This is a genomic window from Acinetobacter sp. NIPH 298 (assembly GCF_000369505.1).
In the GTDB taxonomy this organism is placed as follows: domain Bacteria; phylum Pseudomonadota; class Gammaproteobacteria; order Pseudomonadales; family Moraxellaceae; genus Acinetobacter.
The window spans coordinates 865072-980414 of record NZ_KB850055.1 but is presented as its reverse complement, the minus strand read 5'-3'; the positions used below and the strand labels follow the sequence as shown (position 1 = coordinate 980414).

The following is a 115343-nucleotide window of genomic DNA, read 5'->3' as shown; positions in this document are numbered from 1 at the left end:
TTATTCAACATTAATATTTTTGAATTATGAAACCATTTCTCACTCGAGTTGAACTTCTCAATACCATTCCAGATGACTTTCCGTTTTTACATCTTTATCCAATAGAATTTAAGAAAAATATCACGGTCATCACGGGTGAAAATGGAAGTGGAAAATCAACGATTTTGGAGGCGTTAGCGCTAAAATTTGGTTGTGCAGCAGAAGGTGGAAGTATCAATTTTAATTATAAAACTGAAGATACACATTTTGATTATAGCCCCCATCTGCGTATCCATAAATCTGCACGCAGGATCAAAGATATCTTTTTCTATCGATCGGAAACGTACTATAACTTTCTCACGGAAATGCGCCAGCTCGATGCAGCAGCCAGTTTTAGCCCACCTATACGAAATGCTTATGGTGGTAAAGATTTACACATGATGTCCCATGGTGAAGCAATGAAAGCGCTGATTGATCATCGTTTTCGAGCAGAGGGTTTATATATTTTAGATGAACCCGAAGCCGCCCTTTCGATTAGTAATCAAATCAATTTTATTGAAAAAGTGATCCAACTGAGTCAAGCAGGTGCGCAATTTATCATTGCAACACATTCACCAATCATCATGCTAATGCCAAATATTCAACTGTTACAACTTACTGAGAATAGCTTTAGAGAGGTCAATTTCAGTGATACGCATATTGCTTATATGTATAAAGAAATTCTGAACTCAAACGGCGAGTTTATTAAGCAGATCATTGATATTGATTGATTTTATATTTAAAAAACATTCGTTCTTCAAGGCTTGTTGCTGCTACAAGTGGAAGCGATCATCGCTGTTGCATAATGAAGCCTAGAATCTTCAAAACTAAGCTGTTGCCTTGAAATAATGTTCTCTTGGCATATCAATGACTTCAACGCAAAGCTGAATTGGAGATCCAATCTCAGCTTTCATATAGGTTTTTTGTTCAAGAATCGCCAACAGCGAATCACCTAAAGTTTTCTTCTGTTGTTCAGTTCGACCACTTAGCAAATAGAGTTTCAAATGGATATAAGCTTCTTGAGTTTCACCCAAACCAATCAAGAAAACCTCATCTTTGAAAATTCGAGACTTGATATCATTTGCACTAAATAATGCTGTCTCTGACAAAGCTGTATTGACTTGTTTAAGTAATTTTTGCTGATCTAAACTTGTTAAATTTGCTGAATAATTTGCAATGATATGTGGCATTCTTCGATCCTACTCTACAAACAACAACGCCAAACGTACTTGATCATACGCCATTCTAGGACTCGTTGCTTCCACGATTGGGCGTAGTTTGATAGAACCATCATCGGTAAAATGCTCTGGATTCTTTCTTTTATGCAAACGTTTATAAATCTTACGCACTTCTTCAATCACTTCTTCCCCTGGGCTCGCCACAGAAATATCTAAGCTCTGCTCTTTATGTAATCGCGCCAAATGATTGATAATCGTGGCAGGTGTTAAACCACGTTCATGTGCAATATCTTCAATCTCATAGCCTTCTTCAAATAAAGCACGTGTTTCATCTAAAGTGGCTGCGGCATAACTCTGTTTACTGCCTTTTGAAAGTTTCTTTTCATTGCGATTGATTTCGGTCGCGTTTAATGTACCGCCGCAATGCCGAATAAATGCATTGTGCTGAGTGGTCAGATCCTCATTTGCAAAGTTTGTTTCTGCTTCATCAGACAATTCCTGAAAACGGCGGTCTGCTTTGATTGCCAAGCTATCTAGTGCTAAAGCCTGCTCATTAAAACCCAGTAACCGAAGACCCGTGAGCGATTTTAATCGTGATAATGCAACATAGCCCTGACCTTTTTCAAAGGTATTGGTGAGGTTAATTTCTGCCGCTTCTAGGGTCATCCCCTGACTTTTATGAATGGTAATCGCCCAAGCTAAACGCAAAGGGATTTGCTGAAAACTGGCAATGGCTTTACCCGCCTCATTTTCAATCGACCAAGTTTCAGGTTCAACCAACAAAGTCGTGCCATCGGTGAGTTTAACTTTAGGCAACAAGCCTTGTTTATCGTCATCTTCAAAACCAATCACCTCACCTAAACTGCCATTGATATATCCCATATCAAAGTTGTTTTTTACAAACATGACTTTGGCGTGTTTTTTCAAGGTTAGTTCTTCAGGTGCACGTACAGAAGATTTTAAGGTTTCAATCAGTTTTTCATTACCATCGATAACTGCATTGAATTGGTGACTTTCGTTCTCGATACCATTTAAATGTTGATAGTTGATATTATCAACATCCATATTGTGCGTATATAAACGGGTGAAAGTGTCGCCAATATTCTGCTGGCGTGATTGTTGTAAAGCCGTAATATGATCTGGCTGAATATTTTGTGCGCGAATGGCATTCAAAATCTGATTCAGAATTTCATCGTCCTGACGATGTTGTTCGGTTAAATAGCATACTCGAAACTTTGCCTCTACCCACGCATCCGACATAAAGCAAAATTTATCTCGATTTGCTTCACCATTACGTCCGACTGGAGGCAACTGAAAGAAGTCACCCGCTACAATCACTTGTATGCCGCCAAAGGCTTCATCACTTTCTTTAAAGTATTTTAGAACTTGATTGACTAAATTAAGTTGCTTGGCGTGCAACATTGAAATTTCATCAATAATCAGCACTTGGGCATTTTCTAAATGTTCTTTTAGATATTTTCGTTCTTTCATTCGTTTGAGGTCATCATCACTCAAACGATCTTTAATACCAATCCCAGCCCAAGTATGAATGGTCATACCGTTCATATGTGTTGCAGCAATACCCGTTGAAGCAGTGATTGCAACAGGGACTTTACGTGCTTTCAAATAATGAATGTATTGATTCAATGTATAGGTTTTACCTGCACCCGCCGAACCAGTTAAAAATACATTTTCACCTGCTTTTAAAAGTTTCAGTGCAGTCTCTTGTTTCATAATTACCTACCTTCTCGCAGCACATAGCTTAACGAGTTTCAATAAAAAGTGAAACGGCGAAGCCAAATTTTATAGAAAACATCACTCAAACCGTACGGATAAATCAGGAATATTCTTTGGTAGGTCTTTGGTAGGTAGCAAAAATTTGATGCAATCACAATACTGGGTTCATGGTGCAACGCACCATCTATAACAAACAATGGACTTATGGAAGAAGGATTCACTCCATGGCTTTTAAAAATATTGCAGATCAAACAAACGGTTTTTATATTCCTTGCGTATCACTCTTTGGACCAGGTTGCGCCAAAGAAATTGGAAGCAAAGCACGAGATTTAGATGCCAAGAAAGCGTTAATTGTAACCGATGAAGGTTTATTCAAATTTGGTGTCGCAGATACTATTGCACAGTATCTCACCGAGGCTGGTATAGAAAGCCACATTTTTGCTGGCGCAGAACCGAACCCAACGGACATCAATGTTCATAATGGCGTAGCAGCGTATATAAATAATCAATGTGATTTCATTGTGTCATTGGGTGGTGGTTCATCGCATGACTGTGCAAAAGGGGTTGGTTTGGTCACCGCAGGTGGCGGACATATCCGCGACTACGAAGGTATCGACAAAAGCAAAGTACCGATGACCCCTTTAATTGCAATCAATACAACTGCTGGAACAGCATCAGAAATGACTCGGTTCTGCATCATCACCAACACAGACACCCACGTGAAGATGGCGATTGTCGACTGGCGTTGTACACCGCTGATTGCTATTGATGACCCTAAACTTATGGTGGCAAAACCTGCGGGTTTAACGGCAGCAACGGGAATGGATGCTTTGACCCATGCAATTGAAGCCTATGTGTCTACAGCAGCCAATCCGATTACAGATGCCTGCGCAGAGAAAGCCATCAGTATGATTAGCCAATGGCTACAACCTGCCGTTGCAAACGGCGAAAATATTGAAGCGCGTGATGCGATGAGCTATGCCCAATATCTTGCAGGTATGGCATTTAACAACGCATCTTTAGGCTATGTTCACGCTATGGCACACCAGTTAGGTGGTTTCTACAACTTACCGCATGGCGTATGTAATGCGATTTTATTACCCCATGTAAGCCAGTTTAATCTGATTGCCTGCCAAGATCGTTATGCCAAGATTGCAGAATTAATGGGTGTTAATATTCAAGGTTTAACCGTTTCTGAAGCAGCATACGCCGCAATTGATGCCATTCAGGAGCTTTCAAGTTCTATTGGTATTCCCTCTGGTTTAACTGAACTTGGCGTTAAACCTGAAGATCTACCGATCATGGCTGAAAATGCGCAAAAAGATGCCTGCATGTTAACGAATCCGCGTAAAGCGACCCATGCTCAAGTCGTGGAGATTTTCAAAGCTGCCCTATAACCAAAACATACTCAAACCATAAAACCACTTTATCGTAAGTCAAACCTCTCCGACCATTGACTTACTTTTTGGGGAATGTACTTCCTAGCATTCCCCACTTTTTTTATCACCCATTAGCCACAACAAAACAAAATCGATTGACAATTCGCCAAATTCATTAAAGGATACTCAGCATGTCTTAATACAAAGTCTCAATAAAAATGAATACAACCCAGCTTTCTTCAAACCTTTACACTCCTGATCTTTTAGGAGATGACTATGAACAACAAGTTCTGAATTATCCTGATGATTATGAAGGTCAAGTTGTTGCAACTCTGATCCGTAAAAAATCAAAACAACCGACCACTAAAGCAGTGCTCTACATTCACGGATTCTTAGATTATTTCTTTCAGACGGAAATGGCGGCACAGTTTAATGCACAGGGTTATGACTTTTATGCATTAGATCTAAGAAAATACGGGCGTTCTAAATTAGCGCATCAAATTTTTTATAATGTATTAGATCTGCATGAATATGATGCTGAGATTCACCAAGCCTTAGATATTATTTCCCAAGAAAAACATGACAAAGTTTTACTCGCTGGACATTCAACAGGTGGCTTAACCGCGACACTTTATGCTGCACACCACCCGAACCATCCTTTGATTAAAGGTCTATGGGCAAATAGTCCTTTTTATGATTTTAATTTAAGTCTGGTAGAAAGAAAATTTGGTATCCCGATGCTCAGTCGTATCGGAAAAAAACTACCCAAAGTAAAATTTCCAAGCCAACTCAATCGTTGGTATACCACGAGTTTGCATAAAGATCTCAAAGGTGAATGGGATTTCAATTTAGACTGGAAACCGACCACTGCACCAACAGTTCAGCTCAGTTTTGTACATGCAATTCATACGGCACAAAAAGAGATTCATCGTGGCGTAAAACTGAATATTCCAGCATTAATCATGCATTCGCATCAAACCAAGAACCCGAAAAAATGGGGGGTAGATGCAACTCAAAGTGATGTCATTTTAGATGTTAAACACATTAAAAAATATGCGAAGAAAATGAAAGGAGATATTTCTATTGTCTCAATTCACAATGGATTACATGATTTAGTCCTTTCCGCTCTACCCGTGCGTAAACAAGTTTATCAAGAACTCTTTCAATGGCTAGAGCAGAAAATCAACTAACTTCTTTTTAGTTGTTCATCATATTTAGCAAGTAATTGGTGCGCTGGATGTTCAATTGGTAATAACTCCATTAAACGTTCTACCGCATCAATTGCTTCTGGGAAATGCGCCAAATGTTTAAGCAACAGATCTGTTTCTTGCGTCTTAAAAATCGCATCACTCAACCGAGATTCGAGACAATCTCGCCAAGCAGATAAAAATGGACTTTCTGTTTTCGCTAGAAACACCCCACTATACAATTGTAACGCTGAACTGAGATATCCAGCATCCAAGGCTTGCTCGACATGTAAAAAATCAGCTTCAATATGAACCAGTAAGCGGTATGGACGTGAACCTAGTAAACCGCCTAAAACATCTCTTAATTGCGACATTTCAGCTTTCAACGTTCCCATACTCACTTTACGTTCGCCGTACAGCGCCTGATATAAATGTTCAAGCGTCAATCCATGAGGACATAGGGCCAAAATCGCCAAGATTTCAATTTGGCGAGGCGTTAACAACAGGCTTTTACCATTAAATTTGACTTGGGGTGTTGCAAACGCACGGATATATAAATGCTGGCGTTGTTGCTCAAGTAAAGCGGACTGGATAATGGATGCACAGCGTTCAGCCGCTAAAATCCCAAAAGTATTATGATTCTTCCATGTGGTAGATAAATCAACCACACCTAGTGTTTGTTTTGAATATGGGTCAATAATGGGTGCGGCATAACATACCCAATCATGCACCGATTCCATATAGTGCTCGTTAGAAAAAACACAGCTTGATTGCTGTGTTTTGAGTGACAGTGCCAAAGCATTGGTACCAACTAATTCTTCACGCCATTGTCCACCCTTCACAAAATGAACCTGTTCAGCGGCACTTTGCATTTGAACGCTTGGCGCAGTCCAAATAATGGTACTGCCAATATCTCCCACTGCAATGACCATAGAAGATTGTTCTGCAATATGACGCAAATCATCAGCACAACGTTGTAATGCTAAGTCTAAAGTATTCTGTGAAGTAGATTTTTTTTCGAGTAATGGTGCTGCCATACGTTCTTTAGGAATATCAGCCGATATAGAACGTTCCCATGAACTGGCTATACTTTGACCGAGTTTGGCGGCGTTTTGAGGAGAGAGACTATTTTGCGCGCGCAGTTGATCAGTCAATGCCCTTTGCTGCACTAAATCCTTTTTTGTGAACATTTGTAAGTTCCTTATATATCCACATTGGTATTCCAACCTTTCTCCAACCTTCTTATTTATATACTAAATACACAGAGTACGAAAGTACCTACTGACAGGGTTCTTGTTAGTCTTTAGTCCTAAAATGCAAAGGAATACATATATGCGTTATATCGATCCGAACCAATCTGGTTCAAAAATTCAATTCAAATCTCAATATGAAAATTTTATTGGTGGTCAATGGGTTGCACCTGTAAAAGGTCAATATTTTGACAATATTTCTCCTGTTAATGGTCAAGCTTTTACCCGCATTCCTCGCTCATCGGCAGAGGATATAGAATTGGCCTTAGATGCAGCTCATAAAGCCAAAATCGAATGGAACAAATCATCTCCAACCACACGCTCTAACCTACTTCTTAAAATAGCAGATCGTTTAGAAGCTCACTTAGAAATGCTTGCTGTTGCAGAAACTTGGGACAATGGCAAACCTGTTCGCGAAACCCTTGCTGCCGACATTCCATTAGCCATAGATCATTTCCGCTATTTCGCTGGCTGTATTCGTGCTCAAGAAGGCGGCATTTCGGAAATCGATGAAGATACCATTGCTTATCATTTCCATGAACCACTCGGTGTTGTTGGACAGATTATTCCTTGGAATTTTCCAATCTTAATGGCAGCTTGGAAACTTGCGCCTGCTTTAGCTGCGGGTAACTGTGTGGTGCTCAAGCCCGCTGAACAAACCCCAGTGGGTATTTTATTGGTGGCTGAGCTTATTCAAGACATTTTACCTGCAGGTGTGCTCAATATCGTCAATGGTTATGGTGCTGAAGTAGGTCGTCCACTGGCAACCAGTCCTCGTATCGCCAAAATCGCCTTTACTGGGTCGACCCAAGTCGGTCAGTTGGTGATGCAATATGCAACTGAAAATATCATCCCAGTAACTTTAGAGCTTGGAGGTAAATCACCTAACCTATTCTTTGAAGACGTAATGGATAAAGATGATGACTTTTTAGAGAAAACGCTTGAAGGTTTTGCTATGTTTGCCTTAAACCAAGGTGAAGTCTGTACATGTCCATCTCGTGCACTGGTACAAGAAAGTATCGCAGATCAGTTCCTCGAAAAAGCTATTGAGCGAGTCAAACGTATTAAAACAGGCCATCCGCTTGATACTGAAACCATGATTGGCGCTCAAGCCTCACAGGAACAGCAAGAAAAAATTCTTCGCTGTATCGATACTGGGCGACAAGAAGGTGCCGAGATTTTAGTGGGTGGCGGTGATCGGAAAGAAGTGGGCAACGGTTTTTATATTGAACCGACCATATTTAAAGGTCATAACAGCATGCAGATTTTTCAAGAAGAAATTTTTGGCCCTGTTCTCTCCGTTACCACCTTTAAAGATTTCGATGATGCAATCAAAATTGCGAATGACACCATGTATGGTTTAGGTGCTGGTGTATGGTCGCGCTCCGCACACACCTCTTATCGTGCTGGACGTGCAATAGAGTCAGGCCGTGTTTGGACCAATTGTTATCATATTTATCCTGCACATGCCGCTTTCGGTGGATATAAAAAGTCAGGTATAGGCCGAGAAAATCATCGCATGATGCTAGATCATTATCAACAAACCAAAAATCTATTGGTGAGTTATTCAACTAAGCCAATGGGCTTCTTCTAATCTGTTGCACTAAAATGGAACATATCAAATTAGGATAATGATCCATTCTGATTTCTCTTAGACAAAAAGTAAGCAGTGTAACCTGCTTGCTTTTCCATTTTTATGGCTATTTCATTTTTAAACCTGTAACACCTGAGTATTTTTACCATTTGGAATAAAAATAAAGCAGAAAATTAAAACCAAACACATTTCGGCATTGCTTTTGCATTGATTCATTCAAACCAACTCATTGGAGTTTTGCATGAGCCAATCAGAATCTACCGCTATAACAACCCCATCATCAGAGGTCGCATCCACCGAATATTTTGCCCAAAGGCAGCTTAAACAAGGTTCTGTTGGCTGGTTACTTTTGATCGGACTGGGTGTTGCGTATGTAATCTCAGGAGACTTCGCTGGCTGGAATTATGGAATTGCCCAAGGTGGATGGGGCGGTATGTTTGTCGCTACGATATTGGTCGCGATCATGTACCTCTGCTTATGTCTGTCTATGTCAGAAATGGCGACCATGCTTCCTACGGCAGGAGGAGGATATAGTTTTGCGCGTGTCGCTTTTGGCCCTCTAGGTGGTTATTTAACGGGCACGGCGATTTTAATCGAATACGCAATCGCACCAGCAGCCATTGCTGTTTTTATTGGTAGTTATTGTGAATCCTTATTTGGCATGAATGGATGGCAAGTTTATCTCGCCTGTTATTTGCTTTTTATGGCGATTCATTTAAAAGGTGCAGGTGAAGCACTCAAACTCATGTTTGCGATTACCCTAATTGCTGTCATGGCGCTATTGGTTTTTATCATTGCGATGCTGCCCCATTTTCAATTGCAAAATTTATTTGATATCGCAGCAGGTACTCAAACAGGTGCAAGCTTATTTCTTCCACAAGGTTATATGGGGATTTGGGCTGCCGTGCCTTTTGCGATTTGGTTTTTTCTCGCTGTTGAAGGTGTGCCACTTGCAGCAGAGGAAGCTAAAAATCCTGCAAAGTCACTACCTCGTGGCTTGATTGGATCAATGTTGATTTTGACTTGTTTTGCCTTACTGGTACTTTTTCTAAGTGCAGGTGCAGTGGGTGCAAGCACCATGCAAAATGCGGCTGCACCATTAGTAGAAGGTTTAGCAATTATCTATGGGCAAAACAGCTGGGTTACCAGTTTTGTCAATTTCGTCGGCTTAGCAGGTTTGATTGCCAGCTTCTTTTCAATTATCTATGCCTATTCGCGTCAAATGTTCGCGCTGTCTCGTGCAGGCTATTTACCAAGGGTCTTATCACTCACCAATAAGAATAAAGCCCCCTATCTGGCAATCATTGTACCGGGCATTATCGGTTTTCTACTCTCACTTAGCAAAGAGGGTGACATGCTGATTCTGATTGCTGTGTTTGGTGCAACCATTTCGTATGTATTGATGATGGCAGCACATATCAAATTACGTTTAAGCAAAGCAAATTTGCATCGCCCGTATAAAACCCCCGGTGGTATTCTGACTTCGAGTATTGCATTGATTTTTGCATTGCTTGCAGTACTGGCAGGCTTTTTAGTCAATCCTAAAGTTTGGTTAATCGCGGCGGCTATTTATGCCCTATTTATTGCATATTTTATGCTATATAGCCGACATCACTTGGTCTCAGGAACACCTGAAGAAGAGTTTGCCAAGGTAAAAACCTCTCAACAAGAATTACAATGATTGAGGAAATCTGATGCGTTATAAAAATATCATCGCCAATCAACAATACGTTTTTGCTGATCTCAAAAGTGTCATGGCCAAAGCAACACCGTTGAGATCAGGAGATGAGCTTGCAGGCGTGGCTGCTCACGATGCCACTGAACGTGTGGCTGCTCAAATGACTTTGGCTGATATTCCCCTCAAGAACTTTTTAAATGAAGTCTTGATCGACTATGACCTCGATGAAATCACCCGACTGATCATTGATGAACATGATAAAAATGCCTTTGCGCCTATTGCTCATTTTACCGTAGGTGATTTGCGCAACTGGTTATTAAGTGAAGATGCCAACACGGAAAAACTACGTTTTGTCGCCAAAGGTTTAACCCCAGAAATGGTTGCCGCGGTGAGTAAAATTATGCGGAATCAAGATCTGATTTTAGTCGCGAGCAAATGTGAGGTGGTGACTCAGTTTCGCAATACCATTGGTTTGAAAGGACATCTCTCAACTCGTCTACAACCCAATCATCCAACAGATGATATTTTAGGAATATCTGCCAGTATTTTAGATGGACTGATGTATGCAAATGGCGATGCCGTAATTGGGATTAACCCTGCAACCGACAATTTGCACAATTTGGCTGAGCTGTTAAAGCTACTTGATCATGTCATTCAAGAATATCAAATTCCGACTCAGTCTTGCGTGCTTACGCATATCAGCTCTGCCATCCAACTCGCGGAACGGAATATTCCGATTGATCTCATGTTTCAGTCGATTGCTGGAACACAAGCGGCAAATACAGGATTTGGTATTTCTTTGGCACTTTTACAAGAAGGTTATGAAGCCACACTCGCTTTAAAGCGAGGCACAGTAGGCCAAAATGTCATGTATTTTGAAACAGGACAAGGCAGCGCTTTATCCAGTAATGCTCATCATGGTGTTGACCAGCAAACACTTGAAACACGAGCTTATGCCGTTGCACGAAAATTTAACCCTTTACTGGTCAATACCGTGGTTGGTTTTATTGGACCTGAATATTTATACGATGGAAAACAAATCATTCGGGCAGGTTTAGAAGACCATTTTTGTGGCAAGTTGCTTGGCTTACCGATGGGATGCGATATTTGTTATACCAATCATGCTGATGCCGATCAAAATGATATGGATAATTTACTCACCCTATTTGGAACAGCCGGTATCAATTTTATTATGGGGATTCCGGGATCAGATGACATCATGTTGAATTATCAAACCACTTCTTTTCATGATGCTCTGTATTTAAGGCAACTGTTGGGTTTGAAACCTGCACCTGAGTTTTCTATCTGGCTAGAACAACAAGGCATTTTACGGCAACAACAGCATCACATTCAGTGGGCAGAACATATGCCTGAACAATTTGCCAAACTACTCATGCACTAGGAGCTTTGGATGAAACTGAACAAAGATCAAACTTTTCCAGCTCAACCCCATCTTGATATATGGCAAAAGCTCAAGCAATTTACTGATGCGAGAATCGCACTTGGGCGAACAGGTTGTAGCGTTCCAACCAAAGCACTGCTTGAATTTCAACTCTCTCACGCACAAGCCAAAGATGCTGTTTATCAATCACTCAATATTGATCACATTTCGAGTCAATTAAAACAGCTTGGTTTTGAAACCACACAAATTGAAAGCTGTGCCAACAACAAAGAAATATTCCTTAAACGACCTGACTTAGGTCGTCAACTCAGTGAAACGTCTCGTCAAAAATTAAAAAACATTCAACTCAACTCAAGCTTTGATGTTTGTATCGTCATTGGTGATGGTTTGTCTGCACGTGCGATTGAAGAAAATGCCATTCCTTTTGTTCATCAATTACACACCTATATGAAACAAGCGAATTGGACACTTGCCCCCATTTCAATTGCAACAGGCAGTCGTGTTGCGCTAGGCGATGAAGTAGCACAAATTTTTAACGCATCGATGCTTATTATGCTGATTGGCGAGCGCCCTGGCCTAAGCTCCCCCGACAGCATGGGCATTTATTACACTTGGCAAGCCCATGTCGGCAGCATCGATTCGGAACGCAATTGTATTTCTAATGTGCGTACAGCAGGCTTAAGTATTGAGATCGCTGCACAACGCTTGTTCGCGCTAATGAAAATGTCAAAGCAGATACAACGCTCTGGTGTTACGTTAAAAGATGAACATCAAATTCCAGTTGTAGAACAGCATCAAAAAAAGCAACTCTTTTTCCGTGACTCAAGCAATGATTAGCGCAGCATCGATATTCAAAAATGCGATAGATACTTTATTTCTCACACACTTTTCTTTGAGTATAGAATGTTTATACTTGCATTGATGTTAATCATGACTAGATAAAACTCGATGATAAATACTGAATCCTTACCTAAAACTATTTATGCCATCCAACATCTTGCCTTTGAAGATTTAGGCTCTTTGGAAGATACCTTTTACCAACTTGGTTTCCGAGTTCGCTATTTTGAGGCGGGTGTAGATGATCTTAGCCCCGCACTAAATTATGAAGGACTCACTATCGTTTTAGGTGGTCCTATTGGTGTGTACGAAACCGAAGATTATCCATTTCTAGTCGATGAAATTGCAGGACTTAAACAACGTTTGGCTGCAAATAAACCCACGATTGGTATTTGCCTTGGTGCTCAGTTGATTGCTCATGCACTAGGTGCCAAAGTTTATGCAGGGCATCAAAAAGAAATTGGTTGGGGTCTACTCGAAATAAAAGCTGCTGAGCCTAATATTTTATTGCCGTTGAAAGACACTCACGTCCTACATTGGCATGGTGATACTTTTGATTTGCCTGAGAACGCCATCTTACTCGCAAGTTCTGCAATTTATCCGAATCAGGCTTTTTCGATTGGGAATAATATCTTAGCCTTACAATTTCACTTAGAAATTGCAGAGCAGAGTTTTGAAAAATGGCTCATTGGTCATACCTGTGAAATACGTCACGCTGGCCTCTCCATTCCTCAACTCCGTCAAGATAACTTATGCTATGCAGCACAATCAGAACAACAAGCTCATAAAATTATGCAAAATTTCATAGAGAATATTCGTCTTTAAAGATGAAATGTGGTCAAAAAATCACAGGTCTAAGTCATGTAGGCTTAACCTGTGAAAGATCAAACGATTAAGTGAATAAGCAAAATTAGATCCTTTAAGTAAAACCCGAAAAACAGTACATCTACAATGTAAACCGTACAAAACATAAACATTAAACTCATCAACAATCTACAAGATAATTTGAAAAAAGTCTCAAATAAACAATAGAATATAAATAATATATATTTTTACATTTTGTTTTTTTGAAGGTGGGTGCCGTTATGCTAAAGTTTATAAAGAGTTTTCATACGATTAATACTTATTTAATTTCAGCTACGATATTACTCATTTTTATTGCTGTCTACTTCTATATCAACCCATGAAAAAGTGCATAAAAGATTCGTAAAAAAGCCCAATCGTTTAATTGGGCTTTTTTATTGCTATGGTGTTTCGTCCTAAAAGTAGTCATATATTTCAGGACGAAACAAACGCTCAAAACTAACCTAGTAGCCCTTCATCACGCATCGCAATTTGAACTGACTGGCGTTCGGCAACTTTATTACGTAAAGCGATAATGTTGATATAAGGACTTAAGTCATGTTCGATATGATTCGACCAGTTGGTCAGCACAAACAAATATGCATCTGCTGGGCCAAAATTATCATCCACTAAATAGTCGTATTCAGAATGAGCTAAATAGTGATCGATAAATTTAAGTAAACGATTCACTTCAGCATAAGCTTTGGTCTTTTCATCTTCCGTTAATTTACCACCGAAAAATACAGCATAAGCATCATGCAGTTCAGAGTTTAAATAGCCTAACCATTCAAGGACTTTGGCACGTCCCATACCCGACGGCGGAATTAAATCTTGTTTAGGGTCATACTGAGCCAAGAAAGGTAGAATCGCAACATTCTCGGTCAAGATTAAACCTGGATTAATTTCTAAGGCTGGGACATAGCCTTTTGGATTGATCTCGTAATAATCTGCACCTTTCTCAGTCTTATGAGTTTTTAAATCAACGCGTTCTAAATCAAAATCTACATTAATTTCATTTAAAATAATATGTGCTGCCAATGAGCAAGCACCAGGTGAATAATACAACTTCATATTTGATCCTTGTTATCTAACTCTTCTGTTCTAAAACGCTTTATCAAAATTTGCAAAATCTGTTTTTACAAATTTGTCAGTAAAAGTAAAAATACCGAATAATTTGACTATTAGTGAAATTTCATTATTTTGCAAGTGCTCTTATGTCAAATTTTTATAGGGATCGTATACGCCCTGTTCAAATAGATTTTTTCCAGAAAAAGAGCAGCTTAATTTCTGCTCTTTTTCTCGGTTAGATTAAAGTTTTGCTTTTCTTGAGCGTGTTGAATAGCCAGCGAGACCCAATAGTCCAAGTATCGATAACCAGCCAAAGCTACCCGATGAGCTTTTGTCAGTAGATGCTTTGACTTCATCATCCTGCAAATCTAAATCAACAATCACAGGATCGTGATCAGAAGAACGATAAGGATCTTCTGCAAAGAATAATGCTTTTTGCTCATCCGTTTTATATTCTTCGTTGTAATCCAATACCGTTGGCTCGTCTGCATTTATATGCCAAGCAAAGGCTTTTTTTACTTTGCTATATAAACTCGCATCCGCAACGGCATGATCTAAATTACCTGCACCACCATAACCATCAGCATTGCTCGACACGCCAAATACATAACTATAGGCCTGCTCACCCTGCCCTATATTTTTGTCATTGAGTAGCACTTTATAGTTGGCTTTTTCTAGCGCCAAGATTGGATCTTCTTTAGCATAACTGTTTAAATCCCCCAAAAGTAACATGTTCGGTGTTTCAACTTGCGTTGGGTTTTTCGCCATCCATTGAATCAGTTGTTCTACAGCTTTAACACGTGTTGGATTCCAGCAGCCTTGACCATCTTTTTGATCAGCATCTAATGAGCTTGCGCTTACACCTGAGCAACTTTTAGATTTAAGGTGGTTAGGAATCACGGTAAACATCTGTTTTCCTGAGAGTGGCTGGAAGGTCTGTGCAATCGTGGTTCTGTTTTTATCGCCCAAATCAAACACCACTGGTTTATTGACAGGTTTGACTCGCTTACTGTTGTAAATAATCGCAACAGCAATCGCATCCGTACCTAACCGATCTATATTTTCAGGGATCACATATTTCCAATCAGCACCTAAAGCACGGGTCAAATATGCGATAGCGCTATCCTCAGCATAACCATTGTTGGCGATTTCCATCAATCCATAAACATCAGCATCGATTGCACGTAATGCACTCACAATCTTGCGATGCTGTTTTTCAAATTCTACTTGCGTTGTCGCGCCACGTTCAGTCGGGAAGCCATTCTTACCATTATCGTAGTTCAATACATTAAATGCAGCTGCGCGGATCAATTTGTCATCTTTGGCAAGCACACTTGGTCGTTCGGGTGTTGGCTTTACGATGGTTGGGAGATTACGTCCCTGAATTGGTTGAATACGCCAGCCATTAAAACGATATTCTAAAATTCCCTCTACATTTTGCAGTTGATCGCCAACGCGTAGTGTATTGGTTGCGCTAAAGTTCTGTGGCAGCCAAGGCGTTCTATTTTGATTGCTATAGCCATCATCCAAAATGACTTTTGATAATAAGTTCTTCTGTGCTAAGGCTTTCGCTTCTGTGGACATTGAGGGATATAGGTTTGTTGGAATAAATAACCGTCCCAGACTGACGGATAACTCACCGTATCGACCATAATTATAATTTTCACTGATCGTTAATGTTTGTGGCAACTTCACCAACATGCCTTGATACTGCTGTGGCGAATGTGCAGTTCCAGTCAAACTACTAAACGGTAAATCAATTGATTTCGGCTGAATTTGACTCAGCATATTGGTATTACAAACTTGAATATCTTGTTGCAGCTGATCGATTTGAAGTTGATTTTGATAGGCTGCTAAACGACCACGTAGGATAACCTCCTCACCAACCTGACCACCTTTAACGGTACTACTTGCTGGAATATAAACAAAGATCGCATTGCTCACATTTGCTTTTGCCTTGCTATCAGGTGTCTGAACATAGAAACCTGAAAAACCATTGCTATAGCGGTAGTCCGCTGTAATTACACCACGTACCGTATAATTTTGATCTTGAGCGACTGTATTTAGATCAGCGATCGCCGTATTTGAACTAGAACAACTGACAGTCTCATTTACAGGTGGTGTGATCGTTGAACCTGATAAATTAGAGAAGTCATTACGATCAGTCCATGCTTTCCACGCACTGTCTAAATCAAAACTGGTGGTCGGGTCAATTTCTGTCACTGGGTTTGTACTTTGGATTCGAATAAAACTATTCCCTTTACTTTGAACTGTTGTCCCCCAACCATTCTCAGGTTGCTCCCCGACTCGACCAAAACGATCAACCACTTTGCCTTTGTGTAGCAGCACGATCGCATCATCACCATTGAATGACAGTGAAGCCACCTGATTGACCTGTGACCCGAGCACGGCTTGTAACTCTGTGCGCCCAACTAAAAATTTCGCTTTACTGGCTAAATTACCTTGCAGTTGGAAAGCAACCGTTTTTGTCAATGCACCATTATTAAATTGCTGTATTTCATAGTCTGCGAGATTCGCACTGGTCGCATCTGGATTGTAAATTTCCAAGCCCTTTTTATTACTACTGCCATCAACATATTGGCTAAACATCAATTGTGCATGTGCGATAGAAAATGTCGTCGAAGCCCCGATTAAGCCCAAACAGATCGCGATAGAGTGAAATTTAAATGTCTTCATAACTTTTTTACTTAATGTTCAAATCGTCACTAGCCTATTCAATCTCTGTGACAGTGCGATGAAGAATTTCTTACAAGTTTTGGCTCATCGAGCAACAGATCTGCCAAATAAAATCATTTAAAGGTTTGACTTGCCCCCATGAACACTTAAAATACGGCATTTCTATATTTATATCTCCAGAATCATGTCAAACGATCAGTTAGAAACGCAAATTACGGAACTCGAAAATTTGCCTGAGCACCGCGAAATTGTGACGTTTATGCGTCGTTCAGCTCCGCTCAACACTTCACAACGTACTGCGTTGGAAGATTATCGTGATTTAATTTTGGAATATCCTGTTGGTGATTTACGCCAGCATTTTGAACATCCTGAACGCCCACTCACCGTAGAAATTGGTTTCGGTATGGGACGTTCTTTAGTCCTTATGGCAAAAGCCAATCCTGAACGTAATTTTATCGGAATTGAAGTCCACATTCCCGGTATTGCTCAATGTGTATTTGAAGCAGGCATGGCAGGTCTTAAAAATTTATTTGTGCTTGATGCTGATGCAATTCAAGTCCTGCGTGAAATGCCAGACAACAGTATCGACTGCGTACAACTTTACTTCCCCGATCCTTGGCAAAAGAAGCGCCATTTTAAACGTCGTTTCGTGATTCATGAGCGTATGCAACTGGTTGAGCAAAAGTTAGTACTCGGTGGTACTTTCCACGCTGCGACTGACTGGGAACCGTATGCAGAATGGATGCTTGATGTTTTAGATAATCGTCCAAATCTGGAAAACCTAGCGGGTAAAGGCAATAGCTATCCTCGCCCAGAATGGCGTCCCGTGACCAAGTTTGAACGTCGTGGAATTGAATCTGGTCATAAGATCAATGATTTTATTTTTAAGAAAATAAAATGAAAATCTAAGCGCTTCCAAGCTTTTTTCAATACGATCTAAAAAATAACTTAATAGCATTAAATATCATTTATTTAATGCTATTTCATTTTCCGACAGTATCCAAGATATTCTGATAAATGCTAAAAATTTTTAGTTTTGAAATAGCTACAAGTCGAATTATTTTTAGGGCTTTAGTAGATTAACATGGTGGCTAGGACCAACTCTTGCCGCCCCATACGATCCTGATGAAGGTTCGAGTTGTTTACAGAATTTCGAAAATCTTTCCACTTAAGATACTTTGAAAATACATTTCAAACCCAGGACGAATATCTTCATCATCAACTGTAATATGTTTTATATTTGAAAATGATTGAGTATTTTCAAAATTACTATTAACTGTAGCCTGAATAAAGTGCTTAACACCAAATTGATCTATTACACCGATACTTTGTTTAAGCATTAATATACCTTGATAAAATTATAAGAGATAAATAATTAATTTAATTACTCAGAATCTACAACTCTGTTTAAGCAACTCTATGATTTAACTTAAATAATTTATTCAATGAGGTGTAAAAAGTACGACCATCTAGGTTCAAATCAACTTCAACACCAGACTGAAGAAGAACTTTTTTGCCCACTTCAATTGTTTTTAAACCTTGACGTGTATTTTGCATCTTATTGACTGGAATTAGCGATACTATAATTTCTGTACCATTAGGAGCTTTTGCGATTAAATCATTTATTTTTAACAATTTACAGCCTATTATTTTAGGTTTTTCAGATCAGAAAAACAACTTTGAAATTAAATTTTGAATTATAAAAAAGTACTAATAAATAGTACTTTTTTATCAATGCTTGTTATTGCTTAGATAGCAATAATATTTACAGCATTCGGTCCTTTTTGACCTTGAGCTACGCTAAATTCAACCATTTGACCTTCAAGTAAGGTTTTAAAACCAGAACTAGAAATTTCGCTAAAATGAGCAAAAACATCTGGACCTGATTCTTGTTGAATGAAACCAAAGCCTTTAGTTTCGTTGAACCACTTTACAGTACCTTTAACAACATTCGAGTTTGACATAATATATCCTATTAATTTTTAATAATTTATTGAGTTTAACTTTGAAAATAATAAATAATGAAACTTAAAATCTGAAAAAACGAAGGATTATTACTAAAACTGCGATACTTAAAGAAGATTTACCGAAACAAAACTTTTTTCTAGTTAAGTTAACTATACACTAAAAATGAAAATAATCAAGTTTTCTGATATATATATTTACTTTTCTTATAAAAGTAACGGCAATCGTAGAAAAATGGCTCGGCTTTTCCATGAATGATAACCCCACAAATAAATAGTTTAAACTTAAGCACAGGTAACGCTTTCCATCACGACAGGTGTATTGGCTTCTGTAGCAATGACAGAGGCCGCAATTGCTTCGACAACCTGAGTCAGAGACTGCCGCGAAACATTGACAATATCACCAATTTTATTACCATCCGCACCAACAGAATTGGTAAATGCCATTCGACAACTGAGCTGACGGTTAGGCATAACAACATTCTGTGCACCTGTTGGTTGATTCAATGGTCTTGCTGGGTCATCACGCTTAATAATCCAAGCCACAGCCACCTCTATATCCCGATTCATCGCGCCGATTAAAGAACGCGTGTTGGAGTATTCGATAATATCAAAACGAGAAAAGTCCGTTGCAATACGATAGGACACTTTGCCACCCGTCATACCACTGCTATAACGATCCACAGCACCCAATTTCTGTTGTAGGCCCGCAGATAACCCATCCCGTAGCTCAGCCCCTAAAGTGGAAGTCCAACGTTCATTACCCAATACATGAGATTTACCACTACTGTCCTGCAAGACCATTGGTGCCCTGTTTAAACGGTCTGGCAATCCCACAGGCAGTACTTCAATCACCCGTACATTTGAACTTACCAACGGTTTAACTGTTGGGGTTAAGGCATAGTAGTTTGGTGTAGGAGAACTGGAACATCCTGCTAAACCTACAACTGCCAGTAGCAGGCCACAACCTGCTCTACTAAACTGCGGAAAATAGGACAAAAAATGTGAGCTATTTTTTTTATTTACCATTCTTAACCTCAGGCGTTTTCCCACGAATGAGTGATTCTGGGTGTTGTTCAATATAGTCTGCCATTAACTGTAAAGAAGCGGCAGCACGTGTCATTTGCTGTAAAGCACGGCGTACATCCTGTTGCATTGGCGCGTCACTCGATAGAATGGTTTCAGTAGAGCGCATGGTTTGACGTACATCATCCAATGTCGCTTGTAGTCCCGGGGCAACTTTACCATCTAATTGCTTCACTAATTTATCTGTAGAGCTAATCGCTGAATTCATATTATCGAGTGTTTTACGGACATCCTGCCCAATTTCCACTAATGGGAATTTATTCAATTTATCCGCAATTTGCGATACTTGTGCTTGTAAACCTTTCAACTCCGTTGGTGTTGTTGGCACCTCAATCACACCGTTTGATCTGATGATTAAGTTTGCTGGTTTTGCTTTAGGGAATAAATCAAAGGCGATATAGTTCTGCCCTGTCAGTAGATTTCCTGTACGCATCTGAGCACGCCAGCCCCTTTCGATGAAACGTTTAAAAATTACACCGTCAGGATCGAGTTCTTTGCCATTCGCTAAACGAGATGGATAAATCACCCCCTCAGCCCGCATACGGATCTGAGTATAATTTGCATTAAACTCAGCATTAATCGACTGTATATTTCCAATTTCAATACCCATAAAGTCAATCGGCGCGCCTGCCGACAAACCGCGTAGAGAGTGATCAAAATACATGATGATGCGATGTGATTTTCTATCTGGCTCTTTCAATGCTTCAGTACGAGAATCCCATAAATTAAAACGACTTTGATCAGCAGCAGCGGCAGCATGTGAGTTTTCAGGATAACCAAAGGCAATTCCGCCAGCAATAATACTCACCAGTGATTGTGTATCCAGCTTAAATCCTGATGCACTTAAGCTTACATCAACACCACTAGCCTGCCAGAAACGCGCATCTGTCGTCACGAACTTATCATATGGTGCTTGAATAAAAGTTTGTAGCTCTACACTCTTACCATCTTTGGCCAACTGATAAGCTGTGATTTGCCCCACATTGATCTGACGATAATAAATAGGAGAACCAATATCCAGTGAGCCTAAATTATTGGCTTTTAGAAAAAAAATTTTACCCGGTACATCGGATGAGATGACTGGCGGTACTTCCAGACCAGTAAATTCGTTCTGCTTTTGTTCTGCCCTACCACCATCAACCTCAATATAAGCACCCGACAATAAAGTATCAATTCCTGAAACACCACTCGCACCTATTCGAGGACGAACCACCCAGAATCGTGAGTCTTTTGCAGCAAAATTACTGGCATCCTTACGCAGTTCAATTTTTGCAATGACATGTGAACGATCATCTGCAAGGTCAATCTGGCGAACAAGACCGATATCCACTTGTTTAAAACGGACTGTCGTCTTGCCTGCAACCAATCCTTCAGCAGTTCTAAAGGAAACATTAATGGTCGGTCCAGTATCTAATACCGCTTTGACTGCCAACGACAGACCAATCAGAAGTGCGATAAATGGAATCAGCCAGATCAGCGATGGCCGCCACCGTCCTTTATTTTTCTCAGGTTCAGGCAAAACCTGATGCATTTTCTGTACAGCATTAGGATCCTGATAATCTGAGCTTTCGTTGTTCGTTTTATTTTCAGACATACACACCCATCATTGTTTTATTGGCTGGAATTAGATAAATCATGATTCAAAGGAGGATGATCCACTTGAATCACGTCTTAGCCTTGCAGGGAAAGCCCATTTTTGTTGCGCGTACTCTGGGCAGCAGCATAATTATCCCAAATAATACGCGGATCAAAACTAAGTGAAGCAAACATGGTTAAAACTACAACTGCACCAAAAGCAAGTGCTCCCGGTCCAGCGAGGATAGTTGCCAGCGACTGAATCTGAATAAGGGCTGTCAATAAAGCCACCACAAAAACATCAATCATCGACCATCGACCGATAAACTCAACAATTCGATAAAGCATTGAGCAATGCTCAGGTGAAAAGTGCAATCGCTCAGAAGACTGCAGTTTCACAACAATCAATAGAAAACACAGAATCAAAAGTTTTAACATGGGAATAAAAATACTGGCCATAAAAATAACAGTAGAGACCAGATAATCCCCATTCTGCCAAAAATAGATCACACCACTCATGATCGTATCTTGCTGCCTTCCTAACAGAGAATCCGTTACGGTCATCGGAAGAACATTGGCTGGAATATATAAAATACTCGCAGCAATCACCAAAGCGAAGGTTCTGTCTAAACTCTTTGGTTTACGTTGATGCAGCACACTATGACATTTCAGGCAATGTGAAGCGTGTTTTTCTTCAGCCCCTGCAACCCATTTATTGAGCGTTCCACAGCAATGACAAAGCACCAAAGACAAATCTTTGGCTCTTGGATATTGCAGCGAATTATCAATGGCTGCTTCAGAGGAATATTCTGAAGAATTGCGCGGAGGCTGATCCGTTTTCATCGAAGTGTCCTGTCGATCTCGTCCCATAGATCCTTAACTTTCACTGAAGCAATATAAACCAGTAATATACTCAGTATGGCGAACCCCCATAGTGCAACACCTGGAATCACCACGACCATACCGACCAGTTTAACTAAAGTCACCAGTACGCCAATCAAAAATACTTCAACCATTCCCCATGTTCTAAATAAAAACAAGGTACGCAATGCTGCGACTAAATAACGGGGTCGAACTTTAAAAAAATGAACTGATGAAAGTACATAGAACAGCAATAGCAGATCCATCAATGGCACTACAAAAGTTGTGATGAGAATCAGAACACCTACTGGCCCTTGCCCTGCATGAAACATTGCCCATGCCGCACCAAGTAAAGTCGTCTGGGAATCGTGACCCTGCAATTCCACCTTAACAATAGGAAAACTATTGGCAATCACAAATACAATCAGCGCTGTTGTTACCATTGCCAGTAAAACACTAAAAGGTTTGCTTTGCCGATAAAGCTCAGCACCACAGCAAAGACAATAAGCGCGTTCACCTTGTGTTAGCTGAATTCGATGATATACCGTGTCACATTCCTCACAGGCAACCAGAGTTTGCGGTGAAATATCACCATTTTGAATTAACACTTGTTGATTCATAGATGCAGAAACTGGAAGAAAAGAGGAAGGCTCACTCATAGAACATAAACACCATTTTATAAATTTTTTTTAGACTGAAACTCATTTTGCTATATTTTACTGAGATGTATACAGATAAATTGTGATAGTTTTTTGATGATATCCTGTTGGTTATATTTTTTTAAGAAAATTAACTAAATCAATCCGAGTGATGGCGTTTATAAATGCCATCACTCATCAATCTATATACTTCTTCCAAATCTGGCCGATGAGATTGAGCCAATAATCCTTGATGCATCTTTAAAATATTCTGATCGCCCCGCATCGCAGGTCCTGTTTGCATTTGCTTTGGGTGAGTACGGGTTGCTTTATTCGCTGTTTCTAAAATCAATGGAAATAGTAAACTGAAATCAACTTGTTCTGCATCTACAACTTGTTTTGCCATATCATAACAATAATTACTAAAATTACATGCAAACACCGCAGCCAAGTGTAAGGTTTGACGCTGTTGTGAATTATATTGATAGACTCGATTACTTAGGCTGTTTGCTAAGGTTGTGAGTAGAAGCAAATCTTCATGCGTTACGGCTTCAACAAAAAGTGGAGTTTCCAACCAATCCACTTCCCGTTCAAAACTAAAGGTCTGTAATGGATAGAAAACCCCAGCACGTTGCTGCTTCTGCGCGACGACAGATAAATTTGTACTTCCCGAAGTATGCACGATAAGACATTGCGGCAAATATGTTGCGATCGCTTCTACAACATCAGGTATCACGAGATCACTAACAGCAACAACCACTAAGTCTGTTTGCGGATTGAGTTGATCTACACCATCAATCGCTTGAGCATTGACCTGTGCTGCTAATCGTTGGGCGTGGTGTAAATTGCGACTAAAAACTTGAACAATTTGATACTGTGATTGAAATGCCTTTGCTAAATGTGTGGCGACTCGTCCTGCACCGACAAATGTGATTCGCATAAACTCGATCTAAAATGATTGCCTGACCGAAGCATGCCAATAAAAAATACGTAAATCAATCCACAATCACAATGATGGCTATTTACTTATCTGATAGAGCCATAATAATGAAAAACTAGCAAATATTAAGGCAAAAAATGGAAAAGCTTTGTGCTGCTTGGTCTCTTGAGGCACAACAGGTAGGGATAAAATAGGAGGCGCTAAGCGAGCTTTTACCGCTGGCTGATCCAAGGATAAAACTTCATTGATCCAGTTGGGCAATAGTGCATAAATTGACTCTTTGTGCTCTCTAAGATAGTAAATAATACTCATCGTATCATTGCCTACCTCATTTGAAAGTACTGCTAGACTTTTAGGAATGGCTCTATTTAAAGTTTTTTCAACTTCACTCGCTGGAACTCTGCCTGCAGCCAATCGTAAAAGTAGTGCATTTTTTACTTGGTCATTTTTTTCAAATAGATCATAAACTGAAGGGGTAAGTTGTTCTTTGAGTTGATCAACAAGTTCTGGTTTAATTAAAAATCGAGACAAAAGAATTGGGTAAAATCTTGATAAAACATCATTTTTTTCATTTACCAAGCAGGTTTGATCATTCACAATCACCGATGAAACTTTCTGTTTAAGTAACTCCATTGGATTTATAGGCATTGTATTAGCTCCAACAATTTAAATGATTTACATCTCTTTTTTATAATTTTATGCAAAACGAATCTCATTTCATCTGCTTACTTTAATATAGTTTTTATGTTTTTTATCTATTTTTAAAAATTTAAATACAATATATATACATCAATTCTTAGACAGCAGAGCAAGCCCACTAAAAGGCTTACCCTGCTCACGATGACTTATGCTTATGCAAATGTAGTGACGACTTTACCAGTCAACTGCTGTCCAAGTAATGGCGTGTTTTTCCCTTGCGAGATAATCGTATCTTTAGTAACAGTCCACTGTAACTCAGGATCAACCAATACCCATCCTGCTTCTTCCTGCCAGCGATCTGTGATATTGGCAACTTGTGCAGGAATCGAAGTGACCTTTTCAACCCATTCCAATGGCTCAAATACACCTTCTTGAATAAGTTGTACACCCAATCCAACATAGGTATCGAAAGCGGTAATACCTGATTGCGTTTCCTCGAATGGCGCTATTTTCGCTGAGCTGCTTAATGGTTCGTGATGCGTACAAATCGCATCAATCACCCCTTCTTTAACCGCTTGACGCAATAACAACTTATCTTGTTCAGAGCGCAAAGGCGGACGTACATGCGCCAGTGAGTTAAAACCATCAATCAATTGTTCAGTTAAATGCAATTGATGCATGGCAACATCAGCAGTCACAGGTAAGCCTTTGGTTTTTGCTGCACGAATCAATTCAACAGAAGCGCCACAAGACAATAGACCAAAATGCGCTTTTACACCTGTTGCTTCGATCATTAAAAGATATTTGGCGATTGCAACTGTTTCTGCGATTGCAGGAATCATTGGCAAGCCTTGACGCGATGCAATGAAGCCTTCGTGAACACAACCATCTTTGGCGATTTGAGGCTCTTCAGCGTAAAAGACAACAGTTAACCCTAAACCTGCCGCATATTCTAATGTACGAATAACCACATCATCATTTTCAAAGGCAGCATTGGCATTGGAAACAGCCGTACAACCACCCTTTTTTAACCCCGCCATATTGGCAGGTTGTTTGCCATTTAGACCTTGGGTTTGTGCGCCAATGATTTGTAAATAAATACCGCCATCCAGTTGCGCTTTTTCAATCAAGCCATGAATCAAAGCACCGTTATCTTGCACAATCGGCTTTGAATCTGGCGGTGTAATGACATGCAAAATACCATTGGCGCGTGCGGCTTTACCCTCGGACTTTAATGTTCCGTGTTGCTGTTGCCCTGGTTCACGTAGCCGAGCGCATAGATCCACCATGGTTGGCATCAACCATTTATCCTGACCATTTATGGTTTCATCGACCTGTTCAACCGCATCAACCAATTTACCGTTTTCGATATAAACCGTTTTGACTTGATCAGTTTTTTGAATTGGATCGAGCACACGGACATTTTCAATTTTTACAATACTCATGTGATCTATCCCTTACAGCGAAATCGCTTCAATCAAACCTTGTTCTTGTAACTGCCCTTGCATCGCTAGTGCAAGCACCGCCATACGAACCGCAATACCATTGGTCACTTGTTTCAGGATCACGGATTGATCACCATCAGCAACACTAGAATCAATTTCAACACCTCGATTCATAGGCCCCGGATGCATCACGATACAATCGGGTTTGGCCAAAGCAAGGCGTTCTTTATTTAGACCGTACATTTTGTAAAATTCTGATTGTGAAGCGAGCGCTGGTGAATCAATACGTTCATTTTGAATACGCAATGCGATGATCACATCACAATCAGTAACACCAGCATTCATTTGGTTAAATAAACGTACATGTTCACCATATTCGTTAAAAGCGACAGGCAATAATGTATTCGGTGCAATTACACGGATATCTTTACACCCTAAAGTTTGCAATGCTGCAACATTAGAACGTGCCACACGAGAATGCTTAATATCACCAATAATCGCCACACTCAGCTGATCAAAAGGCTTTTTAGTCTCACGGCGAATGGTTAACATATCCAACATCGCTTGCGTCGGGTGTGCATGACGACCATCACCCGCATTGATAATAGCGACATTTGGGCAAACATCTTTGGCAATAAAATGCGCCGCACCCGAAGACGAATGTCGTACTACAAAAATGTCCGCAGCCATCGCTTCTAAGTTCCAAAGCGTATCGCGTAAGGTTTCACCTTTTGATGTGCTTGAACGTGCGATATCAATGTTCAAAACATTGGCAGATAACCGTTTTGCTGCGGCTTCAAAGGTGGTACGGGTACGGGTGGAATTTTCAAAGAAAAGATTCATCACCGTCAGCCCTTCTAATAACGGACGGTTGATCAAATTATTATTGTCATCTAAAAAGCTTTGCGCTGTATCTAGGATTTTGGTCAGGCTTTCCTTGGAAAGACCCTCAATGGTTAAAAAGTGCTTTAAATTTCCTTGTTGATTCAATTGAACCTGACTTGGTTGATGCAGGGCTGCAATATGCATAAAGGATTCCTATGGGTCGAATCACCAAAACTTGCATAGTGTAGCCCAATTCTTGGGTTTTAGCAGAACAACTTTTCACCCTTATGTTGCCATTAATTAGGAAGTTGCAACAAATTCGATCTATCGCAATGCACCAATATAGTGATGCGAAACCTGAGCCTGATAGATTTCCTCAGCAGTCACCTCACTTGAATAGACATCCAATGTCTCAACCCGCTCATTTTCTAAGTGATCTTTCTGCTCTGCCACCACAACTGCTTTTGGTTCAGGATATAAATCGATGAGTGGACTTAACCGAGCAACATAGCGTTCCAATTCAGCATCTTGAGTTGCCAAAGCGATATCAACAATATGTTTGGCATACGCTTTGTTGCTGACCAGATACATGACATCTATCACACGACTCGATACACGTCTCAAACGAACATACATTTGAGTTGCAATCGTAAAAGCTTCAGCATTGACCAGCACGTCATTATTTACATTCTCTTTCATAGATCCCCCACAAGTTCCCCATTAAACTACTTAAATTTCATCAGCTTTTGGAAAAATAAGACGCTGATGATTTACAAGACCATCTATTAAGTTAAGTAGCAAAATATGTACCAATAATTAAAATATTGTACAAATATGAAATCGATCGCCTAAAGCATCCTCGTGAGGCCAAATTCAAAAAATAGCTTTTAATCGATGATAAAGCTGACAATCACACAAATATGCACCGACAGAACCGATAAAAATCAGTTAAAATACGCGATTGCTAAAATCGCTTTTGGAAATTTGAATGAATTCAACACAACGTCTTACAAGCTACTGGGTAACCTGTGCGGATGGACTTGAAACCCTACTTCAACAAGAACTGGAAAGTTTAGGTGTTCAAGACATCCAACGTTTTGCTGGACGTTTAATTTTCCAAGGTACGCTTGAACAGGCTTATCGTATTTGCATGTGGTCTCGCCTAGCCTCTCGTGTACTGTTACCGATTCATAAACATGAACTTGAATTTACCCACGATGCGCGAGATGTGGCAGAAGAACTCTTTGAAGGTGCGATTAGCTTCGATTGGTCTTTAATTTTTGCACCACAAAGTACCTTCGCGGTGCGTCTGCATGTTGAACGAGATATCAAGGTCAATACGCAATTCGCGACTTTACGTGTGAAAGATGGCGTTGTGGATTCCTTTATGGAAGCCGTCGGGAAACGCCCAAGTATTGACATTAAGCAGCCTGAAATTACGCTTTATGTTTTAGCCGGGAAAACTGAACATACCTTCTGTCTCGATTTATCTGGTGACTCCTTGCATAAACGTGGCTATCGCCATTTTATGACCGATGCACCGATCAAAGAAAACCTCGCGGCGGCGATTTTACAAAAAGCACAATTATTACAATATCAACCCGATATCATTCTTGATCCGATGTGTGGTTCAGGGACATTTATTATTGAATCATTGATGATTTTAACGGATCGTGCGCCAGGTTTGGTTCGTCGTTTCGGATTTAATGGCTGGCATGGACATGATCGTGAACTGTGGATGTCGATCAAAAACGAAGCAACTGAACGACATGAAAAGGCTTTAGCGAACCCACTACCAAAACTCTATGCTTATGATGCAGATTGGGAAGCGGTCAAAGCGACCCGTCTAAATATCATTGCCGCAGGCTTTGAAAGTGTTCTTGATCAAATTCAAATCGAAGAACGTACTTTAGCTGATTGGGATGATTTTCATGCTGAAGGTAAAAAAGCCTTTATCGTTACAAATCCGCCTTATGGCGAGCGCTTAGGGGATAAAGCTTCTAGTCGTTCATTCTACTTAGGCTTATCTGGATTATTACAAAAGAATTTCCCAAATCAGCCTGCTGCGGTGATTGCGGCACAAATCGAACAAGCAGATGTACTTGCTATCAATGATCCGCAAACTTTACGTTTGATGAACGGTAAGCTGCCGATTTACATTCGTTTTGGTATGATCAAACCAGCAAGCGTTGCACAACCATTTTTAGCAAATTGGCAACCGTTACAATTTGAAAAGATTGAAGGTGCCGAAGACTTTACCAACCGTTTGCAAAAAAATATGCAAGCATTGAAAAAGTGGGCTGTCAAAGAAAACATCTATTGCTTACGTCTTTATGATGCTGATTTACCAGATTTTAATATTGCCGTTGATTTGTATGGGGATAGATTGCATGTACAAGAATATGCGCCACCTAAAACCATCGACCCTGAAAAAGCTAAAAAACGTTTTAATCTTGGACTCGCAGCCATTCGCGCAGTAACAGGCCTAAACCGTGATGCCATTTTTATCAAAACACGTGCAAGACAAGCTGGAACGACCCAATACAGCAAGCAAAGTACCGCGTCAAAACGTTTTATCGTACAAGAAGGTAATGCACGAATTTTGGTGAATCTGACCGATTATTTGGATACAGGCTTGTTCTTAGATCATCGTCAAATGCGTTTAAGAATTGCCAAAGAAGCACGTGGTAAACACTTCCTAAACCTGTATAGCTATACCTCAACAGCAAGCTTACATGCAGCTCTAGGCGGCGCGGCAAGTACCACAAGTGTTGATTTATCTAATACTTATCTCAACTGGTCTAAAGAAAACTTTGTATTGAATGGTTTAACGGTTGATCATGCAGATGAACAGCACATGTTCTTTGCCAGCGATTGCTTTGAATGGTTAAAAGAAGGTCATGAACAATACGATTTGATCTTTATTGATCCACCTACCTTCTCTAACTCGAAAAAGTTTTACGGTACATTTGATGTACAACGCGATCATCTCTCGCTGTTAAAGCGTGCCATGAACCGCCTAACCACTGAAGGTACTTTGTATTTTTCTAACAACTATCGTGGTTTTGAGCTGGATGAGGAAATCGAGGCGATGTATGACATTGAAGAAATTACCTCTGAAACCATCGGCTTAGATTTCAAGCGCAATCAAAAAATCCATCGCGCATGGAAAATCAAACATCCTGCGGTATAAATAATACTTCCCGTCACCGTTCTTTGACATGAATGGTGACGGTTCCATGAACATTATCATTAGAATCAAATTCATACACCACAAAACGATCTGAGGGTTGTGTATGCGGCTTTATGCTCGCATCTTTTTTCTCTCGCGGATCAGTGACTTTGGTTTTCTTTTGCTCTTCATGCGGCGATAGCACACTATCAAGTAATGTACTAATCCTGACTTCACGCAAATAACGATCACTCAAGGCACGTTGAACTCTCCAACGCTCTTGCTCAGGTTTCATCGCGTCTTGTTCAGCTTTAATAATAATATTCGGCAAAATATTATTTGCCAACCCTGTCTGTAGTGCGAGCGTTCCCTCTGACATCGGCTGAACCGCCCACCCATCAGAAGAAGACAGAACCATCATGCACAAAATCATACAAATACCTGTATAATGATGTTGCTTATTTTTCATTGCAATTCATCCTGAATCTTTTTCTTATTTATTCTGAAATTAGCAAGTTTTTCATCAAGCCGCAATCTTATTAGTAAAATTCATCGAAAAATCGGATAAGCAGCATAAGTACAAAAAAAGATGGTAATTTTCATCACCATCTTTTGTTTGATTGTTAAAATTTTAGCTTAACTCAGTTTCATTTTATCGAAGACAAGATGACCATGTTCGGCTTTGATCAAAATATTATCTCCTGCCTGGAACTCACCTGATAAAATTTTCTGAGCCAAACTATTTTCCACTTGTTGTTGGATCGCACGTTTCAATGGACGCGCACCGTAGATTGGGTCAAATCCAGCATCAATCAACAAATCAAAAGCAGTATCATCCACAGTTAAACTCATATCGCGTTCACTCAAACGTGAACGTAAACGATCCAACTGAATATCTGCAATACCACGAATTTGCGCTTTTTGTAACGAGTGGAAAACAACCAATTCATCAATACGGTTGATAAACTCAGGACGGAAATGCTGACTGACAGCACTCATTACCACAGCACGCATCTCTTCATCCGTTGCACCCTCACCCAGTTCGCGCACGTCTTGTGAACCCAAGTTTGAAGTCATGACGATAACTGTATTCTTAAAATCAACCACACGACCTTGAGAGTCAGTTAAGCGACCATCATCCAAAACTTGCAATAAGATATTAAAGACATCTGGATGCGCTTTTTCCACCTCATCAAATAACACCACACTATAAGGCTTACGTCGAACAGCTTCTGTTAAGACACCACCTTCTTCATAACCCACATATCCAGGAGGTGCACCGACTAAACGACTGACAGAGTGTTTTTCCATGAATTCACTCATGTCAATACGGATCATGGCATCATCACTATCGAACAAGAAGTTTGCCAATGCTTTGGTCAACTCAGTTTTACCGACACCTGTCGGTCCAAGGAACAAGAACGAACCACTTGGACGATTCGGATCAGACAGCCCTGCACGCGAACGACGAACCGCATTGGATACAGCCACTACCGCTTCATCTTGACCAACCACACGATTATGTAAGAATGATTCCATATTCAGTAGTTTTTCACGTTCACCTTGCAACATTTTGGAGACAGGAATTCCTGTTGCAGCACTTACTACTTCAGCAATTTCATTCTCAGTCACTTTGGTACGAATCAACTTCGGTTCTTCATTGTCCTCAGCAACTTCAGCTTGCTCCAATCGTTTCTGCAACTCTGGAATAACACCATATTGCAACCGCGCAGCTTCTGCCAAATCACCTTCACGTTTGGCTTTTTCCAATGCCATTCGTGCTTGGTCTAACTCCACCTGTGCTTTTTTATCACCTTCAACCAATGTTTTTTCAGATTTCCAAATCTCTTCTAGATCATTGTACTCTTTCTGTTTTTCAGCGATTTGCTGCTCAAGATGATTCACTTCAGCTTTACTACCCGCGTCTTGATCTTTTTTCACTGCTTCCAATTGCATTTTCAATTGAATCAAACGACGATCAAGTTTATCTAAAGCTTCAGGTTTGGAGTCGATCTCCATTTTGATGCGTGAGGCAGCCTCATCAATCAAATCAATCGCTTTATCGGGCAACTGACGATCTGTAATATAACGATGTGACATTTTCGCTGCTGCAATAATGGCAGAGTCTAAAATCTGCACACCGTGATGGGTGGCATACTTCTCTTTTAAACCACGTAAAATCGCAATGGTGTCTTCAACGCTTGGCTCATCGACCAGCACTTTTTGGAAACGACGTTCCAGCGCAGCATCTTTTTCAATGAATTGACGATATTCATCTAAAGTGGTCGCACCAACACAACGTAATTCACCACGTGCCAAGGCAGGTTTCAACATATTCCCCGCATCCATTGCACCATCGCCTTTACCTGCACCAACCAAGGTATGCAATTCGTCGATGAATAAAATAATTTCACCGTCATGCTTGGCAAGGTCTTTGAGTACAGCTTTGAGACGTTCCTCAAACTCACCACGGTATTTTGCACCTGCGAGCAATGACCCCAAGTCCAAAGAAAGCACACGCTTATTCTTTAAACTTTCAGGAACTTCGCCATTGACGATACGTTGTGCCAAACCTTCAACAATGGCCGTTTTACCCACACCAGGTTCACCAATAAGTACGGGATTGTTTTTGGTACGACGAGACAACACTTGAATGGTACGGCGAATTTCATCATCACGACCAATCACAGGGTCTAACTTTCCTGCTAACGCACGTTCATTTAAATCAATGGTATATTTATTTAGTGAGTCACGTTGATCTTCATGGTTATTACTCATGACTTTGTCACTTCCTCGAATATTTTCAATAACTTTACGTAAACTTTCTGGAGTTACACCAACACTATTTAAAATGGTTTTGGTTTCGCCCGTTTCTGCTAAACCTAACAGTACCCAATCGGTTGATAAAAATTCATCACCCGCCTTTTGTGCATAGCGGTCAGCTAAATTCAACGCTTTAACTGCCTCTGGGTTGAGATTGATGTCACCTGTCGGATTTGCCAAAGTCGGGGCATTTTGTATTGCTTGCTCAAGCTTTTGCTTCAACTCTGGTAAACGAGCACCCGCTTGTTGCAACAAACTCAAATTGGCAGGCTCTTCGAGTAAAGTCGTTAGGATGTGGATCCCTGCGATTGATGTATGGTCTTTACCCATGGCCAATGATTGTGCATCTGAGAGTGCTTGCTGTAAGCGGTTTGTAAATTTTTCAAAACGCATTCTTGTTATTCCTCACAACAATTTTTTAACTTATCACTTAGATGGGAACGATTTTTTAAATTTCAAATAAAAAATTATATATTTTTCAATTGCTTAAAAATAATAAAAAACATAAAACTCAGTGATAATATGGGTGTATTGGTATTCTTTTTCAAGTCTGTTTTGTATCGTTTTTCTGTCAGTGCTGATTCAGTGCTGATTCACACAAATTGCTTATTGTGATTTTGAAGCGAACGTTTTAGCTTAGGTCTTTTACTTTCATTAAAATGTTCATTATGTCTCTAAAAAAAATCTATCTTGCAGCCGCTTGCCTACTACCAATTCACTTTGCCTTTGCTCAACTCCCCCAAGATTCTAGACGGGCGGGCGGAATCGCAGTTATTCCGCTAACAGCAAGCACAACACAAGTTTCTTATGAACAAAACCCCGTGTTGCTGAGCGAGGAAAATGGGCAACGTTATGCTATTTTTGGAATCCCATTATCCGCACCTGTTGGTACACTCACCTTAAATACCAATAACACACCGATTCAAATTGAAGTTAAACCATACAAATACCCAGAACAGCGTTTAACTATTAAAAATCAAAATCATGTCAATCCAAACCCAAGTCAATTAGAACGCTATGCACGTGAAGCTAAGGAGCAAAATGCGGTTTACACCTCATTTAGTAATAGCACATGGAAAAGTTTTCCAAAATTTATTGTCCCTACTTCAGGTAAATTTAGTAACTCATTTGGTCGAAAACGGTTTTTCAATGGTGAAGAACGAGCGCCACACTCTGGTTTAGATATTCCTGCTCCTGTCGGACAAAGAGTTGTTGCGCCTGCTGATGGCATCGTTGTACAAACTGGCAATTATTTTTTTAATGGCAAGACAGTTCTAATTGATCATGGTCAAGGCTTAATTAGCATGTTCTGTCATCTCAGCAAAATCGATGTGGAACAAGGGCAAACCATTCGTCAGGGTGAAACTCTCGGATTGGTAGGTAAAACAGGGCGTGTAACAGGCGCACATTTACATTGGGGCATGAGTCTAAATAATGCTCGGGTAGACCCTCAATTGTTTCTTAAATAAAAACAAAAAAAGTGATCTATCAAAATAGATCACTTTTTAGTAACGCTTAACGATACGAGCTTATGCAGCTTCTACAATTTCAAAGTCATGGGTAATTTCAATACCACCATCAGACAGCATTTTACTGGCCGAACAATATTTTTCTGCTGAAAGCTCGACGGCTTTTTCAACTTGTTTGGCTTTTACTGCATTACCTGTCACAATGAAATGTAGATGGATTTTGGTGAAGACCGCTGGGATTGTGTTCGCTCTCTCAGCTTTCAACTCACATACGACACCCGTCACATCTTGTCGAGATTTCTTTAAAATGGTCACAATATCAAACGAAGCACAGCCACCAAGTCCCATTAAAATCAACTCCATAGGACGTGGACCACGGTTTTCACCCCCATACTCAGCAGAACCATCCATCACCACACTATGGCCACTTTCTGATTTTGCCTCAAAAGCAACATTCTCTAACCAATGTACACTTGTTTGCATTGCAACTACCCAAAAAACGTTATAAATTTACTGTGTTCTTGTACACTAACATAAAATGAGTTGATAAGGAATTTCATCTCTTCTGTGTAGAAAAAGCTCAAATGAGCCTGTGCGATCGGTTTTATCAAAATTCGGAAATTTTAAGCATGACTTCAAATTTTTCACAACTTAGCACTGATGCTTTGTCTCCAGGCCAACTGCCTGAATCGGTAAAAGCATTGCTAAAACGTGCTCATATTAATAGATATCCAAAACGCACCACGATTGTTGACGCTGGAATGGAATCAAGATCACTGTATTTAATTTTAAAGGGTTCAGTGTCGATTATATTACGCGAAGATGATGAGCGTGAGATTGTCGTCGCCTATTTAAACCCTGGGGATTTCTTTGGTGAAATGGGATTGTTTGAAACAAACCCACAACGTACTGCTGAAGTACGCACCAGAGATGTTTGTGAAATTGCAGAAATTACTTATGACAACTTTCACGAACTCAGCAAACAGTATCCTGATTTGAGCTATGCTGTATTTGCTCAACTTGTGCGCCGTCTTAAAAATACAACACGTAAAGTCACTGACCTTGCATTTATTGATGTTTCAGGTCGTATTGCGCGTTGTTTAATTGATTTATCTTCACAACCAGAAGCCATGATTCTGCCGAATGGTCGCCAAATTCGCATTACGCGCCAAGAAATTGGTCGTATCGTTGGCTGTTCCCGTGAAATGGTTGGTCGTGTACTTAAAACACTTGAAGACCAAGGTATGATCCAAACCGAAGGTAAAGCAATCTTAATTTTTGATGCTTCTTTAGAGGAAAATACGTTCCCTGAAGAAGAGTTTGATGATGAAGATTAATCTCATCTGATATTCATCAAACCCCACATAAACAAAGCCAGTGTAAAAACACTGGCTTTGTTTATAAATGAATAGCAGAATCTATGTAGATGTGATTACATAATTACAATGATTATAGAGCGAATCAGAATGTTAAGTCTGATCAACATTTTTTATAATTCACCGTAATTACGACTATACTCATAAGATACTGATTTGGAGAGAATAAGTATGAAGAAGTTAGCTTTGAGCCTTTGTGCGGTCACTGTAATGACAATATCTGGCTGTGCATCGTTCGCAGAAATGGCTGGTGCAGACAGCGCAACGCTAAATGCCCAATCTGCGCAAGGCTTCAGTAAGATGACTCAAGAAGCTCGTGCTAAAAATCAGCTTGATACCAGTTCTGCCACATATCAACGCATCAATACAGTATTTAATCGTTTAAAACCACATGCCGATAAAATGAACCAAACAGGTCAACGCTTTGACTGGCAGCTCGCCGTATTAAAATCGGATACAGTCAATGCTTATGTTGCACCTGGTGGTAAAGTTGTTTTCTATACGGGTATCGTAAATAAACTTAATCTCACCAATGATGAAATTGCTGCAATTATGGGCCATGAGATGACTCATGCCTTAGAAGAACATGCGAAAAGTAAAATCGGTGCGCAAGCACTGACCAACTTAGCAATTGGTATTGGTACATCTTATGCTGGTGCCAATATCGGTGAAGCAGGTAATGCTGCAATTAATTTGGGCAGCCAAGTGGGTATTGGTTTACCTTATTCACGCAACCTAGAAAGCCGTGCCGACTTTGGTGGCTTAATGCTGATGGCTCATGCAGGTTACAACCCAAATGCAGCCATTACATTGTGGGAAAAAATGAGTCGTTTAGATGGTAAGAGTGGTTCTGCATTCCTATCAACTCACCCATCAAACACTCAGCGTATCAGCGATATGCGCAAAAACTTACCAGCAGCAATGGCAATTTATAATAACCGTCGTTAATCACATCACAGCCATTAAACACCAAAAGGCGTTTAATGGCTTATACCACCACAACGTCAAATTCAAATAATTTCCGCAATCTGCATATCCGCATCTAACATTTGATTTAAAGCTACTAGGTTTTTAATTTTACCTGTTCGATGTGCGATCACTGGTACTTCCATTTTCATTGCTTCCATCGTGGCAATTACATCACCCAGCTCGACTTGAGCATTTTCTTGAACCATCCAGCTACTTAAAATCCCATTGATTGGTGCGATAACAGCACTTTCATCGTGCAGCGACGATGAAGCCTCATCAGATAAATGATTCTCCGTAACACTGGCCATTTTCAACAATCCGACAGGCAATCCCACTTGATGAAGCTTGCCATCAATCTCAATTGTGTAGCGCTGTAATACAGATGAATCTGATTTTTTACTGCGTGGATGCATTGCAAAGTTATGCTGAAACTCCTGCTCTATCCAACGGGTATGCACTTTAAATGCATCAACAAAGTCTGGTTCTGACAATATCGCACGATGAAAGGCTAAAACAGATGCGACACCCTCTAACTCAAAATGAGCAAAGGCTCTTTTAGCACGCTGAATAGCGATTTCACGCGTTGGCCCCGTCACAATTAGTTTTGCCATTAATGAATCAAAATGACTTGAGACAAGACTCCCTTGGATAACACCTGTATCTAGACGAATACCAATTCCCGAAGGTGGATTAAATTGAGTAATACGACCAAATGTCGGAATAAAGCCTCGCGCAGGGTCTTCTGCATTGATACGAAACTCAATCGCATGACCTTGTGGTTTTGGCGTTTCTTGGATAGAAAGCGGTTGACCAAGTGCAATTCGAATCTGTTCAACAACCAAATCAATCCCTGTTGTTTGTTCAGTGACAGGGTGCTCTACTTGTAAACGCGTATTGACCTCAAGAAAAGATAGCCTACCCTCTTGGCTTAACAAATATTCCACTGTGCCAGCGCCAACATAATTCGCCGCTCGACAGAGATCGAGCGTAGATTGTATTAATTGCTGATAAATATCGTCATCAATAAATGGCGCAGGTGCTTCTTCTACCAATTTCTGATTACGGCGTTGTAAACAGCAATCACGGGTTCCAACCACCACAATATTGCCATGCTGATCGGCAATTACTTGGGCTTCCAGATGTCTGGGCTTATCTAGATACTGTTCAACAAAACATTCTCCTCGACCAAAAGCTGCTTGTGCTTCTCGTACTGCCGAAGAATAAGAGTCGGCGACTTCATCTAGCTGCCTAACCACTTTTAAACCACGTCCACCGCCACCATAAGCAGCCTTAATTGCAATAGGCAAACCGTATGTTTGTGCAAATGTCATCGCTTCATTGGCAGAACGAAGTGGCTGTTCAGTACCATGAACCAACGGTGCTCCAACAGCTTGTGCAAGCTTACGCGCTTCGATTTTATCGCCTAGTTTAATCATGCTTTGAGGAGTTGGTCCGATCCAAATCAACCCTGCATCGATAACAGCTTGCGCAAAATCAGCACGTTCAGACAGAAAGCCATAACCCGGATGAATCATGGTTGTTTGGCTTTGCTTGGCAATATTCAAAATTTTATCAATATCGAGATAGCTTTCTTTCGCAGTTTGTCCAGATAATGCCCACGCCTCATCTGCAAGTTTTACATATAAGCTTCCCATGTCATCGTCGGCATAAACCGCCACAGAATGAATACCTAAATCTTTACATGCTTGAATAACACGAACAGCAATTTCACCACGATTGGCAATCAACAGCCTATGTTGCTTATACATTTTTTTTGATATCCATAAAGTCTGATATTTTGCGAAACTGGATATAACATCCTGCTGCAAGTTGAGCGATCAAATCAAGATGATAAGATGCTACAGCCGCAATGACTGGATAACCCCCAGTAATCGGATGATCATTCATAAACAAGACAGGCTGGCCACTGGCTGGAATCTGTATCGCGCCTGTGCAACATCCCTCACTCGGCAACTCATGCTTGATCTGACGTTGTAAAGGCTTATCCCCAGCGAGCCTTAATCCAATTCGATTACTCTCCACCGTGATCAACCACCGCTGTTCAAGCAATAAATCAATACTTTCTGGCGTAAACCAATCCATTCGAGGCCCCAACACAATATCAACCACAACCTGATCGCCTACTTTGGATAATTCAGTCGCTGATTGGTCTAAATCAGCGCATCCCGTTTTCAATTGTGCTGATCGTATTTCATCCCCAACTCTCAAAGGTGCTGTTCCAAGTTCAGCCAAACTGTCATAACTGGCACTATTTAATACCTGTTCGACAGCGATACCACCACGAACTGCCACATAGTTACGGATCCCAGCCTGAACTTTGTCCAGATAAATTTCATCGCCCCGATCTAATGCGATTGGTTGATATAACGGTTGTTTGACTGTATAGCCGTTCGCATAGCTCACCCATAACTCCGTTTTTGCACCCGTTACCGCAATGACGGTTTCTTTCATCACCTTTAAGCGTAAACCACCATTATATATTTCTAGTGCAGCAGCATTTTTAGGATTACCCACACATGCATTGGCGCAGTGAAATGCGCTCCGATCAATCGCACCTGCCTGTCCAACACCTAGTTGTGCGACATTTTTACGTCCCTCATCTTGTATTAACACTTGCAAACCGACATTTTGAACGGTGAAAACAACTGGATTTTGTGGCACTTTGATAGGAACTACACGAGTCGCAGGGACTGTGACTTGCGTCGGATGCTTGCTTATATCTTTAAAAATCACCTGATCACTTGGCAACAGTAAAGCAGCTTGCTCTCGATTGACATCCCACATCGTTTGATCTGTACGTCCGATCAACTGCCATCCGCCAGGACTGTCTTTTGGATAAATACCACTATATTCACCCGCTAAACCCACGGAGCCCGATGCTATTTTTTTACGTGGTGAGGCTAAGCGTGGAATGCTTCCAAAAGGATGATCTGGACTGATCAAATAAGCAAAACCAGGAGCAAAACCAATAAAGGCAACTTGCCAACGACTATGCGTATATTTATGAATGACCTCATCCACATCGATACCCAAATACTCAGCAACATGCGCAAGATCAGCACCGTCATAACATACATTGATGATGACTTCTTTTTTGTTGGTATTTGCAGAATACTGATCTATTTTTTGTGATGAAATCCACTGAATCAGGTTTTTCCCATCAATAAAGATAGGATCGAAATAAACCAATATGGTACGTGCAGCAGGTATAAGTTCTTGGATATAAGGATGTGCTGCGAGCTTTAAATGATGATAAAGCGTAATGGTTTCTTCTAAACTGGGTAACTCAATCAAGAAACAATTCAGATTAACCGATAAAAATCGCATACCATTACTCTTTTATTTAATAGGCATAAAAGCATTTACATGCAAAAAGCACGTACTTCAATTTGATTTTCAATTAACGCTTGGCGGATCACTTTCGCAAGTTGTACAGCTCCCATGGTATCGCCATGCAAACAAATCGTGTCAGCTTGGATAGGTGTAAAGTTTCCTTCAATGGATTCCACCCCACCTTTTAGGATCATATCAAGAACACGTTGAGCCACAATCTCTGCATCATGTAAAACAGCCCCAGTTTCAAGACGAGAAACTAAAGTGCCGTCATCGTGATAAGCTCTATCGGCAAAAGCTTCTGATACAACTGTCAAACCTTGCTTTTGAGCAAAATCAATCAATGGTGAGCCAGCCAATGCTACCAACGTTAAGTCTGCATCAAATTGTAGAATCGCATCAATCACCGCTTGGGCTTGCGTTAAATCTGTCGCGATAGTGTTATATAAAGCACCGTGCGGTTTGACATAGCTTACTCTTGTTCCCACAACATGCGCCAAACCATGTAAAGCTGAAATTTGATAAAGTACATCGGCAAGTAGTTCGTCATAAGATAAGGTCATTTTTCGTCGACCAAAACCAACTAAGTCAGGATACGATACATGTGCGCCGACATTTACATTAAATTTGGCGGCTTGTTTTAATGTTTTTAGAATATGAAGTGGATCACCTGCATGAAAGCCACATGCAATATTTGCGCTACTGACAATAGGGAGAATTTGCTCATCGTTACCCATACTCCATGAGCCATAGCTTTCACCCAAATCGCTATTTAAATCTATATACATAATGACCTTATATTTTTTAGTTTTCCAAAAATCAGGTTGTCACAACCTGTCTGCTCAAATGCTAACAGAAAACTTGTAAGACTTACATTCTGGATCTATACCACTTTGACTGCGTTATATTTATGGAAAAAAATAGCGGTTAATCCCAATCTATCTAATTTTTTATTAAAAAAAACCCACCAAAATAATGAGGCGGGTTTGATGACTTAATATAATTTTTCTTGTCCTTCCAATCTGGTTTTAAAACGTCGATGAAACCACATATATTGGGTCGGCTGCGTCCTGATTTGATTTTCGAGGATCAAATTCACTCGTGTTGCATCTTCCACCTCATCAAGACCCGGAAAATGATCTAACGGTGGTTCCAATAAAATGTGATATTGGGGATCTCGAATATCGCCTTCACGATAAAAGAATAAAGGAATGGCTGATGCTTTGGTAATTTTCATCAATCGGCGATGTGCAGTTAATGTTGCAGCCTGTACACCGAAGAACGGTGCCATAACACCTTGCTTCAAGCCAAAGTCTTGATCAGGGCTGTACCAAATTGCATGGCCATTTCTCAAACTATGAATTAATCCTTTCATATCGTCTTTCGAAATTTGATTCTTATAAATCGTCGCTCGACATCTACGGATCAACATATCCAATAAAGGATTGTTTTGTGGTCTATAAACAACATCAAAATCAAAAAAACAACTGCTTACATAGCCGCCAGCATCCAACAATGTGGTATGGCTACTGAGCAATAAAACCCCTTTGCCCTGTGCTTGCTGAAGATGCTCTAGTCCATGGATATGTATTCGCTTTTTAAACCAATGCGGACAATACCAAGCGTTTAATGCCTCGAAAACACCCAGCATCATATTTAGAAAGACTTGTTTAGCATCTTGTTGTATTTCGAGTTCGCTTTTCTCTGGAAAACAGAGTTCGAGATTTCTAATCGTGGTTTTACGTCTAGACTTTAGATATTTCCATCCTAGTTTAGACAAGCCTTCAGCCAATCGCCATTGAATAGCCCAAGGAAGAATGGCAAATATCATTAAAATGAGTATCGCGACCCATATTCCCCAATATTTAGGCAAAAGAAAAGACCACTGAAACTTACTTGCTTCATGGTATTGCTCTGAATTCATAGCAGCCAGTTTATTAAGGAAATCTCGCAAGCCTAGCACATATAATTTTTTAATGTTTTTAATTTTCGTACTCTAATTAATTTACATTCTGCAACTATACTTCGCACTTCCAATCAAGGTTAATAAACATGACCATATAAAAAATTATCTGCACCTACACACCATGAAAAATTTGTGTGCTTCGTGTACAGCAGCTCTAATCATTCATCTCATCTTATTTCAATTAAACCATAAGATTCAATGAATAATATATATATGATTTTATTAATGAAATATGATGTCGATATAAACACCTTACTGAGCACATATTTCCACATATCGATCTCATAACTACCTTAGTGTAATCAATCCAAATCTGTAACATGAAAGCTCAGTAACCAACCAAAGAAGATAATAATGTCAGGTTTCAAAAGTTTTTCTGAAAAGACCACCAAAGACGAAAATGCTAAACAGACTCAGGTGAAAGAACATTCTCAAGCGGATTCCACTACCGAACCAAAACCTGATACCACACCAAGCCCAAAAGGCAATCAAACTGAAGATAGTGAAAAAGCGGATCCAAATAACAAATAATTTGTTATCGGCAAAGTCTAAAGCTCATTAGGCTTTGTCCAGAGAAAATGAACCCCACCTAAATTTGATAAATTTCAAACTCAACTTGAGATGAAATTTGTCTGATTGAGTGGGTTTATTCATATGCCAAGCTCATCATGTTTGCTGCAAACGAAGATGTAACATATGTGTTGCGATGGTATGACGTATTCGATCAGGACGATTATGAAAATATCGCTCACTTAAACCGTCTCCTGATAAATCCTCAACCACGTCATAGCCCATTTTCTCAACGGCTTGGTGCAGTGTCTTTGTTCGAAATTGACCTCTAAGTGGCTCTTTTAAAAACCCTGTAAATTGAGATACAAATAAACTGCCTAAACGTTCGATCCCCTGCAATTGTCGATAATCAATTGAATAATCTAAAACAACTTCACTGCCCTCAGCAGCAATGATCGCTATACTTGCCAAGGTATTTAACGTGGTTTGTGGCTCTAAGTAATGCGTTGTACCCAACCAAGAAAAGAATGCAGCTTGCTCTTGTTGAAAACCACTTCGAGTTAAAGCATCTGCAATCGATTCTTTTTCGAAATCAATTGCCACAAATTCAACATTGGTCGGGATGTCTCCGAACTCTTTTAGTTTTTTTTGTTTTGCTGTCTGTGTATCAGGATGATCCACTTCAAAAATTTTTAACGCTGGGTAATACTGTGCTTGACGCAAAATAAATGAATCTAAGCCTGCACCAACCAACACATATTGTCGTACACCTCGATCAATCGCTGCATAAAGCTGATCTTCAGCGTATCGTGAACGTCCAACGACTTGTCCAGTGAGCAATCCCAATGTTCGGTTGAACACAGGAGAATTCATCATTTTCACTGTCGGTGTTGTCGTCAGTAATTTCTGCCAACCTTTGCTGGTTAGATCAAAGGCAAAAGGATCAGCAAATACTGGATTTTCAGCATTTTGAAAATGATTAGCACGTAGTGCCGCAGCAGCCTCAGCCGTTCGACTCGATTGTCCGTCTTTCATATTCCATTCCTAATTTATTTCTATCTTGCAAAAAATAAGCAGCAAATTCCATCCTTAGATAAAATTTACTGCCTTTTCACTCAACCATTTTCTTGAACCCTTTTTTCTCTCCCTATGTGAGAAATCCAATGCGGGTGTAAATAATAATGAAACAGGTCTACTCAACTAAAATCAGTTGGTTTTTTCAGCTTGAAGCGTTACCTCATAATCGTTTAAATCCATCTGTTTTAAACGTTGCTTCAATTTCTTCAACGACCAAGGCCAAGCAGCAAAGTTACGTCCATTGGCATCTAAATAATAGCTCTTACAACCACCAGCATTGAACACAGTGGTTTTCAGATGCTTTTGTACCAATTCATTATGCTTTTTGATCACCTCAGGCTTAATGTTTAATTTACCAATATTTTGCTCTTTGATTTTTAATAAACCATCGACAATATAATCAAGCTGCGCTTCTGCCAAACCAATAAACGAATCATAAACCAGAACATTTGGTCCTAACACTAAGAACGCATTAGGTACGTTTTCAATGCTGGTACCCAAATATGCTTCTGGTGAACTGCTTTTCCATAAGTCATGTAGGCACTCACCTTTTTCATTGGAAACACGCTTACCAATTGGTGGATGCGATACTTCAAAGCCTGTTCCCCAAATGATCACATCAACCTCTTGACGTTCACCATTTGCAGAAATAACAGTATTACCTTCTACTTTCACCAAACCATGTGGAATCAGTTTGACATTTTCTTGCTGTAAAGCTGGGTAATAGTTATTTGCAAATAATAAACGCTTACACCCAATGGTAAAGTTAGGCGTTACATTCTTACGTAATTCAGGGTCTTCTATCTGGAATTTTAAAATCAGTTTAGCAAGTTCACCTACAGGTTTTAATACCGCAGGGTTACGTAAACCGAAGTTGATCGCATTGAGTGACTGAGCAACAGCTTTACGCCATGTTTTTTGAATCAGTGGATATTTAGCAATCAGTGATTTGCTCACTTCACCCAAATCAGTATCAGGCTTCGGTACGACCCACGGCGCAGTACGTTGGTAAACATAGAGTTGTTTTGCCAAAGGCTGAATTTGGGGCACAAATTGAATTGCAGATGCACCCGTACCAATCACAGCGATACGCTTATCCGTCAAATCATAATCATGATTCCATTTAGCTGAATGGAACATTTCACCTTTAAATGTTTCTAAACCATCTAATTTTGGAATCTGTGCTTCGGTAATCGGTCCAGTGGCAAAAACCACAGTTCTAGACAAATATTGACCTTTGTTAGTATCAATCACCCATAAATTACGTTGGTTATCCCAAGCCGCATTGGTCAGCTCAGTACCAAATTCAATTTTTGAACTAACATTGAATTTTTCGCTGACTTCTTCTAGATAGCTTAGAATCTCAGGCTGACGTGCGAATAGGTGACTCCATTTTGCACTTGGTGCAAATGAATATGAGTACAGTGCTGACGGCACATCGCATCCACAACCTGGATACGTATTTTCACGCCATGTACCACCTACACGATTGGCTTTTTCAATAATTTTGTAATTGGTATAGCCAACTTGATCCAATCGAATCGCGGTGGCAATCCCTGAAATACCAGCACCTACAATAAAGCTGTCATAGATATGTGCAGGTAATGCTTTTTTCTCAGCTGAGTTTAATTTTTTTGCTTGAGCTGTCATTTAAAACTTCCTATCCATCGTTTAGATTCACGGCGGCGTCTTGCCGAGTTCTCATCTAAATTTCGTAATTAGCTACTACGTCTTTCACTGTACCAAAGCTTTAATCGCTTTGGTTTGTTCAGGCTCGACCTACTTTTCTTTCGGGATGAGGAGCGAATCTCCGCAAGGGCAACCATCTTGCGCAGCTACATCGCTGCTCATCCACAAAACCTGTTCACTTGTTTCATATATTTAATTCCTTCGTAAATACAAAACCTTATACTCTTCTGATACTACGCAGGTTGCGGATGACATTTCCGTGTATCAAATTCTGGCAAAAGTTTTGGTATTTACTTGGGTTACTTCATAAATCTGTACGAGTTGCCTAAGAATTTTGCATATAAATTCGGTGCAGTACGTTTCATTAACCAGAAAAGCTTGGCGTCAATCTGAGGAATGGTATAAAGCTGATCTTTATCCAAACGGTTTAAAGTCAGTTTCGCAACCTTATCACTGGTGGTAAACGCCAAATTGGTCAAGGCATAATCCAATATACCTTTGTGTGGTACTTTGCCATTTTTAATAATGTTAGTCGGAACCAGTGTTGGACATAATACATTGACCTTAATGTTGAACTTGCGAAGCTCAGCAGAAAGCGTCTCGGATAACGCACGAACACCTGCCTTACTAACGTTATAGACCGCCATTTCAGGTGCAGCGGTATAAGAAGCAGCGGATGCGACATTGATAATTGCACCATGTCCAAGTTGTTTAAACTTGGGTACAAAAGTACGGCAACCATGGATCACGCCCCACAAATTGACATCCATACACCATTGCCAATCTTCTGTGGTCATCTCATCAAATTTGCCGCCCAATCCAATACCAGCATTGTTAATCACAAGCGTGACAGGGTTCTGCATCACCTGTTCTGCTTGCTCTGCCAATTGTGTGACTTGTTCTGCCTTACTGACATCACATTGGATAGCAAAGGCTTTTTGACCCAGTTGTTCAATCAGTGAAACTGTTTCATTGGCTGCATCCAGATTGATATCTGAACAGACTACAGTTCCGCCACGCTTTGCCAGTTCAAGCGCAAAACTTCTTCCAATCCCACTACCCGCGCCCGTCACAACAGCAAATGCTTTTTGACTAGGCTTGGTTTTTTTAGCAAAGAATTTCATATATACAATCCAACAATCAGGTTTTTATGCGCCGAATTTATGCAGATGCTGCACGTACTGGCGGTACAAATTCTTTAAGAAAATAAGGCGTCAACAACCCTGTTTCTGGGTCTAATAATCGCTGTTTGTAATATTCCATATAGGCAGTGGTGTCATGATCATTCGGGTGAAAGCTTGGGCGTAAATATTCCAATATATGCATAAAGCTACTACCAAATACCCCACGTTCACTACCGAACAACAAGGCAGTGCTTTCCAACATATCTTTCATATAACGTGGGTTGATCAAATTGCTTGGTTTACGAATAAAGGGAATGAGATAACCACCCAAAGAAACTCCGCCAAGGATCGTTAAACTTGCCAATAAAAAGCCAGTCACTCTCACCCAGTAATCACCCGATAGTTCTAAAAACACATCATAGGCAATATCTTTATGCTCAGACTCTTCTAGCATGTGCCACATCCACATGGCTCGCTGTCTTTCGTCTTGAGAACCAAGAATATAGTCCTCATGCTGCATCATAAATTCAGCTAGAACAGCGGTATAGTGTTCAATACCTGCCATCAACGACAGTTGTAATGAATGCGGAAGTTTATAAATGCCATACTCAAAAACTTTATCCGCAATCGCACGAAGCAGTTCAACTGGATAATCATTTTCTTTCAGCACCTCATCGTTAAATTGATTGTGTACTTTGGAGTGAATCGCTTCCTGACCAATCAGTGAGGTTAATCTTTGTTTTAGAATAGGGTCTGTTATAAAGTCACGATGGTAACGTGCAGTTTCAATAACGACATCTTCACCAAAGGTTAAAAATATAGACAACGCATGGAAGTAAGACGTTGCCAACTCTTTATTTAAGAAGAACTTTTCATCAAGTTCTGTAGGGTTGAATTTAAAATCAAAATGACGAATCGGTATTGGCGATTTGTTCACGAAGTTCTGAACAATCCCCTGATATTTGGTACTTAATTTGTCATTAAAGACATTTCTGATGATTTGAGCAACCATTTTCGATTCCCATAAAAATAGTAAAAACTAAATAAGACAGCAACGTTGTTTCTAAGATTATTTCTGCAACTTTAACTGTCTCAATACCTCAATAATTTGCTTAGATCGAGCTATCCGAGGATTAAGCTGCTTGAACTTTAGGCGTGAACTCTTTCACAAAGAAAGGATGTAATGCCCCACCTTCTGACAGTAGTTTTTGCTTGTAGTATTCAAGATACTTGGATGTATCATGATCATTCGGATGAAAGTCTTTACGTAAGTAATCAAAGATTTGACCTTGTGTACTACCAAACACGCCATCTTTAGGACTAAAGATTAATTTCACGCCTCGTTTTGCATCTTTCCAGAATTTAGCCGTCAACATCTCTTGCGGTCGACGGAAAACGGGAACTAGTGTTGCGGAAAATGGGATCAGTCCTAAAATCGTAAAGTAAGCAAGCGCAAAGCCGCTGATCCGCAAGGCATAATTACCATTCAAAACTTGATAGACATCGTAAGCAACATCTTTATGCTCAGACTCTTCCAACATATGCCACATCCAGAGCGCACGGGTTTTCTCATCCTCGGAGAAATAAAAGTTTTGCTCATGCTGCATCATGTATTCAGCAAGTACCGCAGTAAAGTGCTCAATACCTGCCATCATCGACAGTTTTAATGGTTGCGGAAATTGAAGGAAGATATATTTAAAAAAGTTTGAACCTAAGAAACGATAAAAGGTGACTGGATAGCCCAGTGCTACAATCGCATCGTTAAATTCATTGTGTAGTTTAGAATGAATCGCTTCCTGACCAATCAATGAAGTGACACGTTGCTTTAAGATCGGATCTTTAAGTAAATCTCGATGATGACGTGCGGTTTCAATGACAAGATCTTCTCCATAAGTCAGAAATACAGAAAGCGTAGCAAAAAAAAGCGTGGCGAATTGGTTGTTCATATAAAATGACAGATCAACCTTCTCACCTTCAAATCCGATTGCTAGGTGACGAATTGGGATAGAATCTTTACTCGCAAAATCAATTTGCTCAGCGAGTGGGTTTGGCTTAAATAGACTAAAGGTCTTTTTCACTGTGTTCGCAATCATAGCAACACCCTACATTCAGTATTGAGCGGAGTTAGCTCGTGATATGACACTCCATTAAGCTCATTAACCATGGTTCTTAGAGCATCTCTATCGTTTAAACAGTGGATAGCTCATTGAAGAATCATTCGGGAAGATATTTCTGAACTTAATATTTGATAGGTCTACTGTAGACTGATCTTATGTTCGGATTCAATTCGGGTAATTTACAATTTCTTATGCTTATCAATAACGAATAAAGTGCTCATTTTTTGATGAGATAAAACTGGGATAGAACGATCAACAAACCAACTATTCATAATAGATATCAATCAATTAATAAAAATAAAATGAAAAACAACAATATAGAATCCTAGAAAAAAACCTCTATCCGACCATTTTATTACAAGTTAAAACTGAATATTAAAATTTAAGTAATTTTATTTGTTCGGATTAGAAACCCATATCTTCTATAATATTCAACAGCATGTTAATCTGACACTATGTTCGGATTTTAGTAAAACCACCATGGCAACACGTAAACCCCGTCAAGCGCGCTCAAAAGTGACCGTTGATACTATTATTGAAGCAGGTTTTATCGCTGTTGCAATGCATGGTACCAGTGGAACCACCACAAGACACATTGCAGATATTGCAGGTGTCAGTGTCGGCTCGTTGTACGAGTATTTTAAAAACAAAGAAGAAATCTACGATGCGATGGCAAAAACTTTCGTCAAAGAAGTTTTAGATATGGTCAAAGAACTCACGCCTATCATCATTGAACAAGAGTTAGAACCTTTGTTTGAAATGATTTTTTATACTTTCCGTGATTTGTTAACGCGGGATGATGATCGCTACTTAATTTGCTTAAGATATGCAACTGAACTCAAATATGAAAGATATATCAGTCAGATTGAATATGCATTGATGGATGTATTGATGAAATACATGATCCGTCATCCTCGATATTTAAAAGTAAATAATCTTAGCGTGACGGCTTATATTAGTATTAATAGCAGTATTTTTAACGTGGCACGCCATCTGATTTTACCAAACCCACAAATTAGCTTTGATGAAATGGTCAGAGGATTGAGTACCATGATTATTAGTTATATCGAAGCAGAATTAGCGAGGGCTGAAGGCTGATTTAAGTGATTATTAATAGAGTCCATAGACATTGCCAAGCGTGATGCATGCGGTGTTTTCCCATACCAGCGCTTATAGGCATGGATAAAGCTGGTCGCTTCCGCGTAGCCGAGCCATTCAGCAATCTGTTCAACCGAAGTTTGCGGTAAAGACAAATAGTAATCTGCCAAAATTTTGCGAACGTCCTCTCTAATTTTAATGAAAGTTGTGCCTTCATTGACCAAGTGACGGCGCAAGGTTCTTGAATTGAGATGCAACCGATCAGCGACGATTTCCATTGAAGGTATCTCTCCTTTGGTATGCATCAAGACTTGTTGTACATGGTGCGAATATTTTTTTTGTGATTGTCGCTTCTCTAAAATTTGACGACATTGTTGTTCTGCATGCTGCAAAGCCAACTCATTTGCCATACGCAGTTTTTGGTTTACTTTTTCAACATCGAGAATAATAAAGTTCTTGATCTCACCAAACTCTGGGACGATGCCGAATAAATCAATATAGGTTTGTAGATCGCCCTTAGGCTGAAAAGAAAATGCCAAAGCTAAGCAGAAATTTTCTGGTATCAAATCTCTTTGAACAGTCACTAAAGCGGCAATATCTCGCTCAATAATAAATTGAGACAGTGATTTGGGAATCCCCTCATCGATTGTGAACTCGATGCGAATACCTTGTTCTTGCTCAGAAACAATAAACTGGGTAAATGCAAAAGTTAATGGAAAATATGCCAAGGCAAAATCGAGTGCTTCACGAATATTGGCAGCACTCATTAGTGCTAAACCCAACGAGCCAAAAGTAGTGAAATGGTAGCGTGTTCCAACTTCTAAACCCAACATGGGTCTATGCCCAAGCTGTTCAACCAAATTTCCGACCAGTTGTAATTCCTGTTGTGCCGATACCGCCATATTTGGATCAAGCAAGTGCTGTTGATCTAAGCCTGTTCCTTTTAATATGAGCTGATAATCGACACCTAACTCTGCTGCAAAATCAGCCATGAGTCGAACACTATGTATACTTCGATCAAATGCCCATGCGTACGTCAATGTACATTTCCAAATGTCCTCGAATCACAATATTTTGTCCGCATCCATCCTCTAAATCAATAGCTTTAACCACTATTCTATATTCTTTTATCGATTGCCCTCTTTCCCAATCGTGCGAGCAGACCATGTTAAAGCCATCATCCAATTCAAATAAAAATATCCGTATCGCCATTATAGGAACAGGCTTTGGTGGATTAGGGCTTGCCATCCGCCTAAAACAAGCGGGTTTCAATCAGTTTACTTTATTTGAAAAAGCTGGAGATGTGGGCGGCGTTTGGCGTGATAATACATATCCGGGCGCGGCTTGTGATGTGCCTTCACACTTGTATTCATTTTCTTTTGAACAAGATCTCGGCTGGAAAAATCGTTACGGCACTTCGCAAGAAATTCATCAATATTTACGTCATTGTGCTGATAAATATCAAATTCGCCCACATGTTCAGTTTAATACTGAAATCGCAAGTGCAGACTTTGATGAAGTGCAAGGGCTATGGCAGATTCAAAGTACAACAGGTGAAAAATTTGAAGCAGAGTTTCTGATTGCGGCAGTCGGTCAACTGAATCGACCTGCTTATCCAAAAATTAAAGGCATTGAACATTTCAAAGGCAAAGCATTTCATTCTGCGCGTTGGGAACATGACTATGATTTAAGTCATAAACGTGTCGCCGTGATTGGTACAGGTGCTAGTGCCATTCAGTTTGTGCCGGAAATCGCTAAACAGGTCGCCCATTTAGATGTATACCAACGTTCAGCACCTTATGTTATTCCAAAGCCAGACCGCATTTACTCTACACTTACTCGTAAGGCTTTTCAAAAGCTACCGATCTTGCAAAGCCTTGATCGTATGTATCAGTACAGTTATAACGAAAGTGTTCTTAAGGGCTTTACCATTACCCTCAATGAAATCCCGCTCGTGGAATATATGTTTCAACGCCATATTCGCAAGGAAATCAAAGATCCTCATTTCCGCCATCAGTTAATGCCTGATTATCCAATTGGTTGTAAGCGTATTCTGATTTCTAATTATTGGTATGAAAGCTTAATTCGACCCAATGTAGAAGTCATCAACAACGATATTGAAGAAATCACTGAAACAGGGATCGTCGATAAAAATGGTACTTTGCGTGAAGTTGATGCCATTATTTATGGGACTGGATTTGCAGCAACTGATTTTATGGCACCCATGCAAATTACAGGTTTAAAAGGCACAACCTTAAAAGAACAATGGCAAGACGGTGCCGAAGCATATTTGGGCTTAACGGTGAGTGGCTTCCCCAATTTCTTTATGCTGTATGGTCCAAATACCAACCTTGGACACAATTCGATTGTATATATGATTGAAAGTCAGGTGAATTATATTATTGATGCACTTCAAACCCATATTCAAAAGAACTTATTATTTACCAATTTGAAAGCAGAGCATCAGCAAAACTTTAACCAAGAAATTCAAGCAAGAATGAAAACCACCATGTGGTCACAAGGCTGTAGCAGTTGGTATCAAACCGCGACAGGAAAAAATACCAATAATTGGCCCGGTTTCACTTTTGAATATCGCCAACGAACGCGTCGCTTTGATCTTGAACATTATGTTCAAGTTCCAGTGGTTTCCAATTAAGGCACGATCATAAAAACAAAGGATAGATGAAATGAAAACATTTACAGATAAAGTTGCAGCGATCACGGGTGCAGGATCAGGTATTGGTCAGGCATTGGCAATTGCTTTGGCTAAACAAGGATGTAACCTTGCACTCTCGGATGTCAGTGAAACAGGCTTGGCGAATACAGTGGCACTGCTACAAGCATTTCCAGTCAAAGTCACAACACAGAAAGTAGATGTAGCAACACGTGATGAAATCGCAGCTTGGGCAAAAACTGTGGTAGAGCAACATGGCAAAGTGAATCTAATTTTCAACAATGCAGGTGTTGCACTTGGCAGTACCGCCGAAGGTGTAAGTTATGAAGATCTTGAATGGTTGATTGGAATTAATTTTTGGGGTGTGGTTTATGGCACCAAAGAGTTTTTACCTTATCTAAAACAAAGTGCGGATGGGCATATCATCAATATTTCGAGTATGTTTGGATTGACTGCGCAACCCACCCAAAGTGCTTACAATGCCAGTAAATTTGCAGTGCGTGGTTTCACCGAGTCACTCCGTCAAGAACTGGATATCGAAAACTCAGGCGTGAGTGCGACCTGTATCCACCCGGGTGGTATTCGTACCAATATCGCCAAAGCTGCACGTATGAATAACAGTGTCACAAGCTTAGGTATGGATCCTGTCAAAAGTCAGGACGCTTTTGATAAATTACTGCGTACACCAGCCGATGAAGCTGCAAATTTAATTTTAAATGCAGTTCAAAAAAATCGTCGTCGTTTACTGATCGGTGCAGATGCGAAAGCGGTTGATGCCATTCAGCGTTTATTTCCTCAGGGTTATCAAAAGCTTTTTGCGACAGCAACCGCATTACAAGCGCGATTTATGAAATAAGACTTTTGTTGATTAAATTCACCGTTGGCTTAACAACGGTGAATCTCCCTACCGTCTTATTCAGCCAAATCTTCCAAGAAATCGAAAGTAGGTACAAAGAATAAACTACCTGAAACAGCTGTACTGAAATCAAGTAAACGATCTACGTGACCATTTTCTTTGCCAAGGAACATATTCTCTAACATGGTCTTGGTGATATTGAAGGAACGAGAGTATCCGATAAAGAAAGTACCCGACTCTCCTTCAGATGGATTGGAAAATGGCATATTTGCTCTGAGAATTTTTAACTCATTGCCATCAGCATCATGTGCTTTACTCACAACATTATGTGCATTTTGCGGTTTAACATCATCGCTTAATTCAACATCATCATATTTCTTTCGACCAATTACTTTCTCTTGTTCTTCGGTACTTAGTCCTTTCCACATCTCCATGTTATGTAAATACTTTTGGATAAAGACATAGCTGCCACCAAGAAACTCAACATCTTCTTGACCAACATAAGCAATCTCTTTAGCGATTTCATGTTCGGGATTTTCTGTACCATCCACGAATCCTAAAATTGCACGACCATCAAAGTATCTAAACCCTTTGGTTTCACTGATTGGATAGCTGCTCTCTTTGAGTTGATCATGAATAATGGAAGCCAATTCATAGCAAATCGCCATTTGATTGGCACGAATATGGAAAAATAAATCACCCGGGGTGGCAACTGCTGTGTGCTTTGAACCTTTGATTTCTTGAAAGGGTTGCAGTTCTTTAGGTTTATTCAAATCTGGAAATAGCAGATCCCACGCATGAGAGCCAATCCCTACTGAAGCGCTAAATTGACTATTTGGAAAGCGATTAGCCATACTTCGGACTAAAGCTGAAAAATTGGCGAGGAAGTCAATAATTCCTGAATGATCAGGATTACTATTGATGCCTAGAACAATAAATAATGCATTTTCGCCAGCAAGATTGTTAATAACAGGCTGTGGTCTTAAAGGTATATTCATAATTTTTAGGAATAATAGAACGCAAACCCCTATCCTACACAAATCAATGCCTTAGGTATCAAACTCCTCACAAATTTTTACTATTTATATAAAACGAAACTATCGCCACGACAGAAACTAGCCAACGTTAAATTTGACTGTTTCGCCATCTCAATCGCCATACTGGTCGGTGCTGAAATCGTCGCTAATAAAGCAATATTGTATTGAGCACATTTACGGATTAATTCATAGCTAGCACGGCTGGTCATGACCACAAAACCTTCAGCGACATTTAAGTTTTGCTCGGCTAAATAACCCAATAATTTGTCTAAAGCATTGTGACGACCAACATCTTCAAATAAAGCCACGATGTGTCCTTTCACCACCCACGCCGCAGCGTGTGCACCACCCGTCAGTTCACTGATTTTTTGTCGGGTTTTGAGTTGAGCAATCGCGTGTGGAATTTGATTGAACCATGTCGTGCAAACTTGTGTACTGACCACAGGTAGATTCGAATAAAGCTGTTTTAGACTTTCAATGCCACACAAACCACATCCTGTTTGCCCAACCATCATGCGACGCTGCTGCTTTAATCCCATAAAGGCTCTAGCTGAAATCTCCATATCAACTTGGATACCCAGTTCATTTTGGCTAATTTCTAGCGAATACAATTCCGTTAAACTTTGCAAGATGCCTTCGGACAAACTAAAACCTTTGGCAAACACCTCAATATCTGAAGGCGTTGCCATCATCACCGCATGAGAAATTCCGTTGTAGATGAGTGCCACAGGATATTCTTGAACAATATAATCCAGTTGGTCTTCGGAAACATCTCGATGAAAACGATGCACTTGCATCGTCTCATAGCCTAACTTCTGCGCTTCCACTCTATGTACTCTCTATTCCACATCGCTTGATTAAAATTTCTTGATAGATCTAAAAAAGTTATGCACCGCTGACTCTTTCGTTGGCATGTTCTGGATCGACTTCAACTGCCAAATTGAAATGTTCAGGGACCTGTCCTGCATGTAAAATAACGGGAACACTTTTCGATGCAGGAATTTTGGCATATTTATCATGGCTACCCAAAGCCACCAGTGGATTGGTTTCAGGATAGTACGCAGCCAAACTTCCTTTTGGAATGTTATAGGGCACGATACGGAAACTATGCACAATCCGCTTCACGCCATCGGAGAATACACTTTCAATATCCACCCATTGATCTGCTTCAAAACCAGCCTCATCAATATCAGTTTGATTCATGAACAGGACACGTCGCTGCCCATACACACCACGATAGCGATCATCTAAACCATATAAAGTCGTGTTGTACTGATCATGCGAACGTGTGGTCATCAAGGTATAAACCTGTTGTTCACTATAAGCAGCAGCGTATTGATTTTCTTTGTCTTCATAGACTTCCGTCAACGGCGTAATCAAGAACTGCGCCTTACCACTTGGTGTATTCCAAACATGTTGATTGGCTGGATGTTCTAAATGAAAACCGCTCGGTTGATAGACCCGTTGATTAAAATCATGAAACTCATCAAACACGTCTGCAATGGAATCACGAATGCGATCGTAGCTCTCGATATACCATTTCCATTTGACTTGACTATCAAGCAAAGTTGCTTCAGCCATTCGTGCCACAATATCGGGTTCAGATAAGATATTCTCCGAGATTGGCGGGTTTCGTCCTGCCGAAAGATGGACATTGCTCATTGAGTCTTCAACGGAAATTGCCTGAGCGCCATGAAGTTGCTTGTCTACTTCGGTACGCCCGAGACAAGGTAAAATTAAAGCATCCTTACCGCAAACCAAATGGCTTCGATTCATTTTAGTGGCAATATGTACTGTTAAATTGCAACGCTTTAACGCTTCCTGCGTATACGGCGTATCGGGTGTTGCAACGGCAAAATTCCCACCTAAGCCAATGAATACTTTTACCCTATTGTCATACATTGCCTTAATGGTATCGACTACCCCAAAACCATGTTTGCGTGGTGATTGAATTCCAAACACACGATCAATGCTATCTAATAATTTATCACTCGGATTTTCATTGATTCCCATGGTGCGGTCACCCTGCACATTACTATGTCCTCGTACTGGACATAAACCTGCCCCGGGACGACCAATATGTCCTCTTGCCAACATTAAATTGGCGAGCATGTGGATATTGGCAGTGCCATGACGATGCTGAGTAATCCCCATGCCCCAACAGAAAATGGCTTTTTTCGCATCAAGAAACATTTGAGCGATAGATTCTAAATGTTCGGGTGAAAGTCCTGTGTGTTTATGAATTTGTGACCATTCCGTGCGATCAATCTCTTTTAGCATTTCCTCAAAACCAATGGTATTCATCTCGATGAAACTACGGTCAAATACACTTGGCTTACTCTTGGCAATGGCTTTTTTGTCCCATTCAGACAAATGTTTAAGTACACCAAATAATAAAGCGTAATCACCACCGATTTTAGGCTGAAAATAATAACGGCTAATCGGCGTACTACCATTGGTCATCATTTCCAAAGGGGCTTGAGGATCTTGGAACCGCTCTAAACCACGCTCTTTGATTGGATTAATCGCAATAATATTGCCTCCACGTTTGGAGACTTCTCTAAGCGTTGCCAACATGCGGGGGTGATTGGTTCCTGGATTATGTCCAAAACTAAAAATCGCATCTGCTTGATCGAAGTCATCCAAAGTTACTGTGCCTTTACCTAAACCAATCGCATCTTTTAGACCAACGCTGGTGGTTTCATGGCACATATTGGAACAGTCTGGAAAATTATTGGTTCCAAAACTTCGTACAAACAGTTGATACAAAAAGGCAGCTTCATTACTGGTACGGCCAGAGGTATAAAATGCAGCTTGGTGAGGATGATCTAAAGCATGTAAATGTTTGGCGATCAATTGGAATGCATCATCCCAAGAAATTGGCACATATTTATCTAATGCTGGATCGTAACGCATTGGGTCAGTTAAACGACCTAAGTCCTCAAGATAAAAATCACTCTGCTCAGTCAACCAACTGACAGTATGTTGAGCAAAAAATTCAGGTGTTACGGTTTTACTGGTTGCTTCAAAGGCAACTGCTTTTGCACCGTTCTCACAAAAGTTAAAGGCATGTGCATCTTTCTTTTCAGGCCATGCACAACCTGGACAGTCAAACCCCGTTGGTTGATTAATGTTGAGTAAAGTGATTGACCCTTTTTTCAAAATGTCTTGACGTTTGAGATTGCGAGCAACGCTTAATAATGCTCCCCACCCACCTGCGGGTTGGGTATAAGGCTCAATTCGGGCATATCCTGTATCTTCTTGTTTATGTTTAGCTTGTTCTAACTCATTCATCGAATTGCCCTCATTTGAGCTATTTTTCATGTCTACTCGATAGTAGGTGTAACACGGAAAGAGGATATTTTCTATTCTCAATTGGTTAGATAATTTTTGTTTTCAAGGATTACCTAAAGATAATATTTATAAATTTGAATAATTAAATCATAGTCTTAAAATAAAGATTTCTGTAAAAAGCGATGATTTGAATTTAATTTTCGTGTGAACATTCAAACATTAAATGACGCATTCTTTTTATTTTGGATAAAAAAACTGACTAACGAATGCTCAAATCGCTAGTCAGAGAGATAAACTAAATTATGGGTTAAGTTCATGCAATTAATGTTGTTGCTGAGACGAATGCTGGACTTGGGTCGCATTTTGCTTTTGCTGAGAAGGCATATAATCAGGCTGATGACTCACGGCAAGAAAGAAGAAAACTAAAAATAAACAACCGAATAAAATACTTATCCCAACCGTAATATATGGGAACTTTTGTGGCTTCTGAGACATATCATCTGCTCCTAAAATCATAAATTTCAAATTTTGAAAAACTAAATCGTGGTCAGTGCTCTATAACTCGCACCATTTTGAATACGGGTTTGCATGTATTCGGCATAGACCGATAATTTTTCAAAGATATGCTCTGCATAGAACATATCTTCAATGAGATGGCTGGCTTGACTCTTGCTGAACTGACCAATTTGCGAGACAAGATTTGCATTTAAATCCGAAAACAACATACAAAGCGTTTTATGCCATTCATCTTTATTTTTAAACAATAATTTCCTGGTATTAATCAGATCATCATTGACTATACTTTTTGCTACATCTGCATGAATTACATTAATTTTTATATCAAAATACGCTTGCAATATGTTGCGTTGTTCATCATCTATAACTAGATGCGTAATCAAGAAAATATGGGATATATCTGTTCGACAGAGTGCTTTGACCAAGCTCCGATAGAGGAAATCTTCTTCGCTTGTCATGTCATCAACCAGATCAAGATGGAGTTTGAGGCTCTGAATTACATCTTCAATCTTTAGATTGATACTTCTTTCGGCCTGATAGTATTGATTCAAAACTGACAACACCGATGAAGCAACAGGCGTGGTATAGATCACAGCTTGATTTAGATTCGCGATAATAAATGGTGCAAATAAATAAGCCAGATTATTATCGTTTTGCGCAATTTCTGCTTGCGCGATATACGCTATTTTCTCTTTAGAGAAATCTCTAAGCACTTTTGCACGTAACAAGGTCGCTTCTAGATTTACATAATCAAGTGCGAGCTGTTTTTGCACCGATTGCGAAGGTGTTGTCTCTTTAAAAATCCGAGTCATCGCATTCAATTGCTTCGTCACAAACATCGTCATACGCCCTTAAGTCCAAATCATTTTTTTGAACGAGCTAGCAATCATTGCAACGGATACCAAGCAAGTTGCTTCGTTCAAACTGTTATTGTGGATGAGATATTAATACTTGAATAGCGACAGAGTTTGACTAAAAAAATATAACAGATTATTCATTCCTCTAGATTCTGTTATAAAATTAAAGCACTTAATGCTGCATTCTCATAAACAGAGTAAATTTGGACGCGTGACCTTATGTATAAATCAGAACAGTTGGCGCATAAGCTTAAACTTCTCATCGAGAATGGTACGTGGCAAGCGCATAGCAAATTACCTTCGTTACGCGAGCAAGTACAAATCTCAGGTTTTAGTTTAATTACAGTGATGAACGCTTACCAAGAACTTGAAGCACAAGGACTGATTTATTCAAAAGAAAAATCAGGTTATTTTGTTGCAGAACAAAGCCCGCCACAGATTCCCCAGACCTATTCTGTGGTTTCTTTAAATCCTAAAATTGAAATTAACTCACTGGTTTTTAAATACCTGAAATCTATTCAGTCCAAACAAGTCAGCCCTTTAGGTTCAGCCTTTCCAGACAGTCAATTGCTCTATCCGCCCAAGCTCATTCAAATTATGGGACAACTGGCACGTAATCGGCATAGTTACGATCAAACCTCAAACCTACCACCGGGAAACTTAGCCTTAAGAAAACTGATTGCCCAACGCTATTGTATGCAAGGCATTCCAACTGAGGCAGATGATATTGTCATTACATCAGGTGGTTTAGATGCACTTAACCTTTCTCTGCAAGCGATTACGCAACCGGGCGATTATATTTTATTGCAACAAACCATCTTTTATGGCGCTTGGCAAGCGGCTGAACGTTTGGGTTTAAAAGTCATTACCATTCCCGAACACCCTCAGCATGGTTTTGATCTTGAAGCATTTGAGCAAGTGATTCGAGATTATCCGATTAAAGTATGTTGGTTCATGCTAAATGCGCATAACCCCATTGGATTTACCGTAAGCGAAGAGATTAAATATAAAATCGCAAAGCTTTTACATGAGCATCAAATTCATTTGATTGAAGATGATGTCTATGAAGAACTATTTTATGGTCACCAAAAACCGTTACCGATGAAGTACTTTGATCAACAAAATTTGGTATTACACTGCTCTTCTTTTTCAAAAACCTTGGGCTCAGGTTTTCGTGTAGGCTGGGTTTATGCAGGCAAATTCTCAGAGCATATCCAACATTTGCAACTGATGAGTACTATTTCAGCGAATGCATTGATTCAAAATGCACTGGTTGAGTTTCTTTCACATCATCATTATGAAAAGCACTTAAGAACACTTCGACGCACTTTAGAAAAAAATAAAAAGCAATTTTTTCATTATCTGAAACAGCATTTACCTCAAGGCTGCAAAGTATATAACTATCCAAGTGGTTTTTTTCTTTGGATTCAACTGCCTGACAAGGTCAGTAGTATGCAGGTGTATGAACAATTGATTCGGCGTCAAGTCGGTGTTGCCCCTAGTCCATTATTTAATGTTTTGCCCTCTCATCAACAATTCATTCGCATGAATTGTTCTTTTGATTGGACTGAGCAGATTCAACACGCCGTTGAACTATTTATTGATGTTATTCAGGAGGGAATGTAATTTACTGCACTATAAAAAAACGACCTTAAAGCACTCGCTCTAAGATCGTCTTGATTCACCCAGTTAAAGTTAACCTGGGAAAATTCCGCGTTCCATACGTGCTTTCAGGATGCGTTCACAACCCAAAATAAAGGCAGCAGTTCTGAGGCTACATGCTTTTTCACTTGCGGTATGCCATACATCGTTGATCGCTTGGATCATCAACTTATCTAGTCTTTGATTGATTTCATCTTCTGACCAGAAATAACTCGCCATATCTTGAACCCATTCAAAATAACTTACGGTTACACCGCCCGCGTTACAAATTACATCTGGCACAATCGTGACCCCACGTTTGATCAACATGTCATCTGCGTCAGGATAGGTTGGACCGTTTGCACCTTCGAGAACCAATTTCGCTGTGATTTTTTCAGCACGTTCAACAGTAATTTGTCCTTCCAATGCTGCTGGAATCAAAATATCCATCTCAACAGACCAGAACTCTTCATCACTAATTGCTTGCGCGCCAGCAAAGCCACCTACACCTTGGTTTTTCTCAAAATAAACTTTTAGTTCTTCTAAGTTAATGCCTTCAGGATTGTAAATAGTGCCTGTATGATCCTGAATCGTCACAATTTTCGATCCCGATTCAACAAACAAGTAAGCCGCTTCGCTACCCACGTTACCAAAACCTTGGACCGCAATTTTTGCGCCTTCTAAAGGAAGTTTGATCTTGTCTGCAACTTGTTGACCTGTGATAAACACCCCACGACCAGTCGCTTTGACACGACCTAATGAACCGCCTAAATGTACAGGTTTACCCGTTACAACACCTGTTACGGTATGACCTTGACCAGATGAATAGGTATCCATAATCCAACCCATTACGTTTGCATTGGTACCTACATCAGGTGCTGGAATATCTTTTTGTGGCCCAATGATATGACTGATTTCACTGGTATAACGACGTGTTAAACGCTCTAACTCACGTGGTGAAAGTTTACGTGGATCTACACGTACACCACCTTTTGCTCCGCCGAATGGAAGATTTAATACCGCAGTTTTAATGGTCATCCATGCAGACAGTGCCATTACTTCATTCAAATCTACATCTGGATGATAGCGAATACCGCCCTTACCCGGTCCACGTGATAAATTGTGTTGAACACGATAGCCTTCAAAATGTTGGATCGTACCATCATCCATCACAATCGGCACATCTACAATCAAAGCGCGTTTAGGGCGTTTGAGTGTATCGATATAATCTGCTAAATGCTCTAGATAAGGAGCAACACGATCAATTTGTTCGAGATAGGTTGACCATGGACCGTTATTTTGAGAGATATAAGATAAATTAGACATTGTCTATCCTCATAAAATTAAAAATTGATGAAGCGACTACTTGCGCAGCCGATCCATCAATCGAATATGTAATTAAAAATAATATATGCAGCTAATTTGGATGTTCGATTATCCAAATCAAACCGTGGATTACATTCCGCCACATCAAAAACACGGATTTTCCCTGTTTCCTTAATGGCTTGGAACAGCGGATCAAAGATTGATAAATCAATTCCTTTCACTGCTGGTGCGCTCACACCTGGAGCAATGCTGGCACTAAATACATCCAGATCTACTGTAATGTATAAGTGGTCAACTTTTTCGATAAAACCGTTAATTTTCGCAATCAAATGATCAATTTTTGAGGGTTGTAATTGTTGATCGTATATATATTCGCAATTTAAGCGATCTGCTGTTTCAAACAGCACTTTCGTATTGGAATGTTTCGCAACGCCGATACATAAATAATGAAATTCTTGATCATGTTGTGATGATAGTTGTGCTGCATTTAAAAATGGCGTACCTGAACTAACACGCTCTGCTTCACGCAAATCAAAATGTGCATCAAAGTTGATAATGCCAATTTTATTATCTGGTTGATGCTTTTGAATATACTGAAATAATCCAGAGAAGCTCCCAAAAGCAACCTCATGTCCACCGCCTAAAACAATCGGCTTCATGCCTTGTTTTAAACTTCTTTCCACCTGTTCAGCCAACTCTGCCTGTGCTTTTTCTAACTTGCCATGATCACAAACAACGGTACCAACATCTGCGATCGTAACAGGCTGATGCACAGGTAAATTTGCCAATTGAGCACGAATCATATCTGGTGCATCTGCTGCACCTAAGCGACCTTTATTACGTTTCACCCCCTCATCCGAACTAAAGCCAATCAAGGCAAAAGTGGCATGTTGGCTGGTATTGACGACTTGATGGATGCGTAAATGCCCTTCACCCTCACCATCTTGTCGTCCTTGCCACGTAAATGAATGATTCATAATCAATGTCACTCTTTAAAATTAATTTTGATACTAAAAAACAATTTCATTGCCATGTTGAACAATCCGTTTCGGTAAATCACCACCGAGCCAGTACACAATTTCAGATGGATGTTCAATATCCCAAGCAATAAAGTCGGCAACTTTGCCTTGTTCTAAACTTCCATGCGTATCCTGTAGACCGAGTGCGTGTGCAGCATGAATGGTCACACCTGCCAGCGCTTGTTCTGGCGTTAAACGAAATAAGGTGCTGCCCATATTCAGCATCAAACGCAAAGACAATGCTGGTGAGGTACCCGGATTTAAATCACTAGACAATGCAATCCGAACACCATGCTTATGTAAACTTTCGAGTGGTGGAAGCTGCGTTTCTCTTAGGAAATAAAATGCACCGGGTAATAGCACAGCGACAGTTCCCGCTTCTGCCATTGCCTTAACATCATCTTCAGTCATAAATTCCAAATGATCTGCTGATAATGCATGGTAACGTGCCGCTAAACTTGATCCACCCAATGATGACAATTGCTCTGCATGTAATTTAATCGGCAAATTCAAAGCTTGTGCCGTTTTAAACACACGTTCGACTTGCTCAGGTGAAAATGCTAGATACTCACAAAAAGCATCCACTGCGTCGACAAGACCTTCTTGATGTAATTTTGGCAGCATGTCCGTACAGATATGCTCAATATACGCATCACTTTGATCTTTATATTCAGGTGGCAAAGCATGTGCGGCTAAGCAGGTGCTTTTCACGGTCATGGGTAAAGTTTGCGCGATCTGACGAATCACACGCAGCATTTTCCGTTCATTTTCATAATCCAAGCCATAACCAGACTTGATTTCAATGGTGGTTACACCTTCTTTCTGCATACAACGAATACGTTTGAGTGCTGATGCAAGTAACTGTTCTTCAGTTGCTTCACGTGTTGCACGCACTGTGCTTGCGATCCCACCGCCACTTGCAGCGATCTCTGCATAACTGACACCTTGCAAACGTTGTTCAAATTCGACACTACGGTTGCCCCCAAAAACACTATGGGTATGACAATCAATCATACCAGGTGTCACCCACGCGCCTTTGAGATCAATAGACTCCACATAATCATCAGCAGGCGCATCTTTTTCTGCACCGATCCAATGAATGTGCTGCCCAAGCGTCACCATGGCAGCATTTTCAATACTGGAATATTGTCCATCTTGCATGGTGGCAATATGACAGTTTTTCCAAAGCTTTTTCATGCATACATCCTCAAAAAGCCCAAGCATCAGATGCTTAGGCTATTTTGTTTTTAGCGTTCCATTCCGATATTCTGCGGCAGACTGTGGTTACTCCATGTGACCATTTTCTTCATTATCAGCCTTTAACTAAACTCGGTAAGAGATTTGGAATAATTAACTCGTTCAAACATCCACTCGCAAGCAATTCACTTGCTTGTTCGATATCAGGTGCAAAGAAGCGATCTTCACTGTAATAAGGCACTTGATCACGCAAGATTTTACGCGCGAGCTCAAGTTTTGGAGAGCTTTTCAAGCCTTCACGGAAATCAAGACCTTGACATGCACCTAACCATTCAACAGCCAAAATGCCACGTACGTTGTCTGCCATATACCACAAACGTTTACCTGCATTCGGTGCCATAGAAACATGATCTTCTTGGTTTGCTGAAGTTGGCAAACTATCGACACTGGCAGGATGTGCCAATGCTTTGTTATCACTTGCCAACGCAGCGGCAGTCACTTGAGCAATCATAAAGCCTGAGTTGACACCACCATTGGCCACCAAGAATGGTGGAAGTTGTGACATGTGACGATCCATCATCATGGAAATACGACGCTCTGACAGTGCGCCAATTTCCGCAATCGCCAATGCCAAATTGTCAGCCGCCATTGCAACAGGTTCAGCATGGAAATTACCACCTGAAATCACGTCACCTTCAGCAGCGAAAACCAATGGGTTATCCGAAACTGCATTTGATTCAATCGCCAACACTTCGGCTGCTTGGCGAATTTGAGTCAAACAAGCCCCCATGACCTGTGGCTGACAACGGAGCGAATACGGATCTTGAACCTTGCTACAATCTTCATGCGAATGTGCAATTTCACTTGAATCTGTCAATAAGTCACGATATGCAACAGCTACATCGATTTGACCCCGTTGACCACGAGCTTCATGGATACGAGCATCGAAAGGCGCACGCGAACCAAGCATGGCCTCAACACTTAAACCACCACAAACCGTTGCAGCAGCAAATAAATCTTCTGCTTCAAATAAACCACGCAATGCGTATGCGGTTGAAACTTGTGTACCATTTAACAGTGCCAAACCTTCTTTTGCAGCTAAAGAAATCGGTTCTAAGCCCGCGATTTTGAGTGCGTCAACAGCAGGTAACCATTCACCTTTATAACGTGCTTTACTTTCACCGAGTAAAATTAAAGACATATGTGCAAGTGGCGCCAAATCGCCCGAAGCACCCACTGAACCCTTTAATGGAATATGTGGATAAACCTCAGCATTGATCAGTGCCATAATCGCATCAATCACTTTACGGCGAATACCCGAAAAACCACGTGCCAAACTATTGACCTTTAACAACATGATTAGGCGAACCATGGCATCATCAAGCGGCTCGCCCACACCCGCAGCGTGCGAAAGTACTAAAGAACGCTGTAGATTTTCTAGATCTTCTGGTGCGATCTTGGTCGAAGCCAATAAACCAAAACCTGTATTAATACCGTAAGCCGTGCGCCCTTCATTGACGATTTGCTCAACGCAAGCAACGCTGGCATTAATCGCAGCAGCGGCACTGTCATCAAGTTTGACTTTGATTGGATTTAAGTATGCGTGGCGCAGATCTGCTAACGTAAGTTTGCCGGGTTGAATTAAGAGTTCCATTTTGGCGTCCTGTTTTGCACTATATTATTTTCTTACGGCGCTTTTTACACAATTGCAAAAAACGCCGTAATCGTTGTTGTGGTGTTTTTTATTGAGTGATCATCGGCAGGTTCAAACCCTGCTCTTTAGCACAATCAATCGCGATGTCATAGCCAGCATCTGCATGACGCATCACCCCTGTTGCAGGGTCATTGGTCAATACACGAGCGATACGTGCTGCTGCTTCGTCTGTACCATCACAGACGATCACGACACCTGAGTGTTGCGAGAAGCCCATGCCAACACCACCACCGTGATGTAATGACACCCACGTTGCGCCACCTGCGGTATTCAGTAATGCATTGAGTAATGGCCAATCTGAAACTGCATCTGAACCATCTTGCATCGCTTCAGTTTCACGGTTAGGACTTGATACTGAACCAGAATCTAAGTGGTCACGACCAATCACGATTGGTGCTGAAAGTTCACCACTACGTACCATTTCATTAAATGCCAAACCGAGTTTTGCACGTAAACCTAAACCTACCCAGCAGATACGTGCTGGTAAGCCTTGGAAGCTAATACGCTCACGAGCCATGTCTAACCAGCGATGTAAATGCTCATCATTTGGAATTAATTCTTTGACTTTGGCATCTGTTTTATAAATATCTTCTGGATCACCAGAAAGTGCGACCCAACGGAATGGACCCACGCCACGGCAGAATAATGGACGGATGTAGGCTGGGACAAAACCTGGGAAATCAAAGGCATTTGCGATGCCTTCTTCTTGCGCCATTTGACGAATGTTATTGCCATAGTCAAATGTTGGAACGCCCATTTTTTGGAAATCTAGCATCGCTTGAACATGCTTCGCCATAGATTGCTTTGCCGCTTTCACCACAACATCAGGTTCAGTTTTGGCACGTTGACGATATTCTTCCCACGTCCAACCCAGTGGTAAATAACCATTCAATGGGTCATGTGCGCTGGTTTGGTCTGTGACCATATCTGGGTGTACACCACGACGAACCAACTCAGGTAAAATCTCAGCAGCATTGCCATGTAGTGCAATCGAAACCGCTTTACCTTCTTTAGTGTATTTATCAATACGCGCGAGCGCATCATCTAAGTCTGTTGCTTGCTCATCGACATAGCGTGTACGTAAACGGAAATCAATACTGGCTTGTTGGCATTCAATATTTAAAGAACAAGCGCCAGCAAGTGTTGCCGCTAATGGTTGCGCACCGCCCATACCACCTAAACCAGCAGTGAGTACCCAACGACCTTTTAAATCACCATTGTAGTGCTGGCGACCTGCTTCAACAAAAGTCTCGTATGTGCCTTGTACAATGCCCTGACTACCGATATAGATCCAAGAACCAGCAGTCATTTGACCGTACATTGCCAAGCCTTTTGCATCTAACTCATTAAAGTGTTCCCAATTCGCCCAATGTGGAACAAGGTTTGAGTTTGCAATAAGCACGCGTGGTGCATCTTTATGGGTTTTGAATACGCCAACAGGTTTGCCTGATTGAACCAATAAGGTCTCATCAAGCTCTAAGTTTTTTAGTGTTTCAACAATCTTGTCATAGCATTCCCAATTGCGAGCAGCACGACCAATCCCACCGTAAACAACGAGCTCTTTCGGATTTTCTGCCACATCAGGATCAAGATTATTCATCAACATACGTAATGGTGCTTCGGTCAACCAGCTCTTGGCATTTAACTTTGTGCCACGAGGTGCGCGAATTTCTACATCACGAAATTTTGTTGTCGTCGTCACAATAAGACTCCTTTCAATCGAATATGGTCTGCAAGTTAAACTGCTTTTACTGTATAGCAATGTCTTAACTTGTATATACATCTATATACTACACAAATCTTTTATCTTGAAAAGATGCTTTTCGTTCCATCTCTAAAAATAATTTACAACACAATGAAATTACTTGATTTATTTTTATTAAGACAACAAAAAACCCATACAACTACAATTTGTATGGGTTTAATAAAAAGAGAATAAATTAGACTTTTTTCAGTTCGATTAGACAAGTTTGCTTCAAAAGTGATGCTCTCAATACAATAAATTTCAACAATTTTTCATACTGAATTTTTAGACTTTCTTGATGCTCCAAATAAAAAACCTGTTGATCAATTTCAATTTCTAACAATTCAAGGCTTTGATTAAAAATAAAGATTAAATCGGCGGAACTAAATATTTCTGAGATTGTGGACTCAACAATCTACTGATAACGCGCATGATATTTTTGCGAGCCATAAATCAGGTTGAAGTCCCGAATTTGCCTACAAGGTGATGCATTACATTTCCTTATCTAATTTGAAATCCAATAGCACACACAACTGAATACAGATTCGTCTTTCACATGTCAAAATAAAAACCAATTACTCACGGATGAGCAATTGGTTTAAATTAAAAAAATTAAAATTCTTTAATGTATATTTTATTAATTAAAGGCAATATTCCTAGCCTTCCTTCAATGACATCATTCCATGTGTCATCTTCTTTCAATTCATCCAAAACATAAAAGGTAACTATTTTATTACCTACCTTATATAGATTTCTATATCTAATCTCTATTTCTTCATTTGTAAATACAACTCCACCATATATTTCTCTTTCCTCATTATCGATCTTAACCGTTGTTACTTTATTCGCTTCCATAAATGGATTTTCTTCATTTAATCCAATTATAGTTCCACTAATTACATATGTTTCAATATTACCATTCTCAATATTTTCCCACCATTCATCAGAACCAAATAATCCATAATTACCTTTCAATCCTGCTGTACTATTTTGATCAAGAGTAACCTCTTGCGCACCATCAATCCAATCTTGATTTACCAACAAATACTCTTTAAGGTTATAAACTAATTTATAACCACTCTCAATTAAATTAGACTCTTTAATCATTTCGATTTCATCCTTGTTTAAAGCAGTGCTTTAAACTTGCTCAGGGTCAGGCTCCATATAACACTCTAACTCTGAGTTATGAAAATAAAAAAACCAATCACTCACAGGTGAATAATTGGTTTCGACAAACATTTATTTAGTTCGGACAGAGTATTTCCTGTTTATCATTAATAGATTGTGTATTCATCCATTTTCTTAAACCAATACGCTCAACATATTGTTCATTAATTTCATTAATTGAATAAGGTGGCTTATTATCAATATGATAATCTATTGAATAATATCTCAATACCCAATAATCTTTAGGATATTTCTTAATATCAAGTTTTCCTTTACAATCATCCCTAAGCTTATCCATTGAAATATTTAACTGTTGTAAAGAACAAATTGTCCTCTTAGTATCAATAGCTTGACAGTCCAACCAATTAGACCAATTTCCACCTACTTCAACTCTATATTTAATATCATTTGATATTAGTATTAGATATTTCTCATAAGAGTTTGAATAATCAAAATACTCAAAACAGAGTTTACCATCCATAAAACAACCAATTCCAATCTTAGCTTTCCAATCACTTTCACAAGAGCATAAAGTAACACATAAGAATAAGTATAAATAAAATTTTTTCATAACTCTATCTCATTGATGGGATTGGACAAGATGGACAATAAGGTTTATTGAAGAAATTAATTTTATAGCCGTCATCGATTTTAAATACTCCAGATTTAATATCGAATGATTTAATCCCTCCTGCATTTTCAGCACCTATTTCAGTTAATAAATTCCTTCCTGCATTTAAACTATTTGATACATAAGTCGAGATAAAGCCTGAATTATTATTAAAAAGGTCTTTATGCTTGTGTTGTTCAAAATTATATGTATCGGAATACAATTTTCCATTTGAACTCATAGTTAACTCGCCATAGACCCAATAACCTCTATCCTGATTACTAGGTATAGTACTCCATTTTGATGAGATCCAGTTTCCAAAATCATTTCGGTAACCCGTAACTCTAACACCTAAAGTGGTATTTCCTGAACTCGTTATGCCCCATTGACCAGAACCATTTGGTTCTACCATTAATCGACTTGCATTTACATTCAAATCTCGTCCTGAACCACCATTAAATATTAGGTTTGCATTTGCTTGAGCAACAGTCGGAAAATCTCCTCTAAAATAATCTTTAGGTAAGCTAGCAAAAAGACTTGCTTGTGAAGTTATTACATTTGACATATCCCAATTTGACAATTTTTGAAAATCCAACCCACTCGGATCAACATTCATCAAAGGACTACTACCTGCATACGCATACGGATTTAAGCCACCTTCAAGCCCAATTGGATCAGCTTCCATATATCTGCCAAGCTCAGGATTGTAATAACGATTGTGGTTGTAGAATTGGTTTGTGCCTACATCGTAATACTGACCTGGAAAACGTAAATTGAACGTAATAGTACCTTCAGGATCACCCAAACCAAATGCGGTACTGTCCCATGCCCACGCAACCTGATTCGTATTACTATCAATCAAACGACGAGGTGTATTTTGCGCATCTGTGATAATGTAGTAAATTTTGGTCGTTGTACCATTGCCATAAATCGCTACAATTGGTTTGTCACCAAACCAAATATATTCTACCTGTACACCATTTTTATCAAACTCACTAATTAAACGACTTTGTTCATCGTAAATAAACTGAGTCATTGCAACTACTTTACCATTTACGATTTTACCTCTAAAACTACGCTCATTTTTATGGTTGTAGTTCATCGAATAACTATCCGCACTAGAGCTTTCTAGTTTACGTCGCCCACCATTGTCGTAAGTCGGTATATATGACCCAAAGTTATTAATTTCTGCATTTGCAGTATGACTAATACTCTGTGCTACACCAGCTTTTATTATGTTGTTGAGCCTATTCCAGCTATAACTATAAGTAACACTTGCGGCTGGTTGCATATGTTGACCAGTTGTATTCAATCCAGTTCGATTACCATTTTTGTCATACGTGTAACTAACACTATAAATTGAAGTCGTTCCAGTCATTCGACTTTCACTGATCAAACGATCAACTTTATCATAAACATAATTGTCTTTAGTTCCATTATTACGAGACAGCTGGATAATTCGACCATCTTTATCATAAGTATATGTCAATGAATAATTCACAATGTTAGAATTATCTCGATTGCTATGGTGAAAGATCAAACCATCATTATTATAACGTTGTTCATAGTTCGCATTACTTGAAGCCCCCCATTTCCAGCCAGTGACTCGATTTGTACCGTCATAACTAATATTTCTAATAAGAGCACTGCCATTTAGGTTAATGCTGCTCAACATCCCATTCGTCGAATAACTATAAGAATATTTCGACCTGAAGGTAAAGTCATCGATGTTGGCTTACCTGCTAACGTATAGTTATAATTTACATTGAGTGTTTGTCCAGTTTTAGCCGCATATCGATTAAACAAATGATTAACAGTTGCTTTTTGTGTGATTCGGTCATAAGCATCATAGCTATAAGTTGTATCAACATCATAGTTATGTAAGCCCGTGACTTGATCTAAGCGTCCATATCTGCTCTGATCATAGCTGTAATTATCATTAACTTGGTATTCATTTGCAGTTGTACCGTTCCTTGCTGTACATACAAATGCACTGTAACGCCCTAATTCATCTAGGTTATTATAGTTACATTTTCGATCTCCCTGTATTCTTTGTGTGAGTTGGTCTGATTCATTATAGTCGTAGGTTTTGATACCATAATCACTATTTACCTCCTCAGTTAAAGTACTTCCGTTTCTGTATCGAAATGAGCTACTTCCAGCATTTAATGCATCTCTAGAAGAAGTAATATTATCGTGTAAATCATAGAGTTTTTTATCTGCATTTCCTTCACCATCTGTATGGCTTATTAAACGATTGTAACCATCATAGCTCCACTTTTTAATAATCCCTTCTGAACTGGTACTTTGAATCACGTTACCGTTAATGTCATAAATAAACAACGTAAATAGTCTAGTCCCCATACTACCTTGTCGTGTTTTGCTTACTCGACCATTTACATCTAGAGTTTGATAAACTTGATTAGCAACGACTCCTGTGCTTGAAAGGCTCTTCTCGCTTTCTAATTCACCTATAGGATAATAAGTTTTCTGAATTCGATTTCCATTTGGTAAAGTAGTTTGGGTTAAACGTCCAACTGTGTCATAAGTGAAAAGTGTGGTTTCTCCATCAGGATTGGTTTCGCTTATTTTTTGTCTGAGTGTGTTATATGCATATGTGGTCGTTTGTCCTGTAATTGTACCTGTTGAGCCACCTACACCAGTGATTATGCTTTTTAAAGTTCCATCAACATTATAGCTATATTGTTCAACTAAACCTGTTGGGTACATAATTCTTTCAGGTTGAGCAAAGTTATTATGGCTAAGATATTGAGTAGTACGAGTTGCACTATTTACGGTCTGTGATTCGCTTACTAAATTCCCATATATGTCATAACTATAAGTTATTTTATCTGCTGTTCCAGCTCTTGGTCCATCTACACTGCTAACTAGACCATATTCTGGTTTAGTTGTATCTGTATAGAATGCAAAATCTGTAACTTTTGTTGTGCTTCCTCCTTGTGATGAAACTTGAGTCTGCTTAATGATCTGACCATTTATATTTACCTGATTAGTAATAGTTAAATATGGCGTTGTTACTATAGTGGGTACAAGATATGGATTGGTTGCACCATTGGTCAGTGTTCCATAACTATATAAGTTGTTTTTTTAATCGCTAATCCTGGAGCATAATAACTGATGCTAATTGGTCGTGCAGAGACATCAATATTTTGAGTAATTTCTAAACCATTTTGCATCAAGACTTTTGGCATGAAATCATACCAGCTATGCATCGTAATAGTTCTTGGTAATTGACCTTCTACAGTGAGTGCAGGAAAAGAACCCGAAATATTGATATCACTTTCACCGTCATCATTATATTGCTGACCTGATTCACTAACTTTAATTTTTGGTTTAGGAACCATGGTATAAGTCACGGTGCTATGTCCGTGTAAAAGTTAATTTGTTATTACGACCATCTGCAACTGAAAGCATGTTCAGCCCACTGTCATAACTAAACGTTAGTTTACTCCCTTGTGGTTGTTGTACACTAGCAATACGGTAATAACCAGTGCCAGATTGAGCCACCTGACTGGTTGTTGTAGTAAATATCGTCCCACGATAATTTATAGTGATACTACCATTACTGTTCTCAGTAAATTGATATCCGTGTGTTTCGCATGACCAAACTAAATTTGCTCCATTTTGGAAAGCAAGATTCCCCAATACATCAGAAGAATAAGCTCTAAGTGCGCCACCTTTACATAAAGTTCGATTTGTATTGTTTAACCAAATATCTTGTCTTGACCCTGGTAAACGGATAGCGTAATAGCCTAGTTTTGGATTTGAAGTAATACCAGCACTATAAAAACGTACACTATTTTGGTAATTATCTGTCCAACCACCAGTTGTTAGAAATTGATCAAAATAATCATTGGAAGCAGATAAGCTATTCCGTACGGACCCAACATAAGAGATAGCATAAGGTAGCTTTCCTGAAATCAATGTTTGGCCGTGAGTAATTTGACCACCAATCAAACTTATTCCAGGAACATTTTCTTGAATCTTTAAAGAGTTACTAACAGCATATGCTTGTGATACAGCATCACCATTTGTAGTTGGTGCTGCATAGGAAATTGTGTAGCATAGCTGGACAAATAACCCCATTATTAAGGAAATTATATTTTTCATTACATGTCCAAATTTATTCATTAATAATTTTTTAAATATTGATTATTAATAGGTTTAGCTAATACGGTATTATTGTTCCGTATGGTTGATTACTTGTGGTGAGGTTTTCATATCTCTTTGCACATCAATAGCTGGTCCGCTATGTCCTTGCTCAGATGAAGATTGATTATCGTCTTTACAGCCTACCTGTAACATTAAAAGTATGAAAACAAGCGGTAATGTATGTTTTTTCATTTTTTATCTCCATTAATGATTTTAAAACAGATTAAAATCCGCATTATTATACTAGAGCGATTTGTATAAAAATATCCTCATCAACTAAAATAATTGCTAATTTAAAAATAAAATAAAAATTGTTTTATGTCTTTTCATTTTTGAATTCTAAAAATTTAGCATAGGCATTCGCATATGAAAAAAGAATTAGTCCTTTTCTCTAAATTACACATTTTCAGATGTATCATCTTTTTTTGATCTATACATGCCACATGCTTAGAGGGTAATGCATAAATATAATTCTCAAAGATTCCGTTACAAAAACTAGAACCACCTTAAATTAAGACAAACTAAAAACTTTATTTAATATAATTAACAGGAAAACTCTTAAATCTAAAAATCTAAAAATCTAAAAATCTAAAAATCTAAAAATCTAAAAATCTAAAAAATAGCTTATATCAACTGCTTCAGTTAAATATAAGAAAAATACACTTAAAGCATCTATTAGGTGTTTTCTAGCCAATTTGGTGAGTAAATAAAATATTTCATTATTCTTATAAAAATATGCCTAACAAAGCAAAGTTAAACTCAGACCTTTCTTATAATTATAGAAAATAGCGACAAATTTCGGGTGACAAACTGAGTACAATACGATGTGTTTCAATAGCAGATCGTTAATCAAAACTTATGATTTTCTCAAATTGATGAATCCATATCGCTGTCTCAACGATATGGTTGTGGAATAATTTAACATAGTTGATTTACACATTAAATTTTCAAAAAAATGCAGTGTTCCAGTCTGATCAATTTTCCATAATGTGAAATATTTAATCGTATAGCCTGCACCATTTTTCATCGCATTTTTTTATAATGTGCTGTCGTTAACTGCTCAATCATTGCGTAAATTTACCTTCCAGATAATAACGACTACCCGGATAAATCAAACGCGCACTGGAAATCAATTGTTTATTCGACCAAGTTCGACGGCGAATCAATAAGCAAGGCTCGGTCTTATTAATCTTCAACCATTTACATTCTTGTGCTGAGCCAAGTACCGCTGTTACTACGTGCTCACCTTCGGTTACAGGTGCTTTTGACATCAAATAAGCATTTGGTGTAATGCTGCTAAAGTCTTGCGCTAAATAATCTGGGATGAGTGTCGGATCAACCAAACGGTCTTCGATTTGCACAGGCACATCATTTTCATAATGTACGATAATCGAATGAAAGAGCTTTTGCCCTTCACGCATTTGCATGAGTGCACTTTGTTCAGCATTTGCCTGAATCTGTTCTAATACCAATACTTCAGCACGATGTTTATGATTTCGAGCAAGAATTTCTTCTGCAATATTATTGACATGAAAAAGCGCGGTGCGACCTTGCCCTTCTGCTACAAAAGAACCGACCCCTTGTATACGCACCAATAAACCTTCACTGGTCAGCTCTCGTAAAGCTCGGTTAATGGTCATACGGCTACAACCAAGTAAATTCACCAATTCACTTTCTGAAGGAATTTTTTTATTTACCGTCCATGTGCCTTCATAGATTTTTTGTGAAATCATTTGTTTCACACGCAAATACAAAGGGACAGGACTATCTTCTGCGAGTGATAAATCCAAATCGGTTTGCTTGGACGTTCTTGACATTGGCTAAAACTCATACAATATATGCTAAGTTATTGTATAATGAATGAATCGCATTTGTATATACAAGCATATACAATTAACACTTGATAAATTATGTTTTATATAATTTCATTTCTACTTTAGATTGATTTAAAAACTGATTGGATCAATACATCCATATTTTAGAAGATAAGAAAAACAAAATAATCGTCTTGAGTAAATTGAAATCCAGTATTATTGTTGGTTAAGTATCTGATCTTAATTAAATTTATTAAAATACCTTTGTAAAGTAAAATATTAAGAAAGATTTTTTCCTAGTTTTGAAATATCAAGTTCAAACCATCTATTATTAAAAAAGTCTGTTATATATAACTTTTCACCATCACCAAAAACATCTTTAAAACGATGTTTAAACGAATATTCATTTGGCGATGTTTTTAAAACTTCTCGATCGAATATCACTCGAGAATCTAAACTAGAAACAACCAAACTCAACTTAAACTCAGATACATCAAGATAACATCGCAATTCCACAAAAAATCCACCTAGTTTTTTCTTTTTATGTACCCATTTACAAACATATTCATCATTTTTAAAATTTTCAATACCAGCTATAAGTAAATTGGTTAACTGGTTATAGTCTTGTTTCATTTTATTTATACCGACATAAAGACAACTAATTAAATAATCATTTATACTAATGCGATCAATCTCATCAGGATAAGACTGCTCCAACATCGGAATTGGAACTACTAGCAAACGATTTTGAACAGAAATAGGCTGTTCATAAATATTAGAACCTTCAAAAAAAATACCATCAAATTCCTCATAGGATAATTTACTTTCTTTTATAAAAACACCAAGAAAGAAACTGATACTTCGCTCCTCATCCCGAATTCTTTTATTTTTAAACTCGCTCCATAGACCTACAGTAGGATGTATAAATACATATTTCACAACTCTCATAATCTTCCACTATTCAATATATTAAAAAAAATTCTTTGTCTTTATGTGCTTTCAATATCAGTATTTGTTGATAGAATCTGCCACATCTATTTGATATTAATTACATAAAAAATATAGTGCTTTGTACTAAATTATACGAGCATAACCTCCACTAAATCTATAATAACAGTATCTCGCCCCTAATAAACATACGGTCATTTCAACTACTGTTCCCCCATATAAATCATCAGAATTACCCCCTAAACATTAAAAAATAAATATTTTAATGGTTGTATTTTAGCTAAACCGTATACCGTTTACTCAAGCCCCACTCAGCCAAAATACGACGGTACATGGTCGAAGAGCGATCTGCTTCAAAATGTGCTTCCATTGTAATATCTAAGGGCAACTCTTCAGGTTTCTGAGACTCCACCATCTCCTGATCTTCGGCAAAAATCTGCGCATTAAAATCATAAACGCCTTGTAAATCACCCGTCGTATCAAAGTTTCGCGTTAAAGGCACAAACAAACGAGTTTTGTTATGTGATACAGGACAACAGGCATTGAGGATTTTTAACACGCCATCATTAGGAAAATGGATGGTGAGTACTGCTGAAAATGGTGGATAGACATCAAAAATACGTTCCCAAATAAAGTCATCAGGCGCTAAAAGCTGCATCCCATGTGGATAATTACTGACGTTACTCAAATATTCAGTATGTAGCCCATAAAGGGTTCGTTCCGTTGAATATTTCGGAACAACAGGATTTTCTCTATCTGCAAATGCGTTGTGATGCACCCAAGCGAAGTGAGCCACATCGATAAAGCCCTCAAGTTGACGACCGCTTGAACCTGCAATATCCACATACGGCGGCAAAATCGCTTGGTGCTGTTCCGCATCCCATGTATCCAAAACAGGGAAATTAGCCAAGCTCTCATCTCGTCCTAAAATGCTGGTCCACACCAAACCATATTTTAAAACCACAGGAAATTTGGTGAGGGAAAAACGATCAGAAATTTTAGTCAAATCGGGTTGCGCAGGAATTTTTGTGCATTTGCCGTCTTCATTGAAATGCAAACCATGATAAGGACAAATAATCGTTTCACCTTCGACCCATCCCTTGCTTAACGGTACACCGCGATGCGGGCAAATATCACGCACCAAATGAATATTTCCCTTTTCAGTTTTATAAATCGCCATATTCAAATCAAGTAAAGTGACTTGCTGAGGCTTTGTAGTTACATCTTCAACTCGTGCAACGGGATACCAATGTTGCGCCAGTATTTCCCAATCTCGATCATCAAACTGGCTATGACAAGGTTTATTCGGCACATTAATTAAAGGAATTGCATTCATTGTTTGCTCTCATGTTTCTGCTATAGATCGAGGATCTGTATGGCTTAAATGCAGTTTGGAGCAGAACAATAATTTCGTCTATTAGAATGAATTTGATCAATCATTCTAAAAAATAGAACACTTGGGCACTAAAATTGCTTTTGCATAAATACTCATTTTTATTTAGCGTGTTCGCAATGGCATTACCTTTTTCTCGTTTTGCAGAATATTTTATTGCTGTCGCCAAAACAGGCAGTTTACGGAAAGCGGCAGATCAACTTTATATTTCCGTCTCAGCAGTGCATCGTCAGATTGCTTTGGCTGAAGAAGAACTCGGCGTTGCCTTATTTGAGCGTCTGCCAAATGGACTAAAACTAACTTTGGCTGGTGAATTGTTGTATGCCGATTTACGCAATTGGCAAAAAGAATTTCAAATGACACAAAAGCGCTTAAATGAGATTCAAGGTTTACAGCGTGGTTCGATCGATTTTGGAATGATTTCAGCGCTCAGTGAAGGTTTTGTTACTCAGGTAATCCAATCCATACATCAAGATTATCCTTGGATTAATTTTAATATTCGGGTGCTCGATAGTGAAAGTGTGGCAGAGATGGTCATTAATGCTGAGCTGGATTTTGGCTTAATTCTCAATCCTAAACATCAGCATCAATTGCAAATCAGTTCCTTTATTGAAGTACCGCTCGGTTTTGTGATTCCGAAATGTCATCCCTTAGCCAATAAGGAAAAGATTTACTTCTCAGACACCATAGAATGCAATCATATTAGCCCTGCTGCACCTTTAATTATTCACGATCACGTCACCGCTTTATACAAAAAACATGATTTTAATCCACCACATAAAATCGAATGTAACGACATTCGTATGATGATTTCCTTGTTGAGACAGAATTTAGGCATTGGCATCATGAGTTATTTGGATGCCTATCCTTTTATTGAAACGGATGAGTTCGAGTTTAGAGCAATCCATGAAAATGGACTGCATCCCATTACCCTTGCCTTATGTGTTGCACCAAAACGGCAACTTTCCCGTATTGCACAAATCATGATGAATCAAATCGTTGAGGAAATGGAGGCACTAAAATTGCGCATGATATAAAAAACTCGTTCAAACAAGCTTAAGCACGCACCAAAACAAGACAACAAACCATTGATTTAAATGTATTAATTATTTGACACTGAATCATTACATCAAGTAATTTGATGTGAAGTTTCACATTTTAAAGATTCAGGCAATCCCATGACCATCTCAGATCAAGCTGACCATTTCGCAACGGACTATCCTCGAGATATGCTAGGTTATGCCAATCAACCTCCGCATGCCCAATGGCCAAATCAAGCCAAAATTGCCGTTCAGTTTGTATTGAATTATGAAGAAGGTGGTGAAAAACATATCCTGCATGGCGATGAGGGTTCAGAACAATTTCTATCTGAAATTAGTGGTGCAGAAAGTTATCCCGATCGGCATTTGTCCATGGATTCGATTTATGAATATGGTTCACGAGTCGGATTTTGGCGTATTCAGCAAGAGTTTGCCAAACGTCATTTGCCAATGAGCATTTTTGCAGTCGCCATGGCATTACAACGAAATCCATTGGTCGTCGAGGCAATTAAACAGCATCATTATGATGTGGTTTCGCATGGTTTACGTTGGATTCATTATCAAAATGTAGATATTGAAACTGAGAAAGCACATATGGCTGAAGCCATGCAGATTTTAAAAGATTTATTCGGGGAATATCCAACAGGTTGGTACACAGGTCGCGACAGTCCGAATACGCGCCAACTGTTGGCTGACTATGATCAGATTCAATATGACAGTGATTATTATGGGGATGATCTACCTTTTTGGACAACACTATCAAAAGAGAATGGTGAAACTCGTCCACATCTCATTATTCCATATACGCTTGATACGAATGATATGAAGTTCGCCTCTCCGACTGGTTTTAATCGCAGTGAGGACTTTTTTGAGTATTTAAAAGATGCTTTTGATGTGCTGTATGCTGAAGGAGCGACTTCACCGAAAATGTTATCTATCGGGATGCATTGTCGAATTTTAGGTCGCCCTGCGCGTTTTAAAGCATTACAACGCTTTTTGGATTATGTTCAAAATCATGATCGAGTTTGGATCTGTACTCGTCAGCAAATTGCGGAGCATTGGTATAGCCATCATCCTTTTCAAGATTAGGTTTATTAAAGCGTCAGAATGTGTCGCTTATGTGACTTAAAAAAATTATCAAAAGAAAATAAGTTTTAAAATACTCCTCTATAAGAAGGAGATGATTAGGATGAAAGTACAATATTTTACTGCTAGCACTCTAGACGGATTTATTGCGACTGAGAATGATTCTTTAGAATGGTTATTTGCATTAGGTGAACTGAATAACTCCAGTTATCCAACATTTATTGCAAATGTTGGCGCTATAGTGATGGGGTCAGCAACTTATGAATGGATATTGAATAATACTGAACAGGTTGCTGCTGAAACGAGTTCATCTTGGCCTTATACTCAGCCAACATGGGTTTTTTCTAGTCGTAAACTTCCCTTGATTAAAGATGCAAACATCCATTTTGTGCAAGGAGAAGTCTCGCTTATTTATTCTGAAATACAATCAATAATTGGGGACAAGAATATCTGGATTGTAGGCGGTGGAGAATTGGCAGGTCAGTTCCATGATGCAAATTTGCTTGATGAATTAATTATACAAATTGGCTCAGTTACCCTTGCAAAAGGAAAACCTTTATTTCCTAGGAGAGTGTTTGCGCCAAAGCTTAAATTAATCTCTGTTCATCAAATGGGTGAAGGCATGGTTGAATTGCATTATACAGTTGATCGTAAAATAGGGGTGGATGATAAGAATTTTGAATGATCTAAACAGTCTGTTTGCTTGACTTATAATATCTATAAAGCAATCTGCACTATGAATCGATTCACGATTAAAGTAAAAGCCGTTTAAATACTTTCATTTAAACGGCACACACAGAATATTTACACCGTTATACTAAATTTCACCCTATATCTCACAGTGCTTATTTAGAAATTAAGCCTTCATCCGATATCAGCAAAACAATATAGCTTAGGCTATTTTAGCCATTTCCATACTCCGCTGCTGCAACACTTTTACGGATTGCTTCGCTTGCCAAGCCAATTCCATCATATCTAGATCTGGAATTTGATCATTTTCAATCACCATTTTCCCTGCAACAAACATCGCTTTAATACGCGCTCGCCCACCGCTTGCCACAGGACCAATCGCCATATCATGTAATCCAAAATAGCGAGGATCATCCAACGCATACACAACCAAATCGGCTTGTTGCCCAACTGCAATGCTTCCAACTTGATCTAAACCTAAGATATTGGCTCCACCAGCAGTGCCCCAACGAATAATGTCTTCAATACTGGCAGCATCTGCACCACCCTCAAACAGTCCACCGTCATACTGTGGTTTTGCCAACATCCCTTTTCTAGCACGTTGCAATAACCATGCAGCATGGGTTTCTGACAGCATGTCGGCAGCTTCATTAGAACCTGCACCATCAACCCCAATCGAAATCGTCATGCCTGCATTTTCTAAACTGACCAGATCGGCAATCCCACTGCCCAAACGTGCATTACTTTGTGGACAGTGAGCAATGCCGGTTCGGGTTTGACCTAATAACTGGATTTCTTCTGGTAATAATTTCACAAGATGCGCAAACCAAACATCATTGCCAATCCAATCATGTTCAGCACAATACTGCACTGGAGTCATGTTAAATTTAGCTTTGGCGGCATCCAAATAATCGACTGTTTCTGACAAATGACTGTGCATCCGAATGCCGAGTTGCCGAGCGATGCGAGCACTTTCCCTCAGTTGTTGTGGTGTTGTCGAATGCAAAGTTGATGTGGGTGCCATAGCAATTTTTCGGAATGCAGTTCCACTAGGTTGATGATATTGAGCGACCAGACGTTCAATATCTGCCATATAGTCATCAATTTTTTCAGGTCGCAAAGCTTGTGGCAGCTCACTTTCCAACCCACGCGTTTGGGTCGCACCACCGCGACACAGCACAAAACGCATGCCTAGCTTTTCCGCTTCATCAAATAAAATGGCTGCGCCATCAAAAGGCATCTTCGGCCAGTATAGATAATGATGATCTGCAACCGTGGCACAACCAGAACGTAATAGTTCAATCAAACCAATTCGTACAGCGACCCGAAATGTGGCTTCATCGAAAGCGCCACGAAACCGATATGGCGTACTGGCAAGCCATGAAGTTAAGTTCTGATTTAAACCTTGTGGCTCGCCTTTTAACAAAGATTGGAACAAATGATGATGTGTATTCACCCATGCTGGATAGATGACGCAGTCTTTGGCATCAATCACCTGTTCATTTGCGTGTTGTGTCAGTGCCCCTAGCTCGGTAATTTTTCCATCTTGTATCCGAATCGCTGTCGCTGACGAACGTGCGGCATCGTTCGATAAACCAGTCAAAATGGCATGGGCATTTTTAATTAAATAACGTTTACTCAAAGAATCTTGGCTCATGCTTGTTCACTCTCATGCCATTTACTTAAAAAGATGCGGCTTAACAAAGACATCAATACAAACAGTCCCAAGCCTGTGCAGGTAATTAAAAAAAGTGCTGCAAACATGAGCGGTAAATCAAGTTGAAATCCTGCCTGTAAAATCTGATAAGCCAACCCCGCACTCGTTCCACCTGCACCTGCAACAAACTCAGATACGACTGCACCAATCAGCGCTAAACCACATGAAATCCGCAATCCACCAAAGAAATAAGGTAAGGCATTGGGGACACGTAAACGCATGAGAATTTGCCAGCGACTGGCTTTATTGATCTGAAAAAGATTGAGTAAACCTTTATTGACACTACGCAAACCTAAAGTGGTATTGGTTAAGATTGGAAATACTGCCACCAACATCGCACAGACGACCAATGCTAAAGTGGTGTTTTGAATCCAAATAATCACCAAAGGTGCAATCGCCACAATCGGCGTGACCTGAAATAAAATCGCATACGGCATAAAACACGCTTCTAGCACACGACTTTGCACAAATACAAATGCGATTAAAGTTCCGATGACCACCGCACAAGCAAAAGCCAATAAGGTGATTTTTAGCGTCACCAGCAAACTACCAAAGAGCAATGAAGATTGATTGATCATCGCCATCACAATATCACTTGGTTTCGGCACGATATAAACAGGCACTTCTAATTGCTGAAAGCTCAATTGCCAAAACAATAACAATAAAAAACCAAGCATCAAGGGTGCTGCTATTCGCTGTATCGCAGGATTATTTATTAATGGTTTAATCATGATCATGCTCCCCACTTGCTTTAGCCAATAACGCTGAAAAATGTGCACATTGTTTAATAAAAACATCAGATGTTCTAAAGGATTCATCACGTAGATATGGACCTTCAATTTCCAAATCAGCGACCACACGCCCTGGACGTGCCCCCATTACAATCACCCGTGAGGACAAATACACCGCTTCATAAATACTGTGGGTGACAAAAACAACAGTTAAATCTCGCTCAGACCAAAGTTCTCGGATATCACGATCTAACTTATGACGGGTAAATTCATCCAATGCCCCAAAAGGCTCATCCATCAATAACAAATCAGGTTCTGTGACCAGTGCGCGAGCCAAAGAAGCACGCATCTGCATCCCACCTGAAAGTTCCCGTGGATAGGCTTTGCTAAATTTGTCTAAACCTACTGCTTTTAGCGCATCTAAAACTTTGGGGGTGCTCTCAGCTTTGGAAATATGCTGCAAATCTAAAGGTAGACGAACATTGTCTTCAATATTTGCCCACGGCATTAAGGTCGCTTCCTGAAACACCATTGCCATTTTACATTGCGATTGAATATCAGCCTTGCCATTCCAACGGACTTGCCCCGCTGATGGTTGCTCAAGATCAGCAAACATTTTCAATAAAGTACTTTTGCCACATCCAGATGGTCCAAGTAATGAAATAATTTCACCCCGTGCAATATTTAAGTCGAGCCGTTGTAATGCATGGGTACCATTGGGATAGGTTTTTTCTACCCCTCTGACCATGAGCATTGGTGTTACAAAATTTGATGATGTATTTACTGGAAGATCAACAGATAAAACTGAATTCATGTGGTTTCCCCTTGGTGCGATTGCCCTATTTTCTTAACCGTTAAATACAGCTTTTATTTCTTCACAGGACTGACAAACTGTGTGGTATAAGCCGATTTCCAGTTGGTTGTAGCATCTAGCAATTTTGCATTCACCATGAAATCACGCGTCGCTTTCCAGCGTGCATCGGTCATAACTCCGATACCTTGTGTTTTGGCATCGCCACCATCAATTAGTTGTAATTTTTTCATTTGACTGACTGCAAAAGCGAGCAGCTCATCATTCATATTTGGATTTTCTTTTTTGATAATGGCATTTCCGAGCTTGGGGTCAGCCAGATAGTTCTTCCAGCCCTCCATAGAGGCTTGCACAAAACGGCGTACCACATCGGGCTTGGTTTGGATCACATCATTGCGAGTCACTAAAATGCCACCATAAGCTGGATAACCAGCCTCAGCAAATAAGAAAAAGTTGCTGGATGGTGCTGCTTTTTTTGCTTGAAAAACTTCAGAGGTTGCATAGGCTTGTTGGGCGACATTTTTGCCCGCTAAGAATGGCTGCATATTAAAAGTATAAGGACGCGCCTGAGCTGGATTTAAACTGTATTTTTCTCTTAACCAAGGCCACCAGCTTGCTTGTCCACTGGTTGAAACCAAGATGGTTTTGCCTTTTAAATCAGCCAAGGACTTTACATCGCTATGCGTTAATACGCCTTGAGGATCGAACTGAAATGGCGCTGCAATCGCTTTGATTGGAAACTTACTTTCAATCCCTTTTAAAACCTGTAAATCATAATTAATAATAATGTCGGCACGTTTGGAAAGTAACAGCGTCATATTATTGACTTGCGGCCCGCCCACTTTTATTTCGACATCTAATCCATATTTTTTATAAATACCCTGTGCCAGAGCTTGATAATAACCACCTTGCTCTGCTTGTGCATACCATGTGGTTTGTAATACCAGTTTATCGGCAGCATGGGTAAATGAACCAAAGAATAATGCGCCAGCAATAACAGTGAACCGTGCTTTGCCTACATAGTGCTGAATTTTCATAAGTAAACCCCTAAATATATAAGAACTCATCTCGCTATTCTTTTAGGGGAATAAAAACCAAATGTATAAGCACATAGATTCTCTCAAAACCAAACATTGGCTTTGTCCCCAAAAGAGGAACAGCAAACGCTGTAGAGCAATGTCCCGTGTGAAAGTACACACTGACCGCTTATACTCAGTAAAGATTTAGCAAACACCATGCCAGTATTTATTTAATTTTTATTTTTCAATAAGATGATCCAAAACAATTTGTTTTAGGTCTTCATCCACCACCTATTTTTAATCGAATACTATTTTTAAAATAGAGATAGCTTTTAATAAAATCCAAAAATGCACCATTCTAAAACATCATAATGCGCAAAAAAGAATCATAAAATCAAATTTTGATTTTTCACTCACCATTTAGCCTTATTTCAATCCATTAAATATCTTCAAACAGCACATTTTAAATTTGGTATAAAAAATGCTTATATCAATAGGTCAGAGTAGAAGCGTTCAGCATATATAGTCGATTCGACATATATGTGGGTCATTGCTCAGAAATAAGCTCATTTTCTATTGATTTAGAAAGTGCTGCTCTTTTTGAAAAAATGATCCAGTCTCTTTCATTCAATTTGATTGGGTCATGGTTTATCCAAAAATTGAGGTGAAATATGAATAGCGCAAATATGACCAACTTAACTGACGATCACTACAACTTAGAAGAGTTACAAAAAGAAGCGCGTATGGGTGCTTTAGGTCAAGAAACCTTTGAACGAGAAGTTCGGGTGATTGATTTATCAGACTTTGAAAAGCGTAAATATGAAATTGCAGAGCAACTTTGGAGTGCTGCAACAGATATAGGTTTCTTTCAAATCTCTAATCACGGTATTGATCTTGCCCAAATTCACAATGCTTTTGAAATGACAAAAAAGTTCTTTGATCTTCCTGAACACGTCAAAGCACAGTATCCTCTAAATCGTAATGCAGGCTGGGAAAGCAAAGCACAAATTCGCCCATCGACCAGTACGCCTGATCAAAAAGAATCCTATCAAATTACGCGCCCACGTATGGCAGGGTTGTATCCTAGCGAACAGGAATTACCCGCATTTAAGACCACCATGCTTGAGTTTGAAAAAGCATGCTGGAAAGTGGGTATGAAAGTTCTATCTTGTTTTGCATACAAGCTCGGTTTTGCAGATGATTTCTTTGCACTCGCCCACGAGCCTGATCAAGAAAGCTATCAAAGTACCTTACGCATGTTGCATTACTATGCAATTGATCCCGCTTTGAAAGATCAACTCGGTTTATGGCGAGCAGGTGCGCATACTGATTTTGATTGCCTAACCTTACTGTTTCAACGTAAAGGTCAAGACGGTCTGCAAGTTTGTCCAGGTAAAGACATGGAACAACAGCAATGGACCAGTATTGAACCACGTGATGATGTGATTACTTGTAATATTGGTGATATGTTGATGCGTTGGAGCGATGATCAACTTCCATCGAATTTTCACCGCGTTAAGAATCCTGAAACCCATGAATATCAAGGTGCGCGATATAGTTTGGCATTCTTCTGTCAGGCGAATGAAGATGTCATCATTGAAAGTCCAAAGAAAAAATATCCAGCAATCACGGCAAAGGAATATTTAAAACAACGGATTAGTGCGAATTTTAAAGGGAAATATTAAGTAACTGTGCAGTCAGAGACTCTGTAATGTTAGATTAATGGCAAAGATTAAACTTGAGTAGGAAACTTAATTTTTTCTTTTGCCATTTTTTATACTCTTTTCTGCTGAATCACAATTTATCCATTACTTAACTCTCTTTTTTAAAGTCAACTTCTTATCCGTTATTAGGTTTGCTTTATATCGTAGTTTTAAATGAAAAATTTAAATTAACTCTTTAATAATTGAATTTTTTTAAAATTTCTTTAAATTTATGATCATTAGAGATTGGATTTTCTTTTGAAAAACCTAATGAATTTACTGTACTTGCTAACTCTTCTCTAAATATAAAATCATAATTTTTCACCTCAAAGCTCATATATTTTACTAACGACGCTATATCGACAAAAACTCTATTTCTTCCACCATTCTTCATGAAATTATGAAATTCAATTTGCATTTCCCTAGAAGCTTTTTTGTAATCTATCCAACGCACATCACTATCAATAAAACTATTTCTAATATCTTCATCTATCAACAAGGACGAAACTTCATAATCTTTTCTTGTAAATTTCACGTTCTCTTCCATATTTTTTGGTGTCAACTTATCATCAACATTAGGGACATATTTTAATACATTAAAAATTGACTGCTGAGGATAAAACTTTTGATTAAGTTCAGCAGCAGAGATAAAGATTGGTTGATTTGCAATAGAATATTTATCCGAGGTCAATAATGAAAAATATTTATTGGTATTAACATTCATACAAAAATTTTTCATTTGTTTAATTAAGTCATATTTTCCGATTTTGTCATTTAAAATATTCACCTCTATATAGCTCTCAGCAACAACGTATGTCTGAGTTCCCATTGGAAAAGTATATAAGGATGCTTGCTGATAAGGGAGCTGGCTAATCAATTGTTCCGAATAAGAATTTGCATCATCTTTAGATTTTCTATTTTTCTTTAATTCAGTCCAATTTTGTATTGATAGATAAACATAATTTTCAAATTGACTACACTCACCGTTTATCAAGATTTCCATTTCATTTATTTTACTATTACGCAATTTTTTTATAAAAGTAGTAGCTAGCGAGGAATCTGTTAAATATGGATTTGGATATACATCTAATTTATCAGCATTGGTAGCAGAACAAGTACAGAATAAAACACATACAATAATTAATTTCTTCATCTTTAATAACTTTCTATTTTTTGGCTGATTAAATAATGTTTGAATCCATCTAATAATCTAAGCAGGAATTTAAAATAAGGTAAACTGATTGAAAAGCCTGATGATAATCACCAAATTATCCTAAGTATTCAACAGAGTACAATCAATATAAAACTTTTCGCACGTTAGGTAAATTGTGTTTCACTTCGATATTTAATCTGCACTATAACATGTAAATTTATTCGACAACCCATCGTGATTCAACCAAATCATGTACATCACAGTTCTTGCCCTCACCAATCCGATCGACGACTAGAAAATCACTATTTGCTTCCAAGGTGATTAATGGATGATGCCAAACCCCTTGGTGATAGGTAATGCCTTGCTTACCATTGCTTAGAAAGGCAAAGATCTGCTGTTCATCTGGTTGTGTTTGATCCAAAGGTAAAGCCACGATAATGATAAATTGTTGCTGTTGTAGTGGAATAAACGACTGTGAGCCATACGGATGACGTTCAAGCATATCTATTTTAAACGGAATCTCCGTTGCACATAAATTATGAAAAATACTCATTCCTACCGCAACATTTTCACCTGACACTTGTGCGAGAGAAAGTGCATGATAGCGCTCAGTTAAACCTTGGTTAATTGGGAAAAAATCATGATTGTCTTTTTCAATCACATCACCAAAAGGTGCGAAGTTGGCTTGAGTTAAAGGCTGAATTTTGATGCTTTTTTCATGCATAGAAATTTTATCTCTTTGATCTTTTCGTGCAAGTCTCCTCCTCACAGGAGGAGATTTAGAGGAGGTGTATATCATTAAATTGAATCAACTACGCTCCCCCACAATCGAATCCGACTAATCCCCCCATCAGGAATCATATTGACACGGATGTAGTTCACTTTCTGATGCTGCAAAATTTCAGTAATGTATGCATGAATGACATCCATCGATAAAGGTTGCTGCTCCAACAAGAAAGACCAAAACATACTTTGAGGAATCAATTGAGCATCCGTTGCATCTTCCACATACGCGGCTTGAATCGAACAAAATGCAGGAAAATTGCCTTTAAAATGCGCTGTATCAATTTCGATTTTTTCTACTTGTCCAGCTTGACCTAAAGCAATAATACACCAGTCAAACCCCGGTGCACGACGACGTTTGGTTTCCCAACCATCGCCCATATTGATGCCGCGATCTGGGCTGAGTAAATTATTTGGATGCCCATAATGCGCATCGCTAAATGCCACAATACGTCCACCGTTCTTCAAACCAATCAAATCAATTTGTTGAGTTGAATCTATATTTTCAAGGACGACATTTCCATACACGCGTAAGCGAGCAATCCCACCATCAGGGAAAATATTAATCCGAATATGAGTGATTTTTTGTGCTTCGCAATTAAAAAAATGATGATGGTCTGGAGATAAAACTGAGTTTTCTAACAATGAAATCCAAGTGATATTTTCCAGTTGATCATCAGGTGCATAACATCCTTCAAGCGATGCAGAAGCAGGATAATTGCCTGTAAAAAAAGAAGTATCAATATCAAAGCCAGAGACTGTTCCTGTTACACCTAAACGAACGATGCACCAATCATAACCAGATTCACGCTTACGGCGTGTCTCCCATCCATCCATCCATTTACCATGATCATCAAATTTACCTTCAATAAACTTGGCTGGTTCAGTTTGCAGCATTCTTTCCGCGCTTGCGAAGAACTCATCGGAACAAGACACGATGCTCGCGCCAATACGCGCATCAGCTAAATTGGTTAAACCCTGTAAGTTATCTGGCAAAGTCACTGCTTTGGCAATATGCACCGTCATTGATCAATCCTAAAACATTTTTATATGATTCATTATATGCAAAATCCAGTCCAACTGGTCTGACCTGTTATAAAAAATCTGCTTAATTTTAGTTTGAGTCAATCTAAAATTATGAATTTTGTGTAGAATCAAATTGATTATTTTATTTAGGTTAGACCACTGATGAGCCCACAAGCAATGCTCAATGGAAAATCATCTCAGGTGACTGAGCAAGCTGTGGAAGTCATCCATCAACGCATTCAACAAGGGACTTATGCGATTGGTTCTGCATTACCCTCTCAACGCGATTTAGCCCTCCAACTCGGAATAAGTCGTGCTTCTTTGCGCGAAGCTTTAACGCGTCTTGCCGCTTTGGGATTGTTGGAAATCAAGGCTGGTAAAGGGGTTTATGTGATTTCACAACACAGTAAAGCCGCTGAACAATGGGAAGGTGAACACCGCATTTCTTTAAAAGATTTCTACCAATTGCGCTATGTACTTGAAGGATTTTGCGCCTTACTCGCCTGTGAATATCTAGCCGAACAAGATAAAACGATCCTACAACAACACTATGAAGCACTCGCAAATGCAATCTCGGAGCAGAATTGGCAAGCCGCTTCCGAATTTGATTATGCCTTTCATCAACATATTATCGAATTAAGTCATAATCAATCGATTATTCAGACACTTAAAATGCACACTGAATGGATGAAAAAAAGCCAGATCCTCCCCTTTGTCCAACCTAATCTTGCTTTTAAAACCATTCAAGAACATGACGTGATTTTACAAGCGTTATTTAAACAAGACGCTGTAGCGGCTGAGAAAGCCATGCAAGCGCATATCATTGGTGCTGCACAGCGTGCGGGTGTCTATTTTTCTCGACATGAGCAATGATCTTATTTCCACGCACCACTTTGCTTCAAACTTTGAACCACATCAACACACTCATCTCGTTTCTGCATTTTAATGAAGCACAACAACTGGTATGACCAGTAAAACCACTCAATAAAACTGGCACGCTTCTCGCTTAAGACTGTTTAGAAATTTTATATTTTTTAACAATCAGGGTCTAAACGATGAATATTGCGATTATAGGCGCAGGTATGGGCGGTCTAACTGCTGGTATCGCTTTAAAAAAATTTGGCCATCAGGTTACGATCTACGAACAAGCGGCAGAAATTCTACCTGTAGGTGCGGCGATTTCGCTATGGTCAAATGGGGTGAAATGCTTAAACTACCTTGGCTTGACTGATCAAATCCAAGCTTTGGGTGGAAAAATGGAGTCGCTCGCATATGTCGATGGACTCACGCATCAGACCATGACTCAATTTAGCTTAACACCTTTATATAAAGAAGTAGGACAACGTGCCTACCCTGTTGCCCGTGCAGATTTACAACAACTTCTCATGCAACAGTTTGGTTTAGAAGATATTAAACTCGGCATGAAAATGACCGAAATTGAAAATCATCCTGATCATGTCAGCATTCAGTTTGCAGATGGTATGCAGATTCAAGCTGATCTATTGATTGGCGCAGATGGAACCCATTCCATTACCCGTACATTTGTATTGGACCATCAAGTCGAACGACGATATGCAGGCTATGTCAACTGGAATGGTTTAGTCGAAATCGACGAAAATATCGCTCCAGCACAACAATGGACGACCTATGTAGGTGAAGGGAAACGAGTTTCTCTCATGCCCGTTGCCCAAAATCGCTTTTACTTCTTTTTTGATGTACCTATAGAAGTAGGTCTACCAAATCAACGCGATCAATATAAAACTGAGCTGAAAAAATATTTTAAAGACTGGTGCTCACCTGTACATCAACTGATTGATTGCTTAGATGAACAAAAAACCAATCGAGTCGAAATCCATGATATTGAGCCTTTTATGAATTTTTATAAAGGTCGAGTGGTTTTACTCGGTGATGCAGCCCATAGTACCACCCCAGATATAGGACAAGGCGGCTGCCAAGCTATGGAGGATGCCATTTACTTGGCACGTGCTTTGCAGATAAATACTTTTGGGTTAAGTGATGCACTAGAACGATACCAAAACAAACGCAATGATCGTACAAGGGAAATGGTTTTTCGCGCGCGCAAACGTTGTGATGTGACCCACATGAAAGATCAAAAAGTGACTGAGGAATGGTATCAATCGCTTTATCAAGAACAAGGTTCGCACATCATGCAAGGAATTATTAGCAATATTGTAGGAAATCCTTTAGATTAATAAAAGAAAGTTTTAACTCCCCCCTTAATTGGGGGCTTTTTTTATCTCAACGCTTTTCAAGCAATCGCCAAAAGACCATAAAAAAGCCCATTTCACATCTGAAATAGGCAACTTAAATAACACTGATGCTAAAACTTATAGCTCAATGTAAAACGGTTTTGTAGAAAGTCTTTTTCATAACGTGGTGAAGTTTGGATACCAAAGAAATTACTAACGCTAAAACCCTGTAATGCGCCCGTAAAATTATAAATACCAAAGATCATATATTCAGACTGATTACGACTTGTAACCTTGTCAGACTCTTTTAAATCCATAAAAGAATACCGAGCACCTGCAATCACTTGATCTGTGAACTTTCCTTCCAACGAAGTCATAAAAGCATTTCCTGCACCTAAGTCTTGGGTACTGGTAAAAAATGGCTGAGCAAAAATTTCACCTGATGAGGTTTTAGTCGCATAAGGCGTTAGTAGAGCACCGTTTAAATAACCATTTGCATGAGGCTTAATATAGTTATATGCAATTTTTAGGCTCGCTTTCGGCATGACTTTAAATGCCGTCTGAACACCAAAAATTTGACTATCAACCTCTCCTGCTAAAGCTTTGCCTTGATCTTTTCCTGAAATATATTGCAGTGAAAACTCAGGTGTATATTTGAGTTTAGGCAAGGAAAGATCTGCTTGGGTATAAATCAAACGCGTGTAATCATCATAGTGTTGATACCAAATCTGCGCTTTAAGTTTTTGATCTTCAGTCAAATCAAAACGCTTCCCTACACCAACTGACCATACGCCATCGGTTTCAATATTCGCATTTTGACGGGTATTTTTGCTAAATTCATCATCAGCATAACTTTTAAATTTATTCACTTTGGTGAGACGCAAGAAATCAGTATTGTTACCCACCTGAATATCAGCGGCTTGATATAAAGCCATCAAAATTCGTCGATCTGCATAATCCCCCATAAATGGTAAATTAAGACGTTGATTCCCGATCGTCACCCGTGCGAAATCATTTTTCCAAGTCACATAGGCTTCAGCCAAACCATCACGATCTTCTTTTAACTCAGATACATCATCATTTTTATTTTTTTCGTCTAAACGACGTTGTAGATCATAACCAACCGCAGCTTGTACCCCATACAATGGCGCTGTTTCATATTTAAGATAGCCTCCAATTGCGACAGTATCTTGATTTAAGTTATTGACAAAATATCCATTATTTAAAGAATAATAAGCTGTTTTCACAACGCCATGAACTGCCCCACAGCTAAACATTTGTTGCACTGTTTTGACTGAATTGTCCTGAACGCTACAGTCCTGACCCAATTGAAACAGCCCATTTAAACTGGTATCTGCTGCCCAGCTTTGCATCGCTGCGCTCATTGCGAACACCAATGTTGCAGATTTTAAAGTAAAATTTCTCATAAAGTTTCCCCGATAATGCCATTCAAACAACGCTTTAAATCTATGCAAATAAATTTTCTTGTGTTTTAACTTTTGCAAAGCAAAAACTCCCCTAGACCTATTCAAAAATGAATAAGCGACGTTGAATGGTGGATGATTAAAAAATGTTACGGTTTTGGAAAATAAACAAAGCCTGCCATCAATGCCCTGAGTTGACTGGCAATGTAGCCTCCTCAACTGATTTTTTGGTAAAAGGTAAATGGTGAAATAAAATATTCAACAAAATGGCAGTAATACATGCCGAGCTAATTCCTGAATGTAATAAGGTCCCGACCCATTTTGGAAATTGTGCATAGAACTCATGATTTGCAATTGGGATCATGCCGATCGCCAATGACGTTGCGACAATAATCAGATTCTTGTGATCGTTATAATCTACTTTTGCTAGAGTACGGATACCACTGGCTGCAACAGTGCCAAACAAGACAATACCAGCACCACCTAAAACTGGCATTGGAATCGCTGCCACTAAACGCCCAACAATCGGTAATAAACCAAGTACCACCAGAATCCCGCCTGCGGTTGCGACCACAAAACGACTTTTTACCCCTGTGATCGCGACCAACCCTACATTTTGCGCAAATGCGGTTTGCATAAATGAACCAAAGATTGGGGCAACTGCACTAGACAACATATCTGCGCGTAAACCATCACCGATACGTTTTGCATCAACTTTAGTTCCAACAATTTCCCCTATCGCAATAATATCTGCGGTGGTCTCCGTCATAATCACTAAAGTTACGATCACCATCGACAGAATGGCGGTAAATTCAAATACAGGCATGCCAAAATGAAAGAAATGAGGAAAAGCGAACATTGATCCGTTAGCGACTTTGGAAAAATCTGCAAATCCAGCCAATGAAGCCAGCACGGTGCCTAAAACAATCGCAATTAAAATCGCCAGACGACGCATGAGCTGACTCTTTAACATACTGAAAATAATCACAATCGCTAAAGTCATTGCAGCTAAGCCAATATTGGCAGGATCTCCCCAATTTTCAGCTTTCGGGTTCCCCCCCATCATCCAGCGAATCGCAACTGGCAATAAGGAAATACCAATCATGGTAATCACACAACCAGTTACCACAGGCGGGAAAAAACGAATAATTTTTGAAAAGAATGGTGCGAGTAATAAACCAATCAATGAAGCAACAATCACCGCGCCAAACGCTGAGGCTAATCCCCCACCTGTGGTGACAATGGCTAAAATCGTTGCAACGCCTGCAAAAGATACGCCTTGGACAATCGGTAGTTTTGCGCCAAAATGCTTAAAACCCAAGGTTTGCAACATGGTTGCGATACCACCGACAAAAAGTGCAGCAGCAACCAATAGCCCCATTTCCGAAGCCTGCAACCCTGCGGCAGCACCAATAATAAGTGGTGGTGCAATGATCCCACCATACATGGTCAGCACATGTTGCAAGCCATAAATGACGTTTTTATTCATTCCTAAATACAGGTGTTCTGCTGAAACTGTTGCATCCGCATCACTGTGCATTTTATCGTTGTGCATGATGGTCTTTCCTCAATCAAAATTTATATTTTCTTCATTGCTTGTATTAACTGCCGCGATAGGTGGAATAAGAAAATGGGCTGATCAATAAAGGCACGTGATAATGTTGTTGAATATCTGTCACCTTAAAGTCGATACACACTCTCGGATAAAAGCTTTCAACCTCTAGAGCTTGAAAGTAATCAGCAATGCGGAAAATGAGCTGATAATTTCCTTGCGTACATGAATCAATATCAAATGCTTTAATACGACCATCAGCATCTGTGAGTTGTTGATCCATCAACACATAGCCGAGAGACGTTTCCTGCAATAATTCAACGACAACACCCACCGCAGGCTTTCCCAGTGATGCATTTAAAATATGTGTACTGATCGCTGCCATTATTGAATCTCCTGTTTTAAACGAATCAATGCAATCTCACTCAGTTGCTGTTTCACTTCAAGCTGCTCTTGTTCAGTTGTGTTTTCTAAACGTCGGTTGAGTTCTGCTAACATTTCCGAACCTGAACGCCCTGCCGCACGAATTAAAAAGATATGCCCAAATTTGTGCTCATAAGCTAAATTGCCCTGATACAGTGCTTGTTGAAAATCATGCTCCGTATCAAGCTGGACTTGTTCTTTTTGCGAAAACTGTTGCTCTTTTTCAGATAAGGTCATGGCAGCTTTTTTCTCACCGATTCTTGGATGCTGTGCAAGCGACGCTGAGATTTCAGACCACTGCCATGTTTGGGCGTGTAAAGCGGCTGTTTGATACAATTCATCTGCTGAAACAAAAGGACGTTGCATAACAACACTTTGAATCCAAGATGGGATATGCACACACGGCTTTAATGCTTCCATCGCTTGCTCAGCTTTTAATTGATTGAATTGATCTAAATCCATGTTTGCTCCAATTTGTGACACTGTCTGACTGGTCTGACCAGACAAAATATATGAAGCAATGAACATGCCAGTTTATTTTTTTTATTTATATCTCTTGAAAAACAGCTTTAGTCGCGAATTATAAAAAACGCTTTTATTCTTATTGAACTTGTTCACATCCTGTTCACATCAACACTTTTAGTATAGACCTTAAAGTGGAATTGGATATTAGATATGGCTCTCTTCAGAACATTAGCAGTTTCAACGCTGACCTTAATTTCATTAGTCGGATGTAAAAGTGTTCCAAGTTATACATCTGATTATCAAAATGCAGATAAACAAATAACAGGGATCACGCTAGATAATGAAAAAGCTCAAATAATTGGTCAACGCTTCGTTACCGCTTTTAATACATTAGGAACAGATGATTTCGTAAAAAATGCAAGTCAACTGTATGCAGATCAGCTTTTTATAAATGACACACTTTCTCAATTTTCCGATAAACATGATTTAATACAACATTTTGAAGGTATGAATAAGCGTGTGAGTAATGTGACGGTAAAACTGGTCAGTGCCACACATCAAAGTGATTCAGCTTATATACATTGGTATATGGCCTATGATTTTAAAATGTTTGGTCGTACTAAATCGATGGCATCCTATGGCATCACCCAAATCAAGATCAATGGTTCAAATCAGATCGTTTTCCAACAAGATTACTGGGATCCTGCCGATGGACTTTTTCGTTCTCTGCCTTATGTCGGCAAAGCTTACTCAATGATTTTACCTTTTAAAAATAACTTAAAATCCAGCTCACTCCAGTAGAAAATCATGGAAATAAATTGAACACCTTCATGATTAAAGCGAAGGATAGATAGACAACTTAACTTTTAAATATTGAGGTCTGAGATGCATGGTTATTACAGGAATTTATTACTGCTATCGAGTACGCTTTTTTTATTAACGACTGCCTCTCAGAGTTCTGCGAATACGCAATTGTGTAAAAATGCCGCCCTTATCGTCACCAAAAAAGAGGTCGGTAATGTGAGCTACTATGCAGCAGACTGTACACAAAAATGGGAAACGCAAGATATTCAATTAGATTTCTTATACACTCGTGACATTCCTGAATGGGCATTCAAACGTGCAGCAACACATTTCCTCAAGAAAAATATTCCTGACTTTTCAGAAAACTCACCTTTAAATCGAATTACAGCACTGTATAAACCTGTACGAAAAGGTGATCTATATTCATTAAAATACACCCAATCCAATCAAACCCTTTCATTATCTCTCAATCAAAAGCCACTGGGGAAAATCTCTGACAATCAAGCCAATCAGTATTTCAAAATTTGGTTTGGAAGTTCTCCATTCAATGCTAAATTAAAGCAACAACTACTAAATCAATAACTTGAATCTAATTATGAACAATCAATTTATTCTGATGGTCGAAGATCACTATGAGCTTGCTGCAACCGTATGCGAATTTTTAGAAGAACATGGCTTTGTGATCGACCATGCGCGGAATCTTGATGCTGCAAGAAATTTTCTAAAGCATCAACCCTATCATTTGTTATTGCTTGATATTAATTTACCTGATGGATCAGGTTATGATTTATGTGAATGGTTGCGGAATGATCAAGGCAAAGATATTCCTGTGTTGATGCTGACTGCGAGAGATACGCTAGATGATAAATTAAAAGGATTTACTGCTGGAACAGATGACTATCTGGTTAAACCTTTTGATTTTAATGAATTGGTCATGCGCATACGTGCTTTAATCAAACGCTCTCTTGGCGAAGTTTCTTCAAACAAAATTCAGATCCACGATCTTATTCTAGACAGTTCGACTCAGACCGTAACTCGTGCGGGTCAACAAATCGATTTGGCACGCATTCAATTTAAATTATTAAAAATTTTGATGCGAAACTCGCCCAAAGTCATTACCAAACAAGAAATTATTATTGAGCTTTGGGGCGATGAAGAACCAGAAAGTGATGCCTTACGTAGTCATATCTATAATTTACGTAAAATGGTTGATAAACCGTTTCAACAAAAGCTGATTCACACCGTTTCAGGTGTTGGATTAAAGGTCGCATTAGAAGATCACTCAAGTTAGTTCATATAAACAACAACAATGAGACCTGTTGTATTCTCGAGTTGAAGGTGCGGGTGTGTGTTTAAATAGTATTGTCGATCAAACAACTCTACACGCCATCCCAATTGATTACAGAGTTTCTGCACTAGTTGTAATCCAATACCATGCCCTTTTGCTTTAATTTGAAGCTGACTTGCGCTTAACTCTTGTACTTTAGAATCATTTGGCATGTTGATTCCGATACCATTATCAGCGATCACAATACTATTCTTACGTTGAATAATATGAATATGTGTCCCTTGCGAGTAATTCAATGCATTGCGTAAAATATTGCTCAGCACCATCTTGGTCATCGAAGGATAGATAAGTCTTGGAAATTCGTGAGAATCATATTGAACCAAGATTTCAATGCCCTTAGTTTGACCGACGGACTCGAGATCACCAACCAACTCACTGATAATATTCGATAGACAAATTTGCTCTGCCGTTAAAGTGTTGGTCGTATTTCGCGCGATTGCCAATAAAGTATCAACAAGTAGTTGCATATCCTCAATGGTATTCGAAATACGACTTAAAGATTTGTCATTGCCATAACGAGACTGACACAGTTGCACATTTCCCTTTAGGATCGTAAGCGGGGTGCGTAACTCATGGCTCACATCACCAGTAAACTCTCGTTCTCGGTTGATAAAGTCATTCAGCACTTGGTGATATTTTTCTAATGCTTGCTTCAGATACTCAGCCTCCATATTGCCATTGGTACTGATCCCTTGAAACGGAGACGCTTCTTTATTTTGATGCGCCCAATCAATATGTTCTAAAGCATTTGCCAATCGTGTGATCGGTGAAAAATATCGTCGCGCTCGACGGTTAGACCACCATAAAAAACTATACAGCACGATGAGGCTAAACATCAAAGGCGCGAGACCGAACATCCAAACGATTTTATTGACGTTGCTTTCGCCAAAAACCAGCAGCACATGCTGCCCTTTTTGTTCGCCATACACCGTCATTCGCTCTTTACCATCAACAAATATTCGATGTACTCCTGCTTTTAAAACTTGATGTTTAAATGCCATTGGTGGTGTTTCAGTTTCCCAACGATAGCCATATAAATTTTTTGTATCAGGCAGATCAGCATTGGGATTACGCTCAATTCGCATCCAATAGTGATCCATTTCTTGTTCAAGCGCTGTTTTTAACAATGAGCCCTTGATGACCCAAGCACTACAGGCTATTCCGATAATAATCGAAAGTGCGATCAGCCCAATTTGCAACCAATAATGGCGATTAAACATCTCACTGAGTGGATGCGTATTTGCATCATTTTTATTGCGTCTAAACATAGGCTGATCTACTGGCAGATTCTCATTTCATTATACGGCTTTCTTTTTGAACAGGAAGTGACCAACCACCCATTCTTGACCTTGCTCAAAACCAAATAACTCTGCGCAAGCCATGAAGAATATACGCCAACGCTGCCACCATGCCTCAGCATCTTGTGCATACACTTTTGCAAAAAGGGGTTTTAATTGTTCAGCGTTGCGATCCATATTTTCCAGCCAAGCATTGGCAGTTTTTTCATAATGAGTACCTGACCATTGCCAATGCTGTGCAAGTTCTAAATGATCTTGGAAGTGTAAAAAAGTTGAACTTGCTGGCATCAATCCACCTGAGAAAAAATATCTCGACATCCAGTCATATTCACTTTTGATTTCAAAAGGATAATGTAAAAAACGATGACAAAAAATATGACACCATAACAATCCATCCGTTTTAAGCCATGATTGAATTTTCTCAAACAGCTTGTGATAGTTTCTGACATGCTCAAACATTTCCACGGAAACCACGCGATCAAATGAATTCTTTGTTAATTCAAGGACATTGACATCACAAGTCATCACTTCAATATTATTTAAATGACGCTTTTCGGCTTCCGCCAAAATATGTTTACGTTGAGTTGCAGAGTTGGACACTGCAGTAATTTTGGCATTGGGATAGCGTTCTGCCATCCATAATGTAAATGAACCCCAACCGCATCCAAGTTCTAAGATCTGTTGACCATCCTGCAATTGTGCCCGCTCACTATAAATGTGCAGCGAAAACTCCTCTGCATCATCCAACGTGGTTTTTTCATGTGGAAAAAAACATGCACTGTATTTTAGTCTTTTTCCTAAAACAGCCTGAAAAAAAGCAGTCGGCAATTCATAATGTTGCTCGTTGGCTTTGTCCGTTTCGATTGCAATTTCACTGTGCTTCAGCATGTTCAGCACATCCATATAACGTTGAGCACCTTGTTCAGGGCCATAGCGCCCTTCTTGAATCAAGCGCTTTTTGCTCAATGCACGGATTGCAGCACGAATCGCTTGATCAGGTACTAGACCGCTCTCAACGAGTTTTAATGATTTTTGAATAATAAAGTCCATGCGCGTACCTACTCTTTGGGTTTCCACGGAATAAACATAGAAGTTCGTTTTTGATAATCGAGATAATTTTGACCTCGATTCTTTAAAGCCTGTTGTTCGCTAAATGGAATACCTGTGATGTAGTACAAGAACAACCACATCAACACTGGATATATCCACAAGCTATATAAACCCGCTGCCAATCCTAAAACTGGATAAGCAAACCAATGTATCCATTCAAAAAAATAATTTGGATGACGTGAATAACGCCATATCCCTTGATCCATGGTTTTGCCATGATTTTGCGTGTTTTGCTTAAACCGATAAAGTTGTTGATCCGCGATCACCTCACCGATAAAAGCAATTGCCATGATCATGCCCGCAATAATCAGAAAATCATTGCTTTGAACACTCCATACGGCACTTGGAACATTGAGCAAACTCCACATTGGAATCGTAAACAATATCGCCAAGCCTGCCTGAAACATAAAGAAAGCGAAAAAACCAAGATGTTGATATTTCCCCATCGCACGACGCATATTGGCATAGCGTCGATCTTCTTCATGCTCTGCTAAATAACGGCGTAACAAATGCCAACTCAAACGCAAGAACCAAATTGAACTGAATATTCCAATGAATAACTGGACATTGACTGGGGCAACGTCAACCAACCATGCTGTCATGACGATATTAAGAACAATACAAAAACTCCATGCCACATCAATGATGCCTGCACGATGATTGTATGTTGCCCATAACCAACAAACGGTCATCACCACTGCATCAAGTAAAAACAATTGCCACAACATACTGCCTCCTTAATGCATCAAATAAGTGACTTATTAATACGGAGTTGCTTCAAACAAGAGATGCACATCACTGATCACCCCTTCTTTAAAGCCGCCTTCGCAATAACAAAGATAGAAATCCCACATTCGAATAAAGTTTTCATCAAAACCTAGCGCTAAAACTTGCGCTTTGGCATTTAAAAACCGCTCCCGCCATTGATGAATGGTTTCCGCATAGCTCAAACCAATATCTTCAAGATGCTTTAAACGTAACTGTTGTTCAGATGCAGCTTGAGTCAACACACTGATACACGGAATAAAACTGCCAGGGAAAATGTAGCGTTTAATATAATCCACGGTATGCAACGCTTTTTTATAACGTGCATCTTCAATCGTGATCGCTTGAATCAAGCCCAAGCCATTGGGTTTTAATAAAGATCTACATTTATTAAAATAGGTCGATAAATATTGCTCGCCCACCGCTTCGATCATCTCGATAGAGACTAATTTATCGAACTTGCCTTCCAATAAACGATAGTCTTTAAGTTGAACATCTACACGGTGGCTCAAGCCAGCATCTGCAATGCGTTTGGTTGCTTCGTCATATTGAGCTTGAGAAATAGTAATGGTGGTGACTTTACAGCCGTAGTGTTGCGCGGCATAAATTGCAAAACCACCCCAACCACTTCCAATCTCAACCAAATGATCCATCGGCTTGAGTTGTAGTTTTTGGCAGATCAACTCTTTTTTATAGTCTGAAGCTTGTTCTAAAGTCATGTCCTTGTGCTGATACACCGCACTGGAGTACATCATTGAAGAATCGAGAAATAACTTAAAAAAATCATTGCTCAGGTCATAGTGTTCAGCAATATTTTTACGACTGCCTGTGAGTGAGTTTTTGCGGGTTTTGTACCACGCTTTTAACGCCAGTTGACTCACTTGAGAAATGACATTTTGGTTGATTTTGTCTAGCACATGACGATTTCTCGCCAATATCTGAATCACTTCGACTAAATGTTCACTGCTCCAATAGCCTTGAATATAGCCTTCAGCCGCGCCGAGCACACCATTTTTAAAAATGAGATTGATTAACTCTTTATTATGAACCTCTATCGTCGCTTCTAAATCTGAAACCTCACCAACAGTGCCATTCCATTCTCCACGAAAATGAATTTGACCATGACGAAGTTTAAGCAAGCTTCGTAGAACCAAAGGCAGTGAATCGTGTTCACCGAAAATTAGCGTTTTCATCATGTTGTTTTAAATCCTTATCTTTTTTAGGATGCCGATAAAAAGGAACTTTCTTTCGCCATAGATGAAATGCTTGTATATAAATTGAAGCTAACATCTTGAAAGGTTCGAAGGCATGATGAATAGCATATCGATTGAGCTGTGAAGGAAGTGTGATGTTCACCAAGTTGAAGCGCATCGTTGCATCAAAAATCATTTTTTGCGACTGATACAGTTGCATATGAATGACATGCTGCACGTCAGAAAAACTAAACTTCCATTTATATTGAATATCCATCGGCATAAATGGAGAAACATGGAAACTTTTCTCAAACTCGAACTCTACCGCCTGATATTGGCTATGGTTTTGTAATTTATGTCGGCAATCATGTACATAGACTTTCCGTTCATTCCACGGCGTATTGCTAATCTCAGTTAATATAAAAATAGGTTGTTGCTGCTGATTGAGAACAAAATAAAACACCACCGAATTAAAACTAAAACCAAGCGTTCGCGGTAAAGCCAATACACGAATTTCTGCTTGAGCTGACAAAATGGTATCGGCTTGCTGCAACAGGATTTTTTTTACTTTTTCTCTAATCGTACCTGTGTAACCTTTGAGAAAGTCATCTTCATAAAGATTTAGGATATTCCAGCGACGTGTTGAACACAGCCATGATTTGCCCAAATTTGCCGTTATTTGATCGGGATCAAAGCATAGATAACTCAACGATGCCTCGAAGTGATGTAGTTTGGGCGCAAAACGGCGATGCCTGATTTTTGCTTTTGCGATCGAAAGTGAATCATTAAACATATCATCACTCCCAATATCAATCAGATATCTTCAATAAAGGTTCGACTACACGTTCAGCACTACTTGCTCCGTCCTCATGGAATCCCCATCCCCAATACGCACCACAAAATGAACTGCGATTGTTGCCATTTAGTTCATGCCAACGTGCTTGTGCTTGGATTGCTTTTTTGTCAAATACAGGATGTCGATAATGACGTTCGACATAAATCTTGTTTTTTGCAATTGGCATATTCGGATTGAGTGTCGAAAACACCTGTGTTTTACACGGTAGATTCTGCAAGCTGTTCATCCAATAGGTAAATCCATAATGCACATTATTTACATTAGATTTTTTCTTAGACTGATCTTGGGCTGTCACATGCACATGCCAACTCGCCCACTGTGATCGACGTTTTGGCATGATCGAGCTGTCACTGTGTACGACCATAAAATTATCTTGATAATCGAAACAGCCTAATATATCTCGCTCTATTGCCGAAGGATTTCGGATCAGCTTTAAAGTGTCATCCGCGTGACTGGCAAACACAACCCAATCAAAAGCTTCCTGATTTTTTTCGGTAATAATCGTAACAGAATCATCAGCACGTATTACCTGTTGCACTGGGGCATTCTTCCACTGTATGGAAGGACAAGCCGCTCGAATTGCGTGAATATAAGATGCCGACCCACCTTTTACCGTCTGCCATTGCGGTCGATCTTTTAATTGCAACATACGGTGGTGTTGAAAAAAACTCACCACAAATTTATAAGGGATTTTGCCCACTTGATCGACAGGACTTGACCAAAGTGCGCCACACATTGGATATAGATGTTCGTGTCTAAACACCTGCGAATAATCATTTCTATTTAAATAGTCTTCAATTGTTAAATCAGCATCACACTCATCTACCGAAACATCTTTATTGTCCTGATAAAAACGAATTAAATCAGACAACATGATCCGAAACTTTTTATTTAAAAAATTGTGTGGTCTGGTCAATAGTGACCATTTTTTTGAAGGGTTGTACTGTAGCCCTGTCACCTGATTATTAACTGAAAAACTCATATCACTGCTCTGAGCTTTTACTTGCAATTCAGCAATCATGGCACTGAATAAGGGATAGTTATAATCATTAAACACAATAAAACCGCTATCGACCGCCACGTTTTTATCATCAATCAATAAATCATGCGTATCAGTATGACCACCAAAATAATTTTCTTTCTCAAAGATCGTTACTTGATGCTGTTTAGATAATTTCCACGCAGCATACATGCCTGAAATACCAGAGCCTACGATTGCAATCTTCATCAAGACTCCTTGCTATGAATTTTATTTGAGTTCATTTTGAATTTTTTGAGTTGGTTTTTACGTGCAGTGTAAATACGTTGTGGCACAGGCTTTATTCCCCATATCAGTCCCAGCCAAGACATGACTTTTAAAAGATAATAGGTAATATCTATTTGCCACCAAAAGAAACCCTGTTTGGTACTGCCTGCATAATAGTGATGGTTGTTATGCCAGCCCTCACCTAATGTGATAATGGATAAGAATAGATTATTTCGACTATTGTCTGGGGTTTCAAAGTCCCGACTGCCATAGAGGTGCGCAAGCGAATTGATACATAAAGTCGCATGGATCAACAAAACAGTTGAAACAACAAAACCCCAAACCAGCAACTGTAAACCCGATGTCCCTAAGCTTGGATAAGCACCGGCTAACCAATCACCAAAACCGTAAATGGCCAAAGCCGTGATCAATACCACAGGCAAACTAAACCGATCTAGCCACACAATCTCAGGAAATTTAAGCCAGTCTTTGATCACTTCTTTACGGGTAGAAAAATTCTGCTCATTTAAAAACCAACCCACATGACTGTACCAAAACCCATGTTTTGATGAGTGCGGATCATGATCCGTATCGGTATATCGATGGTGATAACGGTGATGTGCCGCCCACCATAATGGACCGCGTTGAGCGCTCATTGTGCCAATCAGCACAAAAATAAATTGTACAACTCGTGAGGTTTGAAATGTCTTATGCGATAGATAACGATGGAAGAATGCGGTAATCGCAAACATTCGAATAAAATAGAATATCAGCATGAAAAACACAGCAAACCATGAGACTCCGACCCAAAAGATGGCTAAACACGCGAGATGCAATATGATAAATGGTAGAATTCTGAGCCACTGAATTTGGGGATCTTTTGAGGTTTTTAAAGTATCAAACTCATTTGTCTCGGAAGTATGCGTTATCGACCAACTGTCTATCCATCGCAGAAAAAATTTAAGCATTGATTCTTCCTGACCCATCTCTTTTTTATAGTTTTGATTTTAGTTAATTTGACATGAAATTTATGTGAAGCTCGAACGCAATTGATTAAGCTACCATGCTCATCATAGTATAAAATTATTGAATAAGCATATATTTTTGTTGATTTTTTATAAGGCCAAACAAGATTGGTTTAGGCGATGTATTGAAAAAATAGAATTAATAAATAAAAAAGCGAGTCACATCGAACTCGCTTTTTTACACTGATCTTAAATTAACTTTTCAGATGAGGATTTTCTGGGATCAAATCATTTTCTAAATGCTCATCAAAGATATCGGTCAGCATGCTGTCATAGCGTTTTGCGTTGTATTGCAAGAGCTTTTCTGCTTCGCTTGAGTCAATGAAACCAACCGATACTGCATCTGCAATGTGCTCTTCGAAAGTAAGCCCTTTAAACTGATCTTTGGATTCAGCTTTTTTAAACTTATTCCATAGCGGTTGCACAGTGAGCAACATTTGGAAAGTTGACTCCATTCGTCCCATCACATCATCTGCTTCAGTCGTGTAATAAACATGTTTTTTCAACTCTTCTCGGAACGCATGTTCCTGTAGAAGTAATTGAGCAACGTCTTGTTTAAGTTGATCCGAAGGTTTTGAAATAGGTCGACCAAATGGGAAACAAATCAATTTCACCAACTGAGCTGCAATCTTGACTGGAAAATTCTCGTAAAATCCGAAAAATGCTTCTTGTGCATTATATAACGCTTTATTTAATGCCAATTCTGCATGCTTCTGTTCAGCCTCAGTTCGTTGACCATTTTCATAATATTTTAAAATCGCAGTTGCGATGAATAAATAAGAATGGATATCAGCCAAACGTCCTGAAAGCATTTCTTTACGTTTTAAATCCCCCGCCAAAATACCGAGTGCCATATCTGCTGTTAAGGCAAAATCTGCACTCATACGGTTGATGATGCTGTAGTAAGGTTTTGAAAACTGATCAGACTGTTTAGAGCCATGATCTGAGCCACCTGTGATGCCAAATGCAACTGCTTTTGCTGCACGGTTGAATGTATAAGCAAGGTGTTTAAACAATAGTGGATTAAATTGTTTTAAGGCAGATGCTTTATCTTCCGATTGCAACAGCTGTAACTCTTCGAATAAATAGGGATGACAGCGCATCGAACCTTGACCAAAAATCATCAAAGAACGTGTCAGAATATTGGCACCCTCAACTGTAATCGCAACTGGAATTGATTGATAAGTCAACGCAAGGAAATTACGCGGCCCAAGTTGAATTGCACGTCCACCTACAACGTCCATGCCATGATTAATGACTTTTCTCATCGCTTCAGTGGCATAGTACTTCGCCATCGCGGTCATTACTGCGGGTGTTCCGCCTTGGTTCAAACCACTGGTTACTAAGTAGCGGAATGACTCCAACATATAAGCATCACTGGCAATATCGCTGGTCGCTTCTTGCACACCTTCGAACTGCCCAACAGACACTTTGAACTGCTGACGAACACTGGCAAAAGCACCGACCAACAGATAACTCATTTCACCCGCAGCCGTTGCCAATGCAGGCAGTGAAATACCACGACCGACACCAAGACATTCCATCAGCATGCGCCAGCCTTTACCTGCATTTTGCTGACCACCAATAATCCAATCAATCGGGATAAAAATATCTGTCCCTTCAACAGTACCATTCATAAATGGTGCACCGGGATTGTGTCTTGCTCCAATTTTTATGCCTTCGTGACTTGCAGGAATTAAGGCACAGGTAATGCCATATTCGACTTTGCTTTTGTCCCCTAACAAGCCATCTGGATCATGGAGTTTAAACGCCAAACCAATGACAGTTGCAATCGGTGCAAGTGTGATCCAGCGCTTGGAAAAATTCATTTTCAGACCAAGGACTTCTTGACCTTGGTATGTTCCATAACAAACTACACCTGTATCTGGAATCGCGCCCGCATCTGAACCCGCTTCTGGACTGGTTAAACCAAAACATGGTACTTCCGTTCCATTTGCTAAACCGGGCAAATAACGCTGCTTCTGTGCTTCTGTTCCATAATGCAGTAACAACTCACCGGGACCCAGTGAGTTTGGAACCATACAACTCACAGCAGCAGTCAAAGAACGCGAAGCAATCTTGCTCATAATTCGGCTTTGTGCAAAAGGTGAGAATTCTTTGCCCCCAAATGACTTGGGAATAATTAACCCTAAAAAACCTTTATCTTTGACGAATTGCCAAACTTCAGGCGGCAAGTCTTTATCTTGGTGATGAATTTTCCATTCATCTAGCATTGAACACAATTGCTGCACTTCATTATCTATAAATGATTGTTCTTCTACTGAAAGCTGAGGATAAGGATACTCATCAAATTTTTCCCAGTCGGGAGAACCCATGAATAACTCTTTTTCCCACCAGCTTGTACCTGCTTCTAACGCTTCTCTTTCTGTGCTGCTCATACTTGGCATCGCTTTGGAGAGTATGTTGAAAGCGGGACGACTAATAAAAGCTTCACGCAAGGGAGGAATGAGTAAAATCACACTCATCAAGATGATCGGTAGCCCAATCAATAAACTCCACGGTGTGATAAAAACACTACATACAATAGCGATGAGGATAGAAAGAATACTACCGGTTGTTCGATTGAGTTCGAAATAAAATACAGCCCACAGTATAACAAACTGAATCAACAAGCTAAGCAATATCAATAATAGAGTCATGGTTGCTCCTTTGGCTTGAACTTGAACTGAGAAAATGAAGTCTAATTAATTAACTTTATAATTGAATCTAGTCTTGAATTAGTGAAGAAAGAGTGAAATTTTATTGTACAGAGAGTTTTTTTATTTTCCCTATAAGCTACCAAACATTACATAATTCTTGCAAAACAAAACTTAAGTAAAAAAGAGCGATTATTTTAATATGTATTTGATACCAACTGATATATCAGCATGATTATTTAAAACATCGACAAAAAAGTAAATAGATATATAAACAACAACTCAAAATAAATATTAATTTATATATCAATTAGATAAATAAAAATAATCATCACTACTTGTAGTGCTTGCATCACCAAAAAATTTAATTACATTTAAAAGTTATTTTCCATTATTATTAAAAAGAATGATTTTAAACATGGATCTATAAAAACTCGTTATTTAAAAAATACTTCTAGAATATTTCACCCATCAATTACACCTAAATTAAACAAGATGTTTTTATCACAGTGCTTCGTTTCAATATCAAAGCGTTGCTAACAATAAAAAAGCTTAGAGTGATCTGACAGCTCAGATAACCATTAAAACTCTAGCGCTGAAATATCACTTTAGCTGGGTAATAAAGACTAAAAAGCTAGAGTTCCCTATTTATGCAATCGCATGATTTAGAAAACTCTAGCTCACCTTCCATTACAGATTGTAAATCACTTCATCACTATTCAGACACTTTGTATTTATTTAACGATCATATCCGCCCATTCAACAAACGGGTTATCAAACTTTTCCCATTCTTCTGCACCTAATGCCATTTCGTCATCAGTTAATAAACAAGCATCGAATTGTTGGATTAAATTTGATTCATCCATATCCATGCCAATCAATACGATTTCTTGACGTGCATCACCCGTTAACTCATCCCAGTTTTTCTCTATAGCTTCACGACTGGGTTGATCTTCAGGCCAATGCTCATCACCTACAGCCGCCCACCAATAACCTGCGACACCATGTCGCGCCATCGCGCCTGCCTGAGACCAAGTGCCTGCAAATTCAGGATTGGATGCCAACCAAAAGAAGCCTTTTGAGCGAATAACGCCTTTCCATTCTGAGTTTACAAAATCAAAAAAACGCTGGGGATGAAAAGGTTTTCTGGCACGATAAACAAAACTGCGAATGCCATATTCTTCTGTTTCAGGAGTATGCTCACCTCTGAGTTCTTTTAGCCAACCTGGTGCTTGTGCCGCTTCATTAAAATCAAAGAGATTGGTGTTTAATATACGATCTAGATTTACTTGGCCAAAAGCTGAAATTTCAATTTTTGCTCTCGGATTAAGTGAATGTAAAATTCCAAATAACTGTTCTTTTTCTTGAGCATTAATTAAATCAACTTTATTTAATACGATCACATCACAAAACTCGATTTGATCAATTAAAAGGTCAACCACATTTCGTCCATCTTCTTCACCCAGTGATTCACCGCGCGATTGCAAACTGTCGAGTGAACTATAATCCTTTAAAAAATTATAAGCATCGACCACCGTGACCATGGTATCTAAACGAGCAAACTCACTCAGTGAAACGCCATTTTCATCTTCAAAAGTAAAAGTTTCAGCAACAGGTAATGGCTCGGAAATTCCTGTCGATTCAATTACCAGTTGATCGAAACGATTATCTTCAGCTAAGCGACGCACTTCAATGAGCAAATCCTCTCTCAAGGTACAGCAAATACAACCATTACTCATTTCCACTAGCTTTTCATCGGTTCGTGACAACTCTGCGCCACCCTCACGTACCAAAGCGGCATCAATATTGACTTCTGACATATCATTCACGATCACTGCGATTTTTCGCCCTTCACGATTATTCAATATATGATTAAGTAACGTGGTTTTTCCTGCGCCCAAAAATCCTGACAAAACGGTGACAGGCAGTTTAGATGGAGTGGCTAAAGAATGATTCATTGGCTTTCTCACTTTTAAATTTGCTGGGTTTCATGTTTGGAAGTACATGAAAAACATTGACCTAATACTTCTAAATATTGGTATTTAGGATTGAACTTTTTGGCTTTGATGGAGGATTCCACACAGTTTTTAAGCTGTGGAATCACAATACTTTGTACCTGTTGACACTCTGTACACACGGTAAAAAGTTGGTAACTCGCTGTGATTTCAGCTTGACTGAGGACATACATATTCAATGTATTCAGTTTTACGATCAGGCATTGCTCTGAGAGCTTTTTAAGAATGCGATAGATTTGGATCGGTGCATGAAAGCCGTAGGGCTTTGCCTTTTCTAACAACTCATAAGCGCTCATGGCTTTGTTTTCTGTTTTTAATATGTCTAGAATACTTTGCTGGGCTATGGTTCGTTTCATTGCGATTTACTCATTGTTATTATTCGAAAAATTATTTATGCACGGTGATGATGTGTAACGGTGATCGACACCCCATGTACGATATCCCGCCGCATCGATATGAATTTGTCCTGATGCATAAACACCTAAACCCATATTCAGTGCTGCACCTTTCTCACGCCAAAACTGACAAAGTTTAGTTTTTGTTTTCTCGATATGGATCTGTTCAATCGGATCTGGTTTTTCACTGCCAATGCGAAAATCGAGTGCCGCATTAAAGACGTGTTTAGATGCGCCCGCTCCGCCAGCACACTGATTTAAAGCATAGTTTCGATAGACCGATGTCACCGTAAATTGATCTATCAACTTTTTTTCAACAAATTGATTGAGAATCGTTAAAGTTGGAACAATGTTGCGCCATAACTCTCTTGGTGGAACTTCATATTCGGCATAATTGCATTTCTGCCAATCTCTAGCGGTCTGAAAAAATTCAGCGTCTGGAATGTAAGAATCAACGCCTTGAGCTTTTAAAAAATGTTTATATGCCAGTATTTGTTGTTGATGCTCGGCTTGATTCGCCCATTGTAAGTAAGAAGATGGTAGGCGCTTTTCTTGTAGAATAATTTTTGGAATAACCTGTTTCTGTTCAAGCTTAGGTTGCTGATTTAGCTGAGCCGCTTTATCAGGGTAATGACATGCAGAAAGACAACTAATGAATCCAAGCAGATAGATTTTGTTCATTTTGATTTGCCAGCGTCTCTCAAAGTAAATTAACGACACAACGAGCTTGTCGATACTTGTTGTTATGTTATAACATTACATTAAGCATTACAACGTAAGCAAACAAATGAATCTTGTTCTCCCCGATATTTCTGCTGAATCTACTTTACCAAAAGCATATAGCCATTCCCTTGACTGGGTCGGTATGGAAAACATTGCGCTACCAGTACATATCGAAAATACACGTTGCCCAAGCCAAATCAATGCTTTTGTCAGCCTAGATGACCCTTTCGCCAAAGGCATTCACATGTCGCGTTTATATACCCGACTTTTAGAATTGACCAATATAAAAAATCTCAGCCTATTTGATATCAAACACGTTTTGAAAGACTTTTTGGAAAGCCACAAAGATTTATCAACACATGCAAAAATTGAAATTCATAGCGAACTGTATATCGAACGACCAGCCTTAATTAGTAAGCTATCGGGCTGGAAAAGCTATCCTTTTGTGCTGTCTTGTCAACTTCTAAAGGATCAATTTGAAGCGAGACTAAAAGTCGAGATTCCCTATTCTTCCACCTGTCCTTGTTCCGCGGCGCTCGCTAGAAATATTATTCAACAACGATTTCAAACGGCATTGGCTAATCAAGAAATCAGTTTAGATCAGCAACAAATCGTGGACTGGCTCAATACCACGGACGCGATCGCAGCGACACCGCATAGCCAAAGAAGCTTTGCCATTCTCAATTTCAAACTCGATCAAAATATTAAACATATCCCGTTAATTTTATTCATTAATCAAGCTGAACAGTCACTCATGACAGCCGTGCAAACTGCGGTAAAACGTATTGATGAACAAGCATTTGCAGTCGCCAATGGTCAAAACCTTATGTTTTGTGAGGATGCATTAAGACGTCTCTATGGCACATTTCTACAGCATAAAAATATCAAAGGCTTCAATTTTAAAGTCATTCATGCCGAAAGTTTGCATGCACATGACGCTGTGGCTCGGGGTTCATGGCAATGGTAGAACTTTCAATTTTCGAGCGCATGGAACACGGTGCTTTAGGACAAAAATTTGATTTCAACAGCGTGTTTGAGCAGATCAAGTGGAATCAAGATGGTCTGACCCCCGTCATCACTCAAGACCATCAAACGAAAGACGTATTGATGATGGCTTGGGTGAATCGTGACGCTTTAATCGAAACATTGCAAACCAAACAAGTGTGTTACTGGTCACGATCACGCAAATGTTTATGGCGCAAAGGCGAAAGTTCGGGACATCGTCAATATTTGAAGGATGCCAGACTCGATTGTGATGGCGATAGCCTTTTGTTTCTGGTTAATCAAATCGGTCCTGCTTGCCATACCCAACGTCCCAATTGTTTTTATCTTGGTCTGGACATTGATCAGGTCGAGATTTTAACCCAACCGATAATTTAACTTATTTATAAATAATGGTAATCCTATGCTTCGTAAAAATCCATCTGGTCATCTTCCTTTAATTGATCAATCTGCGTATGTCGATCAAACCGCGATTATTTGTGGGAAAGTTATTGTTCATGCCAATGTGTTTATTGGACCCTATGCGGTGATTCGAGCAGATGAAACCGATAAAAATGGAGAAATGGAACCGATTATTATTGGCGCAAATTCCAATATTCAAGATGGCGTTGTGATTCACTCCAAAGCTGGTGCAGCAGTGACGATTGGTGAAAATTCATCGATTGCACATCGCTCGATTATTCATGGTCCTTGTGAAATCGGTCATCATGTTTTTGTTGGTTTTAACAGTGTACTATTCAACTGTAAGGTTGGTGATCATAGCGCGATTCGACATAATGCAGTGGTGGATGGACGTGATTTACCGAGTCACTTTTATGTTCCTGCCATGAGCTATATCAATCCTAAAACAGATTTAAGCCAATATCCTCCTGTTGATGTTTCGATCAGTGAATTTTCTGAAAGTGTGGTCAGCACCAATATCGAGTTAGTCAAAGGTTATAAGGCGTTGCACAATGAGTTTTAGAAAATTTCCTAAGATCATTATTCGTAATGCCAACCTAGTCAATGAAGATAAACAGTACATTGCTGATGTGCTGATTCAAGATGGAAGAATTGAGAAAATTGCCTCAAACATCACAGGTATTTTCAATGCGAAAAGCATTGATGCCAATGGTGCTTGGCTGATCCCCGGCATGATTGATGATCAAGTGCATTTTAGAGATCCTGGCTCACCGCAAAAAGGCAGTATTGCATCGGAATCAATGGCCGCAACCATTGGTGGTATTACCAGTTATATGGATATGCCTAATACCAATCCTGCAACATTGAAATTAGAAACCTTAACGCAAAAAAAGCAAATTGCAGCACAACACAGCATGGCAAATTATGCATTTCATTTTGGTGTGAATTCTGACAATTTAGACATTATTGAGCAACTTGATCCGAAGCTAGTCAGTGGTGTCAAAGTGTTTATGGGTGCATCAACTGGCAATATGCTGGTTGATGATCCTCAAATTCTTGAACGGTTGTTTGCCAATGTGCCGACGATCTTATTGACGCATTGCGAATATACGCCTCGGATTAAGGCACAAGAAAAGTTATATTTGGAGAAATATGGCGAAAATATTCCAGCAGCAATGCATCCTAAAATTCGGGATAAACAAGCTTGCTTTGAAAGTTCTCGACTTGCTGTTTCATTAGCTGAAAAATATGGAACGCAACTGCATGTTTTACATGTTACAACTGCCAAAGAACTTTGCCTATTTAAAGACTTACCACTAAATCTAAAGCATATTTCTGCTGAAGTCTGTATTCATCATCTCAGTTTTGATGATTCTGACTATGCTGCACTTGGGCATTTAATTAAATGTAATCCTGCAATCAAGACTCCACAGGATAAAGATGCCTTGATCCATGCAATTTCCAACAGTAATCGTTTGGATATTATCGGAACCGACCATGCACCACATACTTGGGATGAAAAACAACAACCCTATATGAATGCACCTTCAGGTCTACCACTGGTGCAACATGCTGTACCCGCATTGATGGAGCTGGTTGCGGATAGCAAACTCAGCATCGAAACAATGGTACGTAAAACCTCTCATCAAGTCGCAGACCTATTTAAGATCAAAGATCGTGGTTATATTCGTGAGGGATATTGGGCTGATCTCGTTTTACTTAGAGAAAATACGCAACGTATCGCAGTGAAAGATCAGCGAAATTACATGAAGTGCAATTGGAGTCCTTTCCAAGATAAAACTTTCCGTTATGGGGTTGATACCACGATTGTTTCAGGACAACTTGCGTGGCATCAACAACAATTATTTTTAAGTTGTCGAGGCAAAGCACTAGAAATTGATCGATAGAAAGGATATTTGATTAAATTCCGAACTCGCTTGCTCTACAACTTTTAGTCCAGTTCTGGTCTGCTCAACGGTGTAAGTACTATATTGCCCCGTTGAGACTAGACCGAATTGAAGTTGAGTTCTTAAAATTAAGAAAACCTCACTAGGCTTATCTTTGAATAAGATAGATGAATCACCTATTATAAGTGTTTGTTTCATTTAATGATAAGGATCGACTAACTACAATCCAACCAATCTTTGATGTTGGCTATAACATATACATACTAAGCAATTCTTCTACTAAACTTAAATTTTCAATAAAATTAACATAGTTAAATAATATAAAAATCTTAATTTTTTTTCTTCAAATAATCCTCTTCGTCCATAATCTCCCATTTACTATTTGGATCATCTACCACAATTTGTATACCTCCTTCATCCTTTAAAATTCGAATATTCTCTTTAGTTACTTTACTATCCAATTCAACTAATTTCTTTTGAGCAACGTCTAATCCTAATTCTTTTGCTAAAGTATAGTAAGCATATGCAAGATTAAAATCTTGTTCTACTCCATCACCTTTTTCATATAGTGAAGCTAAATTGTAAGCAGCGCGAGGTTCTCTATTTTCTATTGCTTTTTCATACCAATATTCAGCTTGCATTTTATCATTTTTGACATACACACCTTGCTCAAAGAAAACCCCTAAATTATATTGAGCTTCAGGATTACCTAGTTCAGCAGCTTTTTCAGAAAAACTAAATGCTTTCTCATAGTTTTCCTGATCAACGTACATTTTTGACAAACCTTCATATGCCCGTGAAGGATTATCTTGGACTCCTAATAAATACCAACTCTCTGCTTTTTCAAAATCTGGTGCTCGACCAAAGTCCTTACTTCTATATAGTTCTGCCAAGTTCAATTTAGCGTCTTTGCTACCATACTTATTTGCTTCTAAAAAATATTCTTCAGCCTTCTGAAAACCCTTATCTTTTCCTAAACCAGCAAAATAAATCATGCCTAATGAGTTTATAGCTTCATGGTTATGGGATTTTGCAGCCTTTTCAAACCAATAATAAGCTTTATCATAATTAGGCTTGATATTATCTAATCCATTTAGATAAACCCACCCCATTAGATTCTCTTTTTCATCTAAGGATAAGTCTTTTAAATTAAAAATTTCACACTGCTTGCTACTACTTCCTGCTAATTTACACTCTTC

The 115343-nt window shown here is 39.3% G+C and carries 104 protein-coding genes and 1 pseudogene (1 of these 105 running past the window's edge); 31 read left to right on the top strand and 74 right to left on the bottom strand.

The window, feature by feature from the left end:
• Positions 1-26 precede the first annotated feature (26 nt).
• Positions 27-749, top strand: a complete 723-nt coding sequence (locus F903_RS09620) for an AAA family ATPase (protein WP_004671636.1) — start codon at positions 27-29, stop codon at positions 747-749.
• Positions 750-845: 96 nt separating this feature from the next.
• Here F903_RS09620 and F903_RS09615 read toward each other — a convergent pair whose 3' ends face one another.
• Together F903_RS09615 and F903_RS09610 are read right to left on the bottom strand one after the other, a co-directional pair.
• Positions 846-1208: a 5-carboxymethyl-2-hydroxymuconate Delta-isomerase gene (locus F903_RS09615; protein ID WP_005196637.1), complete on the bottom strand. Its 363-nt coding sequence runs from the start codon at positions 1206-1208 to the stop codon at positions 846-848.
• 9 nt (positions 1209-1217) lie between these two features.
• On the bottom strand, positions 1218-2930 hold the full coding sequence (locus F903_RS09610; protein WP_005196636.1) for an AAA family ATPase: 1713 nt from the start codon (positions 2928-2930) through the stop codon (positions 1218-1220).
• 227 nt (positions 2931-3157) lie between these two features.
• On the opposite strand from F903_RS09610, the gene mdh reads away from it, so the two are divergent.
• Both mdh and F903_RS09600 read left to right on the top strand, forming a co-directional pair.
• Complete coding sequence (gene mdh / locus F903_RS09605; RefSeq protein WP_005196635.1) at positions 3158-4330, top strand: iron-dependent methanol dehydrogenase; 1173 nt, start codon at positions 3158-3160, stop codon at positions 4328-4330.
• 200 nt (positions 4331-4530) lie between these two features.
• On the top strand, positions 4531-5502 hold the full coding sequence (locus F903_RS09600) for an alpha/beta hydrolase (protein ID WP_005196634.1): 972 nt from the start codon (positions 4531-4533) through the stop codon (positions 5500-5502).
• Here the strand turns inward: F903_RS09600 and F903_RS09595 are convergent.
• Positions 5499-6689 carry a helix-turn-helix domain-containing protein gene (locus F903_RS09595; protein WP_005196633.1) on the bottom strand — a complete coding sequence of 397 codons (1191 nt, stop codon included), beginning with the start codon at positions 6687-6689 and terminating at the stop codon, positions 5499-5501. The two genes, F903_RS09600 and F903_RS09595, sit on opposite strands and share 4 nt — an antisense overlap.
• A gap of 142 nt (positions 6690-6831) precedes the next feature.
• Here F903_RS09595 and F903_RS09590 point away from each other — a divergent pair, with 142 nt between their 5' ends.
• The 5 genes from F903_RS09590 to F903_RS09570 all read left to right on the top strand — a co-directional run bounded on the left by F903_RS09590 (position 6832) and on the right by F903_RS09570 (position 13085).
• Positions 6832-8343, top strand: coding sequence for an acetaldehyde dehydrogenase ExaC (locus F903_RS09590; RefSeq protein ID WP_005196632.1), 1512 nt, complete (start codon positions 6832-6834; stop codon positions 8341-8343).
• Positions 8344-8584: 241 nt separating this feature from the next.
• Entirely contained in the window at positions 8585-10024 is a 1440-nt protein-coding gene (eat, locus tag F903_RS09585) for an ethanolamine permease (RefSeq protein WP_005196629.1), read from the top strand.
• 13 nt (positions 10025-10037) lie between these two features.
• A complete protein-coding gene (locus F903_RS09580; RefSeq protein WP_005196625.1) occupies positions 10038-11423 on the top strand; it encodes an ethanolamine ammonia-lyase subunit EutB in 1386 nt (461 codons plus the stop codon).
• A gap of 9 nt (positions 11424-11432) precedes the next feature.
• Positions 11433-12260 carry an ethanolamine ammonia-lyase subunit EutC gene (eutC, locus tag F903_RS09575; protein WP_005196618.1) on the top strand — a complete coding sequence of 276 codons (828 nt, stop codon included), beginning with the start codon at positions 11433-11435 and terminating at the stop codon, positions 12258-12260.
• 111 nt (positions 12261-12371) lie between these two features.
• Positions 12372-13085, top strand: coding sequence for a glutamine amidotransferase (locus F903_RS09570; protein WP_005196617.1), 714 nt, complete (start codon positions 12372-12374; stop codon positions 13083-13085).
• A gap of 477 nt (positions 13086-13562) precedes the next feature.
• Here F903_RS09570 and F903_RS09565 read toward each other — a convergent pair whose 3' ends face one another.
• Positions 13563-14174 (bottom strand): glutathione binding-like protein, encoded by a 612-nt coding sequence (locus F903_RS09565; RefSeq protein ID WP_005196616.1) that lies wholly within the window; start codon positions 14172-14174, stop codon positions 13563-13565.
• Between the two features lie 237 nt (positions 14175-14411).
• The gene (locus F903_RS09560; RefSeq protein ID WP_005196615.1) at positions 14412-16868 is read right to left on the bottom strand and encodes an ExeM/NucH family extracellular endonuclease; all 2457 of its coding nucleotides are present in this window, start codon (positions 16866-16868) and stop codon (positions 14412-14414) included.
• A gap of 184 nt (positions 16869-17052) precedes the next feature.
• On the opposite strand from F903_RS09560, the gene trmB reads away from it, so the two are divergent.
• On the top strand, positions 17053-17769 hold the full coding sequence (gene trmB / locus F903_RS09555) for a tRNA (guanosine(46)-N7)-methyltransferase TrmB (protein WP_005196614.1): 717 nt from the start codon (positions 17053-17055) through the stop codon (positions 17767-17769).
• 241 nt (positions 17770-18010) lie between these two features.
• Here trmB and F903_RS09550 read toward each other — a convergent pair whose 3' ends face one another.
• The 12 genes from F903_RS09550 to F903_RS09495 all read right to left on the bottom strand — a co-directional run bounded on the left by F903_RS09550 (position 18011) and on the right by F903_RS09495 (position 27540).
• Entirely contained in the window at positions 18011-18208 is a 198-nt protein-coding gene (locus F903_RS09550) for a hypothetical protein (protein WP_005196613.1), read from the bottom strand.
• A 67-nt stretch (positions 18209-18275) separates the two neighbouring features.
• On the bottom strand, positions 18276-18503 hold the full coding sequence (locus F903_RS09545) for a hypothetical protein (protein WP_005196612.1): 228 nt from the start codon (positions 18501-18503) through the stop codon (positions 18276-18278).
• A 113-nt stretch (positions 18504-18616) separates the two neighbouring features.
• The gene (locus tag F903_RS09540) at positions 18617-18832 is read right to left on the bottom strand and encodes a cold-shock protein (protein WP_004671664.1); all 216 of its coding nucleotides are present in this window, start codon (positions 18830-18832) and stop codon (positions 18617-18619) included.
• Positions 18833-19117: 285 nt separating this feature from the next.
• Positions 19118-19861: a PqiC family protein gene (locus tag F903_RS09535; RefSeq protein WP_005196611.1), complete on the bottom strand. Its 744-nt coding sequence runs from the start codon at positions 19859-19861 to the stop codon at positions 19118-19120.
• Positions 19851-21518, bottom strand: coding sequence for a PqiB family protein (locus F903_RS09530; RefSeq protein WP_171065226.1), 1668 nt, complete (start codon positions 21516-21518; stop codon positions 19851-19853). The genes F903_RS09535 and F903_RS09530 overlap by 11 nt, the downstream gene beginning before the upstream one ends.
• Positions 21519-21589: 71 nt before the next feature.
• Positions 21590-22336: a paraquat-inducible protein A gene (locus F903_RS09525; protein WP_005196608.1), complete on the bottom strand. Its 747-nt coding sequence runs from the start codon at positions 22334-22336 to the stop codon at positions 21590-21592.
• Positions 22333-22974 carry a paraquat-inducible protein A gene (locus tag F903_RS09520; RefSeq protein WP_051065079.1) on the bottom strand — a complete coding sequence of 214 codons (642 nt, stop codon included), beginning with the start codon at positions 22972-22974 and terminating at the stop codon, positions 22333-22335. The genes F903_RS09525 and F903_RS09520 overlap by 4 nt, the downstream gene beginning before the upstream one ends.
• 178 nt (positions 22975-23152) lie before the next feature.
• Positions 23153-23932 (bottom strand): Rossmann-like and DUF2520 domain-containing protein, encoded by a 780-nt coding sequence (locus F903_RS09515; protein ID WP_005196606.1) that lies wholly within the window; start codon positions 23930-23932, stop codon positions 23153-23155.
• A 78-nt stretch (positions 23933-24010) separates the two neighbouring features.
• Complete coding sequence (locus F903_RS09510) at positions 24011-24580, bottom strand: hypothetical protein (RefSeq protein WP_005196602.1); 570 nt, start codon at positions 24578-24580, stop codon at positions 24011-24013.
• A 203-nt stretch (positions 24581-24783) separates the two neighbouring features.
• Entirely contained in the window at positions 24784-26016 is a 1233-nt protein-coding gene (locus tag F903_RS09505) for a dihydroorotase (protein ID WP_005196600.1), read from the bottom strand.
• A 12-nt stretch (positions 26017-26028) separates the two neighbouring features.
• Entirely contained in the window at positions 26029-27045 is a 1017-nt protein-coding gene (locus F903_RS09500) for an aspartate carbamoyltransferase catalytic subunit (protein ID WP_004671676.1), read from the bottom strand.
• A gap of 120 nt (positions 27046-27165) precedes the next feature.
• Positions 27166-27540, bottom strand: a complete 375-nt coding sequence (locus F903_RS09495) for a hypothetical protein (RefSeq protein ID WP_005196597.1) — start codon at positions 27538-27540, stop codon at positions 27166-27168.
• A 289-nt stretch (positions 27541-27829) separates the two neighbouring features.
• On the opposite strand from F903_RS09495, the gene rlmKL reads away from it, so the two are divergent.
• A complete protein-coding gene (rlmKL, locus tag F903_RS09490) occupies positions 27830-30034 on the top strand; it encodes a bifunctional 23S rRNA (guanine(2069)-N(7))-methyltransferase RlmK/23S rRNA (guanine(2445)-N(2))-methyltransferase RlmL (protein WP_005196596.1) in 2205 nt (734 codons plus the stop codon).
• Positions 30035-30047: 13 nt separating this feature from the next.
• Here rlmKL and F903_RS09485 read toward each other — a convergent pair whose 3' ends face one another.
• Together F903_RS09485 and clpB are read right to left on the bottom strand one after the other, a co-directional pair.
• On the bottom strand, positions 30048-30482 hold the full coding sequence (locus F903_RS09485; RefSeq protein ID WP_005196595.1) for a hypothetical protein: 435 nt from the start codon (positions 30480-30482) through the stop codon (positions 30048-30050).
• 167 nt (positions 30483-30649) lie between these two features.
• The gene (clpB, locus tag F903_RS09480) at positions 30650-33229 is read right to left on the bottom strand and encodes an ATP-dependent chaperone ClpB (RefSeq protein WP_005196594.1); all 2580 of its coding nucleotides are present in this window, start codon (positions 33227-33229) and stop codon (positions 30650-30652) included.
• A gap of 266 nt (positions 33230-33495) precedes the next feature.
• Here clpB and F903_RS09475 point away from each other — a divergent pair, with 266 nt between their 5' ends.
• Positions 33496-34305, top strand: coding sequence for a peptidoglycan DD-metalloendopeptidase family protein (locus F903_RS09475; protein WP_171065225.1), 810 nt, complete (start codon positions 33496-33498; stop codon positions 34303-34305).
• 60 nt (positions 34306-34365) lie between these two features.
• Here F903_RS09475 and F903_RS09470 read toward each other — a convergent pair whose 3' ends face one another.
• Positions 34366-34788 (bottom strand): OsmC family protein, encoded by a 423-nt coding sequence (locus F903_RS09470; protein ID WP_005196590.1) that lies wholly within the window; start codon positions 34786-34788, stop codon positions 34366-34368.
• Positions 34789-34934: 146 nt separating this feature from the next.
• Here F903_RS09470 and crp point away from each other — a divergent pair, with 146 nt between their 5' ends.
• Both crp and F903_RS09460 read left to right on the top strand, forming a co-directional pair.
• The gene (crp, locus tag F903_RS09465) at positions 34935-35642 is read left to right on the top strand and encodes a cAMP-activated global transcriptional regulator CRP (RefSeq protein ID WP_005196588.1); all 708 of its coding nucleotides are present in this window, start codon (positions 34935-34937) and stop codon (positions 35640-35642) included.
• Positions 35643-35852: 210 nt separating this feature from the next.
• A complete protein-coding gene (locus tag F903_RS09460) occupies positions 35853-36629 on the top strand; it encodes a M48 family metallopeptidase (protein WP_005196586.1) in 777 nt (258 codons plus the stop codon).
• A 62-nt stretch (positions 36630-36691) separates the two neighbouring features.
• Here the strand turns inward: F903_RS09460 and F903_RS09455 are convergent, their stop codons facing one another.
• The 4 genes from F903_RS09455 to F903_RS09440 form a co-directional block, all read right to left on the bottom strand.
• Complete coding sequence (locus F903_RS09455; RefSeq protein WP_005196584.1) at positions 36692-38419, bottom strand: acetyl/propionyl/methylcrotonyl-CoA carboxylase subunit alpha; 1728 nt, start codon at positions 38417-38419, stop codon at positions 36692-36694.
• Positions 38412-39998 (bottom strand): 5-oxoprolinase subunit B/C family protein, encoded by a 1587-nt coding sequence (locus F903_RS09450; RefSeq protein ID WP_005196581.1) that lies wholly within the window; start codon positions 39996-39998, stop codon positions 38412-38414. The genes F903_RS09455 and F903_RS09450 overlap by 8 nt, the downstream gene beginning before the upstream one ends.
• Positions 39999-40033: 35 nt before the next feature.
• Positions 40034-40792, bottom strand: a complete 759-nt coding sequence (locus tag F903_RS09445; RefSeq protein WP_005196578.1) for a LamB/YcsF family protein — start codon at positions 40790-40792, stop codon at positions 40034-40036.
• A gap of 206 nt (positions 40793-40998) precedes the next feature.
• On the bottom strand, positions 40999-41928 hold the full coding sequence (locus tag F903_RS09440) for an LpxL/LpxP family acyltransferase (RefSeq protein WP_005196576.1): 930 nt from the start codon (positions 41926-41928) through the stop codon (positions 40999-41001).
• A gap of 396 nt (positions 41929-42324) precedes the next feature.
• On the opposite strand from F903_RS09440, the gene F903_RS16695 reads away from it, so the two are divergent.
• The gene (locus F903_RS16695; protein ID WP_005196575.1) at positions 42325-42501 is read left to right on the top strand and encodes a hypothetical protein; all 177 of its coding nucleotides are present in this window, start codon (positions 42325-42327) and stop codon (positions 42499-42501) included.
• Positions 42502-42636: 135 nt separating this feature from the next.
• Here the strand turns inward: F903_RS16695 and F903_RS09435 are convergent, their stop codons facing one another.
• The 5 genes from F903_RS09435 to F903_RS09415 all read right to left on the bottom strand — a co-directional run bounded on the left by F903_RS09435 (position 42637) and on the right by F903_RS09415 (position 48463).
• A complete protein-coding gene (locus F903_RS09435; protein WP_005196574.1) occupies positions 42637-43515 on the bottom strand; it encodes a class I SAM-dependent methyltransferase in 879 nt (292 codons plus the stop codon).
• Between the two features lie 171 nt (positions 43516-43686).
• Positions 43687-45207, bottom strand: a complete 1521-nt coding sequence (locus F903_RS09430; protein ID WP_005196573.1) for a flavin-containing monooxygenase — start codon at positions 45205-45207, stop codon at positions 43687-43689.
• Positions 45208-45545: 338 nt separating this feature from the next.
• Positions 45546-46370: an SDR family NAD(P)-dependent oxidoreductase gene (locus tag F903_RS09425; protein WP_005196572.1), complete on the bottom strand. Its 825-nt coding sequence runs from the start codon at positions 46368-46370 to the stop codon at positions 45546-45548.
• Between the two features lie 37 nt (positions 46371-46407).
• Entirely contained in the window at positions 46408-47382 is a 975-nt protein-coding gene (locus F903_RS09420) for a metal-dependent hydrolase (RefSeq protein WP_005196571.1), read from the bottom strand.
• Positions 47383-47503: 121 nt separating this feature from the next.
• The gene (locus F903_RS09415) at positions 47504-48463 is read right to left on the bottom strand and encodes a metal-dependent hydrolase (RefSeq protein ID WP_005196570.1); all 960 of its coding nucleotides are present in this window, start codon (positions 48461-48463) and stop codon (positions 47504-47506) included.
• 504 nt (positions 48464-48967) lie between these two features.
• Between F903_RS09415 and F903_RS09410 the strand changes: the two genes are divergently transcribed.
• The gene (locus tag F903_RS09410) at positions 48968-49585 is read left to right on the top strand and encodes a TetR/AcrR family transcriptional regulator (RefSeq protein WP_005196569.1); all 618 of its coding nucleotides are present in this window, start codon (positions 48968-48970) and stop codon (positions 49583-49585) included.
• Here the strand turns inward: F903_RS09410 and F903_RS09405 are convergent.
• On the bottom strand, positions 49549-50625 hold the full coding sequence (locus F903_RS09405) for an AraC family transcriptional regulator (RefSeq protein WP_051065078.1): 1077 nt from the start codon (positions 50623-50625) through the stop codon (positions 49549-49551). The genes F903_RS09410 and F903_RS09405 overlap by 37 nt on opposite strands.
• Before the next feature lie 125 nt (positions 50626-50750).
• Here F903_RS09405 and F903_RS09400 point away from each other — a divergent pair, with 125 nt between their 5' ends.
• Entirely contained in the window at positions 50751-52241 is a 1491-nt protein-coding gene (locus F903_RS09400; RefSeq protein WP_005196567.1) for a flavin-containing monooxygenase, read from the top strand.
• Positions 52242-52272: 31 nt separating this feature from the next.
• Complete coding sequence (locus F903_RS09395; protein WP_005196566.1) at positions 52273-53115, top strand: SDR family NAD(P)-dependent oxidoreductase; 843 nt, start codon at positions 52273-52275, stop codon at positions 53113-53115.
• A gap of 56 nt (positions 53116-53171) precedes the next feature.
• Here the strand turns inward: F903_RS09395 and F903_RS09390 are convergent, their stop codons facing one another.
• From F903_RS09390 to F903_RS09370, 5 genes are all read right to left on the bottom strand, one after another.
• Positions 53172-54113 carry a Dyp-type peroxidase gene (locus F903_RS09390; RefSeq protein WP_005196565.1) on the bottom strand — a complete coding sequence of 314 codons (942 nt, stop codon included), beginning with the start codon at positions 54111-54113 and terminating at the stop codon, positions 53172-53174.
• Positions 54114-54193: 80 nt separating this feature from the next.
• Positions 54194-54949: a formate dehydrogenase accessory sulfurtransferase FdhD gene (fdhD, locus tag F903_RS09385; RefSeq protein WP_416202027.1), complete on the bottom strand. Its 756-nt coding sequence runs from the start codon at positions 54947-54949 to the stop codon at positions 54194-54196.
• An 88-nt stretch (positions 54950-55037) separates the two neighbouring features.
• Entirely contained in the window at positions 55038-57446 is a 2409-nt protein-coding gene (locus F903_RS09380; protein WP_005196563.1) for an FdhF/YdeP family oxidoreductase, read from the bottom strand.
• A 321-nt stretch (positions 57447-57767) separates the two neighbouring features.
• Entirely contained in the window at positions 57768-57941 is a 174-nt protein-coding gene (locus F903_RS16690) for a cbb3-type cytochrome oxidase assembly protein (RefSeq protein WP_005196561.1), read from the bottom strand.
• Positions 57942-57982: 41 nt separating this feature from the next.
• Positions 57983-58801, bottom strand: coding sequence for a hypothetical protein (locus tag F903_RS09370; RefSeq protein ID WP_005196559.1), 819 nt, complete (start codon positions 58799-58801; stop codon positions 57983-57985).
• A 237-nt stretch (positions 58802-59038) separates the two neighbouring features.
• Here F903_RS09370 and F903_RS09365 point away from each other — a divergent pair, with 237 nt between their 5' ends.
• Positions 59039-60445 carry an aminotransferase-like domain-containing protein gene (locus F903_RS09365; RefSeq protein WP_005196557.1) on the top strand — a complete coding sequence of 469 codons (1407 nt, stop codon included), beginning with the start codon at positions 59039-59041 and terminating at the stop codon, positions 60443-60445.
• Between the two features lie 69 nt (positions 60446-60514).
• Here F903_RS09365 and F903_RS09360 read toward each other — a convergent pair whose 3' ends face one another.
• The 16 genes and pseudogenes from F903_RS09360 to F903_RS09305 form a co-directional block, all read right to left on the bottom strand.
• Complete coding sequence (locus F903_RS09360; protein WP_005196556.1) at positions 60515-61786, bottom strand: Glu/Leu/Phe/Val family dehydrogenase; 1272 nt, start codon at positions 61784-61786, stop codon at positions 60515-60517.
• Between the two features lie 56 nt (positions 61787-61842).
• Positions 61843-62763 (bottom strand): formimidoylglutamase, encoded by a 921-nt coding sequence (hutG, locus tag F903_RS09355; RefSeq protein WP_005196555.1) that lies wholly within the window; start codon positions 62761-62763, stop codon positions 61843-61845.
• Positions 62764-62796: 33 nt separating this feature from the next.
• Positions 62797-64002 (bottom strand): imidazolonepropionase, encoded by a 1206-nt coding sequence (gene hutI / locus F903_RS09350; protein ID WP_005196554.1) that lies wholly within the window; start codon positions 64000-64002, stop codon positions 62797-62799.
• Positions 64003-64117: 115 nt separating this feature from the next.
• On the bottom strand, positions 64118-65656 hold the full coding sequence (gene hutH / locus F903_RS09345; protein WP_005196553.1) for a histidine ammonia-lyase: 1539 nt from the start codon (positions 65654-65656) through the stop codon (positions 64118-64120).
• An 88-nt stretch (positions 65657-65744) separates the two neighbouring features.
• Entirely contained in the window at positions 65745-67421 is a 1677-nt protein-coding gene (hutU, locus tag F903_RS09340) for a urocanate hydratase (protein ID WP_034595144.1), read from the bottom strand.
• 235 nt (positions 67422-67656) lie between these two features.
• Positions 67657-67932: pseudogene (locus F903_RS16875) on the bottom strand (HutD family protein); the annotation flags it as partial.
• A gap of 140 nt (positions 67933-68072) precedes the next feature.
• Positions 68073-68567 (bottom strand): hypothetical protein, encoded by a 495-nt coding sequence (locus tag F903_RS09335; RefSeq protein WP_005196551.1) that lies wholly within the window; start codon positions 68565-68567, stop codon positions 68073-68075.
• Between the two features lie 136 nt (positions 68568-68703).
• Positions 68704-69198, bottom strand: coding sequence for a hypothetical protein (locus tag F903_RS09330; RefSeq protein ID WP_005196549.1), 495 nt, complete (start codon positions 69196-69198; stop codon positions 68704-68706).
• Positions 69199-69202: 4 nt separating this feature from the next.
• A complete protein-coding gene (locus F903_RS16870; RefSeq protein ID WP_005196547.1) occupies positions 69203-70912 on the bottom strand; it encodes an RHS repeat domain-containing protein in 1710 nt (569 codons plus the stop codon).
• Entirely contained in the window at positions 70906-71967 is a 1062-nt protein-coding gene (locus F903_RS16865; protein WP_005196546.1) for an RHS repeat domain-containing protein, read from the bottom strand. The genes F903_RS16870 and F903_RS16865 overlap by 7 nt, the downstream gene beginning before the upstream one ends.
• Before the next feature lie 347 nt (positions 71968-72314).
• Positions 72315-72614 (bottom strand): hypothetical protein, encoded by a 300-nt coding sequence (locus tag F903_RS16860; protein WP_005196545.1) that lies wholly within the window; start codon positions 72612-72614, stop codon positions 72315-72317.
• A gap of 4 nt (positions 72615-72618) precedes the next feature.
• On the bottom strand, positions 72619-73368 hold the full coding sequence (locus F903_RS09320; RefSeq protein ID WP_005196544.1) for a hypothetical protein: 750 nt from the start codon (positions 73366-73368) through the stop codon (positions 72619-72621).
• 69 nt (positions 73369-73437) lie between these two features.
• Positions 73438-73602, bottom strand: coding sequence for a hypothetical protein (locus F903_RS16575; protein ID WP_005196543.1), 165 nt, complete (start codon positions 73600-73602; stop codon positions 73438-73440).
• A gap of 872 nt (positions 73603-74474) precedes the next feature.
• Positions 74475-75227, bottom strand: coding sequence for a histidine utilization repressor (gene hutC / locus F903_RS09315; RefSeq protein WP_005196542.1), 753 nt, complete (start codon positions 75225-75227; stop codon positions 74475-74477).
• Between the two features lie 276 nt (positions 75228-75503).
• Positions 75504-76172 carry a hypothetical protein gene (locus F903_RS09310; RefSeq protein ID WP_005196541.1) on the bottom strand — a complete coding sequence of 223 codons (669 nt, stop codon included), beginning with the start codon at positions 76170-76172 and terminating at the stop codon, positions 75504-75506.
• Positions 76173-76452: 280 nt separating this feature from the next.
• Complete coding sequence (locus tag F903_RS09305; protein ID WP_005196540.1) at positions 76453-77508, bottom strand: aromatic ring-hydroxylating oxygenase subunit alpha; 1056 nt, start codon at positions 77506-77508, stop codon at positions 76453-76455.
• Between the two features lie 176 nt (positions 77509-77684).
• On the opposite strand from F903_RS09305, the gene F903_RS09300 reads away from it, so the two are divergent.
• The 3 genes from F903_RS09300 (at position 77685) to F903_RS09290 (ending at position 80376) form a co-directional block, all read left to right on the top strand.
• Positions 77685-78602 (top strand): LysR family transcriptional regulator, encoded by a 918-nt coding sequence (locus tag F903_RS09300; protein WP_005196538.1) that lies wholly within the window; start codon positions 77685-77687, stop codon positions 78600-78602.
• A gap of 141 nt (positions 78603-78743) precedes the next feature.
• Entirely contained in the window at positions 78744-79694 is a 951-nt protein-coding gene (gene puuE, locus F903_RS09295; RefSeq protein ID WP_005196536.1) for an allantoinase PuuE, read from the top strand.
• Between the two features lie 100 nt (positions 79695-79794).
• Positions 79795-80376: a dihydrofolate reductase family protein gene (locus tag F903_RS09290; RefSeq protein WP_005196534.1), complete on the top strand. Its 582-nt coding sequence runs from the start codon at positions 79795-79797 to the stop codon at positions 80374-80376.
• A 207-nt stretch (positions 80377-80583) separates the two neighbouring features.
• Here the strand turns inward: F903_RS09290 and F903_RS09285 are convergent, their stop codons facing one another.
• From F903_RS09285 to F903_RS09270, 4 genes are read right to left on the bottom strand one after another with little or no spacing between them, the layout of a single operon-like run.
• Positions 80584-82038 (bottom strand): amidohydrolase family protein, encoded by a 1455-nt coding sequence (locus F903_RS09285; protein WP_005196523.1) that lies wholly within the window; start codon positions 82036-82038, stop codon positions 80584-80586.
• On the bottom strand, positions 82035-82829 hold the full coding sequence (locus F903_RS09280) for an ABC transporter permease (RefSeq protein WP_005196521.1): 795 nt from the start codon (positions 82827-82829) through the stop codon (positions 82035-82037). The genes F903_RS09285 and F903_RS09280 overlap by 4 nt, the downstream gene beginning before the upstream one ends.
• The gene (locus F903_RS09275; RefSeq protein ID WP_005196520.1) at positions 82822-83643 is read right to left on the bottom strand and encodes an ABC transporter ATP-binding protein; all 822 of its coding nucleotides are present in this window, start codon (positions 83641-83643) and stop codon (positions 82822-82824) included. The genes F903_RS09280 and F903_RS09275 overlap by 8 nt, the downstream gene beginning before the upstream one ends.
• A gap of 53 nt (positions 83644-83696) precedes the next feature.
• Positions 83697-84677 (bottom strand): ABC transporter substrate-binding protein, encoded by a 981-nt coding sequence (locus F903_RS09270; protein WP_005196519.1) that lies wholly within the window; start codon positions 84675-84677, stop codon positions 83697-83699.
• A 653-nt stretch (positions 84678-85330) separates the two neighbouring features.
• Here F903_RS09270 and F903_RS09265 point away from each other — a divergent pair.
• Positions 85331-86344 carry an isopenicillin N synthase family dioxygenase gene (locus F903_RS09265; RefSeq protein WP_005196518.1) on the top strand — a complete coding sequence of 338 codons (1014 nt, stop codon included), beginning with the start codon at positions 85331-85333 and terminating at the stop codon, positions 86342-86344.
• Between the two features lie 214 nt (positions 86345-86558).
• Here the strand turns inward: F903_RS09265 and F903_RS09260 are convergent, their stop codons facing one another.
• The 3 genes from F903_RS09260 to alc all read right to left on the bottom strand — a co-directional run bounded on the left by F903_RS09260 (position 86559) and on the right by alc (position 89324).
• On the bottom strand, positions 86559-87515 hold the full coding sequence (locus tag F903_RS09260) for a hypothetical protein (RefSeq protein WP_005196517.1): 957 nt from the start codon (positions 87513-87515) through the stop codon (positions 86559-86561).
• 217 nt (positions 87516-87732) lie between these two features.
• Entirely contained in the window at positions 87733-88239 is a 507-nt protein-coding gene (locus tag F903_RS09255; RefSeq protein WP_034595007.1) for an ureidoglycolate lyase, read from the bottom strand.
• Between the two features lie 74 nt (positions 88240-88313).
• A complete protein-coding gene (alc, locus tag F903_RS09250; protein ID WP_005196515.1) occupies positions 88314-89324 on the bottom strand; it encodes an allantoicase in 1011 nt (336 codons plus the stop codon).
• Between the two features lie 162 nt (positions 89325-89486).
• Between alc and F903_RS09245 the strand changes: the two genes are divergently transcribed.
• Both F903_RS09245 and hpxO read left to right on the top strand, forming a co-directional pair.
• Entirely contained in the window at positions 89487-90197 is a 711-nt protein-coding gene (locus tag F903_RS09245) for a FadR/GntR family transcriptional regulator (protein WP_034595006.1), read from the top strand.
• Positions 90198-90379: 182 nt separating this feature from the next.
• Complete coding sequence (gene hpxO / locus F903_RS09240) at positions 90380-91537, top strand: FAD-dependent urate hydroxylase HpxO (RefSeq protein ID WP_005196513.1); 1158 nt, start codon at positions 90380-90382, stop codon at positions 91535-91537.
• A gap of 128 nt (positions 91538-91665) precedes the next feature.
• Here the strand turns inward: hpxO and F903_RS09235 are convergent, their stop codons facing one another.
• From F903_RS09235 to uraD, 4 genes are all read right to left on the bottom strand, one after another.
• Positions 91666-92961: an OprD family outer membrane porin gene (locus F903_RS09235; RefSeq protein ID WP_034595005.1), complete on the bottom strand. Its 1296-nt coding sequence runs from the start codon at positions 92959-92961 to the stop codon at positions 91666-91668.
• A 178-nt stretch (positions 92962-93139) separates the two neighbouring features.
• Positions 93140-94513 carry a nucleobase:cation symporter-2 family protein gene (locus F903_RS09230; RefSeq protein ID WP_005196511.1) on the bottom strand — a complete coding sequence of 458 codons (1374 nt, stop codon included), beginning with the start codon at positions 94511-94513 and terminating at the stop codon, positions 93140-93142.
• 46 nt (positions 94514-94559) lie between these two features.
• Complete coding sequence (gene uraH / locus F903_RS09225) at positions 94560-94895, bottom strand: hydroxyisourate hydrolase (protein WP_005196510.1); 336 nt, start codon at positions 94893-94895, stop codon at positions 94560-94562.
• A complete protein-coding gene (gene uraD / locus F903_RS09220) occupies positions 94895-95395 on the bottom strand; it encodes a 2-oxo-4-hydroxy-4-carboxy-5-ureidoimidazoline decarboxylase (protein WP_034595143.1) in 501 nt (166 codons plus the stop codon). The genes uraH and uraD overlap by 1 nt, the downstream gene beginning before the upstream one ends.
• A gap of 213 nt (positions 95396-95608) precedes the next feature.
• Here uraD and F903_RS09215 point away from each other — a divergent pair, with 213 nt between their 5' ends.
• The 3 genes from F903_RS09215 to F903_RS09205 all read left to right on the top strand — a co-directional run bounded on the left by F903_RS09215 (position 95609) and on the right by F903_RS09205 (position 97493).
• Positions 95609-96199, top strand: coding sequence for a nuclear transport factor 2 family protein (locus F903_RS09215; protein ID WP_005196508.1), 591 nt, complete (start codon positions 95609-95611; stop codon positions 96197-96199).
• Positions 96200-96283: 84 nt separating this feature from the next.
• Complete coding sequence (locus tag F903_RS09210) at positions 96284-96784, top strand: chalcone isomerase family protein (protein ID WP_005196507.1); 501 nt, start codon at positions 96284-96286, stop codon at positions 96782-96784.
• Positions 96785-96797: 13 nt separating this feature from the next.
• Positions 96798-97493: a response regulator transcription factor gene (locus F903_RS09205; RefSeq protein WP_004671802.1), complete on the top strand. Its 696-nt coding sequence runs from the start codon at positions 96798-96800 to the stop codon at positions 97491-97493.
• Here F903_RS09205 and F903_RS09200 read toward each other — a convergent pair.
• From F903_RS09200 to F903_RS09150, 11 genes are all read right to left on the bottom strand, one after another.
• Positions 97490-98818, bottom strand: a complete 1329-nt coding sequence (locus tag F903_RS09200; protein WP_005196506.1) for a sensor histidine kinase — start codon at positions 98816-98818, stop codon at positions 97490-97492. The genes F903_RS09205 and F903_RS09200 overlap by 4 nt on opposite strands.
• A gap of 30 nt (positions 98819-98848) precedes the next feature.
• Positions 98849-99898 carry an SAM-dependent methyltransferase gene (locus F903_RS09195; RefSeq protein ID WP_005196505.1) on the bottom strand — a complete coding sequence of 350 codons (1050 nt, stop codon included), beginning with the start codon at positions 99896-99898 and terminating at the stop codon, positions 98849-98851.
• 8 nt (positions 99899-99906) lie between these two features.
• On the bottom strand, positions 99907-100686 hold the full coding sequence (locus F903_RS09190; RefSeq protein ID WP_005196502.1) for a DUF1295 domain-containing protein: 780 nt from the start codon (positions 100684-100686) through the stop codon (positions 99907-99909).
• Between the two features lie 33 nt (positions 100687-100719).
• The gene (locus F903_RS09185) at positions 100720-101919 is read right to left on the bottom strand and encodes an SAM-dependent methyltransferase (RefSeq protein WP_005196498.1); all 1200 of its coding nucleotides are present in this window, start codon (positions 101917-101919) and stop codon (positions 100720-100722) included.
• Positions 101894-102709 (bottom strand): DUF1365 domain-containing protein, encoded by an 816-nt coding sequence (locus F903_RS09180; RefSeq protein WP_005196496.1) that lies wholly within the window; start codon positions 102707-102709, stop codon positions 101894-101896. The genes F903_RS09185 and F903_RS09180 overlap by 26 nt, the downstream gene beginning before the upstream one ends.
• Before the next feature lie 16 nt (positions 102710-102725).
• Positions 102726-104000 carry an NAD(P)/FAD-dependent oxidoreductase gene (locus tag F903_RS09175; protein ID WP_005196494.1) on the bottom strand — a complete coding sequence of 425 codons (1275 nt, stop codon included), beginning with the start codon at positions 103998-104000 and terminating at the stop codon, positions 102726-102728.
• On the bottom strand, positions 104000-104986 hold the full coding sequence (locus tag F903_RS09170; protein WP_005196492.1) for an acyl-CoA desaturase: 987 nt from the start codon (positions 104984-104986) through the stop codon (positions 104000-104002). The genes F903_RS09175 and F903_RS09170 overlap by 1 nt, the downstream gene beginning before the upstream one ends.
• Positions 104987-105237: 251 nt before the next feature.
• Positions 105238-107703 carry an acyl-CoA dehydrogenase gene (locus F903_RS09165; protein WP_005196489.1) on the bottom strand — a complete coding sequence of 822 codons (2466 nt, stop codon included), beginning with the start codon at positions 107701-107703 and terminating at the stop codon, positions 105238-105240.
• 731 nt (positions 107704-108434) lie between these two features.
• The gene (zigA, locus tag F903_RS09160; protein ID WP_005196487.1) at positions 108435-109658 is read right to left on the bottom strand and encodes a zinc metallochaperone GTPase ZigA; all 1224 of its coding nucleotides are present in this window, start codon (positions 109656-109658) and stop codon (positions 108435-108437) included.
• Positions 109659-109672: 14 nt separating this feature from the next.
• Entirely contained in the window at positions 109673-110071 is a 399-nt protein-coding gene (locus tag F903_RS09155) for a transcriptional repressor (RefSeq protein WP_005196486.1), read from the bottom strand.
• A 6-nt stretch (positions 110072-110077) separates the two neighbouring features.
• Positions 110078-110791, bottom strand: a complete 714-nt coding sequence (locus F903_RS09150; protein WP_005196484.1) for a D-Ala-D-Ala carboxypeptidase family metallohydrolase — start codon at positions 110789-110791, stop codon at positions 110078-110080.
• Between the two features lie 106 nt (positions 110792-110897).
• Here F903_RS09150 and folE2 point away from each other — a divergent pair, with 106 nt between their 5' ends.
• From folE2 to F903_RS09130, 4 genes are read left to right on the top strand one after another with little or no spacing between them, the layout of a single operon-like run.
• The gene (gene folE2 / locus F903_RS09145) at positions 110898-111800 is read left to right on the top strand and encodes a GTP cyclohydrolase FolE2 (protein ID WP_005196481.1); all 903 of its coding nucleotides are present in this window, start codon (positions 110898-110900) and stop codon (positions 111798-111800) included.
• Positions 111794-112213: a phosphoribosyl-AMP cyclohydrolase gene (gene hisI, locus F903_RS09140; protein WP_034595142.1), complete on the top strand. Its 420-nt coding sequence runs from the start codon at positions 111794-111796 to the stop codon at positions 112211-112213. Before folE2 ends, hisI begins: the two co-directional genes overlap by 7 nt.
• A gap of 25 nt (positions 112214-112238) precedes the next feature.
• The gene (locus tag F903_RS09135; RefSeq protein ID WP_005196477.1) at positions 112239-112799 is read left to right on the top strand and encodes a gamma carbonic anhydrase family protein; all 561 of its coding nucleotides are present in this window, start codon (positions 112239-112241) and stop codon (positions 112797-112799) included.
• Positions 112789-114144, top strand: coding sequence for a dihydroorotase (locus tag F903_RS09130; RefSeq protein ID WP_005196474.1), 1356 nt, complete (start codon positions 112789-112791; stop codon positions 114142-114144). The genes F903_RS09135 and F903_RS09130 overlap by 11 nt, the downstream gene beginning before the upstream one ends.
• A 329-nt stretch (positions 114145-114473) precedes the next feature.
• On the opposite strand, the gene F903_RS09120 is transcribed toward F903_RS09130, so the two are convergent.
• On the bottom strand, positions 114474-115343 hold the 3' portion of the coding sequence (locus F903_RS09120) for a tetratricopeptide repeat protein (RefSeq protein ID WP_005196472.1). 90 nt of this gene lie beyond the right edge of the window; 870 of the gene's 960 nt are visible here — the last part of the coding sequence; its start codon lies beyond the right edge, outside the window; the stop codon is at positions 114474-114476.

Bases quoted from the DNA above. Each gene is read 5' to 3' on its own strand.
- F903_RS09200 (WP_005196506.1), bottom strand. From the start codon at position 98,818: ATGTTTAGACGCAATAAAAATGATGCAAATACGCATCCACTCAGTGAG.
- F903_RS09150 (WP_005196484.1), bottom strand. From the start codon at position 110,791: ATGAACAAAATCTATCTGCTTGGATTCATTAGTTGTCTTTCTGCATGT.
- F903_RS09435 (WP_005196574.1), bottom strand. From the start codon at position 43,515: ATGAAAGACGGACAATCGAGTCGAACGGCTGAGGCTGCTGCGGCACTA.
- F903_RS09420 (WP_005196571.1), bottom strand. From the start codon at position 47,382: ATGGTTGCTCAAATCATCAGAAATGTCTTTAATGACAAATTAAGTACC.
- hutC (WP_005196542.1), bottom strand. From the start codon at position 75,227: ATGTCAAGAACGTCCAAGCAAACCGATTTGGATTTATCACTCGCAGAA.
- F903_RS09595 (WP_005196633.1), bottom strand. From the start codon at position 6,689: ATGTTCACAAAAAAGGATTTAGTGCAGCAAAGGGCATTGACTGATCAA.
- F903_RS09180 (WP_005196496.1), bottom strand. From the start codon at position 102,709: ATGTTTAATGATTCACTTTCGATCGCAAAAGCAAAAATCAGGCATCGC.
- F903_RS09550 (WP_005196613.1), bottom strand. From the start codon at position 18,208: ATGCTTAAACAAAGTATCGGTGTAATAGATCAATTTGGTGTTAAGCAC.
- F903_RS09285 (WP_005196523.1), bottom strand. From the start codon at position 82,038: ATGAGCCAAGATTCTTTGAGTAAACGTTATTTAATTAAAAATGCCCAT.
- F903_RS09525 (WP_005196608.1), bottom strand. From the start codon at position 22,336: ATGAAAACGGATCAGCCTCCGCGCAATTCTTCAGAATATTCCTCTGAA.
- F903_RS09170 (WP_005196492.1), bottom strand. From the start codon at position 104,986: ATGCTTAAATTTTTTCTGCGATGGATAGACAGTTGGTCGATAACGCAT.
- F903_RS09370 (WP_005196559.1), bottom strand. From the start codon at position 58,801: ATGTTTGTGACGAAGCAATTGAATGCGATGACTCGGATTTTTAAAGAG.
- F903_RS09155 (WP_005196486.1), bottom strand. From the start codon at position 110,071: ATGAAACGAACCATAGCCCAGCAAAGTATTCTAGACATATTAAAAACA.
- F903_RS09535 (WP_005196611.1), bottom strand. From the start codon at position 19,861: ATGGTAAATAAAAAAAATAGCTCACATTTTTTGTCCTATTTTCCGCAG.
- F903_RS09580 (WP_005196625.1), top strand. From the start codon at position 10,038: ATGCGTTATAAAAATATCATCGCCAATCAACAATACGTTTTTGCTGAT.
- F903_RS09615 (WP_005196637.1), bottom strand. From the start codon at position 1,208: ATGCCACATATCATTGCAAATTATTCAGCAAATTTAACAAGTTTAGAT.
- F903_RS09565 (WP_005196616.1), bottom strand. From the start codon at position 14,174: ATGAAGTTGTATTATTCACCTGGTGCTTGCTCATTGGCAGCACATATT.
- eutC (WP_005196618.1), top strand. From the start codon at position 11,433: ATGAAACTGAACAAAGATCAAACTTTTCCAGCTCAACCCCATCTTGAT.
- F903_RS09300 (WP_005196538.1), top strand. From the start codon at position 77,685: ATGGCATTACCTTTTTCTCGTTTTGCAGAATATTTTATTGCTGTCGCC.
- trmB (WP_005196614.1), top strand. From the start codon at position 17,053: ATGTCAAACGATCAGTTAGAAACGCAAATTACGGAACTCGAAAATTTG.
- mdh (WP_005196635.1), top strand. From the start codon at position 3,158: ATGGCTTTTAAAAATATTGCAGATCAAACAAACGGTTTTTATATTCCT.
- F903_RS09135 (WP_005196477.1), top strand. From the start codon at position 112,239: ATGCTTCGTAAAAATCCATCTGGTCATCTTCCTTTAATTGATCAATCT.
- F903_RS09590 (WP_005196632.1), top strand. From the start codon at position 6,832: ATGCGTTATATCGATCCGAACCAATCTGGTTCAAAAATTCAATTCAAA.
- F903_RS09165 (WP_005196489.1), bottom strand. From the start codon at position 107,703: ATGACTCTATTATTGATATTGCTTAGCTTGTTGATTCAGTTTGTTATA.
- F903_RS09275 (WP_005196520.1), bottom strand. From the start codon at position 83,643: ATGAATTCAGTTTTATCTGTTGATCTTCCAGTAAATACATCATCAAAT.
- F903_RS09260 (WP_005196517.1), bottom strand. From the start codon at position 87,515: ATGAAGAAATTAATTATTGTATGTGTTTTATTCTGTACTTGTTCTGCT.
- fdhD (WP_416202027.1), bottom strand. From the start codon at position 54,949: ATGCAAGTGCATCGTTTTCATCGAGATGTTTCCGAAGACCAACTGGAT.
- F903_RS09495 (WP_005196597.1), bottom strand. From the start codon at position 27,540: ATGAAAGAGAATGTAAATAATGACGTGCTGGTCAATGCTGAAGCTTTT.
- F903_RS09380 (WP_005196563.1), bottom strand. From the start codon at position 57,446: ATGAATGAGTTAGAACAAGCTAAACATAAACAAGAAGATACAGGATAT.
- F903_RS09310 (WP_005196541.1), bottom strand. From the start codon at position 76,172: ATGAGAGTTGTGAAATATGTATTTATACATCCTACTGTAGGTCTATGG.
- rlmKL (WP_005196596.1), top strand. From the start codon at position 27,830: ATGAATTCAACACAACGTCTTACAAGCTACTGGGTAACCTGTGCGGAT.
- F903_RS09395 (WP_005196566.1), top strand. From the start codon at position 52,273: ATGAAAACATTTACAGATAAAGTTGCAGCGATCACGGGTGCAGGATCA.
- hutH (WP_005196553.1), bottom strand. From the start codon at position 65,656: ATGGAACTCTTAATTCAACCCGGCAAACTTACGTTAGCAGATCTGCGC.
- F903_RS09320 (WP_005196544.1), bottom strand. From the start codon at position 73,368: ATGAAAAATATAATTTCCTTAATAATGGGGTTATTTGTCCAGCTATGC.
- F903_RS09455 (WP_005196584.1), bottom strand. From the start codon at position 38,419: ATGTATAAGCAACATAGGCTGTTGATTGCCAATCGTGGTGAAATTGCT.
- F903_RS09230 (WP_005196511.1), bottom strand. From the start codon at position 94,513: ATGCACAACGATAAAATGCACAGTGATGCGGATGCAACAGTTTCAGCA.
- F903_RS09610 (WP_005196636.1), bottom strand. From the start codon at position 2,930: ATGAAACAAGAGACTGCACTGAAACTTTTAAAAGCAGGTGAAAATGTA.
- F903_RS09515 (WP_005196606.1), bottom strand. From the start codon at position 23,932: ATGCGAATCACATTTGTCGGTGCAGGACGAGTCGCCACACATTTAGCA.
- F903_RS09400 (WP_005196567.1), top strand. From the start codon at position 50,751: ATGTTAAAGCCATCATCCAATTCAAATAAAAATATCCGTATCGCCATT.
- crp (WP_005196588.1), top strand. From the start codon at position 34,935: ATGACTTCAAATTTTTCACAACTTAGCACTGATGCTTTGTCTCCAGGC.
- F903_RS09175 (WP_005196494.1), bottom strand. From the start codon at position 104,000: ATGAAGATTGCAATCGTAGGCTCTGGTATTTCAGGCATGTATGCTGCG.
- clpB (WP_005196594.1), bottom strand. From the start codon at position 33,229: ATGCGTTTTGAAAAATTTACAAACCGCTTACAGCAAGCACTCTCAGAT.
- F903_RS09560 (WP_005196615.1), bottom strand. From the start codon at position 16,868: ATGAAGACATTTAAATTTCACTCTATCGCGATCTGTTTGGGCTTAATC.
- F903_RS09460 (WP_005196586.1), top strand. From the start codon at position 35,853: ATGAAGAAGTTAGCTTTGAGCCTTTGTGCGGTCACTGTAATGACAATA.
- hisI (WP_034595142.1), top strand. From the start codon at position 111,794: ATGGTAGAACTTTCAATTTTCGAGCGCATGGAACACGGTGCTTTAGGA.
- F903_RS09470 (WP_005196590.1), bottom strand. From the start codon at position 34,788: ATGCAAACAAGTGTACATTGGTTAGAGAATGTTGCTTTTGAGGCAAAA.
- F903_RS09500 (WP_004671676.1), bottom strand. From the start codon at position 27,045: ATGCATATTGCAGCCCTGCATCAACCAAGTCAGGTTCAATTGAATCAA.
- F903_RS09440 (WP_005196576.1), bottom strand. From the start codon at position 41,928: ATGAATTCAGAGCAATACCATGAAGCAAGTAAGTTTCAGTGGTCTTTT.
- F903_RS16575 (WP_005196543.1), bottom strand. From the start codon at position 73,602: ATGAAAAAACATACATTACCGCTTGTTTTCATACTTTTAATGTTACAG.
- F903_RS09195 (WP_005196505.1), bottom strand. From the start codon at position 99,898: ATGGACTTTATTATTCAAAAATCATTAAAACTCGTTGAGAGCGGTCTA.
- F903_RS09265 (WP_005196518.1), top strand. From the start codon at position 85,331: ATGAATAGCGCAAATATGACCAACTTAACTGACGATCACTACAACTTA.
- F903_RS09210 (WP_005196507.1), top strand. From the start codon at position 96,284: ATGCATGGTTATTACAGGAATTTATTACTGCTATCGAGTACGCTTTTT.
- F903_RS09185 (WP_005196498.1), bottom strand. From the start codon at position 101,919: ATGATGAAAACGCTAATTTTCGGTGAACACGATTCACTGCCTTTGGTT.
- F903_RS09255 (WP_034595007.1), bottom strand. From the start codon at position 88,239: ATGCATGAAAAAAGCATCAAAATTCAGCCTTTAACTCAAGCCAACTTC.
- F903_RS09365 (WP_005196557.1), top strand. From the start codon at position 59,039: ATGTATAAATCAGAACAGTTGGCGCATAAGCTTAAACTTCTCATCGAG.
- F903_RS09215 (WP_005196508.1), top strand. From the start codon at position 95,609: ATGGCTCTCTTCAGAACATTAGCAGTTTCAACGCTGACCTTAATTTCA.
- F903_RS09280 (WP_005196521.1), bottom strand. From the start codon at position 82,829: ATGATTAAACCATTAATAAATAATCCTGCGATACAGCGAATAGCAGCA.
- F903_RS16695 (WP_005196575.1), top strand. From the start codon at position 42,325: ATGTCAGGTTTCAAAAGTTTTTCTGAAAAGACCACCAAAGACGAAAAT.
- F903_RS09445 (WP_005196578.1), bottom strand. From the start codon at position 40,792: ATGTATATAGATTTAAATAGCGATTTGGGTGAAAGCTATGGCTCATGG.
- F903_RS09570 (WP_005196617.1), top strand. From the start codon at position 12,372: ATGATAAATACTGAATCCTTACCTAAAACTATTTATGCCATCCAACAT.
- F903_RS09360 (WP_005196556.1), bottom strand. From the start codon at position 61,786: ATGTCTAATTTATCTTATATCTCTCAAAATAACGGTCCATGGTCAACC.
- F903_RS09410 (WP_005196569.1), top strand. From the start codon at position 48,968: ATGGCAACACGTAAACCCCGTCAAGCGCGCTCAAAAGTGACCGTTGAT.
- F903_RS09600 (WP_005196634.1), top strand. From the start codon at position 4,531: ATGAATACAACCCAGCTTTCTTCAAACCTTTACACTCCTGATCTTTTA.
- zigA (WP_005196487.1), bottom strand. From the start codon at position 109,658: ATGAATCATTCTTTAGCCACTCCATCTAAACTGCCTGTCACCGTTTTG.
- F903_RS09235 (WP_034595005.1), bottom strand. From the start codon at position 92,961: ATGAGAAATTTTACTTTAAAATCTGCAACATTGGTGTTCGCAATGAGC.
- hutI (WP_005196554.1), bottom strand. From the start codon at position 64,002: ATGAAAAAGCTTTGGAAAAACTGTCATATTGCCACCATGCAAGATGGA.
- eat (WP_005196629.1), top strand. From the start codon at position 8,585: ATGAGCCAATCAGAATCTACCGCTATAACAACCCCATCATCAGAGGTC.
- puuE (WP_005196536.1), top strand. From the start codon at position 78,744: ATGACCATCTCAGATCAAGCTGACCATTTCGCAACGGACTATCCTCGA.
- F903_RS09130 (WP_005196474.1), top strand. From the start codon at position 112,789: ATGAGTTTTAGAAAATTTCCTAAGATCATTATTCGTAATGCCAACCTA.
- F903_RS09270 (WP_005196519.1), bottom strand. From the start codon at position 84,677: ATGAAAATTCAGCACTATGTAGGCAAAGCACGGTTCACTGTTATTGCT.
- hutG (WP_005196555.1), bottom strand. From the start codon at position 62,763: ATGAATCATTCATTTACGTGGCAAGGACGACAAGATGGTGAGGGTGAA.
- F903_RS09335 (WP_005196551.1), bottom strand. From the start codon at position 68,567: ATGATTAAAGAGTCTAATTTAATTGAGAGTGGTTATAAATTAGTTTAT.
- F903_RS09245 (WP_034595006.1), top strand. From the start codon at position 89,487: ATGAGCCCACAAGCAATGCTCAATGGAAAATCATCTCAGGTGACTGAG.
- F903_RS09520 (WP_051065079.1), bottom strand. From the start codon at position 22,974: ATGAATCAACAAGTGTTAATTCAAAATGGTGATATTTCACCGCAAACT.
- folE2 (WP_005196481.1), top strand. From the start codon at position 110,898: ATGAATCTTGTTCTCCCCGATATTTCTGCTGAATCTACTTTACCAAAA.
- F903_RS09305 (WP_005196540.1), bottom strand. From the start codon at position 77,508: ATGAATGCAATTCCTTTAATTAATGTGCCGAATAAACCTTGTCATAGC.
- alc (WP_005196515.1), bottom strand. From the start codon at position 89,324: ATGACGGTGCATATTGCCAAAGCAGTGACTTTGCCAGATAACTTACAG.
- F903_RS09415 (WP_005196570.1), bottom strand. From the start codon at position 48,463: ATGATTGCGAACACAGTGAAAAAGACCTTTAGTCTATTTAAGCCAAAC.
- F903_RS16870 (WP_005196547.1), bottom strand. From the start codon at position 70,912: ATGTTGAGCAGCATTAACCTAAATGGCAGTGCTCTTATTAGAAATATT.
- F903_RS16865 (WP_005196546.1), bottom strand. From the start codon at position 71,967: ATGTACCCAACAGGTTTAGTTGAACAATATAGCTATAATGTTGATGGA.
- F903_RS09510 (WP_005196602.1), bottom strand. From the start codon at position 24,580: ATGCCTATAAATCCAATGGAGTTACTTAAACAGAAAGTTTCATCGGTG.
- F903_RS09430 (WP_005196573.1), bottom strand. From the start codon at position 45,207: ATGACAGCTCAAGCAAAAAAATTAAACTCAGCTGAGAAAAAAGCATTA.
- F903_RS16690 (WP_005196561.1), bottom strand. From the start codon at position 57,941: ATGTCTCAGAAGCCACAAAAGTTCCCATATATTACGGTTGGGATAAGT.
- F903_RS09425 (WP_005196572.1), bottom strand. From the start codon at position 46,370: ATGAAATTCTTTGCTAAAAAAACCAAGCCTAGTCAAAAAGCATTTGCT.
- F903_RS09620 (WP_004671636.1), top strand. From the start codon at position 27: ATGAAACCATTTCTCACTCGAGTTGAACTTCTCAATACCATTCCAGAT.
- uraD (WP_034595143.1), bottom strand. From the start codon at position 95,395: ATGGATTTAGATCAATTCAATCAATTAAAAGCTGAGCAAGCGATGGAA.
- hpxO (WP_005196513.1), top strand. From the start codon at position 90,380: ATGAATATTGCGATTATAGGCGCAGGTATGGGCGGTCTAACTGCTGGT.
- F903_RS09475 (WP_171065225.1), top strand. From the start codon at position 33,496: ATGTTCATTATGTCTCTAAAAAAAATCTATCTTGCAGCCGCTTGCCTA.
- F903_RS09190 (WP_005196502.1), bottom strand. From the start codon at position 100,686: ATGTTGTGGCAATTGTTTTTACTTGATGCAGTGGTGATGACCGTTTGT.
- F903_RS09290 (WP_005196534.1), top strand. From the start codon at position 79,795: ATGAAAGTACAATATTTTACTGCTAGCACTCTAGACGGATTTATTGCG.
- uraH (WP_005196510.1), bottom strand. From the start codon at position 94,895: ATGGCAGCGATCAGTACACATATTTTAAATGCATCACTGGGAAAGCCT.
- F903_RS09485 (WP_005196595.1), bottom strand. From the start codon at position 30,482: ATGAAAAATAAGCAACATCATTATACAGGTATTTGTATGATTTTGTGC.
- F903_RS09450 (WP_005196581.1), bottom strand. From the start codon at position 39,998: ATGCGATTTTTATCGGTTAATCTGAATTGTTTCTTGATTGAGTTACCC.
- F903_RS09540 (WP_004671664.1), bottom strand. From the start codon at position 18,832: ATGTCAAACTCGAATGTTGTTAAAGGTACTGTAAAGTGGTTCAACGAA.
- F903_RS09390 (WP_005196565.1), bottom strand. From the start codon at position 54,113: ATGAATATACCTTTAAGACCACAGCCTGTTATTAACAATCTTGCTGGC.
- F903_RS09205 (WP_004671802.1), top strand. From the start codon at position 96,798: ATGAACAATCAATTTATTCTGATGGTCGAAGATCACTATGAGCTTGCT.
- F903_RS09330 (WP_005196549.1), bottom strand. From the start codon at position 69,198: ATGAAAAAATTTTATTTATACTTATTCTTATGTGTTACTTTATGCTCT.
- F903_RS09505 (WP_005196600.1), bottom strand. From the start codon at position 26,016: ATGAGTATTGTAAAAATTGAAAATGTCCGTGTGCTCGATCCAATTCAA.